This is a genomic window from Serratia sp. A07, assembly GCF_058725505.1.
Genome location: NZ_JBZXDO010000004.1, coordinates 1 through 110,858, shown reverse-complemented (window position 1 = coordinate 110,858; position 110,858 = coordinate 1). Strand labels below are relative to the sequence as shown.

Here is a 110,858-nt window from a genome sequence, read left to right as displayed (position 1 = left end):
CCGGCACCTTGCCGGTGGAGGTCTTGATAAAGTCCGCCCCGGCCTTGATGGCGATTTCGGACGCCTTGCGGATCAGGTCGGCCTGCTTCAGCTCACCGGTTTCGATGATCACTTTCAGCAGCACGTTGGCCGCCTGACAAGCCTGCTTGCACTGTTTCACCAGCTCGAAGCCGACCTGTTCGTTGCCGGCGATCAGCGCGCGGTAAGGGAACACCACGTCCACTTCATCCGCGCCATAGGCGATGGCCGCGCGGGTTTCCGCCAGCGCGATGTCGATATCGTCGTTGCCATGCGGGAAGTTGGTCACGGTGGCGATACGGATATCCGGCGTGCCTTGCTCACGCAGCGCCTTACGCGCTACCGGGATAAAACGCGGGTAGATGCAGATGGCCGCCGTGTGGCCGGCCGGGCTGTTGGCCTGACGACAGAGGGCGATCACTTTCTCGTCGGTGTCATCATCATTCAGCGTGGTTAAATCCATCAGGTTCAGCGCACGTTGCGCTGCTGCGGTTAATTCGGTCATAAAACTCTCCAACTGAGTACCTGGGTGTTGGCGAGCGGACTTGGTTCCATGAAGATAGCGCAGGGGAACGGCGTTCCCGCGGCGGCAACTGAGATCCTTCTCACCGCACATGGCCACCCGCCTTGCGGCCGGCCAGTAATAGCTATTTGAACACGAATGCCAAGGGCGATTCGCGTTCATCGTCACACTATATGAAATAGCACTGTAACAGACCGGAATTATATGTGAAGAGCATCACAAAATAACGCGATATCGTTCACAAATTCGCTAAAGAAGCGGCTGAAGATTGCGGGTGCGGCAAGCACCCGCGTTGCTTAGAGTATAGGCGGAGTCCCGCGATCGGTCGCGCCGTCGCGGGCTCCGGGATGGCTTACAGCGCCAGGAAGAAACCGGCGATGGTGGCGCTCATCAGGTTGGACAGCGTGCCCGCCGCCACGGCCTTCAGACCGAAGCGTGCGATGTCATGGCGACGGTTGGGCGCCATGCTCCCCAAACCGCCCAGCAGGATCGCCACCGAAGAGAGGTTGGCGAAACCGCACAGCGCAAAGGAGATGATCGCCTTGGTGTGCGTCGACAGCACCTGCAGGCCTTCCGCCGCCACCACGTCGTCCGGGCGCAGATAGGCGCCGAAGTTCATGTAGGCGACGAACTCGTTGACGATGATCTTCTGGCCGATAAACGAACCGGCGGTCATCGCTTCGCTCCACGGCACGCCGATCAGGAAGGCGATCGGTGAGAACACCCAACCGAGGATCAGTTCAAGCGACAGCTGCGGATAATCGAACCAGCCGCCGATACCGCCGAGAATGCCGTTAAGCAAGGCGATCAGCGCGATAAACGCCAACAGCATCGCACCGACGTTCAGCGCCAGCTGCATGCCGGAGGCTGCGCCGGAAGCCGCCGCGTCGATCACGTTGGCCGGACGATCTTCTTCGGCGATCAGCTTCATCGCATCGTCTTTATCGTGGGTCTGCTCGGTTTCCGGCACCATCAGCTTGGCGAACAGCAGCCCGCCCGGCGCGGCCATGAAGGACGCGGCAATCAGGTATTCCAGCGGCACGCCCATCTGCGCGTACCCTGCCAGCACCGAACCGGCTACCGAGGCCAGGCCGCCGCACATCACGGCGAACAGCTCTGACTGGCTCATGGTGGCGATATACGGGCGCACCACCAGCGGCGCTTCGGTCTGGCCAACGAAAATGTTGGCGGTCGCCGACAGCGATTCGGTGCGCGAGGTGCCCAGCAGCTTGTGCAGGCCGCCGCCCAGCACGCGGATCACCAACTGCATGATGCCGAGGTAGTACAGCACCGCAATCAGCGAGGAGAAGAACACGATCACCGGCAGAACACGCAGCGCGAACACGAAGCCGCCGCCGCCGAACACCTCGAACATCTTGTCGGACACCAGCCCGCCGAAGATGAACGAAATGCCCTGATTGCCGTAGGCGATAACGTTTGCCACGCCGTTAGACATACTGCCGAGGATGCTGCGGCCCAGCGGCACGTACAGCACCAGCGCGCCGATGCCGATCTGGATGATGAACGCCCACACGACGGTGCGCAGTTTAATGGCCCGGCGGTTGCTGGAGAGCAGCACCGCAATGGCGATCAGCACCGCCATACCGACCAGACTCATGATGAGTTGCATGCAAAGTTTCCCTGTTGCAAAAAATAAAGTACATCCCTGCTCATGAAGAGAGGTCTGCTATTGGAGTGTTTCGGGGGGGATTATACTGAGCGAGGTCACCCTCGCACCGATTTATGTCACAAATGTATACAACGAGACGCAAATGAAAATCTTATAACGTGACGCAAGTCACGTTATAAACCCATCAATCCGGCATGGCGAACAGTGCCTGAGTATTGCGTTGCAGGTGGGCGGCAATCTCGTCGGCCGGTTCCGGCCGCAGCTCGCACAGCGTTTGAAACACCTCGGCGGCGCGTTCGGGGCGATTCGGCTGCCCCTGATAGCCGGCCAGCGGCATGTCCGGCGCATCGGTCTCCAGCAACAGCGCCTCGAGCGGCAACTGCGCCATCACGCCGCGCGTTTTTTGCGCCCGCTCATAGGTGATGGTGCCGCCCACGCCGATGTAATAGCCGAGGCGGATAAAGGCCTGCGCCTGCGACAGGCTGCCGGCGAAGCCGTGCACCACGCCGCGACGCGGCAACTGCATGCGCCGCAGCGCCGCGGCCAGCTGATCGTGGGTGCGGCGCGAATGGAGGATCACCGGCAGGTCATGCTGTTTCGCCAGCCTCAGCTGGGCCAGCAGCACGCTTTGCTGGCGCTCGAACTGCGGGTTGTCCATATACAGATCGAGCCCGATCTCCCCCACTGCCACCAGCTTGCGCGGCCGTTCGGCCAGCAGCGTCGCCAGCTGCTCCAACTGCGGCTCATGATGCTGCGCGATATACAGCGGGTGCAGCCCCAGCGCGGCGAACAGCGGCGCGTGATCTTGCGCCAGCCGCAGCACCCGGGCAAAGCGATCGGCGGTGACCGTCGGGACGATGATGCGCTGCACGCCGGCGCTTGCCGCCCGCGTCAGGCTCTCGGCCTCATGCCCGGTAAAGGGCGGAAAATCGAAATGGCAGTGAGTATCGGTAAAGGCGTAACTCACAGCGCCCCCCCTTCACCCGGCGGCAAATCACCCGGCAGAATGATCTTCGGCGCCGCTACCGCGGCCTCCGGCTGCGCGCCCAGCTCGGACGGCATGACGATATCGGTCACGATCGGCGAAGGCATTCTGACGTTCTCCGGCTGGATCAGGCGGCGCGACAGCGCTTTTTTCACCTTCATGCCGTCCGGCTCCGGCTGCGCCATCCACTGGCCGACGGTGGCCAGGAAGTAACGGCCGCAGCGGCGCCCCAGGTGATAATCCTGATTGAGCGCCCCCAGTCGGCTGCCCAGCGCATTGCTGGCCAGCGGCTTCGGCGGAAAGATTTCGAAGATGCGCAGCTTGCCCGGCGGCTTCTCGATAAAGCGCTGGATGCGGTGATAGCTTTGCTCATGATGCTGCAGGATACGCACCATCTGCTGCAGGCTGCTGTCGCTCAGCCAGTGCTCCATGCGCTTCATCCACTGCGGGGTGTAGTACATCTGCGAGGGCACGGTGCGGATCACCACGATGGTGTCGGCGCCGCGACGATAGGCCTCTTCCACCGGGATCGCATCGCTGATGCCGCCGTCCTGATAGCTGACGCCGTCCAGCTCCACGCCCTGGCGATAAAAACCGGGAATGGCGCTGGAGGCCTTAATGGCCGGCAGCCAGCGTTCGCGCTGCGCCGGCAGGTAGGTCGGCTCAAAGTCATCGCTGCGGCAGGCGCACAGCAGGAACTCGCGCCCGTCGGTAAAGTGCTGTTCCGCCACGTCCATCGCCAACGGCATCTGCGCCGCCGCCGTATCGACCAGCCAATCGAGATCGATGAGATGCCCGCCGCGCACGAAGCGCAGCGGATTGAAGAACTGGGCAGAAGTGGTGTAACGGGTGATCACTCGACGTGCGTAACCCACCTGCCCGCAGATATAGGCGGAGAGATTCTGGGCACCGGCCGACGTGCCGATCAGCAGATCGAAAGGGTTAAAGCCCGCACGCTGAAACTCGTCCAGCACGCCGGCGGTGAAAATGCCGCGCTGGCCGCCGCCTTCGCAGACCAGCGCCATCTTGCCTGGCCGAAAGGGTTTAGACGCCAGCGGTTCTATATTGCCGAGCGTGATGGGTATTCTGTATCCCAACTTGGCATCCTCAGTGAGACGTTTTCTCCGAGGATACCGCGTCTCGCTCTCTTCCGTAATCCTCTTGCAGTACGCCGGCGAGGAAATCGTTGCTGCCGGCCAGCCAGGCATAATCGCTGCCTGACCATTCTGCCCACGCCTGCCATACCTGGCCTTTCAGCTGTTTCCAGCGCCCGACGATGATGTCGCTGTTCATGGCCGGCCCTCCCCGACGTGAGAAAAGGAGTTAAGCTTTGTTACAGTTTACGGGAAAATGCCCGCCGGCTAAGGGCGACGGCGGCCGGTGAACAGGCTGACCAGGAACAGGATGATGCCGACAACGAACACGATTTTAGCCGCCCAGGCAGCGGTGCCCGCTAACGAACCGAACCCCAGCGCCGCAGCGATAAGCGCGATGACTAAAAAGATAATGCCCCAACGAAACATAAGCTTCTCCTTACCATTGTGAAAAAATTCGCTGCCATCTACCACCCCGACAACGGGACGTCGACGGCAAATCAGTTTCTTTTTTTGGTGTTACATGCCGGGCCGCCTTCACGGCCCGACAGATGCGGCTTGTTGTTGCTTGTTACGGGCGCCTGGCGGAATTACTGCTTGACCACCAGGTCGTTTTTCACGCTTTTCACGCCGTCGATGGCCTTGGCGATGCTTTCCGCACGCTCAGACTGCGCCTGCGTTTTCACCTCACCGGACAGCTGCACCACGCCATCGGTGGTTTCCACTTTCACATTGCGCGACGGCACGATGTCATCGGCCAGCAGCTTGGCTTTCAGTTCGCTGGTAGTGGCGGTGTCGCCGGCATACGATTTGATCGACTGGTTGGCTTCATCTTTCACGTGCAGCTTGTCGCTGACGGTCTTGACGCCTTCCACCTTACCGGCGACCGCGACCGCATGCTCCGCCTGCGCCTGGCTGCCGACGAACCCACTCAGGATCACGGTGCCTTTTTCGGTTTTCACCGAAATGTCAGAACTTTTGATGGTCTTATCTTCCACCAACGCACTTTTAACTTTAGCCGTTATCGCGCTGTCATCCATGTAACCGTCAACTTTTTTCATGGAGCTATCGATTTTGGCACCGGCACTATCCGCGGCGTTAGACGCCTTGTTAAGCAGACTGTCTTCGGCCAGCGCACTGCCGCTTACCAAAGCAGAACCCAATACGACAGCCATCAGCGAGTGTGCAAATTTGGTCTTTTTCATCGATCTCTTCCTTTTGTTGGGGGCTCTCGACGCCAAAGCGCCGGAACCCTGCGGCCACCTTCACGCGGCCTTCTCGGTAAATACTTCATCATCGCTATACGATTAAGCGTTCACGACAGGAGTGTTGCAACGGCCGTGCCAACTCAAAAAATACCTTAATTATCAAAGATAAAAATCTTTCAGTCGGATTTTTAATCAAAAAACTGTCGTCTATTGACGACAGGCTAAGTTACACAAAACTGAAATATGGCTATCTCATTGATATTTAAAGACACTGACTGTCTCCTATCGGCAACACATCAGAATAACTCACCAAACAAATAGCGTATTACAGTGATTTACTCTCAAGCAATGTGCGGACATCTCGTTAAAGATAGACCATCAGACGGAAAACGCAGGCCGTACGAACATCGCCTGGCGATAGCGGTTCGCAGGATAAAATATGAGGAAGATTTATTAATTAGCGCAGTGAGGATAGGAGAAGCGTGCAGGGCGCACTGGGCGCCCTGCCGAGCGATCAGTGTTCGCGGGTTTTGCGGAAGGTCACGTCAGGATAGCGTTCCTGCGTCAGGTTGAGGTTCACCATGGTCGGCGCGATGTAGGACAGGTTGTCCCCGCCGTCCAGCGCCAGGTTGATCTCGTTCTTGCGCTTGAACTCTTCGAACTTCTTCACGTCGTCGCACTCGACCCAGCGCGCGGTCGACACGTTGACCGATTCGTACAGCGCTTCCACGTTGTACTCGCTCTTCAAACGCGCCACCACCACGTCGAACTGCAGCACACCGACCGCGCCGACGATCAGATCGTTGTTGGCGATCGGACGGAACACCTGTACCGCGCCCTCTTCGGACAACTGCACCAGCCCCTTCAGCAGCTGTTTCTGCTTCAGCGGATCGCGCAGGCGAATGCGGCGGAACAGCTCCGGCGCGAAGTTCGGAATACCGGTGAACTTCATGTCTTCACCCTGGGTGAAGGTATCGCCGATCTGAATGGTGCCGTGGTTGTGCAGGCCGATGATGTCGCCCGGGTAGGCTTCTTCCACGTGCGAACGGTCGCCGGCCATAAAGGTCAGCGCGTCGGAGATCACTACGTCTTTGCCGGTGCGCACCTGGCGCAGCTTCATGCCCTTCTCGTAGCGGCCGGACACCACGCGCATGAAGGCCACGCGGTCGCGGTGTTTCGGATCCATGTTGGCCTGGATCTTGAAGACGAAGCCGGTGAATTTCTCCTCCGCCGCCGTCACTTCGCGGGTGTCGGTTTTGCGCGGCATCGGCGCCGGCGCCCAGGCCACCAGGCCGTCCAGCATGTGATCCACGCCGAAGTTACCGAGTGCGGTACCGAAGAACACCGGGGTCAGCTCGCCGCTCAGGAAGGCCTCCTGATCGAACTCGTGGGAAGCGCCCTGCACCAGCTCCAGCTCATCGCGCAGCTGCGCCGCCAGATCTTCGCCCACCGCCGCATCCAGCTCCGGGTTGTCCAGGCCTTTGACGATGCGCACTTCCTGGATAGTGTGGCCTTTACCGGTCTGATACAGGTAGGTTTCATCCTTGTACAGGTGGTAAACGCCCTTGAACAGCTTGCCGCAGCCGATCGGCCAGGTGATAGGCGAGCAGGCGATCTTCAGTTCGCGCTCGACTTCATCCATCACTTCCATCGGATCGCGGATGTCGCGGTCCAGTTTGTTCATGAAGGTCAGGATCGGCGTGTCGCGCAGACGGGTGACTTCCATCAGCTTACGGGTACGATCCTCAACGCCCTTGGCGGCGTCGATCACCATCAGACAGCAGTCGACGGCAGTCAGGGTACGGTAAGTATCTTCGGAGAAGTCTTCGTGCCCCGGGGTATCCAGCAGGTTAACCAGGCTGTCGCGGTACGGGAACTGCATCACGGAGGTGGTGATCGAGATCCCACGCTGCTTTTCCATTTCCATCCAGTCGGATTTGGCGTGCTGGCTGGAGCCACGGCCTTTTACCGTACCGGCGGTCTGGATCGCCTGTCCGAACAGCAGCACTTTTTCGGTAATGGTGGTTTTACCGGCATCGGGGTGCGAGATGATGGCGAAAGTTCTTCTTTTGGAGACTTCGCGGGCAAATTCACTAGGAGACATGGTTTTCAGGTTCTACGGTTAGTCCGCCCTGCGACATCATCAGAACGCGCCGATCGCGGCGCCGGGCAAAGCGGTGAATAAAAGATAACAGCCGGGCATTTTCGCCGATTTGCCAACCGGTGACAATCAATGCTTTTACCGGCCGGGCGGATTACGCCAGCGGCAGCGCCATCACGATCGCGTCTTCGCGGCCGTGGGCGCTCGGGTAATAATTGCGGCGCACGGTGACCTCGTTGAAACCGAGATCTTCATACAGTGCGATCGCCGCCTGGTTGGAGGCGCGCACCTCCAGCCACAGCGTCACCACGCCACGGCTCTCCAGCTGTTCGATCACCGCGTTGAGCAGCAGGCGGCCAAAGCCCCGGCGCTGCCACCGCGGATGAATGGCGATGTTGAACAGCGTGGCTTCGTCCAGCACGATCTGCGTGATGGCGAATCCCGCCATTTCCCCATCGGCGTTCAGCTTCAGGTTAAGGTAGCGATCGCCCTGATTGCTGGCGAAGGTGGTTTCCGTCCAGGGGAAAGCGTGGCTGGCTTGCTCAATGGTGAAGGCCGTGGCCAGGTCGGCCGCCGTCAGGGTAGAAATCGTGTTCATGATGACAAATCTGCTGCCAGAGGGCGCGTTTGGCCCCCGCGTCTTGGGAAAGCTCGGCCAGCGCCGGGCTGTATAGCTGCGCACCGGCGACCGCAAGCGGTTCCGCCACGCCCAGCCGCCAACTGTTGCATGCGGTATCTTCAGGCAGCATCGCCGCCTGTTCCGGCGTCAGGCTGTAGGTTTGCGCCGGCGTCAGCCCCAGGCTGAGCAGCACGTCGCAAAACAGCGGATCGTCGGACGCGGGCAGCGTCTGCGCCACCACCAGCAGGCGCGCCTCGGGCGGCAGACTGACCGCCACTTCGCCCTGCAACACGCTCGGGCGGCGCAATGTCCACTGCGTAATACCCAGTTGTTGTAACAGCCAGTCGCGTTTTGATGCCATGCCGATTCCTACCCGTTGTGGTGCGCCATGCCTGCCATGCGCCGCGCTATGCTAACAAACCCGCGCAGCCCGCGCCAACAAACCCGTCGAACATATCGCCACAAAGCTCTATAATCCCCGGTCTCATTTCCAGGAGCCAATATCTGATGTCTGCATTAACCCCCGCCAGTGAAGTCATGCTGCGCCACAGTGATGAATTTATCGAACGCCGCGTGCTGTTTGCCGGCGACCTGCAGGACAGCCTGCCGGCCCAATTCGAGGCCGCGGACGTGCGCGTCCACACTCAGCAATACCATCACTGGCAGTTACTGAACCGGACGATGGGCGATAACGTGCAGTTCGGTTTGACCGTCGATCCCGCTTTCGTCGCCAACTGCGATACGCTGGTTTACTACTGGCCGAAGAGCAAGCAGGAAGCGCAATTCCAGCTGTGCAACATCCTGGCGCTGCTGCCGGTGGGCGTAGACGTGTTCGTGGTCGGTGAAAACCGCAGCGGCGTGCGCAGCGCCGAGCCAACGCTGGAAGGCCACGTTGCGCTGGTGAAAATCGACAGCGCGCGCCGCTGCGGCCTGTATCACGGCCGTCTGGACGCGCAGACCGAATTCGACCTGAACGACTGGTGGGACAGCTATCAGCTGCACGATCTGGAAGTGAAAACGCTGCCGGGCGTGTTCAGCCGCGACGGCCTGGACGTCGGCAGCTCGCTGCTGCTGTCGACGCTGGAAAAACACATGAAAGGCAAGGTGCTGGACATCGGCTGCGGCGCCGGCGTGATGGCCTCGGTGATGGCCAAGCTGTCGCCGAAGGTGAAACTGACCCTCAGCGACGTCAACGCCGCCGCGGTGGAATCCAGCCGCGCGACGCTGGCCGCCAACGGCATCGAAGGCGAAGTGATCGTCAGCAACGTTTACTCCGACATCACCGGCCGTTTCGACATGATCATCTCCAACCCGCCGTTCCACGACGGGCTGCAGACCAGCCTGACCGCCGCTGAAACCCTGATCCGCGGCGCGGTGAAACACCTGCCGATCGGCGGCCAACTGCGCATCGTCGCCAACGCCTTCCTGCCGTACCCGGACATTCTGGACGCCACCTTCGGCAGCCACGAAGTGCTGGCGCAGAACGGCCGCTTCAAGGTGTATCAGGCCACCGTCGGCCGCCCACCGCGCGCGCCGAAGAAGAAATAATTCGCCGTTGGCGGAAAACGACAGAGCGCGGCCTGAGGCCGCGCTTTTTTTTAGCCGTTGATATAGGCCATCGACTCGGCGCCGTAGCGATCGCCGGCCGCTGCACTCAGCGGAAACACCGCTTCGATCGCCGCCAGTTCGGCCGCGCTCAGCGTTATCTCCGCCGCCGCGACGTTCTCTTCCAGATAGCGACGGCGTTTGGTGCCGGGGATCGGCACGATGTGCTCGCCCTGCGCCAACACCCAGGCCAGCGCCAGCTGTGAAGGCTTGACGCCCTTCTGCGCCGCCAGCTCACCCACCTTCTCCACCAGCGCCAGGTTGCGGGCGAAGTTTTCGCCCTGGAAGCGCGGATTGCCGCGGCGGAAATCGTCCTCGGCCAGATCCTCCGGCCGCCGGATAGCGCCGGTAAGGAAACCGCGCCCTAACGGGCTGTAAGGCACAAAGCCGATCCCCAGTCGCTCACAGGCGGCCAGCACGCCCTGTTCAGCATCGCGCGTCCACAGCGAATACTCGGTCTGCAACGCCGTGATCGGATGCACCTTGTGCGCCCGCTCCAGCGTGGCGACCGACGCCTCGCTCAGGCCGATATGGCGGATCTTGCCTTCGCGGATCAGATCCGCCATCGTGCCGACGACGTCTTCGATCGGCACCTGCGGATCGACCCGATGCTGATAATAAAGATCGATCTCCTCTACGCCCAAGCGCCGCAGGCTGCCTTCCACCGAGCGCCGGATATACTCGGGCCGGCTGCTGACGCCGCGCGCCGAAGGATCCGCCGGATCGCGCAGGATGCCGAACTTGGTAGCCAGGAACACCTGTTGCCGTTTGCCCTTGATCGCTTCCCCCACCAACTCTTCGTTGGTGTGCGGACCATACATGTCGGCGGTGTCGAGCAGCGTGACGCCCAGCTCCAGCGCCCGGTGCAGCGTGGCGATGGCCTCCTGCCGATCGGCGCCGGTAGAGTAGAAGTCGCTCATGCCCATGCATCCCAGCCCCAGGGCGGAGACGACGGGACCGTGGGAACCCAGTTTACGTTGTTGCATTGTGCAGCCCTCATGCGATGAACGGATAACGCAGCAAAGTCTGGTTGTTTACGCTACAAAGATAAATAATGCAGATCGCACATCACTGTTCAAAAATCACCAACAATCCGGAGTGGACATGGATCAGGTTCAAGCCATGCGCATTTTTACCCGCATCGTCGAACTGGGCAGCTTCAGTCGGGCGGCCGAGCGCCTGCAGCTGCCGCGCGCCACGGTCAGCAACGCGCTGAAACGGCTGGAGCAGCGGCTGGGCGTGCGCCTGCTGATCCGCACCACCCGCCAGGTACAGGTGACCAGCGAAGGCAGCCTTTACTATCAACGCTGCGTACAGCTGCTGGGGGCGCTTGAGGAAGCGGACACGCTGTTCAGCCACCATAAGCTGCAGCCGTCCGGCAAAGTGCGCATCGATATGCCCCATTCGCTGGCGCGCCAGATCGTCATTCCGGCGCTGGGCGACTTTTACCGGCGCTATCCCGACATCACGCTGGCGCTGGGTGCCAACGACACCCACGTCGATCTGTTGCGCGAAGGCGTAGACTGCGTGCTGCGCGCCTGGGAAACCGAAGACGACAGCCTGGTGGCGCGGCGCATCGCCCAGCTGCCGCAGATCACCTGCGCTTCCCCCGCTTACCTGCAGGCCAGCGGCACGCCGCTCGACATCGATAGCCTGGCGCCGCACCGCGCGGTAGGGTATTTTTCCCTGGCCAGCAACCGCGATTATCCGCTGGAATTCTGCCGTGGCGGCAAGGTGGAACTGCGCGAACTCCCTGCCCGGCTGAGCGTCAGCGGCGCCGACGCTTACATCGCCGGCGCGCGTGCCGGCATGGGGTTGATTCAGGCGGCGTGCTATTCACTTGCTCCCTGGCTGGAACGGGGCGAACTGGTGGAAGTGTTGGCGGACACGCCGCCTCCGCCGATGCCGATTTACATCATGTATCCGCCCGGCCGTTTCCTGGCGCCACGGGTCAGGGTGTTGATTGATTGGCTGATTTGGCTGTTTGACCAGCAGAAAAGCGGCGATATGGCTGTTTTTCCAGCAAACGCCCGCAAAGCGGGGAAATAACTGTTGACGTGCCCGCCAAAATCTCTAGAATTCGCCTCCGTGGTAACGTTACTCCGGTAATGTTTCTGGTACGCGAAGGTGGCGGAATTGGTAGACGCGCTAGCTTCAGGTGTTAGTGTCCTTACGGACGTGAGGGTTCAAGTCCCTCTCTTCGCACCAAATAACCACATGATTTATATTGCACTCAGCATCGATGCGAAGGTGGCGGAATTGGTAGACGCGCTAGCTTCAGGTGTTAGTGTTCTTACGGACGTGAGGGTTCAAGTCCCTCTCTTCGCACCAAGCTGGCGACGTAATATAAATCAAAGCAACAACATCGACTGTGCGAAGGTGGCGGAATTGGTAGACGCGCTAGCTTCAGGTGTTAGTGTCCTTACGGACGTGAGGGTTCAAGTCCCTCTCTTCGCACCAATTGATGATCTCTCCGGTAGTTCCTTCGAAAAAATCCCAACGCATTGATGATAAACACGCCTAAGCGTGGTTTTGCCGTTTCCGGCGTTTACGCGAAGCTGAAGTTGAGGCTGATTGCCGCCAGGCCGCCCGCCAGCGCCATGCAGGAAGGCAGCAGCAGATAGTGACGCAGCCGGCTGTTGAACAGCATCACCAGCGTCGCCAGCATCGCTATCACAATCAGGGTGCGCAGCTGCATCATATTCAGATCGATCAAGGCCAGCAGCGGCATCAGCGCGCACGGCAGCAAAACGCCCCAGGCGCTGGCCAGGCGATCGCCGAGGCACCAGCTGACGCCCCACAGTCCACACGCGGCAATCATGGCGGTGAGCATGATAACCCCCTTTAAGTGATAATGATAACCAATATCATATAACACTTTTTTGGCCGCCGCATCATTTTCACTGCGGTGACCAAACCCAGATGACACCAGCATGAAAAAATGATAATTTGACATAAGAAAATTCCTAGTCCTGTTTGCATGATAATAATCACAATCATCAACCATGCAACTTCCGTGGATATTTCGCGCCGAGGGAATGCTTCTCAACCTTAATTATTCGACAGAACGACTTTGCAAAGAGTGACCTCCGTATGAACGCCCGTTCTTATCAGGAATTACTGAACAGCAAGCAGCGCCTGGCATTATTTCTTTTTCTGGTGATGAATGCCGCCTCTTCCGTATTTACGTTATTGTTCCCTTTTAGGGATACGCCCTCATTTACCCTACCTTTATTATGTATACCGCTATTTTGTCTGGCGGCGGCGCTATTCTCCCTGCAAACGCCGCGGAAATACCTGTGCAAACTCAACCTGTTCGCCAGCGTGCTCGGCCTGCTGTGGGCCGCCCATATTTACGTTAAAAGTCAATATTGCCTACCGAATAACCAAGATTTTTTATTAATTAGTTTGTTCAGCATCTTTTTTATCAGCGCTATTTCTCTGACGGATAACTTTACCGCCTTTTGTTTACACGCCGTGCCTTCCGCAATGGTGATCCTGGCTTTAGACGGTATGCATAATACCCTGCGGATATTATTCACCACGCTATTACCTATTATCGCTTTCTCCATCCACCACCTGATGTTGAAACGCAGTGAAATCTTTACCCACGCGCTGGTGGCCAACCTGTATAACGAACGGGACAAATTCAATAATTTAAGCATGCTCGATCCCCTGACCGGTCTTTATAACCGCCGCGGGCTGGAGAATAAGATCAACATGCTGCTGGAACCGCAAACCGGCCGCCACTACGTGCTGCTGCTGGATATCGACCACTTCAAGGTCTACAACGACAGCTACGGCCACGCGATGGGCGACCGGGCGCTGGTGCAGGTGGCGATCGCCATCCGCGATGCGGTACGTTCACGCGACATCGTGGTGCGCTACGGCGGGGAAGAGTTTTTGGTGCTGCTGACCAACGTGCACGAAGGCTACGCGGCGCAGCTGGCCGAACGGGTGCGCCAACGGGTGGCGGAACTGAACATCCCACACGGCGCCAGCCCGCAGCACAGCGGCACGCTGACGCTCAGCGCCGGCATCTCCGCGCTGGAAAAGCTGGACGTCGAGTCGGCGATCGGCGCGGCCGACGCCGCGCTCTATCTGGCGAAGCACAGCGGCCGCAACAATATCCAGCTGGCACAAAACGTCCAGCCCGCCCTGCTGCAGCCGCAGGAGTAACAGGTTCGCTAATCGACTTCCCAAATCGCCCTGCCCTGCCAGCGCCGTTCGATCGCCGCCAGAAACAGTTTCACCTTGGGGGAGAGATGGCGTCGGCTGGGATAGACGGCGCAGATCGGCGGCCCCGGGCGACAATAGCGCTCCAGCACCGGCACCAGCGTGCCGGCCGCAATCTGCTCGCCGACCAGAAACGCCCCCACCTGGCACAGGCCGGCTCCGGCGACGGCCGTATCCCGCAAGGCTTCGACGTTGTTGAAACGCATCCGGCCACGCACCGGCTGTTCGTGCAGTTGGCCGTTGACCAAATAGCGCCAGGGCGCCGGCAGCCCCTGATGGCTGAAGACCAGCGTCTCGTGATCGCCCAACGCCTCCGGTTTTGCAGGCGTACCGTGCCGCGCCAGATAATCCGGCGCCGCGCAGGTGATCAGGCGATGCGGCGCGAGCACCCGCCGCACCAGCCGGCTATCGTCGCTGCCGCCGACGCGGACAGCCACGTCGATGCCGTCGCGCACCAGATCGCTGTACTCATCGGAGAAGCTGACGTCGGCGTCCACCTCCGGCCACTGCGCCAAAAACTCCCGCAGAATCGGCAGGATATGCAATCGCCCCAACGAGACCGGCAGATCCAGCCGCAGCCGCCCGCGCGGCGTTTGCCGCCGCGTATTCAGCGCCGTTTCCGCCTCTTCAGCCTGCGACAGGATGCGCTGCGCATACTCGTAAAACACCGCGCCGTCTTCGGTCAGGCTGACGCTGCGCGTGGTGCGCTGCAGCAGCCGGGTGGCCAATCGCTCTTCCAACCGGTTCACGCATTTGCCCGCCGCCGATCGGGAAATGCCCAGCCTCTCGGCCGCCAGCGTGAAGCTGCAGGCGTCGGCGACGCGAATGAACACCAGCAGATCGGTCAGGTTATCCAACGGCATAGACGGTAAATTGGCCACGATTTGTCCCCAATGTTGCGCATTCAGGCCAGTTTATCAGCCATTTTGGCGCGGATACACTGAGGATCTTCATTTGTTGGGAGAGTCATTATGAGTGCCTTACACGCCGGCGGCGGCGCAAAACCCTGGCTGGCAACTTTCGCTATCGCCCTGTCCACCTTTACCGTCGTCACGGCAGAAATGCTGCCCGTCGGGCTGCTGACTCCGATCGTCAGCACCTTGAACGCATCGATAGGCCGCGCCGGGCTGCTGATTTCCCTGCCCGCCCTGTTTGCCGCGCTGTTCGCCCCGCTGGTGGTGCTGGGTGCCCGGCGCACGGATCGCCGCAGCCTGCTGATCGCCTTTCTGCTGCTGCTGATCGCCGCCAACCTGCTGGCCGCCGCCGCCACCTCCATGGCGCTGCTGTTTGCTGCGCGCATCCTGCTGGGCTTTTGCATCGGCGGCATCTGGGCCATCGCGGGTGGGTTGGCGGAACGCCTGGTGCCGCCGACTTCCGTCGGATTGGCGCTGTCCGTCATCTTCGGCGGCGTAGCGGCGGCCTCGGTGTTCGGCGTGCCGCTCGGCGTATTCCTCGGCGAAGCGCTGGGCTGGCGCATGGCGTTTCTGGCCGTCGCCGTCCTGGCGGCGCTGACCCTGCTCCTGCTGCTGTGCGTGCTGCCGCCGCTACCGGTCACGCAGGCGATAAGCTGGCGGTCGTTCACCGCGCAGCGCGCGAATCGTCGGCTGATGACCGGGCTGCTGCTGACGTTTCTGCTGGTCGCCGGCCACTTTATGGCTTACACCTTTGTCCGCCCGCTGCTGCAGACGGTCGCCGGCATCGAGGGCCGTTGGGTGGGGCCGCTGCTGTTCGCCTACGGCGCTGCCGGTATCATCGGGAATTTCATCGCCGGGCAGGCCGCCGCCAAACGGCTGCGCCGCACCCTGGCGCTGATCGCCCTCGGGCTGGCGCTCGCCGTCCTGCTGCTGCCGCTGCTGGGCCACGCGCCGCTGAGCGGCAGCGCCTTCCTCCTGCTGTGGGGCATCGCCTACGGCGGCGTTTCCGTTTCGCTAATGGCGTGGATGCTCAAGGCGGCCCCCGACGCGGTCGAGGTCGCCTCTTCGCTGTATATCGCGCTGTTTAATCTGGCGATTTCCTGCGGTTCACTGGCGGGCGGGCTGGTGGTGGATGCCGGAGGCTTGACGCTAAACGGCGTGCTGTCCGGCATCGTGCTGCTGCTGGCGTTGGCGATCCTGATGCGAACCCGCCCACAGGTGCTGACAACGGCGGCGAAGGCCGATTCGCCGCCGGGTTGAATCAGGCTCGGCGCTGCCGCAGGCCGTAAACCAGCACCACCGCGAAGCACAACAGCGGCAGCAGATAAGAGAGTGCGGTGCTGTAACGGTCAGCCAGCGCCCCCATAAAGTACGGCATGATGGCGCCGCCGACGATCGCCATGATCATAAAGGAGCTAGCGCGCTTGGTGTGTTTACCCAGGTTTTTCACCCCCAGGGCGAAAATGGTCGGGAACATGATCGACATAAAGAAGAATACCGCGATCAGCGCCACCACCGACACGCCGTCAACGCTCAGCATCACCACGCCGCACAGCGCGATGTTGATCAGCGCATAGGCCGCCAACAGCGTCGCCGGCTTGACTCGCCCCATCAACCAGGTACTGAAGAAGCGCCCGACCATAAAGCAGATCATGGCGATCGACAGCAGGTAAGAGGCGCTCTGGTTAGACACTTCGCGCCAGTGTTCGGTGGCATAGTTGATGAAGAACGCCCCTACGCCCACCTGCGCCGCCACGTAAAAGAACTGCGTGATAACCCCGCCGACGAAATGCGGATGCTGCCACAATCCCTGCGCTATCACGCCGTGTACCGGTTTTTCCTCTTCGCGGATCGCCGGCAGCCGGGTGCGGCTGAACAACAGCGCGATCAGCAGCACCAGCACGGCGATCGCCACATAGGTCATCTTCACCGCGCTCTGATCGCCGCCGCTGGCGGACTGGCTGGCGGAGAAGAACAACGTGCCGCCGATCAACGGGCCGATAAATTGCCCGAGGCCGTTGAACGACTGGGCCAGGTTGAGCCGCCGTTCGGCGCCCTGCGCGTCGCCCAGCACCGTGGCATACGGGTTGGCGGCCGTTTCCAGGCAGCCCAAACCGCTGGCGATAACGAACAGCGCGAACAGGAACACGCCGAAGCTGTTGGCCGACGCCGCCGGCACGAACAGCAGCGCCCCCAGCGCATACAGACACAGCCCGACCAGAATGCCCGCCTTATAGCCCTTGCGGTCCATAAAGTATCCGGCGGGCAGCGCCACCAGGAAATAGGCGCCGAAATAGGCCGCCTGCAACAGCCCCGACTGCGCCTTGGTAACGTGCAACGTCTCCTGAAAATGTTTGTTTAATACGTCCAGCAGGCCATAGGACAGCCCCCACATGAAGAACAGGCTGGTGACCAGGATAAAGGCCCAGCGCAGATTGGCGGTCACGGCGACGCCCGGCTGCGCGGAGGCCGCACTTTTTTCAGCAAGCATGGTGATACCCTCGTATCGTCTGGCGATGATGATGTTGGCGTTATTGCTGTTGCAGAGAAAATATCCGCGCCATTTCCACCCATTTTTCGCCCTGCGGCGTCCAGGGGGTGGCGGCCTGGTAGTGCCACATCAGCGCTTCCCATCGCTGTACTTCGGGGTTGTTCAGGCTGGCGGCGTCAAAACGCGCGGCGTCGAAATCGGCGCTGACCTCCACGATCATGAACAGCCGGGTGCCCAACCGGTAAATCTCCATGTCCAGAATGCCGTGCTCGCGCAAATGCGCGGCGATGCCCGGCCAGATGCGCTGATGATGCTGCTGGTACTCCGCAATCAGCGCCGGTGAGTCAATCAGATCGAGCGCCTGGCAGAAACGGCGCCGCCCTGCCGCCGCGCCGCTCACGTCAGCGCCCGATCGAGATGCAGGTAGCCACCGTCCACCGACAGCCATTGCCCGGTGGTATGCGATGACCGCGACGACAACAGGAACGCCACGGTGTCGGCGATCTCTTGCGGCGTGGTCATGCGCTGCCCGAGCGGAATGCGCGCGGTGATTTTCGCCATCTGCCGCTGCGGCTCGGCGAAGGTGTTGAGCCAGCGCTGGTACTGTGGGGTGATCACCTCCGCCGGCACCACCGCGTTCACCCGCACGCCGTCATGGCGCAGCGACACCGCCCATTCGCGCGTCAGCGCCAGCACCGCGCCCTTGGCGGCGGTATAGCCGCTGGTGCCACCCTGGCCGCTGAGCGCGGTCTTGGAGGCGATGTTGACGATGGCGCCCCGGCTCTCCTGCAGCGCCGCCTGGCACAGGTGCGCCATCAGGTAGTAATGCACCAGGTTCTTTTCCAGCGAGCCGACGAACGCTTCGCGCCCCGCCTCCAGCCCGACGCCGTCGTTGACCCCGGCGTTATTCACCAGCCCGTCGATGCGGCCGAAGGCCGCCAGCGTCTGGCTGACCGCGCGGCGGCAGGCCGCCTCGTCGCACAGTTCGGTGAGGATCACCTCGGTGCGCGGCTGCAGCCGCTGCAAATCGGCCAGCAGCGCCGCCTCCGGCGCGGCGTTGGTGACCAGCACCGGGATCGCCCCTTCTTCGGCCAGCACATGAGCAATCGCCGCGCCGATGCCGGCACCGCCGCCGGTGACCAGCACCACCTTATCTTGCAGATACAGATCCATAACCAGACTCCGTTAAACCGTAAATTCGCCAGGCGGTGTCGCCCCAAATCGCCGCCTGCTCGGCGGCCCCCAGCGTCGACAGCGCCCGTTCGCACAGTTGCACCACCTGGCGGTAGTCGCCGGCCAGCAGGCACACCGGCCAGTCGGAACCGAACATCAGCCGCTGCGGGCCGAACGCCTCCAGCGCGGCGTCGAAGAACGGCAGCAGTTCTTCCGCCTGCCACCGGCCACCCGGCGCCTCGGTGATCAACCCCGACAGCTTGCAGGCCACGTGCGGCAGCGCCGCCAGCGGCCGGATTTGCTGCGCCCAGTGCCGCGCGCCGCGCGCGATGTCCGGCTTGCCGAGATGATCCAACACCAGCCAGTGTTCATCGTGGCGGGTGGCGAACGCCGCCGCTGCCGCCAGATGCCGGTGCGTCACCAGGATCTCGTACACATACCCGGCGCGCTGCAGCGTTTGCATGCCGCGTTCCACCTCCGGCCGCGCCAGCCAGGCCGCCGGATCCGCTTCGTCCTGCACCTGATGGCGCACCCCGCGCAGCGCGGTACGCGGCCGCAAAACCTCCAGACGCTGCGCCAGCTGCGGCGCGGCGATATCCAGCCAGCCCACCACGCCGCATACGCCCTCGCCCTGCTCAGCCAGCGCCAGCAGGGCCAGCGTCTCGTCCTCGCTGGGGCGCGCCTGCACCGCCAGCGCGCCGTCGAACCCCTGTTCCTGCAACAGTGGCCGCAGCCGGGGCGGATCGAAATCCTGCCGCAGCACGCTCATCCGCTCGTCGATCCACGAGTAGTGCCGAGGGTGATAGCGCCAGTAGTGCTGGTGAGCGTCAATACGCGGCATGCGATCCTCCCGCCTCACCCGCGGAACCGATACTGTTCGATCGACGACGGATGCATCTCGATCGAATAGCCGGGACGGCTCGGCGGCATGTAGGCCGCGCCTTTGATCACGCAGGGATCGACAAAGTGTTCATGCAAATGATCGACATACTCGATCACCCGGCCTTCGTGGGTGCCGGCAATGCACAGGTAGTCGATCATCGACAGGTGCTGCACGTACTCGCACAGCCCGACGCCGCCGGCGTGCGGGCAGACCGGCAGCTGGTATTTGGCCGCCATCAGCATCACCGCCAGCACTTCGTTGACGCCGCCAAGGCGGCAGGCGTCGATCTGCACCACGTCTACCGCGCCGCGCATGATGAACTGCTTGAACATGATGCGGTTCTGACACATCTCACCGGTGGCCACCTTGACCGGCGCCACCCCTTCGCGGATGCGGCGGTGCCCTTCCACGTCGTCCGGGCTGGTCGGCTCTTCGATAAACCAGGGTTTGGCGAACGCCAGATGCTTCACCCACGGAATGGCTTCGTCCACCTCCCACACCTGGTTGGCGTCGATCATCAGCCGGCGATCCGGGCCGATCACCTCGCGGGCGATGCGCACGCGGCGGATGTCGTCTTCCAGATCGCGCCCGACCTTCAGCTTCAGGTAGGAGAAACCGGCGTCGACCGCTTCCTGGCACAGGCGGCGCAGCTTGTCGTCCGGATACCCCAGCCAGCCGGCGGAGGTGGTGTAGCAGGGATAGCCTTCCTGCAGCAGCCGCGCCAGGCGCTGCTCTTTGCCCTCGGCCCGCTGCTTGAGCAACGCCAGCGCCTCCTGCGGCGTGATGCAGTCGGTGATGTAACGGAAGTCGATGCAGCGCACCAGCTCCTCCGGCGTCATCTCCGCCACCAGCCGCCACACCGGCTTGCCGACCGATTTGGCCCACAGATCCCACACTGCGTTGACCACCGCGCCGGTCGCCAGGTGGATAGCGCCTTTGTCCGGCCCGATCCAGCGCAGCTGGCTGTCGCTGGTGAAGCGCCGCCAGAAGGCGCCCATGTCGGCGGCGATATCCTCCAGCCGCTCGCCGACGATCTGATGCTCCAGCGCGCGGATCGCCGCGCAGCAGATCTCGTTGCCGCGGCCGATGGTGAACGTCAGCCCGTGGCCGCTGAGATCCGCGCGATCGGTCTCCAGGATCACGTAGGCGGCGGAATAGTCGGGATCCGGATTCATGGCGTCGGATCCGTCCAGCCCCAGCGACGTGGGGAAACGAATGTCTTCAACCCGCAGTGCGGTAATGGTGGTCATGGCGGCGCTCCCGGTTAGGCCTGTACGGTTTGCTGGCGCTGTTCGCCCAGCCCTTCGATGCCCAGACGCATCGTCTGGCCCGCCCGCAGATAGATAGGCTGCGGTTTCTGCCCCATCCCGACGCCCGGCGGCGTGCCGGTGGAGATCACATCGCCCGGCTGCAGGCTCATGAAGCGGCTGAGGTAGCTGACGATCTGCGGAATGCGGAAGATCATGGTGCTGGTGTTGCCGTCCTGATAGCGCTTGCCGTCCACCTCCAGCCACAGGTTCAGGCTGTGCGGATCGGCGATCTCGTCGGCGGTCACCAGCCAGGGGCCGATCGGCCCGAAGGTGTCGCAGCCTTTGCCCTTGTCCCAGGTGCCGCCGCGCTCAATTTGATATTCGCGTTCTGAGACGTCGTTGATCACGCAGTAGCCGGCGACGTGGCGCATCGCGTCTGCTTCGCTGATGTAGCGTCCGCCCTGGCCGATCACCACGCCCAGCTCCACTTCCCAGTCGGTTTTCTGCGAGCCGCGCGGGATCTCCACCCGATCGTGGGGGCCGATCACCGCGCTGGTCCATTTGTTGAACACCACCGGTTCCTCAGGAATGGCGGCACCGGTCTCTGCCGCGTGATCGGCGTAGTTCAGGCCGATGCAGATAAACTTGCCGATGCCGCCGACGCAGGCGCCGAGGCGCGGCTGCCCTTCGACCAGCGGCAGCGTGGCACTGTCCAGCGCGCGCAGTTTGGCGAGCGACGCCGGCAATAACGCGGCGCCCCCCACGTCGGCGATATGCTGCGACAAATCGCGCAGGCGGCCTTGCGCATCCAACATGCCGGGGCGCTCTTGCCCAGGTTGCCCGTAACGTAAAAGTTTCATGCCTTCCTCTCTCAAAAATGGCGGCTCAGTTGCTCCAGCCGCCGTCGATGATCTGCACCGTGCCGGTGGTGTATGAACTGGCGTCAGAAGCCAGATACAGCGCCAATTGGGCGATTTCCTCGGTGGTGCCGATGCGCCCGATCGGCTGACGGGCGACGAACGCCTGATACACCTCTTGCTCGCTGCGCCCCTGCTCGCGCGCCTGCTCGGCAATACGCTGGCGCAGCGACGGCGACTCCACCGTGCCGGGGCAGATGGCGTTGCAGCGGATGCCCTGCGTGACGTAGTCCGCCGCCACCGAGCGCGTCAGGCCGATCACCGCCGCCTTGCTGGCGCTGTAAGCGAAGCGGTTCGGCACCCCTTTCACGCTCGAGGCCACCGAGGACATGTTGATGATCGAGCCTTTGCCGCGCGCCAACATGCCCGGCAGGAAAGCGCGGATCATGCGAAACATCGCGGTGACGTTGAGATCGAGCGCGAACGCCCACTGATCTTCGCTGCAATCGAGGATCGATCCGCTGTGCACCACGCCGGCGCAGTTGAACAGCACGTCGATCGGGCCGATCGCTTCCGCCGCCGCCGCGATGGCGGCCGGATCGGTGACGTTCAGCGTCAGCGCGCGGATCCCGGCAGAGCCCTGCAGGCGCTCGAGGTTGATGTCGCTGGCGATCACTTCAGCGCCGGCGGCGGCGAACAGCCTGGCGGTGGTAAAACCGATCCCTTGCCCGGCGGCGGTGATCAGTACGCGTTTCCCGGTTAAATCCATCTTGACTCCTCGGCCTAAAGGTCTAATGGTCAGGCCACTAAAGGCGGTTAAAGGTCAGGCCTCTAACATGACAAAAGACGCTTTACGCGTTATCGTTGGGGGAAGAAGTTAATAAAACAGCCTTGAAACCGCATTTCAATTAACCATTTTTTTACACTTGAATAACGATTACTCAAGCGCCTTGTCGCATAATTGTGCGCCAAATCACTGAACGCCGAATCGTCAAAGGTCAAAAATGCCGATTACCCGACTGGAAAACCCAAGAATTTACAGACAGATAGCTGACCAGCTCAAACGTCTTATCGAAAATAACGAATTTCCGCCGGGCAGCCGCCTGCCCTCGGAGCGGGATCTCGCCCAGCAGTTGCAGGTCAGCCGCGCGTCGGTGCGCGAGGCGCTTATCGCGCTGGAAGTGATCGGCCTGGTGGACGTCAAGGTCGGTAACGGGGTGATCGTGCGCTCGCCAACGCCGCTGGCGCCGTCGCAGGAGCCGGTGATGACCCAGGCCGGCCGCAACCAGTGGGCGGAGATCGACGACGAACTGAACATCGAGCTGGATTTCAACGCCGAGCTGCCGCCGTTTTCTCTGCTGCAAACCCGTCTGCTGATCGAACCGGAGACCGCCGCGCTGGCCGCGCGCCACGCCACCGACGAAGAGCTGGCGGGCATCCGCGCCGCCTACGAGCAGAACTGCCGCGATAACCGCGCCGGTTCCGCCACCCACCCCGGCGATCGGCTGTTCCACATCCGCATCGCCCAGGCCAGCGGCAACCCGGCCTATGCGTTCATCATCGGCCACCTGCTCGGCCACCGTTACGGCAGCATGTTCCGCGTGCTGCAACGCCACTATACGCCGGACGACATGCCGCACCGTTCCGAACTGGAACACCGGGCGATCCTGGCAGCGATCGAAGCGCGCGACGTGCGCGGCGCCCGCAAGGCGATGAAGGCGCACCTCGATGAAGTGATCGCCATTTTCGCCCGCGCGCAGTAGCTCGCCGGCGGTGAAAAAATTTTATCGCCACCGCTCTTTTTTCTACATGCAGCCGGGGCCCGGGCGCATTACACTGGGCGACGGATAAGCCCTTTCCCCGCTGCATTGTTAAATGGATAACGACCGTTGAAGAACTCTGTCTCCGCTTTATTGCTGGCGCTGGGCCTGTGCGCCGCGCCGCTGGCCGTGCAGGCCGCGCCTCCGCAGCTGGCTTCGCAAATCGTCGACCAGTATGCCGAACATATTTTCTACAACAGCGGCGCCACCGGCATGGCGCTGGTGGTGATCGACGGCAATCAGGTGGTTAACCGCAGCTTTGGCGATACCAAACCCGGCAACAACCTGCGCCCGCGCCCGGATTCGCTGATCCGCATCGCTTCGATCACCAAGCTGATGACCAGCGAAGTGATGGTGAAAATGGCGGCGGCAGGCCAGGTCAAACTGACCGACCCGCTGCGCAAGTACGCCCCCAAAGGCGCCTATGTGCCGGCTTACAACGCCGGGCAGCCGATCACCCTGCTGAACCTGGCGACGCACACCAGCTCGCTGCCGCGCGAGCAGCCGGGCAAGAAGCCGCCGAAAACGCCGGTGTTCACCTGGCCGACCAAGGCCCAGCGCTGGCAGTGGCTGGCGCATGCCAACGTCACGGTGCCGCCGGGCGTACACGCCGCCTACTCCAACCTGGCATATGACCTGCTGGCCGACGCGCTGTCGCGCGCCGCGGGCAAGCCTTACAACGCGCTGCTGAAAGAGAAAATCACCGCGCCGCTCGGCATGGTCGACACCACGCTGACGCCGAGCCCCGAGCAGTGCTCGCGCCTGATGGTGGCGGCGGCCGGCCCGAGCGCCTGCCGCGACACCACCGCCGCGGCCGGCAGCGGCGGCGTCTACTCCACCCCACGCGACATGCAGCGCTGGATGCAACAATTCCTCTCCTCCAGCGCCAGCGGCCCGCGCAAAGCCACCGCCGCCAGCGAGCAAACCATGTACTTCCAGCGTCACGATCTGGTGTCGCTGAAGGGCATGGACGTGCCGGGGCAAGCGGATGCGCTGGGGTTGGGTTGGGTGTATATGGCGCCGAAGGACGGGCTGCCGGGCATCATTCAGAAGACCGGCGGCGGCGGCGGGTTCATTACCTACATGGCGATGATCCCGGCGAAAAACGTCGGGGTGTTCGTGGTGGTGACCCGCTCGGAGCTGAGCAAATTCACCAACATGAGCGATCCGGTCAACCGCCTGGTGAGCGATCTGGCGGCTAACAAGAGTTGAAACGCGGGGCGCAGCAGGCTGCGCCCCAACGCCTCAGGCCGGCACCGCCATCGGGTGGATCACCGAATGGAAATTGCGCTTGAAGTAGATCAGCCCGTTGCCGGCTTCGCTCAGCGCGATCTGCTTGATCTGCACCAGGTACATCTGGTGGGTGCCGATGCTCTGGATCTGCTCGATCTCCCCTTCCAGGCTGGCCAGGGTATTGCGCAGCACCGGCTGCCCCAGCGCACCGAGCTGCCACTCTTCCAGCCGGAAACGATCTTCCATGCTGACGCCGGTCATGCCGGCGAAGTGGCGTGCCATCAGCTCCTGCTCGTGGTTGAGCACGTTGACGCACAGCCTGCGGTTTTCCTGAAACACCGGATTCATCGCGCTATTACGGTTGATGCACACCAGCAGCGTCGGCGGCGTATCGGTTACCGAGCACACCGCCGTGGCGGTGATGCCGCAGCGCCCCGCCGGGCCGTCGGTGGTGACGATATTCACCGCCGCCGACAGGCTGGCCATGGCGTCGCGAAAGCGCAGGCGCTGTTCATTTTCCTGAGACATACCACCTCCTCCTGAATTACTTCAGCAGATTATCCAACTGATTAATATCGTCATTGTTCCGCAGGTGCGGCACCTTCCAGCCGTGCTGATCGTAATCAGCCAGGCACTTGTCGACCATCTGCATCATGCGATCCATGTTGCCGGATCCCTGCGCGTGGCGCAGGCACTGCAGGCGGATCTCATCCTGGCTGCCGGCGTAGTTGATCTCATACAGCTCGTGACGGCCGCCGAATTCGCTGCCGATCGCATCCCACATCAGCTTGAGGATCTTGATGCGTTCGACGTGATCCATACCGTCCGATCCACGCACGTAGCGCGCCAGGTACTTGTCGATCTCCGGGTTGTTCATGTCGCGCACGCTGGACGGCAGGTAGATCAGGCCGCTGGTGACGTTCTTCTCGATGATGTGTTTCACCTTGGTGTAGGCCATCGGCGCCATCACGCGGTAGGTTTGCAGCGCGGCGGAATCCGGCAGGTAGGCGCCGTTTTCCCATTTTGTGGCTTCGGCACACATCGCGTCGCTCAGCGACCAGAACAGGTTGCGCCAGGCCACCACTTCGCCCAGATCGGCCTGCACGCCGCGGAACTCCAGCACGCCGGTGCAAGAGAGGCTCTTTTGCAGCAGCGCGGTGATAAAGTCCATCTTCACCGCCAGGCGCACGCAGGCCTGCAGCGGGAACAGCCGGGCGAAACCGCCCTGGGTGCTCCAGCGGCGGCAGCGATCGAAATCGCGGTAGATCAGCACGTTTTCCCACGGGATCAGCACATGATCCATGATCAAGATCGCGTCGTTCTCATCGAAGCGGCTGGTGAGCGGATAGTCGAACGGCGATCCGGTAGCGCCGGCCACCAGCTCGTAGGAGGCGCGCGAAATCAGCTTCACCCCTTCGGCGTCCATCGGCGCCACGAACATCAGCGCGAAGTCCGGGTTATCGCCCATCACCTGCGCCGAACCGAAGCCGATGAAGTTGTAGTGGGTCAACGCCGAGTTGGTGGCCACCACTTTGGCGCCGCTGACGATGATGCCGGCGTCGGTCTCCTTCTCCACCTGAATGTAGACGTCTTTCACTTCGTTGACCGGCTTGTGGCGGTCGATCGGCGGGTTGACGATGGCGTGGTTGAAATAGAGCCCGGTTTCCTGAATGCGTTTGTACCAGTGTCGCGCGTTGTCGGCGAACTGGCCGTAGAACTCCGGATAAGCGCCCAGCGCGCAGCCGAAGGCCGCCTTGTAGTCCGGCGTACGCCCCATCCAGCCGTAGCTTTGGCGCGACCAGTCAGCGATGGCATCGCGCTGCTGGCGCATCTCTTCCGGGCTGCGGGCGTAGCGGAAGAATTTGTGGGTATAGCCACCGTTGCCGGTGTCGGTGTTCCAGCACAGGCGATCCTGGCTGGCCGGATCGTGCAGCGCGTCGTACAGCTGGCCGACTGACGCCGCCGCGTTGCGGAACGCCGGATGGGTGGTGACGTCTTTCACGCGCTCGCCGTAAATGTAGATTTCGCGGTTGTCCTGCAAACTTTTCAGGTATTCGGCGCCGGTGAACGGGCGTTTGCTGTCGGCACGAAAGTCTTCTGGTTTCATCGGGTCTTCCTCGTCATCGGCATTTTTCAGGCCGTGGATCCGGCCATTTGTTAAAATAATGTTTTCTTTTGGTTGCTTAATTGAAGCTGCCAAAGCCGGTTTCGAGAAGAGACTTTTGCGGCAATCGCCGGTACTTTTCAGGTCAGTTTGCCGCTTTCGCGGCAAACTGTGATCGCGGTTACGAAAGGGCGTGTTGCGCCGCGCGGTAGGTCGAGGGGGAACAGCCTTCCAGCCGATTGAAAAAACGGGCGAAATAGGCCGGATCCTTGAAGCCGAGGCTGTAGGCGGTTTCATGCACCGTACAGGCGCTGAACAGCAGCATGCGTTTGGCCTCGCGCAGCAGCCGATCGAAGATCAGCCGCTTGGGCGGCCGGTTGGCGAAGCGCCGGCACAGATCGTTGAGCCGCGATTCGGTCACCCCCAGCGCCTGCGCATACTCCGGCACCGGCAGGTGCTCGCGAAAACGCTCGTCCACCATCTTGTTGAACCGCTGAAACAGCTGCAGTTCGCCACGCACGCCGCTGTTGGCGCTGTCTTCCAGCGCGGTGTTGCGCAGCAGCAGCGTGAACACCGCCTGCGCCAGCAGCGCCAGCGTCTGTTCGCGCCCGGCCAGGTTCTGCCCGAACTCGCGGCGGATCAGCGCCCAGTAGTGGCTGAGCGCCGTCAGCTCCTGCGGCGCGTCGGCCAGCGACAGGCAGATGCCCGGCATGTCCAGCGCCAGGTTGCTGCCGGGATACAGATGCTCCAACAGCGGCCAAATCAGCTCCTGGCGCACCGTCAGCACATGGCCGTCGCTGTCCGGTTCGGTGAAGAACGCATGCGGCACCGACGGCGGCGTGAGGATGAACAGCGGCGCCTGCACCGAATAGTGCTGATCGTCAAGCTGCAGCTCTATCTTGCCGGTCTCCAGGAAATGCACCTGGAAGAAGCAGTCGTGCCAATGCACCTGCATGTCGCGGCCGAAGAACGCCGCCAGCCCGGCGAAGGTTTCGTAGTGCACCTCGTCGGCGGCGTAGCGCGCGTCATACTCTTTGCAAATATCGATGTTGGCGATAAAGCCGGTACTTTTCCGCACCTCATGACCTCCTGCAATCATGCCCACTTGCGCATCAAGGCGTCGCTCTCGGGCGCGAATCCTTCATCGGAATGCGCCACACCAGCACGGCGCCGACGATCAACAGCGCCGAGACGAAATATAGCCCGGAGTTAAAGCTGCCGGTCAGATCCTTGAACCAGCCGATCAACAGCGGGCTGAGCGCCGATCCGATGTTGCCGGTGGCGTTGATCACCGCGATCCCCACCGCGCGCGCTTCCAGACTGATCGACTGATCCGGCGTGGTCCAGAAGATCGCCATGGCGGTAAAGGAGCCGACCGAGGCCATCACGATCCCGAGCAACTGGATCAGGCTGTGATCGGTGGCGGACGCCAGCAGCCAGCCGGCGGCGGCGAACAGGTACGGCAGCGCGGTGTGGTGCTTGCGCTCCTGCAGCCTGTCGGATCGTTTGCTCCACCACACCATGCCGGCGATGGTGCAGATCTGCGGGATCGCCGCCAAAATGCCGATCGTCACGTTGCTGCTGCCCTGGTTGAAGCTTTGCAGGATCTGCGGCGTCCAGATGTTGATCGCGCTCAGGGTGTTGGTCAGGCAGAAATAGGCCAGCGTATACATCAGCACGATCGGCGTGCAGATCTCGCGCCACAGGCTGCGCTGTTGCAGCGCGCGGTGGCTGCTCGGCCCGTTGGGCTGCACCAGCTGCAGCTTATCGGCTTCCATCATCGCCTGCAGGCTGGCTTTCTCCTCGTCGGTCAGCCACTTGGCCTTGGCCGGCGTATCGTCGAGGTAGAACCACACCACCACGCCCAGCAGCACCGACGGAATGCCTTCCAGCAGGAACAGCCACTGCCAGCCCTTCAGGTTCATCACCCCGTCCAGCGCCAGGATATAGCCGGAGACCAGCGAGCCGATCGCCATGGTCACCGGCATGGCGATCATGAACAGCGCGTTGGCGCGGGCGCGGTAGAACGCCGGGAACCAGTAGGTGAGGTACACCAGAATGCCCGGCAGGAAACCGGCCTCGGTGATGCCGACGATCATGCGCAGCACGTACAGGCTGGTCGGCCCGGTGGCGAACATGGTGCAGGTGGAGGCGATGCCCCACAGCACCATGATGGTGGCGATCCAGCGCCGCGCGCCGACCCGGCTCAGCATCATGTTGCTCGGAATGCCGAAGATCACGTAGGTGACATAGAACAACGTCGCCGCCAGCCCAAACATGGTCGAGCTGAGGCCGAGATCTTTGCCCATCGTCAGCCCGGCGAAGCCGATGTTGATACGATCGAGGAAAGAGAAAACAAACAACACGAACAGGAAAATGATCAGGCGCCGAAACAACTTTTTAATCACCGATTGCTCGGCGGCGGTTAACGCTTTATGTTGCTGCGCCGGGTTGGCCGGCGGCAGCGAATCGACGTGGTTCATGGTTCAGTAGACTCCCGATGAAGGTGCTTGCGCCCCGCCCCGTTTGAATTCGTCCGCCAGGGCTTCCGCCGCCCGCGCCAGCAGGGTGGTGTCCACCCCCACCGCAACGAACAGCGCGCCGGCCTCCAGATAGCGCTGCGCCAGTGCCTTGTTGGCCATCAAAATACCCGGCGCCTTGCCGGCGGCGCGGATGCGCGCGATGGCGTCGTCGATGGTGCGCTGCACCTCCGGGTGCTGCGGATTACCGGCAAAGCCCATGTCGGCGCTGAGATCCGCCGGGCCGATAAACACGCCGTCCACCCCTTCCACCTGCAAAATGGCGTCGAGGTTTTTCACCGCTTCGCGGGTTTCAATCTGCACCAGCACGCACATCTGCTCATCGGCCTGCTGCAGGTAATCGGGCACCCGGTTCCAGCGCGAAGCGCGCGCCAGGGCGCTGCCGACGCCGCGCACGCCGTGCGGCGGATAGCGCGTGGCGCGCACCGCGTCGCGCGCCTGTTCGGCGTTTTGAATCATCGGGATAAGCAGGGTTTGCGCGCCGACGTCCAGCAGCTGCTTGATGATCACCGCGTCGTTCCACGGTGGCCGCACCACCGGCTGGCTCGGGTAAGGCGCGACCGCCTGCAGCTGCCCCAGCACCGTTTGCACGTTGTTGGGCGCATGTTCGCCGTCGATCAGCAGCCAGTCGAAACCGGCGCCGGCCAGCAGCTCGGCGCTGTAGCTGCTGCACAGCCCGAGCCACAGCCCGATCTGCGGGCGTTCTTCCTGCAGCGCACGCTTGAAGTGGTTGGTTAACATCGCATTCTCCCTGACAAGCGGGCGTAGCGCATGGCCCCCGCCCGGTTTAGTCGGCCCGGTTCGCCGAGCCTGCTTTTTAGACGAAGCGGCAGCTGATGCAGCCCATCGGGCCGTAGTCGACGTGGAAGGTATCACCGCGCCGCGCCGGCACCGGCCGGGTGAAGGAGCCGCCGAGGATCACCTGCCCCGCTTCCAGCTCCACCTCATACGGCGCCAGCTTGTTGGCCAGCCAGGCCACGCCGTTGGCCGGGTGGTTGAGCACCGCCGCCGCCACGCCGGATTCTTCAATCACGCCGTTGCGGTACAGCAGCGCGGAGATCCAGCGCAGATCCAGCGCATCCGGCTTGATCGGCCGCCCGCCCATCACCACCCCGGCGTTGGCGGCGTTGTCGGAGATGGTGTCGAACACCTTGCGCGGCCGCTGAGTCTCGGGATCGACGTTGTGGCTGCGCGCGTCGATGATCTCCAGCGCCGGAATGACGTAGTCGGTGGCGTTGTAGACGTCGAACAGCGTGCAGTTCGGCCCGCGCAGCGGCTTGGCCAGCACGAACGCCAGCTCCACCTCCACCCGCGGCACGATAAAGCGATCGATCGGAATGTCGCTGCCGTCGTTGAAGAACATGTCGTCCAGCAGCGCGCCGTAGTCCGGCTCGGTGATCTGCGAGCTCACCTGCATGGCGCGCGAGGTCAAGCCGATCTTGTGGCCTTTGAGCGTGCGCCCCTCGGCGATCTTCAGCTCCACCCACTGCCGCTGAATGGCATAGGCGTCTTCGATGGTGATCTCGGGATGATCGAGCGACAGCGCGCGGATCTGTTCACGACTCTTTTCCGCCTGATGCAGGCGCTGTACGGCGCGGTTAACCTGCTCTTTATCCAGCATTTACGACCCCTTATTCACGCCTTGTTGAACAGCGCGTGGACATTGTTCTGTTTGTAATTCAGTACCGGATCCAGCTCTTCCATGGTGAAAGAGAGCGCCAGGTAACGCTGCGCCATCAGCGCGGCGAAGTGTTCCTTGATCAGCGCAAACAGCATCTCCCCCACCTGCTGCCGGCTTTCCAGACTGCGGCCGTGGCCGATCTTCAGCGTCATGTGCACGAAGGCGTAGTCCTGCTTGCCGTCGGCCATCTGCCAGGTGTCGAGCCAGATGGCGCGGCTGCGCACGCCGGCCAGCGGGAAGATGCCGGTCGCCGCCAGCGCCTCGTTGACCTTGGCGAACAGGGTGGGCAAATCCGCCTCGCGGCGGATGTTGTCGGTACATTCAGCGTAAAAATGGGGCATAGCGTTCTCCAGACGGCAAATATGCGCGGGCGCGGCCCGCGCAGCGGCATTTACAGCGTATTGCCAAGCTTGAAACCTTTTTCCGTATCGCCCTCACGGGTATAGGAAAAACCGTCTGCGCCGATGGTGACGGCCATTTCGCTGGGCGCACTGCGCTCGATGACCGGCTGTGGCTGCCCATCGAGATCCAGCACCAGCGATCCTTCGGTATACCAGCTCGGCACCACCGGATTGCCCCACCAGTCGCGGCGCTGGTTGTCATGCACGTCCCAGGTCACGGTCGGGTTGTCCGGATCGCCGGTGTAGTAATCCTGCGTGTAGATTTCCACGCGGTGGCCATCGGGATCGCGCAGGTAGAGGTAGAACGCGTTAGAGACGCCGTGACGGCCGGGGCCGCGTTCGATCAAATCGGATTTGCGCAGCGCGCCGAGCTTGTCGCAGATGGCCAAAATATTGTGCTTTTCATGGGTGGCGAAGGCGATGTGGTGCATGCGCGGCCCGGCGCCGCCGGTCATCGCGGTATCGTGCACCGTCGCCTTGCGGCGCATCCAGGCGGCGTAAACCACGCCGTCTTCATCGCGGATGTCTTCCGTTACGCGGAAGCCCAGCCCCTGGATGTATTCCACGGCGCGCGGCACGTCAGGGGTGATTTGGTTAAAGTGGTCGAGGCGCACCAGCGCGCCCGGCGTATACAGATCGTAGCGCCAGGCCAGGCGCTCGACGTGCTGCACGTCGTAGAAAAACTCATACGGGAAACCGAGCGGATCCTCTACCCGCACCGCATCGCCGATGCCTTTGGCGAACCCGTTCACCCGCCGCTCGGTACGGCAGCCAAGCGCCTTGAAATACGCTTCGGCGCGATCGACGTCTTCCGGCGTGCGTACGCGGAAAGCAAACGCCGCCACGGCGGCGACCGGGCCTTCGCGCAGCACCAGGTTATGGTGAATGAACTCTTCCATCGAACGCAGGTAGAGGGTTTTATCCTCTTCGGCGGTCACGACCAGGCCGAGGATATCGACGTAAAATTCGCGTGCGGCTTTAAGGTTCGTGACCTGAATTTCCATGTAGGCACAGCGCACGACGTCGGGAGCAGGGACAGCATCAGTGGTCAGTTTTGTCGTCATTGTTCTCATCTCTTTCGTTATTATTGTGGCCTGAGGCTCAAACGCCCCATTTCGGGATCGGGTGGTCGCCCATGGAAATGCACACGTTCTTCATTTCGGCGAACACTTCGAAGCTGTATTCGCCGCCTTCGCGGCCGGTGCCGGAGGCTTTCACGCCGCCGAACGGTTGGCGCAGATCGCGTACGTTTTGGGTGTTGACGAAAACCATGCCCGCTTCAATGCCGCGGGCCAGGCGCAGAACCTTGCTCACATCCTGCGTCCAGATGTACGACGCCAGGCCGTACTCCACGTCGTTGGCCATGCGCAGGCCGTCTTCTTCTGATTTGAACGGCAACAGGCAGGCCACCGGCCCGAAGATCTCCTCCTGCGCCACGCGCATCCGGTTGTCGACATCCGCCAGCACCGTCGGGCGCAGGAAGTTGCCGTGGCTCAAGCCGGCCGGTTTGTCCGGGCCGCCGGCCAGCAGGGTCGCCCCTTCTTCCACCCCGAGGCGGATATAGCCGGAGACTTTTTCCCAGTGCTGCGGGCTGATCAGCGCCCCCACCTGGGTGTTGGGATCTTGCGGATCGCCCACGCGCAGGCGGTTGGCGCGCTCGGCGAAACGTTTGACGAATTCCGGGTAGATGCTCTCCTGAATGAAGATGCGCGAACCGGCGGTGCAGCGTTCGCCGTTGATCGAGAAAATGGTGAACAGCGCGGCGTCGAGCGCCCGCTCGATGTCGGCGTCTTCAAAGATCAGCACCGGCGACTTGCCGCCCAGTTCCATGGAGAATTTTTTCAGCCCGGCGCTTTCGATGATGCGGCGGCCGGTGGCGGTGCCGCCGGTGAAGGAGACCGCGCGCACGTCTTTATGGCGCACCAGCGCGTCGCCGGCGGTGGCGCCGTAGCCCTGCACCACGTTCAGCACCCCGGCCGGAATACCGGCTTCCAGCGCCAACTCGCCCAGGCGATCGGCGGTCAGCGGCGACAGTTCGGACATCTTCAGCACCGCGGTGTTGCCCAGCGCCAGGCAAGGCGCGGTCTTCCAGGTGGCGGTCATGAACGGCACGTTCCACGGCGACACCAGCGCACACACCCCCACCGGCTGCACCAGCGTGTAGTTGAGCATCTTGTCGTCCACCGGGTAGGTCTTGCCGTTCATCTGCTGGCACACCTCGGCGAAGAACTCGAAGTTGTGCGAAGCGCGCGGGATCAGCACGTTTTTGGTCTGGTGGATCGGCAGGCCGGTGTCGGCGGTTTCCAGTTCGGCGATCTGCGGCACGTTCTGGTCGATCAGCTCGCCCAGGCGGCGCATCAGGCGCGCGCGCTCTTTCATCGGCGTGTTGGCCCACTTGGGGAACGCCTCTTTCGCCGCCGCCACCGCCTGGTCTATCTCCAGCTGGCCGCCGGAGGCCACCTCCGCCAGCACCTCGCCGTTCGCCGGGTTGGTGGTGGTGAAGTACTCTTTGCTGGCGACGTTCTTGCCGTTGATCCAGTGGTTGATGGTTTTCATCGCAGGCTCTCCTCGTAATCTTTTTCACTGATAATGTGGTTAACCAGACGGCCGATGCCCTCGATTTCCACCACCACTTCGTCGCCCGGCTGCACGTCGGCCAGCCCTTTCGGCGTGCCGGTGGCGATCATGTCGCCCGGCTGCAGCGTCATGAATTCGCTCAGGTAGGCGACCAGGAACGGAATGTCGAAAATCATGTCGGCGGTGCTGCCGCGCTGGCGCAGCTCGCCGTTGACGTAAGTGCTGAGCGCCAGCCGGTGCGGATCGGCGACGTCGTCGCGATCGACGATGTAAGGCCCGATCGGCGTCAGGGTGTCGCGGCTCTTCACCCGCAGATTCGGCCGGTAGTAATTCTCCAGGTAATCGCGGATGGCGTAGTCGTTACACAGGGTGTAGCCCGCCACATACTCCATGGCGTGCTCGCGGCTGACGTTGCGCGCGGTCTTGCCGATCACCGCCACCAGCTCGGCTTCGTAATGCATGTACTCCACGCCGGCCGGGCGCACCGACACCTGGCGGTGACCGGTCAGGGTGTTCGGTGCCTTGAGGAACACCAGCGGCTCTTCCGGCGCCTTGAATTCCAGCTCGCTGGCGTGGTCGGCATAGTTCAGCCCCAGGGCGAACACCGTGCCCTGCGCCGGCGGCAGCCATTCCACTTCGCGCTCCTGCAGCACCTCGCCGTTCGGCAGCGTGACGCGCAGCTGCTCGTCCACCTGCACGTTGAAGATCTGGCCATGATGGCGAATACGGGCATGTTTCATGATGCGGCTCCTGCCTGGGTGACGCGGTTGGTCAGCGTGGGCAGGCCGGCGGCGCGCACCGTCACCTCATCCCCCGGTTTGATCTCCACCCGCTGGTGCGGGGTGCCGATCAGCACCGCATCGCCCGGCTGCAGGGTGATAAAGTCGCTGATGGCGGCGATCAGCTCCGGCACCGAGCGCACTAGATCGGCGGTGGACCAACGATCCTGCTCCACGCCGTTGATCTCGGTGACGATCTCCAGCCGATCGGCATTCGCCAGCTGGCCGATCTCCCCCAACGGGCAGAACCCGTCGCGGCATTTAGCCTTGATCGCCGGGCGGTAGAAGCTGCTCTCCGGCAGGCTGACGTCGTTGGCCAACGCGTAGCCGGCCAGATAACGGCCCACCTGCGCCACCGGCACCTTGCGCGCGGTATCGCCGATGATCACCGCCAGCGTGCCGCCGCTGTGCACGGTTTCACCGGCCGGAAACGGGATCGCCCCGCCGTTGGCGAGGTGGGTGTTGCGCGGTTTGATAAACCAGACCGGGGTTTTGGGCGGGGTCTGATACGGCGGCTGGTGAAACGCCTGATCCCAGGCGTCCAGTTGGCTGCGGTGATTCAGCGCAACGGAAAATACGGTGCCTTTCATGCGAACTCCTCCAATGGAAAAACATGACAACCGGCATTCATTAATATATTAATGATTACTTTTATACGCTGTGCAGCTTTTACGCAACGCGCTTGGAGTGATTTGTGATCGTGATAACAAAATATTCACAAATAACGAACATTAGCGTGATTATTCAATGCATTAATCATTTTTCGCGCCATTTTTCGCTGCGCCCTGCATTTTTGCTTTATCCCTACGGGTAACTTTGGCTACTATTAAGTTATTAACAAAATCGGGCTTTGCGGGGCAGGCGCCCCCATAACGAGCGCCGTAACAACGAACACCTTGATAGCTAAGGCCAAACTTATGCATGAATCGTTAACCATCGCCCTGCTGCAGGCGCGTGAAACCGCCATGGGGTTCTTCCGCCCGATCCTGAAAAGCCACAATCTGACCGAACAGCAGTGGCGCATCATCCGCGTGCTGGCCAACAGCCGCTCGATCGAATTCCACGAGCTGGCGGCGGAAACCTGCATTCTGCGCCCCAGCCTGACCGGCATTCTGTCGCGCATGGAGCGTGACAAGCTGATCTTCCGCCTGAAGCCGGTCAACGATCAGCGCAAGCTGTACGTGTCGCTGACCCAGCAGGGCCAGGATCTGTATGAAGTGGCGCGCCACCAGGTGGAACAGGGCTACGCCGAGATTGAAGCCGCTTTCTCGCGACAGAAAATGGACCAGTTGATGACGCTGCTGGACGAGCTGATCACCCTGGGCGACAGCCTGCCCGCCAACGTCACCGCGCATCCTGCCAAGCAGTGATTTAACCAACCGGAATTCTCAAATTAATTGACGTTGCAGCCAACAACGCTGCAGCGTCAGGTAAGCAGAGAATTCGTTTCCGGCAGCAGCGCGCCGCCGTCCACCACCAGCGTCTGGCCGGTGATGTAGGCCGCCGCCGGCGAAGCGAGAAACACCATCGCCGCGGCGATGTCTTCCGGTTCCCCCAACCGCCCGAGCGGCACCGAGGCGGCGATCGCCTGATTCACCTGCGCGTCGCCCAGGTTGGCCATCGCCGGCGTGCGGATCATCCCCGGCTCCACGCCGTTGACGCGAATTTTCTCCGCCGCCAGCTCCAGCGCCGCCGCGTGAATAAACCCGTTCACCCCGGCCTTGGAGGCCGCGTAGTGCGCCAGCCCCGGGTAGGCCACCCGCGGACCGGTCACCGACGAGGTCACCAGAAGGCAGCCGCCGCCCCGGCGGCGCATCCACGGCAGCGCCGCCTGCGCCAGAAAGAACGGCGCCATCAGATTGACGCTCAGCGTGCGTTGCAGCAGGGCCGCGTCGATGGCGGCGAACGGCGTCAGCGGAAAGTAAGCGGCGTTGTGGATCACCACGTCCAGCCGTTGATGCCGCTCACCTACCGCCGTCACCAGCTCGGCGATCTGCCCCGGTTCGGCCAGATCGCAAGCCAGCGCCTGCACGCCCAGCCCTTCGTCCCGCAGCGCCTGCGCCGCCGCCTGCGCCTGCGGCAGCTGCACGTCCGCGATCGTCACCTCGGCGCCCAGGCGGGCAAAGGCGCTGACGATCGCCAGACCAATGCCCTGAGCGCCGCCGGTCACCAGCACCGCCTGCCCCGCGAAGGCGTCGGCCGCATAGGTTGCGCTCATCGCCCTATCCTCGTGGGTGACGCGTGGTGTTCAGCACCTGCGCATGGGCGCCGACCGCAAAGTTGCTCAGCGCGCTGAAATCGCTGCCCTGATAACCGAGGATCTTGCCGTCGGTGCGCATGCCCTGCAGATCGATCATCACCACGCCCAACGTCGGGATGATCTTCTCGCGCCAGACGAACAGATAAAGCTGCTCCGCCACCTTCACGTAGTGGCAGCGATCGACGTCCGCCAGCCCTTTCTCCACCCCGTCCAGACACTGCCAGGCGTAGAAGTTATCGTTCAGGTAGATGTGCTCGTACCGTTCGGTCGGGCTGTAGGTGTACATGTTGCGCATGCCGATCAGCTCATCGGTAAAGCCCGGTGGCGCCACGTCGGCGTCATCCAGCGTGCCGAAGCGGAATTCGGCCTCGACCGCGGTCAGCGGCAGCCCCTGCTCCACCCGGCTGAAGGCGTCGAGCCGCGCCTGCGCTTCGTCCGGCAGCTGGCCGTATACCGCAGTGAAGTTGCCCTGATTGCGGTCGCATACCAGCGTAATGCTGGCGTTGGCGCGGGCAGGATCGAGAAAATCGATGAACAGCACGCCGGGGCGAATGCTGGTGGCGCGATAGGCGACGCCGCGCCGTTCGCCCCACTCCAGCGTCTGCTCGTCGGTAAACCGGCAGCGCTGCGTCGCGCCGTCGCTAAAGCGCAGCGTCAGCGTGGTGCCCGCCAGCCCGTGCTGCCGTTCCAGCGTATTGCTGTGCGGCGCAAAGCCTTCCGCCAGCGCGCCAACCTGAATGAATACCGCTTCTGAACTCATGGAAATGCTCCTTACAGGGAAGTGAAAGCCAGGGTCGGCACATCGACGATGGTGGAGCCGCCGTCGGCCACCAGCGCCGCGCCGGTAATGATTGAAGCCTCGCTGGAACACAGGAAACGGCACACGCGGGCGATCTCCTCGGCGCTGGCCGGGCGGCGCAGCGGCACGTCGCGGCAGACCATCTGGTAAGCCTGCTCCAGCGAAATCTGATGGGCGTCCATCAGCAGTTGCATCTCTTCGTCCGCCATCGGCGTGGTCACCCAGCCCGGGCACACCGCGTTGGCGCGCACGCCCAGCGGGCCATAGTCGCGAGCGATGGAGCGCATCAGCCCGATCAGCGCGTGCTTGGCGGTGACGTAGCCGCAGACCTCCGGCCCGGCGGCCAGCGAGGCGATCGAGGCCACGAACAGCAGGTTGCCGCCGCTTTTAATCAGCTCCGGCAGGCAGGCGCGCGCGCTGGCGAAAGCGCTGTTGAGGTTGCTGTCCATCGCCCCTTGCCACTGCGCGTCAGTCATCTCGGTGATGCGCTTGAAGCCCATGCCGCCGGCGCTGCCGATCAGGCAGTCGATGCGCCCGGCTTCGCGCAGAATGGCCGGCAGCAGCGCGTGGTTCCAGCTCTCGCCGCTGGCGGCATCGCCCACCAGCGCCTGCGCGCCGATCTCTTGCGCCAGCGCCGCCAGCGGTTCCGGGCGGCGGCCGATGATGAACACCCGATCGCCCTGCGCCGCCAGCAGACGGGCGCAGGCGGCGCCGACGCCGGTGCCGCCGCCGGTAATCACAACCACTCTATTCATGATTCAGCTTCTCCATCAGTTGGCCGATCATCAGCAGGCTGCTCAACAGCAGCCGCCGCTGTTCGGCATCCAGCCGCAGATAGCGGCGGCCGGCCGGCAAACGGCTGACCACCTCCGACGCGGCGAAATGCTCAATCTCCACCTGCCAGCGCCCGTCTTTCACCGTCAGCCGCACGCGGCGAAAATCCAGCTGCGCCAGCGTCTCGCCGATCTGCGGGTAGCGCTGCAGGCCGTCCAGCACCCGCTGCGCGGCCGCATGGCGCTGGCGCAGCAGATAACGCACCCCGCGCCGCCGCAGCCAGCCGCCGGTCACCACGTCCAGCGTCAGCGGAAGCTGCATCGCGCACACGCCCTGCAACCGAAAGCGGTGGCTGACGATATGCGCCATAAACAGCCCCTGCACCTGTTCACTGACCTCGATCTGCGGCCCCTGCGGCAGCGTCAGCCGCAGCAGGCCCGGCGCCAGGCGTTCGCACGCATAGGGCTCCAAGTTGCGCGCCAGACGATCCAGCGCAGCGCCCGGCCGATAGCCCGACGGCGCTCGCCGCCAGGCGCGATTAAGTGAGGGAAGTAAGCCGATCAAACTGCGCCTCCTCGTTTTCACCCTTGGCGAACGCGTTCTCCAGCACCTGCTCGACCGGCACCGGCTTGAACGGATTCACTTTCTGCACGCACAGCGTCCAGAACAGCGCATAGGCGGCGGTCAGGCCGATCATCCAGCCGAAGGGAATGTAGATATCGCTCGGGTTCATTCCCGGCGGCGTGATGTAAACGATGGCCAGCACGATGCCGACGCTGGAAACGATCTGCGGCAGCGGGAACCACGGCGATTTATAGGCGCGCGGCAGATCGGGGCGGCGTACGCGCAGGATCACCACCGAGCAGGTCACCAGCAGGTAGGCGACGCCCCAGGCGCACACCGCCGCCAGCACCAGCGGAATGATCCTGTCGAGGTTGCCCTGAATGGCAAAGGCGTGTACGCAGGGGATCAACACCGCCACCAGAATGCCGACCACCGGCGTCTTAAAGCGCGGGTGCAGATAAGCGAACATGCGCGGCAGCGCGCCGTCCAGCGCCATGCCGTACAGAATGCGCGGCACCGCCGCCATCAGCGTGTTGATGGTCGCCGCGCCCGCCAGCAGCAAGCCGACGCCCAGCCAGTATTTGCCGAACTGGCCCATCACCTGGCCGGCGAACGCCGGGATGGCCATCGGCGTTTCCAGCAGGCGCGCGCCGCTGGCGGCGTCGATCACCACGTTTTCCACCTGGTGGCTGAGCGCCGCGCCATACAGCGCCATGCACACCGCCACGCCGCACAGCCCCAGCGCCATCGCGCGCGGGATCACCCGATCGCAGCGCTTGATCTCCGGCGCCATCGGCGTCACCAGCTCACAGCCGACGAACATGAACATCGCCATGCCGATCAGGCTGAACACTGCAAAGGGATCGTTCAGGCTCAGCGTGCTGCCGAACCAGCCCTCGAGCGGCACCGCATGCGGCGACAGCAGCCCGACGATGCCGAAAATCACCAGCGTGCTCCACATGGCGAAGGTCAGTACGATCTCCGCCTTGCCGAAGGCCTCGATGCCGAACGCGTTGAGCAGGCCGAACACGACAACCAGCCCGACGCCGACCATCCAGGAGGCATTGTGGCTTTCCATTAGGGTGTTGAGGTGCTCGAAGTTCACCAGCGCCATGATGCCGGAGAGAATGGTCTCGGCGGTGCCGGCGAAGATGTGCACGATCAGGTAGGCCGACAGCGCGCCGGTGATGGCGAAAAAGCGCCCCATGCCGCAGGAGATGTAGTCGTAAACCGAACCGGAGGTCGGCAGCAGTGCCGCCGCTTCGGAGAAGGTGGTGAGCTGCGCCTGCATCATGATGAAGGCGATCAGCATCGCCAGCGCGAAGGTGTCGCCGCCGATGCCGAAGCCGCTGGTGACCGTCAGGATCACCGGGCTGGCCATGATCACCCCGACCGAACTGGCCAGGGTGGTGGGAAAGCCGACCTTGCCTCGAGCCAGGTGGGCGTGCAACCGCGACGACAGGTTCATGGTTATTTCCTCTTATAGTTTTGGCCTGATGCATGCAGGTGCTTGCAGGTTTTTCACCGCCAGCGGCGGTAATCTCACTATAGAGAGGAAAGGAAAATGCTGACTATCGTCCTTAAGGACGAGGGCTTAGTGATGAGCGAGTGAGAGAGATGGGTGGCGGTGAAGGCAAACAGGAGATTTTTCGACAAGCGCCAATCTGATAAGTGCTAATTACATCTAATCTGCAATGCAGTCAAAAAACGGCTGGCTAAATCGAAACTGCACTCGCATTTTTACAGGAAATTTTACGCTACAGAGAAAAAAACAGGTCATATCAGAATATCTATTATTCCTACAACATGTAATCAACAAAGCGGAATTAAAAATTCCCATAGAAAAAACAAAGAATACTTACCCCATACCCTCTCCATCTACAATTAACGCCCCCTTCCTTTTAAATACAAAAAAGGATTGAATGTTTTAATATGTATCCTGGCCACAACCCCTTGATTAAACAAGTAATTCAACGCCGTCAATGAAATAAACTCTGTTATTAACATACTATATGCAACTCCCAAAACACTGTAGTGAGAAATTAGAAACATGCTTAACGGAAAATTAACAATGAAAACAAAAAATGTTTTGTATGATATAAATTTATACCCAGACTCCTTAATTATATAACGATAAGCTACTGGCCCCATAGCTGAAAAAGCGGTAGCGACAGCCAATATAATCATGATAGGGTAGGCATCCCTATATTGCTCACCATAGAGCACACTTATGAAAAATCGACCAAAAATGATAATTAATGTAACTGTAACAAGACAAAATAACAGCACGATACCATTTAGTCTCGCCGCTTCATTAATGGATTTTTCTCTGTCACTCTCTTTATAAATGATGGCGAACGAGGAGGTAATAAACGCCAGACTAATAAATGCCCAAGAGGAGGCTAACGTATTAGCTGCCGCGAAGAGCCCCAGTTCAGCTGTTGTTCCAAACTTAGCCAGCAATACCTGTGACAGACGAGTATATATCGAAATTGATATTCCTGATATCGCCAATGGTAGCCCAGCATATAGCATGTATATAATATAGCGCCTATCCCTAAATCTATCCCCATTAATTCCTTTATGCCGCGCTTTAAAAAAAACACTCTTATATAATAAGGAATAACGGCCACAGTAATAATAGGGATTGCCAGAAATTTTATATCAAGATTGGCATGCACAACAACCAACCTAAGCAACAGGCTGACACCTAACCCAATAACGTTCGCAAAAGCATTAAACTTAGAATTCAAAGCCGCATCGTTATAAATGGCAATAACATCCTGAGAAAAAAAATAGGCAGCAATACTCGCCGCCAGGCAAAAAACAAACGTCAATGTATCTGTCATGAAATAAAAATAGATTATTACTACCGTTGCCAGCGCAAAGAAGATACTTCGCCTCAATTTTTTTGCCGACAGCATGAGCCGAATACCGGAGCGCTCATTGCTACTCATTCGTTTAAAAATTATGGTCTCAGTCCCAAACAAGGACACAGCTTGAACAATTCCAAAAACTGAGATAGCAAAAGCTATTGTACCAAAAGCGGATGGCCCAATATACTTAGCGACATAAGACGTAACAAAAATCAGTCCAAAAACTGACACGATCTTTTCAATGACCATCCAGGAGAAGTTTTTTAACACACTAATATTCACAATCTAACTCTTCACATTGTTTAATTTCCAGTTTTCATCTAAATGGCCTACAGATTAATTTAAATAGTTATCCCATCAGCCACCACTTCGTAAACATGATTCAGTCTTAAAAATCATAGAAACATAGAGAAATCTCGCAATTAAAATGAATACCCTCTGCCACAGATAAAAACGGCACGCTACCGCTCCCAGTTTAACCACATGATTTTTATAAAAAATCAATACTGCAGCCACATGAGCACTTCGTCATTTCTCAATCCATATATGGCTTCATTTCACTCCAAACAACCAACACGAAACTATAGAGCATTTTTATCATATTATGATAACAAAAATCAGAATATTATTCTTAAATTCAAATAAAATACCAGATTTAACCCTATCCACTTCCTCTTTCAACACCATCATTGGGTCCATAGCCCGCGACACCGCCCCTCAATGTGCCATCATGCCTACTCGTGGCAAACGAGACATCAAATGCAATGGCAATCGTTCCTAAGAACGAGGCGTTCCCTTCCCTAGCATTACCATATCCCAAGGAAAATGATAGAACAGCGACTGGCTGCAAGAAAAAAATCTTTAAGTTCAAAGGAAAAGTATTCGCAGATAGTTAATACATTAACAAATCCACCTTTTCGAAACCGATCAACCATCTAAAAAACATGACTTTTTATTTGTTATTTATGTATTGTATTGCAACCCACCTCACGTTGTTAACATGTTTTTATTGTGTTGCCAAATTGCTACAACTATGCTTGTATCGTTCATATATTGACCGCCAACCTTCTCCAGATTGAATGATAAAGGGAGGAACACGAATCATGCACAGCACCGCATCCGATGCCTTTATCAACAGTTGTTTGGCGACCATTACACACCTGATCCCGGTCTCCGCCGGGGTGTTTTATCTGGTCGATCGCAACCTGCGGCCGGATCACTACATCCTGCACGGCATGCCCGATAAAACGCATCAGCAGTACCTGAACCACTTCCAGCAAATTGACCCGCTGCAGCCGGCCAATTTCCATCGCCAGGACATCACCATGGTCGGCATGAGCCCGGCGGCGATCGCCGGCAACCGCCGCTATTACCACGACTTTATGCTGCCGAACGACATGCGCGACATGACGGAGATCTTCATCCGCCAGCGTAAGCGCATCGTCGCCGGGGTATCGCTGATCCGCGATACGCCGTTCACCGAAGTGGAGCGCGGCCGCCTGCGCGCGGTGCTGCCGCTGATCGAGCTGGCGACGCGCGATCTGTTGCCCGACGGCGAGGCGCAGCTGCTGACCGCCAAAGAGCAAGAGATCGTCAACATGGTGCGCGAAGGCGCCAGCAATAAGCGCATCGCCCTGAAGCTGGGCATTTCGCTGTCCACGGTGAAAACCCATATGCGCAATATTTTCGCCAAAACCGACGTGGTGAACCGCACCGAACTGGTCGCCGGCGGCTTTCTCGCCCACGGTTAACGCCCGATAACGGCCGCCGCTGCCGACGGCCGGAAAATAACGCCAAAACGTATTCGCCATTTATGGCGCGGCCTCCCCCTGCCCGCAATCGGGCCGGGCGGGATATTTCATCGTCACTCAACGCTTGGGGAAAAGGTTTATGTCCAGTGATTCGGTTTCCGCGCCCGCCGTCGGCGCGGCGCTCCCCTGCCCGCCGCGGCTGCTGACCGCCATTATCGTCTTCGCCGCCATCGCGCCGGGCATTCTGATGACCGCCCCCGCCGTGGCCGCCCAGCTCGCCGCACAATGGCAGCTCGGCCCGGCGCAGATCGGCCACCTGTTCTCCACCGAACTCGGCGCCATGAGCCTGGCCACGCTGCCGGCGTGGTGGTGGATCGGGCGCATCAACTGGCGACGGGTCGCTACGCTGTCGGCGCTGGTGTTTATCGTCGGCAACCTGGCTTCGGCGCTGGTGCAGGACTTTACCCTGCTGCTGCCGCTGCGCTTTATCGCCTCGCTGGCGGGCGGCACCCTGATGATCCTGTGCATCACCTGCGCCGCCGGCACCGCCAATCCCAGCCGGGTCTATGCCTTCTGGGTGCTCGGCCAACTGGTGCTGGGCGCGGTCGGGCTGCTGGTGCTGCCGCCGCTGTTCGCGCACTTCGGCCTGATGGCGGTCTACCTGATTCTGGCGGCCATCATGCTGTGCTGCCTGCCGCTCATCCCGGCGTTCCCCAACGGTTTCACCGCCGCCCGCGCCGCCCGCAGCGGCCCCGCCGCCTCGCTGGCGCGCAAGCTGTGTGCCGTGCTGGCGGTGCTGACCTTTTACATCAGCCTGAGCGCGGTCTGGACCTTTATCGGCGGCATCGCCGCCGGCGCCGGGCTGTCGCCGGCCCACAGCGGCCAGGTGCTGGCCGTCGCCACCTTGCTCGGCATCGTCGGCGCGGGGGCAGCAGCGCTGATCGGCGCGCGCTTCGGCGGCGGACGCCTGATCGTACTGGGGTACGCCCTGCTGCTGGCCAGCGTGGCGCTGCTGACGGGCCAGCCCCTGCTGCTGCGCTTCGCCCTGGCGGCCTTGCTGTTCAAGTTCACCTGGACCTTCGTGCTGCCGTTCATTCTGGCGCGGGTCGCCGGGCTGGATAACGACGGCAAGCTGATGAACGGCATCAACCTGGTGATCGGCGGCGGTATGGCCATCGGCCCCACGCTGGCCGGCTCTCTGATCGAATCTTTCGGCGGTTTCAACGCTTTGCTGTTCGGCGCGCTGGGCTGCGCGCTGCTGTCGCTGCTGTTGATTTCGCTGGCTTCACCGCGCGCACCGCGCCGTATAACAGGAGGAGAAAGGTGAAAAGAACAACCGGTTTCTTGTTTGATGAACGCTGTTTCTGGCACAGCACCGGCCTGCACGCCACCACCCTGCCGGTCGGCGGCTGGGTGCAACCGCCTTCGGGCGCCGGCCACGCCGAGTCGCCGGAAACCAAACGGCGCATGAAGAACCTGATGGACGTGTCCGGCCTGTCACGCCAGCTCACCCTGCTGAGCGCCGAACCGGCGACGGAAGAAGACCTGCTGCGCATTCACCCCGCCCACTACCTGCAGCGTTTCAAACAGGTGAGCGACAGCGGCGGCGGCCTGCTGGGAGAGGAAGCGCCGCTGGGGCCGGGCAGCTATGAAATCGCCAAGCTCTCCGCCGGGCTGGCCTGCGCGGCGGTGGAGGCGGTGCTGCAGGGCGAGCTGGATAACGCCTATGCGCTGTCGCGCCCGCCGGGCCACCACTGCCTGCCGGATCAATCGATGGGCTTCTGCTTCCTGGCCAATATTCCCATCGCCATCGAGCGCGCCAAGGCCCGCCATGGCCTCGGCAAGGTGGCGGTACTCGACTGGGACGTGCACCACGGCAACGGCACCCAGCACATCTATTGGCAGCGCGGCGACGTGCTGACGCTGTCGCTGCATCAGGACGGCTGCTTCCCGGCGGGCTATTCCGGCGAACGGGATCGCGGCGAAGGCGCCGGGGCGGGCTGCAACGTTAACGTGCCGATGCTGGCCGGCGCCGGCGACGACGGCTACCTGCACGCCATGCGGCGCATCATTATCCCGGCGCTGGAAAAATTCGAGCCGGAGCTGATCATCGTCGCCTGCGGTTACGATGCCAACGCCCTCGATCCGCTGGCGCGCATGCAGCTGCACAGCGACAGCTTCCGCGCCATGACCGCGCTGGTGCAGGACGCCGCCGACCGGCTGTGCGGCGGCAAGCTGGTGATGGTGCACGAAGGCGGCTATGCCGAATCCTACGTGCCGTTCTGCGGGCTGGCGGTGATGGAACAGCTGAGCGGCGTGCGCACTGAAGTGCAGGATCCGCTGCTGGCGTTTATCCAGCAACAGCAGCCGCGCGACGCCTTCAACCGCTTCCAGCGCGAAGCGCTCGACGAGCTGGCGCGCCAGTTCGGCCTGTAACCCCCTCTCTGCGGGCGCCGCACCCGGCGCCCCTGACAACCTCGCCGCCAGCCGCTACGCTGAAGGGCAACCCTACCACCATGAGAACAATAAGATGCCCGAACAAACCGTCAGCTTTATCAAAGGCCGTCACGGCGACATCGCCGTGCACGACTGGGGAAACGACCAGCCGCGCTATCTGGCGCTGCTGATACACGGCTACGGCGAGCACCTCGGCCGTTACCAATACGTGGCGCGCACGCTGCAGGCACAGGGCGCGCGGGTGTTTGGCCCCGATCACCTCGGCCACGGCCTGTCACAGGGCGAACGCGTGCTGATCGAAGATTATGACGCCGTGGTCGACGACGTGCAGCGCGTGGTCAGCCATTTCCGGCAGCAATACCCCACCTTGCCGCTGGTGGTGATCGGCCACTCTATGGGCGGCATGATCGCCACCCGCTACGTGCAGCGCTACGGCGAGGAGGTGCGTGCGCTGGTGCTGTCCGGCCCGCTGCTTGGCGACAGAACGGCGATCTCCGATCTGGCCGAACTGCCGACGATCCCCGACGCGCCGCTGGATACCGCCACCCTGGCGCGCGATCCGGCGGTCGGCGCGGCCTATCAGGAAGATCCGCTGGTGTGGCACGGGCCGTTCAAGCGCCCCACCCTGCGCGCCATGCAGCGGATCCTCGCCGCCATCAACGCCGGGCCGGGCTTCGGCGCGCTGCCCACGCTGTGGATCCACGGCGACGACGATCGGCTGGTGCTGATGAGCGAAACGCAAACCGCGCTCGATCGTCTGCGCGGCGACGATTTCGAACGGATGATCAATGCGGGCGGGCGGCACGAGAGCTTTAACGAAACCAATAAGGATCAGATCCTCAAGCGGGTGACCGATTTTATTGCGCGGGTGTTAGGCTAAGGCGCTCCCCCTCAGCGGGCCGAGGGGGGCATGACGGCGTCAGCCTTCGACGATGGCGAGATAGTGTTTGACGAAGCGATCCGAGGTGATGTCCCAGCGCACCGGGGTGCCCTTCTCGACGAACCAGGAATCGCCGGCCTGATACTGCACCGATTCGCCGGTGCGTTCGTTGGTCAGGGTCGCGCTGCCTTCCCACACCGTGGCGTGCTCGGCGAACGGATACTCCATCACGAAGCTGCCGCGGGTGCAGCTGAACACGCCGCAGTTCAGGTTGTCGGTCGGTTCGCCGAAAATGCTGGCCACGCCGACGTTTGGCGTGCCGGCGATCACCGTGGCGCCCAGGTTGCTGACGCTGCCGATCTCCAGCAGTTCCGGCAGCGGTTGTTTAAGCAGTAACGGTTTCATGAGATTCTCCTCTGAGGGTTAACGGCGGCCTTTCCAGTAGCCGGATGTCTGGTGCCAAACCTTACCGGCGGTGGTCATCACCCGCCGCAGCTTGTCCTTGCCGAAGATGTTGACGTGCGGGATCGAGCTCATCAGATCGTAACGATCGGATCCTTCGCTCATGCCCTCCGCCAGCACCTTGCACACGATGTGGCTCGGCGTCACGCCGAAGCCGGAGTAGCCCTGTACGTAAAACACATTGTCGCGATCCGGCAGCGTGCCGATCTGCGGGAACAGGTTGGCGCTGCAGCACAGCGGGCCGCCCCAGGCCAGATCGATCTTCACGTCTTTCAGGTACGGGAACACCTTCAGCATCAGGTTGCGGTTCCAGGCCTTGAGATCCGACGGGAAATATTCGATCAGGCGGGTGGCGCTGCCGAACAGCAGCCGGTTTTCGTTGGTCACCCGGTAATAGTCGATCACCGGGCGGATGTCGCTGTAGGCGCCGCGGATCGGGCTGATCTGGCGGATCAGATCGTCAGACAGCGGCTCGGTGGCCAGCTGGAAGGCGTAGGTATTGATGGTCTTGCGGTAGATCTGCGGCTCCATGCCGTTGAGGAAGCCGTTGCAGGCCCACAGCATCTTGTTGGCGCGCACCGAGCCCATGGCGGTGCGCACCGTGATGCGCGGCCCGTACTCCACGTTGAGCACGCTGCTGTTCTCGAAGATTTTCACCCCGTAGTCGCTCAGCGCCTTGGCCTCGCCCAGCAGCAGGTTGAGCGAATGCACGTGGCCGCCGCCCATGTGTTTCAGCGCGCAGGTGTAAGCGTCGGAGCCCACCACCTGCTTCACCTCCGCCCCGGTGTAGAGCTCAATCTCCTCCTGCGGCGCTACCGCCTTGAACTCCTTCAGCCAGCCGCGCAGGGTCTTCTCCTGGCGCGCGTTGCTGCCGAGATAGCCGTAGCCGAAGCAGAAGTCGGCGTCGATGTCATATTTCTTGATGCGCTCGCGGATAATGCCGGCGCCGAGGTTGCTGATTTTGAAGATGGTTTCCAGCCCGGCCGGGCCAACGTGGCGCTTGATCTTCTCCAGATCGTGGCCGATGCCGGCCATCACCTGGCCGCCGTTGCGCCCGGTGCCGCCGTAGCCCAGATAGCGGCCTTCGAGAATGGCGATGTTGGTGATGCCCTTCTCCGCCAGCTCCAGCGCGGTGTTGATGCCGGAGAAGCCGCCGCCGATGATCACCACGTCGACGTCCAGATCCTCTTCCAGCGTCGGGAAGCGCAGATCGTATTTTTTGGTCGCCGCGTAGTAGGTTAAGGACTCGATTTCGTTGTTCACTGCCGCACTCCCGATTGCCTATGCCATGACATCGGATTATCGGGAGCAGTGGATTAGTCCGCTATGTCCCCTTAGGGACATTCGCTACAAAAAATTAACATTCACGCGCTGCGGCGCTGCGGGGCGGTCAGCAACAGGCTGAACAGTTCGGCCTGCGAGCCGATGTTCAGCTTGCCGTAGATGTTCTTGCGGTGATTTTTTACCGTGCCGAGGCTGATGAACAGCCGGTCGGCAATCTGCTGCGAACCGCAGCCGGCGAGGATCAGATCGACAATCTCGCGCTCGCGCGGCGTCAGCAGATAACGCGCCTGCGCGCCATCGTCGTTCCCCATGTCGGCCTCGGCCGGTGCCGCCACCACTTCGCCATGCAGCCGCGCCACGCTTTTCACCAGCGTCAGCGCGCTGCGCAGATCCGCCCGCTGCGGGTAGCGCACCGCCACCGTGCGGCACGCCGAGCCGAAGAACACCCCCAGCCCGCGCTCCGGCGTCAGCTGCAGCAGCACGCCGGCCTCATCGTGCCAGCCGGTCTTGCGATAAAAATTACGGTAATAGTCGCTGTGATAAAACCCGCAGGGCGCCAGCTGGCGCAGCGTGAGCACCTCGCCTTCGCCGCCGTCGTTCAGCGCGCGGTAAAACGGATCCTGCAGATAGGCGCCCTGTTGGTAGATCTGGTTAACCGCATCGCTGTTTTCCCGCTCGGTTTTGATCAGGCAGCGCGGCGGCCGGCCGCGTTCGAAGGCATAGACGATGGCGTTGTCGAAGGCGAAAAACCCTTCCAGCCAATTCAACAGGCTGGGATAAAAGCGCGGGCTGGCCACCGCATCGATCACCGCAGACAAGCGTTCAACCTGAATATCCATACCCGCCTCGCCATTATTAATACATTAACAATCTACCGATTTCGGATGGGGTTAGCCGCATGGCGGCCAGTACTGTTAAAAAAAGCATCCGGCGCGCCGAAATGCAAGAACGCGATCGTTTACATGTTAAACAACTCACAAGTTGCCGCAGCGGGGAAAGCGGTGGCCGCTCCGCGCCCGCTGGCTTATGCTGTGGCATCGCGCCCTGCAACGCCGTCAAGGAGACCTCATGTCCGTCAGCCACATCATCGCCAACCGCCAGACCTGGTTCGGCCACGGCAGCATCCAGCAACTGCCGCCGCTGCTGCTTGCCAATCCGCAGCCGACGCTGCTGTTCAGCTGCCGATCTTTTCTCAACGGCCCGGTGTACGCCGGCCTGCGCGAATCGCTGGCGCCGCTGCTCATCGGCACCGAGATCGTCAGCCACGAGGCGTCGCCGCAGGAAATAGACGCCTGGGTGGCGCGCTGGCGCGGCCAGGCACGGCGCGTGGTGGCCATCGGCGGCGGCAGCGTGCTGGATGCCGCCAAGGCGTTCTCCGCGCTGGTGGAGCATCCGCTGCCGACGCTGCGCTATATGGAAAAAGTGGGCGACAGCAAAATCAGCGGCGCCACCCTGCAGCTGATCGCCATTCCTACCACCGCCGGCACCGGCAGCGAGGTGACGCAGAACGCGGTGATCACCGACACCCAGGTCAGCAAAGTGAAGGCCTCGCTGCGCCACAATAACTTCGTGCCGCACACCGCCATTCTCGATCCGCAGCTGCTGGCCGGCGCGCCGGACAAGGTGCTGGCCTACTGCGCCATCGACGCCTTCACCCACCTGTTCGAGGCCTATCTGTCGAAAACCGCCGGCGCCATGACGCGCGACATGTCGCTGAGCGGCATCCGCCACTTCCTTGCGGCCTGGCCGGCGCTCAACCGCAGCGACGCGGCGCGCGAAGCGATTATGCAAGCTTCGTACCTTGGGGGGCTGACGCTGAGCGCCGCCGGGCTGGGGGTGATCCACGGCATCGCCGGCGAGATCGGCGCGCTGCGCGACTACCACCACGGCCAGGTCTGCGGCCGCCTGCTGCTGCCGTTCCTTGCCCTGTTGGAAAGCAGCGAACAGCCGCAGCAACGCGCGCTGATGGCCGAGCTGGCCGCGCGCCTGTACCCGCACTGGCAGGGCAGCCCGGAGAGCTACCTGACCGATTTCATCACCCGCCACGCCATCGCGCCGTTCTGGCAGGACGATTTGCCGATTTCCGGCCAGGAATTGGCGGTGGCACTGGAGAAATCCAACAGCAAGAATTCCTGGATCGACTATGCGCCGGCACAGCGGCAACGGATGATCGAAGAGGCGTTTCGCGTCGAATGATTATATAATCAGATCAACGCACTAGCAGGAGTTAAGGAAATGGGCATCATCGGCTGGATCTTCGCCGGCATCGCGGTCGGCATCCTGGTCGGCGCGCTGATCAGAATCTTCGGCAAGAAGAAAGAGCAGTAAGCGTCACGCTGTTCCGTGGGCCGCCAGCAGGCACTCATGGAACAGCTTCACCACCCGCTGCGGCACCGGCGAGCGGCGCAGCACGCTGGAGTATTCGCAGTGATAGCGGAACAGCGCCGGTTTGATCGCCCGCATCATATTCTGCGCCACGAAAAACGCCGCGTAGTGATCCGGCAAAAAGCCGACGTATTTGCCGGACAGGATCAGCGTGGCGATCGACTCCTGCGCGAACCCCGTCGCCTTGCGATGCAAATGTTGCTGCAGGCTCAGTTCCATATTCGGCGAATGGTAGCCTAATCCGGCGAAGGCATAATTGTGCAGCAGATCCCAATTTAATGTTTCATGGGGGGCGGAAAATAATTCATGCTGCGCGCCGCAATATAAGAACATCCTCTCACTGAATAACGAATGATAAGATAAACTTTCCGCGCTGCGGTGCATGGGAATAACGCCAACCTGAAATTGTCCGTCAATGACGCCGCGTTCAATGGTATTAATCGGCTCCACGTACATTTGCAAAGAAACCTCCGGCGCACGCTCGCTGAATAATGCGATGGCCCGGCCGATCTGCGCCTGCGGATTGCTGACCGTATGATCGAATATCGCCACGTGCAGCTGCCCGCCCATGCGCTGGTGCACCTCGTCTACCCCGCGCCGGAACGCCTCGGTGGCCGCCAGCAGGTTGACCGTTTCCTGGTAGATAAGCAGCCCCTCGTCGGTGACCGCAAAGCCCTCGCGCCCGCGCTGGCACAGCGTCAGGCCCAGCCGCTGCTCCAGATCCTTGATGTGCTTGCTGATGGTCGACAGGCTGATGTTCAGCTCCAGTTCGGCGGCGCTCATGCCGCCGCAGTCGACCACGGCCTTGAATACCCGCAGCAAACGCAGATCCATATCCGACAATTGCCCTAACAGCGCGCGCTTTTTTACTTGCATAAAACCTTAAGTAAGTTTCGACATATGATTATTCACAGTAGAGAACAAGCGGTACATAGTCAATTTCGCACAACAATTCGTTAACAACTCGGTTTATTTCATTAATCGCTCTTATTTTCCTGTTCGGAGGAAAACATGGCCGCTGAAAATCACCCGCTAAATAGTCTCGATGCCGAAGGGTTAGAGGCCCATTGGATGCCTTTTACCGGTAACCGTAATTTTAAAGCGCAGCCGCGCATCATTACTCAAGCCGCGGGGGCGTATTACACCAGCCATGACGGCAGAAAGATTTTCGACGGCCTGTCCGGATTATGGTGTTGCGGATTGGGGCACGGCCGGCAGGAAATCACCGACGCCGCCCAGCGCCAGCTGGCGACGCTGGATTACTCGCCGGCGTTTCAGTTCGGCCACCCGCTGTCGTTCGAACTGGCCAACAAGATCAAGGCACTGACGCCAGCGGGGCTGGATTACGTGTTCTTCACCGGCTCCGGATCGGAAGCGGCGGACACCTCGCTGAAAATGGCGCGCGCTTACTGGCGCGCCAAAGGCCAGGCGGGCAAAACCTGCTTTATCGGCCGGGAAAAGGGCTATCACGGCGTTAACTTCGGCGGTATCTCGGTCGGCGGCATCGCCGGCAACCGCAAGACGTTCGGCGCCGGCGCCGAGGCGGACCACCTGCCGCACACTCTGCTGGCCGGCAACGCCTTTTCGCGCGGCATGCCGCAACAGGGGGCAGAGCTGGCGGAAGAGCTCAACCGCATCATCGCGCTGCGCGACGCCTCAACGATCGCCGCGGTGATCGTCGAACCCTTCTCCGGCTCCGCCGGGGTGATCGTGCCGCCGATCGGCTACCTGCAGCGCCTGCGCGAAATCTGTACTCAGCATGACATCCTGCTGATCTTCGACGAAGTGATCACCGCCTTCGGCCGCTGCGGCGCGATGACCGGCGCCGAGGCGTTCGGCGTCACGCCGGACATCATGAACATCGCCAAACAGGTGACCAACGGCGCGCAGCCGATGGGCGCGGTGGTGGTGCGGCCGGAGATCTACCACACCTTCATGAACGGCGGCGAGCCGGACTACCAGCTCGAATTCCCGCACGGCTACACCTACTCCGCCCACCCGGTCAGCTGCGCGGTCGCGCTGGCGACGCTGGACATCCTGCAGCGCGAACAGATGGTGGAGCGCGTACAGGCGCTGGCGCCCTACTTCGAGCGCGCGGTGCACAGCCTGCAGGGAGCCAAACACGTCGCCGACATTCGCAACATTGGCCTGGCGGCCGGCATTACGCTGGCGGCGCGGCCGTGCGAACCGGCGCGGCGCCCCTTCGAGGCGGCGATGCGCTGCTGGGAAAGCGGATTTTACGTGCGCTACGGCGGCGACACCCTGCAGCTGGCGCCGCCGTTCATCAGCAGCGAAGCGCAGATCGATGCGCTGATCAACGCCGTGGGCGACGCCCTCAACGCCACCGAATAAGGAGAGAACCATGACCATTACCCATTGGATCAACGGCGAACCCGCCGCCGGCGGCGAACGCAGCCAGCCGGTTTACGACCCGGCCACCGGCCAATCGGCGCAGGAGGTGCAGCTGGCCGACCGCGCCACGGTGGAGCGCGCCATCGCCGCCGCCGAACAGGCCTATCCCGCCTGGCGCGACACCCCGCCGCTGAAGCGCGCGCGCATCATGATGAAGCTCAAGGATCTGCTGGAGCAGCACGCCGACGCCATCTGCCAACTGATCACCGCCGAGCACGGCAAGGTGCTCAGCGACGCCCTGGGCGAACTGCAGCGCGGCATCGAGAATATCGAATACGCCGGCTATGTGCCGGAACTGCTGAAGGGCGAACACAGCAAAGAGGCCGGCCCGGGCATCGACAGCTGGAGCGAGTTTCAACCGTTGGGGGTGGTGGCGGGCATCACGCCGTTCAACTTCCCGGCGATGGTGCCGCTGTGGATGTGGCCGATGGCGGTGGCGTGCGGAAACACTTTCGTGCTGAAGCCTTCCGAGCGCGTGCCTTCCGCCGCGCTGTATATCGCGCGGCTGGCGGCGGAAGCCGGGCTGCCGCCGGGGGTGCTCAACGTGGTCAACGGCGATCGCGAAGCGGTGGAGACGCTGCTGCATGACGGGCGTGTCAAAGCGATCAGCTTCGTCGGTTCAACGCCGGTGGCGGAGCACATCTATCACACCGGCTGTGGGCAGAACAAACGGGTGCAGGCGTTGGGCGGCGCCAAGAACCACGCGGTGGTGCTGCCGGACGCCGATATCCCCGGCGCGGTCGGCGCGCTGATGGGCGCCGCCTTCGGCTCCTGCGGCCAGCGTTGCATGGCCATCCCGCTGGTGGTGGCGGTGGGCAACGGCACCGCCGAAGCGCTGATCGCCGGGTTGCGGCAACAGATGGCCGCCATGCGCGTCGGCCCCGGCAGCGACAACCGCAACGACATGGGGCCGCTGGTGACCCAACAGCATTATCAGAAGGTAAAAGGCTATATCGATCAGGGCGTAGCCGAAGGCGCCGAGCTGCTGGTGGACGGCCGCGAGCTGAGCGTGATCGGCGCCGACGGCCGCCCCAGCCAAGGATATTTCCTCGGCCCGACGCTGTTCGATCGCGTGACGCCCGGCATGCGCATCTATCAGGAGGAGATCTTCGGCCCGGTGCTCGGCGTGGTGCGCGCGGCGTCGCTACCGGAGGCGATGGCCTTGATCGACGCCCACGAATACGGCAACGGCACCTGTCTGTTTACCCGCGACGGCGAAGCGGCGCGCTACTTCTCCAGCCGCATTCAGGTCGGCATGGTGGGGATCAACGTGGCGCTGCCGGTGCCGGTGGCCTACCACTCGTTCGGCGGCTGGAAGCGCTCGCTGTTCGGCGATCTGCACGCCTACGGCCCGGACGCCGTCAGGTTCTACACCAAACGCAAGACCGTGACCCAGCGCTGGCCGGCCTCCGGCGATGCCCGGCGCGCCAGCTTCAGCTTCCCATCGGGACAGGGGTAACACATAAGAACAATAAACTTCCGGGGAGCAACGCTCCCCGGCATTTCCGCGCGCTCCATTTGATTCCTGCGTACAGCCTGTGCAGCAAAACAATAATTCACTCACACGTTAATGGAGTCGTTATCCCATGAAAGAGTCCGCCCCTGAACACACCTTCAAAGGCAATCTCAGCGTCCTCGACGTGGTGATGATCACCGCGTCCGGCGTGACGCCGGCCAGTTCGATTTTCGTCATCGCCCCGCTGGCGATCGCCAGCGCCGGCAGCGGCGCCTTTCTGTCGTTTCTGATCGCCGCCTGCGTCGCCGCCGCCATCGCGCTGTGCTATGCCGAGCTCGGCGCCGCACACCCCAGCGCCGGCGGTGAGTACAGCATCATCAAGCGCCTGTTCGGCACCCTGTGCGGGTTGCAGACCTATCTGTTTATCCTCAGCGCCTCGCTGTTCGTGCCGGCGGTGCTGGCCACCGGCGCGGTGCCCTACCTGAACACCGCGCTGGGCACCCAGTTCGACGCCTCGACCGCCGGCATGCTCACCGTGCTGGTCGGCGGCATCTGCGCCATTTTCAACATCAAGGCCAACGCCCTGCTGACCGGCGCCTTTCTGGTGGTGGAAGTGGCGGTGCTGGCGCTGATCGCCTGGCTCGGCTTCAGCCACCCGCATCAGAGCACGGAGATCCTCACCGCGCCGGTGATGCTGGACGCGCAGGGCAGCCTGGCGCCGGTGTCGCTGCCGCTGATCGTCGCCATGGTCGGGGTCGCGCTGTTCTCCTACAACGGCTACGGTGCGGCGGTGTACATGGCGGAAGACATGCGCGAACAGGGCAGGCCGATGGCGATCGCGATCATGCTGACGCTGGTCATCGTGGTGCTGGTGGAGCTGGTGCCGTTCACCGCCCTGCTGATCGGTTCGCCGTCGCTGACCGAGATGGCCAAACAGGCCGATCCGGTCGGCTATGTGGTCACCCAGCTCGGCGGCCCGACGCTGGCGCGGGTGGTAAGCGGCGCGATTTATCTGTCGGTGTTCAACGCCATCATCGCCATCGTGGCGCAGTTCAGCCGCATGATGTTCGCCAGCGGGCGCGACGGCTTCTGGCTGCCGACGTTTAACCGGGCGCTGAAAATCATCCACCCGCGCTTCGGCACTCCCTGGATCGCCACCCTGCTGTTCGGCGTTCCGTCGGCGCTACTGGCGTTTTGCTCCGATCTCGAATCGCTGACCTCGTTCACCGTGATCCTGCTGCTGCTGGTGTACATCATCATGGCGGTGGCGGCGCTGATCAGCCGCCGTCGCCGCCACTTCCACCACCCGTATCTGATGCCGCTGTGGCCGCTGCCGGTGGTGGTGGCGCTGCTGTGCTGCCTGTACGTGCTGTGGACGATTTTGATCGCCAGCAGCCTGAAAGACTTTATTATCATTGCCGGCATTATCGGCTTCGGGCTGGCGCTGAACCATCTGCGCGGCCGCCAGACGGCGCCCCTCGCCGCCCCCTCAATAGAAGGAGAATAACCATGACGCAGCGCGCTCAGGATCTGGGCATTATTATCGGACAGGCACGCCCGGCCCGCTGAACGCCATCACCGACGTGCCCGGCGTGCGCGTTGGCCATGCCAGCATTCATGCCGATTTGGCGGACGGGCGCAGCGTGCGCACCGGCGTGACGGTGATCGAACCGCGCCCCGGCTCCGCCCGCCACGCCCCCTGCTTTGCCGGCGTGCACGTGCTGAACGGCAACGGCGACGCCACCGGCCTGGAATGGGTGCGCGAAGCGGGCCTGCTGACCAGCCCGATCGCCTTCACCAACACCCACAGCGTGGGCGTGGTGCGCGATGCGTTGATCGCGCTGGAGCGTGAAACGCTGCCCGCGGGCGACAACGCGGTGTATTGGAATATGCCGGTGGTGATGGAAACCTTCGACGGCCTGCTCAACGACATCAACGGCTTTCACGTCAAGGCCGAGCACGTGCGCCAGGCGCAGCAGGCGGCCCGGGGCGGCTTGCCGCAGGAAGGCGCGGTCGGCGGCGGCAGCGGCATGATCTGCCATGAATTCAAAGGCGGCAGCGGCACCGCGTCGCGCCGCTTGCCCGCCGATCAGGGCGGCTGGACGGTGGGCGCCATCGTGCAGGCCAACCACGGCAAGCGCGAATCATTGCTGGTCGGCGGTTACCCGGTAGGCCGGCATCTGGGGCATCTCCCCTCGCCGTTCACGCCGCAGTTGCCGCATCCCGGCATGGGCTCCATCGTGGTGGCGCTGGCGACCGACGCGCCGCTGCTGCCGCACCAGTGTGCGCGGCTGGCGCAGCGCGCCAGCATCGGCATCGCCCGCACCGGCGGCGGCACCGAGGACTCGAGCGGCGACATTTTCATCGCCTTCGCCACCGGCAACGACGGCCTGCCGCCCGCCGACTACGCCAACAAAGGCGCCTTCACCACGCCGCTGCGCATGGTGAACAACGACTACATTTCGGCGCTGTTCGCCGCAGCGGCGGAAGCGGTGGAGGAAGCGATCGTGAATGCGTTGCTGGCGGCCAATACCGTCAGCGGCAACGGCCACCGGGCGGAAGGGTTGAGCGCCGAGCAGCTGGTGACGGCGCTGGAGCAGGCCGGCTGGCGTCGGTAAAAACACAGGGCGCGGGGGTTAACCGCGCCCTGCCTATCAGGATTCGCCGCCCGGCTTGGGCGTCGGGTAGTCGTAATCCAGCCGCAGCGGTTCGGCGTAGACGCTGTTCCACAGCTGTTGGTACAGCTTGTCCAACCGCCCGCTCATCGCCGCACTGTGCATCACCAGCTCCAGATTGCGCGAGTTGTCCAGATAGCCGCCGGTCCAGTTGCTGGTGCCCACCCAGGCAATCTCATCGTCGATGGTCATCAGCTTGCTGTGGATCACGCGGGCAAACGGAATGAAGCCGCTACTGGCCGGTGGTATGGTCACCACTTTGATCTGCACGTTCGGCACCAGCGCCAGGCTCTTCAGCCAGGCGATATCCGGCTTTTTGGTGTTCCAGTTGGCCACCATCAGTTCGATCTGCACCCCGCGCGCCGCCGCGCTGCGCAGCGCGTTGTCGATCACCGCATAAAAGGGGCGGCTGCGTTCCGGGCCGAACGACAGCGGCGCGTAGTCCATCACCTGCACCCGCACCCGCCGCTTGGCGCCGGCCAGCAAGCGCGGCAGCTCGGCCTGCGAGTCAATCACCCCCGCCGGGTTGTAGGCGCGCGGGCTGGCCACCAGATAGTTGCCCTGCGTCGGCGCCGTCATCGGCGAATCGGGCAGCGGCGGCACCGGTTTATCCTGCGCCAGCAGCGCCTGCGCCTGCCAATCTTGCTCGAAGATCGCCTGGATCTGCCCCACCACTTTGGCGTCGCTGATGCGCAGCCCGGTTTCGTGAATATGCTCCAGCGCGCGCCAGTCGAAGTTCTGGCTGCCGACGAATGCCTGTTCGCCGTCCACCAGCAGATACTTGGCGTGCAGGATGCCGCCGCTCAGCTTCTGGTAAGGAATAATGCGCAGCTCCAGATTGGGGATCGCCTTCAGCTGTTCCAGCGTCTCGGCGGTAGAAATGCGAATGCCCTTATCTTCCACCAAAAAGCGGATTTTCACCCCGCGTTCGCCGGCCGCCTTCAGGTGCTGCAGCACGCCATCCAGCAGCGAACCGTCCTGATTCGCCACGTAGAACTGCCCCAAATCGATGCGGGTTTTCGCCGCGTCGAACATCTCGCGCCACACCTCGGCGGTGTTGCGCAGGTCGTCGGCCTGCAGCGCGGTTTCCACCGGTGCGGTGTACACCAGCTCATAGCCGGGAATCGCAAAACGCGCCGCAGCGCTCTGGCTCAACATCAACAAACAACCGCCCCACAATGCCGTATAAAGGCGGCCGAGCGGCCGCCGTACTGGATGGCCATTAGGCATAGCGCGGCGCTCCGCTGTCAACCCATTGTTCGCCGCTGCCGCTCTCCGGGCGGCTGGCCGGTTGGCCGGCGCGGATCAGCAGCACCTTCAGCAGTTCGTTGATGCGCTCCATGCGGCTCTGCAGGAAGTTGTTGGCCACCAGGCACAGCAGCGCGATGGCGATGCCGAGGCCGGTGGCGTACAGCGCGGTGCCCATCCCGGCCGACACCAGGCTCGGCTCGGACACCCCCGAGGCGGCCAGCGCCTTGAAGGTTTCGATGATCCCCATCACCGTGCCCAGCAGCCCCAGCAGCGGCGCGGCGGTGACCACGGTTTCCAGCAGCCACAGGCCGCGCGCCATCGGTGGCTTGCTCAGCAGGTACTGGGCGTCGATCAGATCGCCGATCGCCTCGCGGTCGCCGGCGCGGTGCTTCTGCGCCAATACCGGCGCGATCACCGCCATCGGCAGGCTGTTACGCTGGGTCAGCTCGTCCGGCAGATCGGCGGCGCGACGCACGTCCGGCGTCAGCGCCTGCTCCAGCCGGCGCGCCTGGCGCTGGGTATAGGCGAAGTACAGCGTGCGTTCGATGATGATCACCAGCGCGATCGCCAGCGCGGCGTACATCACGTAGAAACTAATGTCGTGCAACAGATTGGCGTCCATACAGGGCTCCTCTTTCCCGCCGCCCGGCAGGCGGCAGGGTATTCAGTTAAAAGGTGGCTTCCAGCGAAACGCTGAAGGTGCGTTCTTCGCCGACGTTGTAATACGGCGTGCTGGCCTTCACGCCGCCGTAAGGCGCCGCGTTGAAGGTGGTGGTGCGCACCGAGGTCAGGTATTCCTTGTCAAACAGGTTGCTGATGCCAAAGCGCAGCGCAGCGCTTTTGACGATTTTCTTGTCCACCGGCAGATGCACCCCCGCCGCCAGATCGAACACCGTGCGGCCGCCGATCTTCTCGTCGTTGGTCAGATCGCCGTAGAACGAACTGACGTACTTGCCGCTGACGCTGCCGTAATACAGCCCGTCGTCATAACCCAACGTCATGTTCAGCAGGTTTTTCGGCACGTTCGGCACCTCTTTGCCGGAGGTCGGCAGCGGCAGCCCGCCGTTGCTGACGATGTCGCTCTTCTGCTTCGATTGGGTATAGGTATAAGAGGTGTAGTAGTTGAAGTTATGCGGCAGTTGGCCGCTCCACTCCAGCTCCAGCCCTTTGTTCTCCACGTTGCCGATGTTCATCATCTCGTAGTCGCCGGCCGAGTTGGTGGTGGAGATTTGGCGATCGCTGTAACGCATGTAGAACAGCGTGGCGCTCAGCAGCATGTCTTCCTGCTGGAAACGCCAGCCCAGTTCGTGGTTCCAGCTCAGTTCCGGCTTGGTGCTGAGCGAGTCGCCGACGTTGTACAGCACGTAGTTTGGCGGTGTGCGCATGTTGCGCGTCAGGTTGTAGAACACCTGGTTTTCCTGGTTCACCTTGTAACTGGCGCTGAAGTTCGGCAGGAATTCATGATAGGTGGCTTTGCGCTTCTCCGGCACGTTGTACAGGCTGCCGCGGTTGTCCCCTTTGCGCTCCACGTACTGATAGGCCAGGCCGCCGACGAAGGTCCAGTCCGGCGTGGCAAACCAGGTGTCCTGCAGCCACACCTTCTGCGCCGGAGTGATGGTGTACTGGTTGCGCCCCTGAACGGTGTTGCCGTTGGCGTCCTTCACCTGATCGGATCCGCCCGGCTGTCCCCAAATCTGCGACGGGTTGCCGTCGCCCTTGATGCTGATGAACGGCTGAGTCTGCAGCTGACGTGCGCGCTCATACCAGTAGCCGACGTCCAGGCTGTGCTGCTCGTTGATGTCCCACTTCAGCTTGGTGGTGATGCCCGGCCGCCAGGTTTGGGTCCACGATGGGCGGTAGTAGGTGTTGGATTTCAGGTTGCTGAGATCGTACTGCCCGGCCTTGCTGGAGGTGTTGGACAACACCGAGGCCGTCTGGCCGTTGAAGCTGCCGCCGTTGCCCCAGTAGTAATACGGCTGTAGGGTCAGCGACAGGTTATCGCGCAGCTGCAGCTTCTGGGTGAACGACAGCGTGAAGTTTTCGAACGGGTTGCGTTCAATCTTGTAATACTTGTTCAACTGCCCTTTGTTGTTGTACTCCGGCGTAGTGACGTAGTCGGTGTCACGGCCGTCGTTTTGGAACTGCGCCTTGCTCAGAGTGTTGTAGTTGGTGTTGTTCTGGCGGTTGTACTTCATCACCAGATTGCTGCTGTTGCCGTTGCCGTCTTCATACAGCGAGTTCATCTCGAACTTGTCGGAGTACAGTCGCCCTTCGCCGCGCCACTTCTTCGCTTCGGTGTGCGAATAGGAGAGCCAGTTACTGAAGCCGTTGTACTCGCCGGTGTCCAGGCGGGCGAAGGTTTTGCTCAGGCTGTTGCTGCCCAGCGTCTGCTTGACGAAACCGCCGAAGTCTTTCGCCGGGCGGCGCGTCACCAGGCCGATGTTGCCGCCGCTGGAGCCGATGTGCGGGCCGTCCGCTTCGGAAGACCCCTGGGTGACGAACACCTCCTCCAGGTTTTCCGCATCGCCCAGCAGGTTCGGGTACACCGCGTAGTTGCCGGAGTCGTTGATCGGAATGCCGTCCATCGACAGGCCGATCTGATCCGAGTTCATGCCGCGCATGGTGTAGTCCACGCCGCTCAGGCCGCTGGCGTCGTTGCTGTTGACGTTCAGGCCCGGCGTGTATTTCAGCTTGTCGATGGCGTTGGCCGCCGACGGCATTTTGTCCATCGCCTCTTTGGTGACGGTGGAGCGCGCCTTGGCGCTGTCATCCTGCACCATCATGCCGCCGCCGAGCGACTGCCCCTTGACGCTGATGGTGCCGACATCGGTGGCGTCGGCCGCCAGCGCGGCGCCCGGCAGCATCGCCGACATCACCGCCAGATAGATCCCAGAACGATTAAACGATTTCATTGTGTGCATCCCATAAAAATCAAACGATTAACCCTTGCGCTAAGGCGCCTGATAATTGAACGTTGCGGTAAATCTTTTGGTTGTTTGCCCGGCGAACGCCTCGCTCGGGAACGGCTTCACTGAACTGATGCTTTGCAGGCTGCTCATCGCCGCGCGGTTCAGCAGCATGCTGGCGGCTTTGTTGGCGATGCCGGAAGAGAGCACCCGCCCGCTGCGATCGACCTCCAGCCACACTTCGACGTTGCCCTGCGGGCGCTCGAGCGAGGCCTGGCGCCCGCTCGGGTAGCGCTTGCGCTGTTCCAGCTCGCGGCGCAAGGCCTGCAGATAGCCGTTTTCAATCGCCTGCGCGTTCACCTTCGGCGCCGTCGGGGCGGCCGGCGCGGGCTGCGCCGCCGGTTTGCTCACCAGCGCGCGCGGGGCGGCAGGCGCCGGCGTCGCTTTAGGCTTCTCTACCGGTTTGGCTTTCTCCTTCACCGGTTTGGGTTTGGGCTTCGGCTGCGGTTTCGGCACCGGCTTGGCTTCCACGATCGGTTCCGGCGCCGGCACCACCGGTTCGGGGATCGGCTCCGGCTCGGGCGGCGGCGGTTCGGGCTGGGGTTCCGGCGGCGTTTCCGGTTGGGGTTCCGGCGCCGGTTCAGGCTCCACCAGCGCCAGTTCGATGGCGGTTTCGTCGTAGCGCGGCTGGATCTTCAGCGCCGCCTGCTGGCTGGCGAACAGCAGGCAACCGGCGACAATCAGCGCCGGCAGCCAGCTGAAAAGATGACGTGAGCGATAGAGCAGATACATGTCACAGCTTCCGTGTCGCGATGGAGACGGAGAGGAAACCGCCCTGGCGCAGGTTGTCCATGACCGCCACCAGCCGCTCGACCGCCACGCCCTTGTCGCTGTTGACGATGATGGTGGTGGTCTGGTTGGCCTGCTGCTGTTGCTTCAGCGTGTTGACCAACGCGTCGAGCGCAATTGGCTGGCCATCCAGCTGCAGCTGCTCGTCGGCCCCCAGCGTGACGATCGCTTTTTTCTGCGGTTTCAGCTGCTGCGCGCTGCCGGCAGACGGCAGCTGCGTTTTCAGCCCGAGCGCCGGAATGACGTTCAGGCTGATCAAGACGAAAAACACCAATAAAAACATCATCACGTCGATCATCGGGATCAGCTCGATGTGCGCTTTATTCTTTTTCGGTTCGTTCCAGTTACGCATGACACTCCCTCCCAAAAGCGAAGCAGCCAATATAGGAGGGGTTTGTTTACCTTTTGTTACGCTTGTGTGATCTTATTTTCACAGTGTGGATTTTTTGCGAGAATTTTTTCAATGACGGGAGGCGAGCGCGGAGATATAACCCATTAATTAGCTATAGTTTTTAATGGAATAATCACAGGGCGGACGCACTCGCCTAACGGGTAGCAGAGCCTGAAATGTGAAAATAGTGACAGCCACGGCGGGCCCACGGCAACGACAAGAAGAAATCGCCTCAGCCCGTCCGCAATAAGGGCATGATGGGGTTTCCAGTGATATCGCCTTTTTTAACCAAGAATATTCTCAACCCCTGTCATAAAAATATCGACAGAAAATAAATAGTCGCATATATAACCAAACAATATTCCTCATTGGATATATTATTGCCAACAGATTATCAGCTGTTATATTTTTAAAGTGGAATAGCGCCACAGCGTTATTCTCGGTATTAATTAACCCCACTAAGTCACCCTTTTATTTATAAGGATTGTATATGAAAGTACTTAGTCAATATGAAGAGCAGTACGTTAGCGGTGGCGATCTGAACGCGGCCTGGGATGGGTTGCTGGACGGCGCCATGACCGGCGCGCTGATTGCAGGCAAATCCGCAGGGGCCGGCGGCTTTATTGCCGGCGCCGTCGGCCAACTGGTCGGTACCATCATCGGCGGCGTCGCAGGCGGTGTGGGGCTGGGGCTGTATGGCCTGACCCATACGCAGCAGGAAGTGGCGGACTACGCAAAACATTTCCGCGAAACTATCGGCTCCACCTCGACCTCGGTCGGCGGCAGCCTGTAAGCACGAATAGATAGTCACCCTCGCGGTGGCTATTTATTTTATTGCCGCCCTCACCCTACGCCGCCCGCTGAACGCTTGATCATTATCGCATCCCGGTATTCTTTCAAACCTGCCGCTATCGCGTCGGTATTTAATTGCGAAACCATCCACGGGCTAAAACCGAAAGGCGTTAATTTTACCGCCGCCATTAAATGGTTGAGCTCGACCCAGGCATAATCCGCGACCTCATCCGGATTGCGATGGAGCGCGCCTTTAATTTGCGCGGCAAATACCGGGCAAACTTCATTTTCCATTACGCCGGACGCATCGGTAGCCTGATAGCTGAAAGCTTCGCTCAGCAACATTATCTGCTCCACCTCCGTGCCCAGTTCAACCTGGGCGCGGCGCATCACCGCCTGTGCCAGCGCCTCTTGCGGCAGAGGATGGCCGCAAAAGGAATTGGTCCAAACCCCCGGCCAGGCGGTTTTACTCAACGCACGTCTTGTGGCCAGCACGTTGCCCTCTGGGGTAAAGAGATAGCATGAAAAGGCCAAATGCAGCGGCGTATGATGCGTGTGCACCTGATTTTTCGGCATCGTTCCGCAAGGCTGCCAGGCGGCATCGAGCAAAACGACGTCTTCGTTATTCATCATCGCGATTTCCATCTAAAGACGGGCTCTTGCCCGTCTTTGGGTTCATTTCGTCAAAAGAGGAGGAATGGCCGGCACTTCCGGCGCATTATCGATATCCTGCTGAGTCATGCGAAACTCAGGCGGATAATGCTCCCGTTCCGTTCTGCGGGCGGGTTCGGTATTCCGCCAGGTATAAAGACAGTGCTGGCACTGGTATACCGTCCATACGCCCTTGACCGGTGAATGCGCCATGACGTCTATCTGTTTATCGGCACAACGAGGACAAATCATAGGAGCTCCTTAAGGACGGTTAGCCAACATGGCGGTTAATTTATCCACCCACAGGGCGGTCTCAGGTAAATCCTTGACCGGCTGACTGTAGTGGCCACGCGCATCCGGAGCCACCGGCGTTGTCGCGTCGATGATCAACTTGTCGGTAATCCCCGCGGGGCTGGAGCCGGGATCCAGTTCCAGCACGGACATGTTCGGCAATTGCACCAGATCGCCGGCCGGATTGACCTTGGCGGACAGCGCCCACATGACCTGCGGCAGATTGAAGGGGTCGACATCCTCATCGACCATGATCACCATTTTCACATAGCCCAATCCGTGCGGCGTGGTCATTGCCCGCATCCCCACCGCGCGCGCGAAGCCGCCGTAACGCTTTTTGGTGGAAATGATGACGAGCAGCCCGTGGGTATACATCGCATTGACCGCCTGCACTTCCGGAAACTCGGCTTTCAGCTGCTGATACAACGGCACGCAGGTGGCCGGCCCCATCAGATAGTCGATTTCTGTCCAGGGCATGCCCAGATACAGGGATTCAAAAATCGGCCGCGTTCGGTAAGAAACCTTATCGATACGCACCACCGTCATGTTGCGGCCGCCGGAATAATGGCCCGTAAATTCGCCGAACGGGCCTTCAATCTCGCGCTTGCGGCCTTCAATCACCCCTTCGATGATCACTTCAGACCCCCACGGCACATCGAAGCCGGTCAAAGGGGCCGTCGCTATCGGATAGGGGCTTTCGCGCAGGGCGCCGGCCATCTCATACTCCGACTGATCGTATTTCAACGGCGTCGCCCCCATCAGCGTAATGATGGGATCGTTGCCCAGCGTAATGGCAATCGGCAGATCCTCTCCGCGCTCTTCGGCTTTATGCAGATGCAGCGCAATGTCGTGCATCGGCACCGGTTGCAAACCCAGCTTGCGTTTGCCCTTCACCTCCATACGGTAAATGCCGACGTTTTGCTTGCCGAAATGAGCGGGATCTTCAGGATCACGGGAAACGACGCAGGCCTTATCCAGGTAAAAACCGCCGTCGCCGTCGTTTAGGCGAAACAACGGCAGGATTTCAAACAGATTAATCTCCTCGCCGTTGACCTCATTCTGCGCCCAGGGCGGATTATCGCGGCGCTCTGCAGAGACAGGGAAATGATCCCAGCGGCGAATATACTCATCGATTTGCTGTTTCACCGGCGTGGTCGGCGGCAGGCCCAGCGCGATGGCGTGATTCTGCCATGAGCCGAGGGTGTTCATCACCACATGCGCATGTTCAAAGCCTTTAATGTTCCTGAATGCAATGGCGGGGGCGCCCTCACCGATTCTTCCGGTGACGTTGGCCGCCGCGGCGATATCCGGTTCCGCCTGCACCTCCTCGGCAATGTCGAGTAATTGCCCGGCCTTATCCAATGCCGCCAAATAACTTCGAAGATCGTCATAAGCCATATTTAACCCTCCTGACTGTAAACCTCTTTTTTTAATCCAGCCCAGCGTTTTGCCCGGCTGTAATCAAGGCCAAACTGGTCCAGAACCCGTGCGACAATATGATCGGTGACGTCATCAATATGAGTGGGATGGTTATAATAAGCGGGCATCGGGGGGACCAATGAAACGCCCAGCTTCGAGAGCGCCAGCATATTTTCCAGATGGATGGCGCTCAGCGGCGTTTCCCTTGGAACCAACACCAGCTTCCGCCCTTCTTTAATCATGACATCCGCCGCTCGGCCAATAAGCCCCTCGGCATAACCCGCGCGAATTCCCGCCAACGTTTTCATGCTGCAGGGAATAATGATCATGCCATCCATGCGAAATGAACCCGAGGAGATCGTGGCGGCCTGGTCGGCCGCACTGTGTGTGACATCAGCCATCGCCATCACGTCACGTACGCTGTGCTTTGTTTCAAGTTCAATGGTCTTTTTGGCCCACCGGCTCAAGATCAAATGCGTCTCTATACCTTCGATATCTTTCAGGGCCTGGAGAAGCGCCGTACCGAGCGGTGCCCCGGTAGCGCCCGTCATCGCGATCGTTAATCTCATGCCTACCTCGACAAAGTTCGTATACGAACAATATGCCAAATCTAGTCCTGGGATCGAGATAAAACAAGCGGGCAAGATGTAACCGTTCGTAAACGAACGACCTGCCAGGGCAAGTATCTCTCAGCGGTCAGTTTTGTTATATTGATATTATTGCTCGCTTTTTTCCTCTTAAGGAATAAACGTATGAACAGAACGCTGGCCAATACTTTTTTCCATCTCATCCGCGAGTTGCTTCAGGATCATAGTTCTCAATGGCAGAAATCGCTCCCTGAACTCAGTAAACAGCAATATTCCATTCTGGCCACCGTTTCAGAAACTCCGGGTATTGAGCAAGTCGAGTTAATGGAGGCGGCAATCAGCAGTAAAGCCGCGCTGGCTGAATTACTCAGCCGAATGGAAGGGAAAGGTCTGTTAAAGCGTGAAGCAGGCGAGCAGGACAAGCGCCGCCGATTTATTTACCTGACGCCTGCGGGACAGGCGCTGTTCGAAGCCAGCCGCCCAATCGCCGACGCGATTGATAACAGGTACCTTGAACGGGTCAATAAAGAGCAATATGAGTCGGCGCTTTTCGCTTTACAGACGATGGTGGGAAAAAAATAAATTAACCCTCTCGGCAGAGATAAAGATTCAACAGTCATAAAAAAAGACGCCCGCAGGCGTCTTTTTATCGCGTTCACTGAAGCCCGAGGCAATCAGTTCACTTTCACCGGCATACCGGAACGGGCCTTGATCGCCGCGTCCACTTCGCTCTGGTTGACGCCGGCGTCCATCAGCACTTTGCCGACCGGCGCGGAAATGGTCAGCGGCACCGGATCTTTGGATTGCAGCTGCTCTTCGTTGGCCGACAGCGGGTTGTGCACTTCCACGTAGCGCGAGCCGTCCGGTTCGACGGTGGCTTTCATCGGTTCGTTGATGAACTGCACGCGGGTGCCGACCGGCACTTTCTCGAACAGGTACTTGATGTCGTCGGCGCGCAGACGCACGCAGCCGTGGCTCACGCGCAGACCGATGCCGAAGTTAGCGTTGGTGCCGTGAATGGCATACAGGCGGCCAACATACAGCGCATACAGCCCCATCGGGTTATCCGGGCCGGCCGGGAACACCGCAGGCAGGATTTCACCGTCGGCCGCATATTCGGCGCGCATCTTGGCAGTCGGCGTCCAGGTCGGGCCGTCTTTCTTGCGCTGTACTGTTGTGGTCCAGTTCAGCGGGGTGTCTTTACCCAGCTGGCCGATACCGATCGGCAGCACCACCACGGTGTTGGACCCTTTCGGGTAGTAGTACAGACGCATCTCGGCGCTGTTGATGATGATGCCTTCACGCGGCGCGTCCGGCAGGATCAGCTGCTGCGGGATGGTCAGGGTGCTGCCGGCCTTCGGCAGGAACGGATCCACGCCCGGGTTGGCCTCCAGCATGTTGCTCAGCCCCATCTGATACTGGGCGGCGAAGCTTTCCAGCGGCAGTTTGCTGTCTTCCGGTACGGTGATTTGGATATTCTCGCCCACCAAACGGCTGTCTTTTGGCGGCAGCGGGTAGACGACGGCGAAGGCAGCCTGGCTGAATGCAACCAGTGCCGTAAACAGGGTTAATAACGCGCGAATGCTCATTTTCATCTTCGTGTTGGTCAAGGCCACTGGCGATTATGGGTATCGGTTTCTACGGCCACTTTACCCCGTTGCATTTCAGCCGGCAGCCAACGGCGCTGCGGCCTGAAAAACCAGGGGGGATTTGACCGGATGCGCATTATATGTGCACATCAATCAAAGTGTGAACCATTACCGATGTAATATCGCAATTTTTTGTAACCTGACGCGCCACGAAGGCGATTTTTTGCGAGAACCGCCGCCTAACCGGCGGCGGCCAACGCTTCCACCCGCCGAATAGGGATCAGATATTCGCAGCGGATCGCCGCGCCGCCGAGCGGGCAGCTGCCCTCCTGCGCCGGGTAGAAACGCTCAATATCCTGCCCCGGCCGGCGGACGGCGTTCATCTGCGGCATCGCGGTGTCGTACAGCCGCACGATAAAGTTTTGTAACCCTTCCGCCTGCCCTTGATAGGTGAAACGGGCATACTCCCCCTGTTCGATAGTCACCCGCTCCCCCATCGCCCCTTCGTCCGGCAGAGCGGCGGTATAGGCCATGCGCGGATTACCCCGGCGTTGCCTGTCGACCTCCAGACTGGTGAGGCCGTATACCACCTCCGGCAGCGCCTGCGGCTGCAGCAGCTGCCGCCAGGCGTGGCGGCGCAGCTCGCACTTGGAGGCCGCCAGCTGCCCCAGCGTAAAGCTACGGCGCTGGGTGTTGCCCACCAGCTGCATGGCGGGCAGCGTCACGATGTCGGCCTGCGGCAACGGCGTTTCGGTCAGCCGTAGCGGCGGCTGCAGGCCGTAGCTCGACCAATCCTGGCTGCGGCGATAGCTGGCCGGCGGCAGACCGAACTGTTTGCGGAAGCAACGGGTGAAGGTCTGCTGCGAATCGAACTGGTAAGTATCGGCGATGCAGGCCACGCTGGTGCCGGTCAGGCGCAGTTCGCGCGCGGCGGCGGTCAGCCTTCTGCGGCGGGCGTAAGTGCCGAGAATATGGCCGGTATGTTGCTTGAACATCCGCTGCAAATGCCACTTGGAGTAGCCGGACTTGGCAGCAATGTCGTCCAGCGTCAGCGGCTGATCCAGGCTCTGCTCGATCCAGGCCAGCAGCTGTTCAATCACCTGTTGCTGGTGCATGGTATTCCCCTTATTTTAACAATAACGTCTGCGCCAATACCCGCCCTGCGGCTTCATCGGCGGCCACCAGCACCGGATAGCCCCAGAACTTGGCGCCGTATTCGGCGAATTCTTCCGCCGCCGTGCGTTTGGCGTCGTCCGGCTCCAGCATGATCATGCCTTTCACCCACAGCTTCAGCGCCTCGCGGTTATCGCGCTTCCACAGCGCGACCTGGGTGCGGGCATCGCGGTCATGTTCTTGTTCTTCATCGCCGACGCTGCGGTCGGTCATCAGGACAAAGGGTTCGGCGCGCGCCAGCAGCGCGCTGAATTCGGCCAGTTCGGCCTGGGTATCGCGCCCGTTTTGGCGCATCCATACCAGCGGAAAATCGGCGGTATCCAATGACATAATCAGTTTCCTCAGGAAATGGTTTAGGACTGGCGCTTACTTTATCGGCACCGGCGCTAGACCACATTGCGCAATCAGGACATAATACTTTTCAATTCCGCCAAATTGAGAATTATTCTCATGAAAGTACAGATCCCCCGCCACTGTCTGGATATCGATCGGGTGCCGCGCCCGCTGTTTGCCCTGCAAGGTTCGACCCTCGAGCAGGACTGGGAAGTCGAGCCGCACCGCCATCAGAAGGCGCAGCTGATCTACACGGTACGCGGCATGATCCGCTGCGAAGTGGAAAACGGGCTGTGGCTGGTGCCGCCGCAGTGCGCGCTGTGGATGCCGGGCAACGTGTTGCACAACGCTCAGGGCGCCGGCTCCACCGAGGCCTACTGCCTGTTCGTCGATCAACATGCCGCCGCCGGTCTGCCGCAAAACTGCTGCACGCTGTCGGTCTCGCCGCTGCTGCGCGAGCTGCTGCTGCAGGCCAGCACCTTCGAGCCGCTCTACGACGAACAGGGCGCCGAAGGGCGCCTGACGGCGGTATTGCTGGACCAGCTGGCGGCCGCGCCGATCGAGAACCTGCATCTGCCGGTGTCCGACGACGCACGCATTCGGCAGTTGACCGAAGGCATGCTGAGCAGCCCGGCGGACAAATCCACCCTCGGGCAGTGGGCGCAGCGCATCGGCATGAGCGAGCGCTCCCTCAGCCGCACCTTGCAACAGCAGATGGGCATGAGCTTCGGCCACTGGCGGCGCCAGCTGCACGTGATGCTGGCGCTGCAGCGCCTGACGCAGGGCGAGAGCGTACAGACGGTGGCGCTGGATCTGGGCTACGAGAGCGCCAGCGGCTTCGTCACCATGTTCAGAAAGGCGGTAGGCAAACCGCCGGCGCGCTACCTGGCGGAGCGAAACGCCTCTGGAGAGACCCTGGGCGGCGCAATTACCATGTGAAAAAGCCGGCGCAGGCGCCGGCTTGAAGCAGGTGAGAATCAGAAGTCGTAGAACACCGTAATCCAGGTGGAGTCCGGCTCGTTGTCGCTGCTGTTGGCCAGCGTGCGCTCCACATACACCGACAGTCCGTAACCGATGGTGGTGCCCGCGCCGAGGTAAACGTGGTTGGCGTGATACGCCTCGTCACCTTTCAGCCGCAGCGAGTCCGCCGCCACGTAAGGCTGGATCGATTTGAGGAATGGCTTGTCGATATTGAAGGTGTAACCGACGAAGCCTTCCAGCCCGTAGCCGTCACCGGCGAAGAAGTGCGACAGCGTGCGCTGGCGGGTGCTTGGCACATAGTCTTTGTAGTAGCTGGCGGTGCCGACGATGTACCAGTTGTTCGGCTGCCAGGTCAACGCGGTGCCGGACAGCTGCTGGTGATAATCCTTTTCGCTGTACAGATTGTCTTTGATCTTCGCGTCGGTATAACTGTAGGCCGCGCTGAAGGTGAAATCCTTCGTCACCTTGTAATCGAAGCCCAACCCGCCCCCGCCCTTACGGCGATAAATCAGGTTATCCGCGGTGTGCAGATCGTCTTCCGGCAATAAATAGTTGGCGTACAGCGTTACCGGCCCGAAATCATTGGTGTACTTGATGCTGTTTTTCGGTTTATTGCCGCCGTCGTAGTCGCCGGAAATACCGATGCCGGTGCCGCCCGCATGGCCATCGTTATCCCAGACGTCGCTTTTGATGCCGACCACCGAATAATAGATGCCGTATTGATGGCCGTAGGTCAGGGTGCCGTAACGATCGTCTTTAAAACCGGCGTACAGCTGGCGCTGATAGTCGCGCTTGCCGTCTTCGTTATAGTGCCCGTCCCAGCTGAGCGCGTGCGCCAGATCGACACCCCACTCGTAATAGCCGATGATCGAGGTATCCTGCGTCAGCGCATAGTCGCCGCTGAAGCGAAAACGCGTGCCGCCGTCGTGGCCGTTTTTGTCATAGCCCGGCTCCGGGCCGTTATTGAAGATCCACTCGGGGCGAATGCTGCCGCCCACCTTTACACTGAGCGGCGCCAGCAACACATTGCTCTGCGGGTTTTTATCCAGAATGGTGATCTCGGCCTGTGCGCCGGCGGATAACGCCGACAGCAAGACGCCGCCAATGAATATTGGCGTTGTATTTTTTCTCATTATTACCCCTGCCCGAAAAAATTATTGTTATAAACACGGTGGTCTTAAGCCACGCAGAAATAATTAACCGATGTGAACAGCGCACGCAAGATATAAAAATTCACGCCATAACCTGTCATTATTTCAGGTTGGGTTTAATTTCAGCAAAAACGTGTTCATCTGTAACGCGAAGAAAAATAGTGTAATAACCGCAGCACGAAATAAACCAATCCGCACGTTTCACCCAAAATAAACCGGCGTGATTATCCGGGAATAAAAATAGCAAATAACAAATAAATATTATTGCCGCAGGTAAACCGTCACGCAGAGGAATTAACTCATGGCGGGAAATAACGACGGAGCGCGTTGCGCGCTCCGAGAGAGAATTCACTACTGTGCCAGCCAACCGCCGTCCATGTTCCAGGCGGCGCCGCGCACCTGCGCCGCCGCATCGCTGCACAGGAACAGCGCCAGCTCGCCGAGCTGCTCAGGCGTAACGAACGCTTGCGAAGGCTGCTTCTCCGCCAACAGCTCATCGCGCGCCCGCTGCGGGTCGATCCCGGCGGCAATGCGTTTGTCGATCTGCTGCTGCACCAACGGCGTCAGCACCCAGCCGGGGCAAATGGCGTTGCAGGTGACGGGCGTGCGCGCGGTCTCCAGCGCCAGCGTCTTGGTCAGCCCCACCACGCCGTGCTTGGCTGCCACATAGGCCGACTTGTCTTTCGACGCCACCAGCCCGTGCACCGACGCCACGTTGATGATGCGCCCCCAGTGGCGCTCGCGCATCCCCGGCAGCGCCAATCGGCAGGTGTGGAACACCGCCGACAGGTTGATGGCGAGGATGGCGTTCCATTTCTCCACCGGGAACTGATCCAGCGGCGCCACATACTGAATGCCGGCGTTGTTCACCAGAATGTCCACGCCGCCGAACTCACGTTCGGCATACTGCATCATGTCCGCTATCTGGGCCGCATCGCCGAGATCGGCGCCGTGATACCCCGGCGCCGCGCCCAGCCGCGCGACCTGCGCTTGCGCCTGCTCCACGTCGCCGAAGCCGTTGAGGATCACGCGCGCGCCGGCGGCGGCCAACACGGACGCTATCCCGAGGCCGATGCCGCTGGTCGAGCCGGTCACCAGCGCGGTTTTGCCTTGTACACTCATGGTATCGCTCCTTTAAACAATGCCGGTCAGGTAGAACACGCCGATCACGAACAGCACCGCGGCGCTCTTGATCAGGGTGATGGCGAAGATGCCGCCGTAGGCCTGCCGGTGGCTGAGGCCGGTGATCGCCAGCAGGGTGATCACCGCGCCGTTGTGCGGCAAGGTGTCCATGCCGCCGCTGGCCATCGAGGCCACCCGGTGCAGCACCTCCAGCGGAATCTGTGCCGCATGGGCGGCGGCGATAAAGCTGTCGGACATCGCCGCCAGCGCGATGCTCATGCCGCCGGAAGCCGATCCGGTGATGCCGGCCAACAGGGTGACGCTGATCGCTTCGTTCAGCAGCGGGTTGGGGATCGCCGACAGCGCCTGCGACAGTACCAAAAAGCCCGGCAGCGCGGCGATCACCGCGCCGAAGCCGTATTCGGAGGCGGTGTTCATCGCCGCCAGGATCGCGCCGCCGACCGCCGTCTTGCTGCCTTCCGCCAGCCGGCCGCGAATATTGCGAAAGCCGAACACCACCACCAGCAGAATACCCGACACCAGCGCCGCTTCCACCGCCCAGATGGCGGTGATCTTCGCCACGTCGGTGGTGATCGGCTTGGCCAGCCCCGGCAACGTCAGCTCGTGGCTGGCGCCGTACCACTGCGGGATCCAATGGGTGAAGCCAAGGTTGAATACCCCGACCAAAATCAGCGGCAGGATGGCGATCAGCGGGTTCGGCAGGTTGATGTCGTCCGGAGTTTCCGGCTCGTTCAGCAAATCGGTACCGTACCCTTCTCCCTTCAGCTGCGCCTTGCGCCGCTGGCGTTCAAGATACAGCAGACCGACCGCGATGATGAACAGCGAGCCGATCAGCCCCAGCCACGGCGCGGCCCAGGCATTGGTGCCGAAGAAGCTGGTCGGGATGATGTTTTGGATCTGCGGCGTGCCCGGCAAGGCGTCCATGGTGAAGGAGAAGGCGCCAAGCGCCACGGTGGCCGGGATCAGCCGCTTGGGGATACCGCTCTGGCGGAACAGCTCGGCGGCGAACGGATAGACCGCGAACGCCACCACGAACAGCGACACCCCGCCGTAGGTCAGCAGCGCGCACACCAGCACGATCACCGGAATGGCGTGACGCCGGCCGAGAATGCGGATCGCCGCCGCGACGATCGAACGGGAAAAGCCGGACAGCTCGATCAGCTTGCCGAACACCGCCCCCAGCAGGAACACCGGGAAGTAGAGCTTCACGAAGCCGACCATCTTCTCCATAAACAGCCCGGTGAAAGTCGGCGCCACCGCGCCGGGATCGGTCAACAGCACCGCGCCCAGCGCGGCGATCGGGGCGAACAAAATCACGCTGTAGCCGCGGTAGGCGGCCAGCATCAGTAATCCCAGTGCTGCCAGGGCAATCAAAACGCTCATCGGTCACCTCAGTATCGTTGTTATTGTCAGGTACGGAGTGCGAAATTACGGTTTCAGCGCAAAGCGCAGCTGATGCGCCCGTCGCCGTTGAATGCGTTCCCTGCGTGCGTCATCCCAAAGATAAAATCCCCGGCCGCTGCGCTGGCCGGTATCGCCGCGCTGCAGCCGCTGTTCCACCAGCGCCATCATCTCGTCGCCGGTCGCCAGTTCCGGGAACAGGTGGCGGGCGATGTCCGCCACCGTCGGCAGCCCGGTCATGTCGGCGGCCTCCAGCGGGCCGACCATGGCGTAGCGCCGCCCCAGCGAGGCGCGCATCACCTGATCCACCACCTCGGCGCTGGCGATGCCGCTGTGGACGATGTGCAGCGCCTCGCGCAGCACCGCAAACTGCAGCCGGTTGCCGACAAACCCCGGCGCGGCGCGCTCCAGCAGCACCGCCTCCAGCGCCATCCCGCCGAGCAGCGCCTGCACCGCCGCCAGATGGCGCGGATCGGTGGCGCGGCCGGGCACGATCTCCACCAGCGGGATCAGGTGCGGCGGGTGCCAGAAGTGGGCGATCAGCAGGCGCTGCGGGTGGGTCATGCGCGCCGCCAGCTCGTCCGGCGGCAGGCCGCTGGTGTTGCTGGCAATCACCGCGTCGTCGGCGATCAGCCCTTCCAACTGCTCATACAGCGCGTGCTTCAGCTCGAGCCGTTCCGGGATCGCCTCGATAAGCAGCCGGGCGCGCGCCACGTCGTTCAGCTCGCCGGTCACGCGCAGGCGCGCCAGCGCCGCGTCGCGCTCAGCGTTATCAAACTGCCCGACGTCGCTCAGCTCGGCCAGAATGCCGCTCGCCACCGCCGGCGCCTCCACCCGCCGCTGCGGATCCGGGTCATACAGCAGCACCTCATGGCCGTGGCGAATAAAGTGGGTGGCGATGCCCACCCCCATCAATCCGGCGCCCAGTACCGCATAATCAGATGACTGCATCGTGCCCTCCTCGGTTGTTCACGGGCGCTCTACCGCCAGCGCCACGCCCTGCCCGCCGCCGATGCACAGCATCGCCAGCCCCTTGTTCACCCCGCGGCGCTGCATTTCGTACAGCAGCGACACCAAAATGCGGCAGCCGGACGCGCCGATCGGATGCCCCAGCGCGATCGCCCCGCCGTTGACGTTGACCCGCTCCGCCTCCCAGCCCAGTTCTTTGCCCACCGCCAGCGCCTGCGCGGCGAAGGCTTCATTGGCTTCGATCAGATCGACCTCCTCCAGCCGCCAGCCGGCTTTCTCCAGGCAGCGCCGCGCGGCCGGCGCCGGGCCGATGCCCATGATCGCCGGATCGACGCCCGACGAAGCGTAACCGGCGATGCGCGCCAGCACCGGCAAGCGCAGCGCGGCGGCTTTTTCCGCGCTCATCAGCAGCACCACGGCGGCGCCGTCGTTGAGCGACGAAGCGTTGCCGGCAGTCACCGTGCCTTCCTTGCGAAACGCCGGGCGCAGCCGCGCCAGCGCCTCCAGGCTGGTGTCGCGCGGCTGTTCGTCGTGCCCCACACACAGCGCCTCACCCTTCGGCTTCGGCACCGTCACCGGCGTGATCTCCTGCGCGAAACGCCCGGCCTGCTGCGCCGCCTGCGCCTTCTGCTGCGAGCGCAGCGCAAAGCTGTCCTGCTCGGCGCGGCTGATGGCGTATTTCTCCGCCAGGTTCTCGGCGGTAATGCCCATGTGGTAGTCGTTGAACGCGTCCCACAGGCCATCGTGGATCACGCTGTCCACCATCTGCGCGTGACCGAGGCGCAGACCGGCGCGCGCGCCGGCCATCAGGTAAGGCGACTGGCTCATGCTCTCCTGGCCGCCGGCAATCACCGCCTCGGCGTCGCCGCTGCGGATCGCCTGCACCGCCAGATGCACCGCCTTCAAACCGGAGCCGCACACCTTGTTGATGGTCAGCGCCGGCGTCGTAACGGGCAGCCCGGCATTCAGCGCGGTCTGGCGCGCCGGATTCTGCCCGCAGCCGGCGGTCAGCACCTGGCCGAGGATCACTTCATCAATCTGCTGCGGCGCCACGCCGCTTTGCGCCAGCAGCCCCTGCACCGCCGCCGTGCCCAGTTCCACCGCCGTCAGCGGCGCCAGCGCGCCGTGAAAACTGCCGACCGGCGTGCGCGTCGCCGCCACGATCACCACTTCACGTTGTTGCACATTCACCTCCCGTTTCAGAAACGCATTTCCGGCACTTGCTCCGGCACGATCAGCCGGCCGGCGGTCTTGGCGACAATCTCCGCCACGCTGACGCCCGGCGCGCGCTCGCGCAGCACAAAGGCGCCGTCTTCAATTTCCAGATAGGCCAGATCGGTCAATACCTTGCGGATGCAGTTGGCGCCGGTCAGCGGCAGCGTGCAGCGCGGCAGCAGCTTGGAGTCGCCGCCCTTCGAAGCGTGGGTCATCACCACGATGATGTTCTCCGCCCCCGCCACCAGATCCATCGCGCCGCCCATGCCCTTGACCATCTTGCCGGGGATCATCCACGAGGCGATGTTGCCCTCGACGTCCACTTCAAACGCCCCCAGCACGGTCAGATCGACGTGGCCGCCGCGGATCATGGCGAACGACTGCGCCGAATCGAAGATCGACGCGCCGAGGCGTGCGGTGACCGTCTGCTTGCCGGCGTTGATCATGTCAGCGTCCAGCTGCTGCTCGGTCGGGAACTCGCCCATCCCCAGCAGGCCGTTTTCCGACTGCAGCATCACGTCCATGCCCGCCGGCACGTAGTTGGCCACCAGCGTCGGGATGCCGATGCCCAGGTTGACGTAGTAACCGTCCCGCAGCTCTTGCGCCACGCGCTGCGCCATTTGTTCACGGGTAAGCATGCAAATTCTCCTTATGCCCGTAGGGTGCGTTGTTCGATACGCTTCTCGAAGGTGCCCTGGATCAGCCGATCGACGTAGATGCCGGGGGTGTGGATCGCCGCCGGATCCAGCTCGCCCGGCGCGACGATCTCTTCCACTTCCACCACCGTGATGCGCCCGGCGGTCGCCATCAGCGGATTGAAGTTCTGTGCGGTGTGGCGGTAGATGACGTTGCCGAAGTGATCGGCCTTCCAACCTTTAACGATGGCGAAATCGCCGGTGATGGCGGTTTCCATGATGTAAGGGCGGCCGTTGAACTCGCGCACCTCTTTGCCTTCGGCGATCGGCGTGCCGTAACCGGTGGCGGTGAAGAACGCCGGGATACCGGCGCCGCCGGCGCGGATTTTCTCCGCCAGCGTGCCCTGCGGCGTGAGATCCACCTCCAATTCGCCGCTGAGCGCCTGCTGCTCGAACAGCGCGTTTTCGCCGACGTAAGATCCCACCACCTTGCGGATCTGCTGGGTTTCCAGCAGCCGCCCGAGGCCGAACCCGTCGACGCCGCAGTTGTTGGAGACCACCGTCAACCCGCGCACGCCGCGCCGGCGGATCTCTTCGATCAGGTTTTCCGGGATGCCGCACAGGCCAAAGCCGCCCGCCAGCACCGTCATGTTGTCCGTCAGGCCTGCCAGCGCTTCCTGGTAGCTGCCGACGCGTTTGTCGAGCCCTGCCATATCGTTGCCCCTGCATGTTGCGGCGCAGGGCGAAATGCCCTGGCTTGCGTGAGGGCATCTTCAGGTCACAAAAATGATTTGTTAATTTTGTTTTTATGCCGCATTCATTTAGAATTTTTATTAATCAGTCGTTAACCGACAATTAACAAAGAGTTAACGCCAGCCAAAATGAAAATGAGCATCAAACAGTTACGCGCGTTTTTAGCGGTAGCTCACACTCTGAACTTCGCCCAGGCCAGCGAGCGGCTGAATATTTCTCAGCCGGCGCTCAGCCTGGCGATCCGTGGGCTGGAAGACGCGCTGGGCGGGCCGCTGCTGCTGCGCACCACCCGCCGGGTGACGCTGACGCCGGAGGGCGAAACCTTCTTCCCGATGGCGCGCCAGCTGCTGGCGGATTGGGATAACGCGGAAGAGGCAATGCGCCAGCGCTTCACCCTGCAGATGGGCAAGGTGGCGATCGCCGCCATGCCGTCGTTCGCCGGCAACCCGCTGCCGCCGATCCTCAAGGCGTTTCGCGATCGCTACGCCGGCATCAACGTGGCGGTGCACGACGTCATCAACGAGCAGGTGTTTGAAATGATCCGCGAAGGGCGGGTGGAGATGGGCATCGCCTTCGAGCCGGAGCCGAGCGACACCCTGCACTTCACCCCGCTGTGCCGCGATCGCTTTCTGGCGGTGGTGCCGAAGGATTCGGCGCTGGCGCGCAAGGCGCAGGTGAGCTGGAAGGAGCTGCTGACGCTGGATTTCATCACCCTGCAGCGGCCATCGGCGGTGCGGCTGCTGCTGGAGCAGGAGCTGGCCCGCAGCGGGCGAACGCTGGAGGTGGCGTTTGAAAGCCACCAGCTGGTGACGGTCGGGCGCATGGTGGCCAACGGCCTCGGGGCCAGCGCGGTGCCGGCGCTGTGCGAGAAACAGATGGATGAGCTGGGGGCGGTCTGCGTGCCGCTGATCGGCCCGATCATCGAACGGCGCGTGGGCCTGATCCGCCTGGCGCAGCACCAACTCTCTTCCGCCGCGCAGGCGCTGGCGACGGTGATCGAACGGGAAATGGCGGGGAGTGGTGGGCAGCCTGCGCTTAAACCGTAAACCCGACGTGCTTGCCGCCCGGCAGCTCAACGTCCAGGCGCAGCGTGCCGCCCATCGCTTCCACGTAGCGTTTCAGGGTCGAAATCTTCAGCTCATTGCCGCGCCCTTCAATGGCCGCGACAGAAGGCTGGGAAATGCCCAGCGTTTTCGCCAGTTCCTGTTGGGAAATATTCAGCGCTTCCCGCAGCTGGTGCAGGTGCGCTTCAAACAGCATCTCTTCGGCCATTTCCTCGATGCGCCGGCGGCTCTCCGGGGTGCGGGAGGCCAGCAGTTGCTTTAAGGTGCTCATGGGTTACTCCTTGAAATAACACATCAAATATTGGGTGAACTGCGCATCCGCGATGGGCAGCATCACTTTATAAAACCGCTTCTCATTACCCGTTTTGTCGCCCGCACACAGCACAATCGCCTGCCGCGCCGGATCAAAGGCGAAAAAAGCGCGAATCGGCCGCCCTTTGTGCTGAATACGCAGCTCTTTCATGTTGGAATGCAGCGAGCCTTTCAGCACGTCGACAAAAGGCCGCCGAAGAGAAGGCCCTGCACGCTCAAGCATCACCAGCGCGGCCAGCACCTTTTCCTGCGTCGATTCATCCTGTTCACAGAGCCACCGATCAAACTCTTCCGTTGTCATTACCGTCCACATGGCATCGCCTGATTATAGAGTACAATCTATGACAAGACGATAGACCGGAATATATAATTTTCTCCAGACCGCCGTTGGCGTTTTGCCTGGCAGCTCGAAAAAGTAACCGATAGGACCATCGCCTATCAGTTCAATCAAATAGAGGGAAGGAGAGGCAAATTTAGCGAAATGCCGATGTTTTCAGATGATTCTCCGATCGAGAGCGTGAGCCAGAACCTGTTACCACCCTATAGAAAATGTTAAGTTTCCTAAAAATAAGGAGGCTTTTCGACATGGAACAGAAGTCCAGCAACATCGCACCGGGCTATTGCATCGCCCAACAAACAGGCCCGCTCGCCTTCCACGCCAACTACCTGTTCGGTGGCAAGCCATCCGAAGCGGCACGCTTTTTTATGCAGCTCAATGCCGATACGCCGCTGGTTCAACCGGGGCAAATGCTGATCGTCGCCGATCCGCGCAATCATCATCAATCTACGCAGATCGCCGCCCTAATGCAGGCCAAGAGCCGCACCAGCAAAGCGGTGAAAGCCGGTGACAGCGATTTCTCCACCTTCTTGCACCGCAATTACGCCGCTATCGCCGCCTTCACCAGCTATGGGGAAACGGCCGTCGGGCTGGCTTCGGATGCCGGAGAACGCTACTTCAGTCAGATCAAACATATCCTGGTCGAAATTGAAGCAACCTACCAAAATCAGTTCCGCACGAGTGGCGCTTTGATTGGCACTCAGTTTCAGGTGGAACGAGCGCGGCTGTTCGGTACATTAAAACCGTTACTGAATCGCCTTACTCGTGCTCAACTCAATATGAAAGAGTATGCGCAAATCAAACACGCGCTGGGGCTCTCCAGTAAATCGCTGGTGCATGAATGGAGTACCGCTGGCGTCGGCGCCATCAAGGGCTATTCGAACTACGTCGACAGCGCCAGCCGTGCGGCCAAGTTTATGAAAGCCGGCGGCTGGATCGGCATCGGATTGAGCGGGCTTAATACCACCAACGACGTCTACAATGCTTGCACCACCGGCCGCGAACAGGAGTGCGCCAAGATCGCGGTGAAGGGATACAGTCATTTTGCGGCAAGTACTGCGGCGGGGATTTGGGTAGGGAATGCAGGTGCAGGTCTTGCGATTGCAGCCTGTTCAATTGTGTTAGGTGCAGCAACAGCAGGAACAGGTGTGATCGTTTGTGGTATCGCTGGAGCCGCCATAGGAGGCGCAGCAGGATCCACACTCGGTGGCATGGGTTCCGATTATTTGACGACGTTAGTGGTAGGTGAATGATGAAATTTATCGTCATATCGTGTTTGATATTGCTGGTTTTAAGCGCCTTCATCCAGTTCATTGGTTACCGTCGCCATAAAAAAGAGTTTGACGCTTTCTATCAACGTTACGCCGGCAGCGGACATTTTATTCCGCCCTACGTCGCCTTTGCCGATAGCCTCGGCATGCTTGGAACCTCATTGAAAGCACAGTGGTTTCTTTGGATTCTGAAAAGGAAAAAAATAAAAATAAGGGATCAAGTTTGGCTCGATGCGAAAACCTACGATTTCGTGCAAAAAACCGCCTCTCCTGAGCTACAGAAGTGGCTGGCGATGGACTTTATACTTTTGCTCGTAGAAGCCATTATTACCACCGTGGGCTGTATTTTTATTTATCTCATCAAAATCAACGTATAAAAATGATCAATTATATTGAGTCTTACATAAAAGAGATAAAACTCTTAGTGGTATTACTATTCTTTCTTTGCCTTCTTATCGCTATTATCCAATTTATTTACTATCGACTTCATAAAAAAGAGTTTGATCTCTTTTATCAACACTATGTGGTGAGTAAACACCCTGTTCCACTTTTTGTCGTGATAGCGGACAACCTTAACTTCATCGGTGTTTCACTAAAAGCCCAGTGGTTTCGTTGGATTTTGAACAACCGGAAATTAAAACTGACTCGCAACGTTTGGCTAAGCCCCAAAACCTACGATTTCGTTCGAGCAGCTTCATCACCAAGGTTAAAAAATTGGATCCGTAATGATTTCAGATTATTAATGTTACAAGGAGCACTCTTAATCATCATGTGTCTCCTGAACTATCTCCTGAAGTCGGTCTAATCCCCCTCCACCGCCTGCACCGCCGCCTTCTGCGTGGCGCGCTGATATAAGCACAGCTCCCTGCCCGGCTTGTTTTTCATAAACGGCTGCGGGTAGCGCCCGCCGATAAACAGCGCCGAATAGCCGACGTCATCGCCGTAGTGAACGATCGCCCCTTCCACCCTGGCGTTTTTTAGCCCGCTGGCTTTCAGGCAGGCGCCGCGCATCGCCCGTTCGCTCTCGGCCCACGCCTGTGGGGAAGACGCGGTGGCGTTGAACGCGGCCAGCGCGGCGATAAGCAGCCCTATTTTCTTCATCGTTATCTCTCCTTCAACGGCCCGTTTCGCCAGTATAGACCGTGCCGGCGCGGCCAACCCGCCAACGCCGCCGTACTCTTTACGGCATTTTTATTCCGCGCCCCGTTAACGTTACGGCGTTTTTACAGACAGTTTTTGCCGCCGCAGATACCCTTTTCACATCGCCGCTATGGCCTTACAAGAGAGTTGTCCCATGCGTTTATCCCTGCCTCTGGCCGTGACCGGCCGTCGTTCTGGAGCGCGCCATGCATGCTAATATCATCGGCTTCAATCCGCTGCTGGCGGAGCTGCCCGCTTCGCCAACGCGCGCCTTCCACAAAGAGCTGGAACACTACCTGCAGCGCTATCCGCAGACCGAACAGCTGGATATTTATCTGCACGATCTGAACGGCCAGCTGCGCGGCAAGCGGCTGCCGATCGCCGAAGCCTTTGGGCTGGAGAAAGGCTGCTACTTTCCGCTGTCGATCTACGCCCTGGATCTGCACGGCCGGGTGATTGAAGAAAGCGGGCTGGGGCAACGGGCGGGCGAGCCGGACCGTCTGTGCCTGCCGGTGCCCGGCACGCTGCGCCCCTGCGCGCGCGATCCCGAACGCCACGCCCAGCTGCTGCTGACGATGCAAAACGCCGACGGCGGCGCCTGCGAGCTGGAGCCGCGCGTGGTGCTGCAACGGGTGCTGAAGCGCCTGCACGAGCGCAACTGCTTCCCGGTGGTGGCGGCCGAACTGGAGTTCTACCTGCAGGATCCGCAGCACCCCGCCGAGGCGGAAACCTGCCCAACGCAGAGCTTCGCTGTGGATGCGCCCGAGCGCCACCATGCGCTGCTGAGCGACATCGAACGGCACGCCCGCCTGCAAAACCTGCCGTTGACCGGCGTGGTGGCCGAAGCCGCCTCCGGCCAATACGAGCTGAATCTGCATCACAGCCGGCGCGTGCTGGAAGCCTGCGACCAGATCATGGCACTGAAACGCCTGACGCGGCAGATTGCCGAGCAACATCACCAGCACGCCTGCTTTATGGCCAAGCCCTGCGCCCACGCCGCCGGCAGCGGGCTGCATTTCCACATCAGTTTGCAGGACGAGCACGGCGAGAACCTGTTGACCGGCGCGCCGGGCGAACTGAGCGACAACATGCAGCAGGCGATGGCAGGCATGCTGGCGCTGATGCCGGCGTCGATGGCGATCCTGGCACCCAACATCAACGCGTTTCGCCGCTTCCGCCCCGGCATGCACGTGCCGCTGCGCGCCTCCTGGGGCCACAACAACCGCACGGTGGCGCTGCGCCTGCCCTGCGCCGACAGCGCCAACCAGCGCATCGAATACCGCCTGGCCGGCGCCGACGCCAACCCTTATCTGGCGCTGGCGGTGATGCTCGGCGGCCTGCTGCACGGGCTGGAACACCCGCTGCCGCTGCCGCCCGCCGCCAACGGCTGCGAGAGCGACAACGCCGCGCCCTTGCCGCTCGGCCAACAGGAGGCGCTGGCGCTGTTCCGCCACAGCGATCCCCTTCGTGAGCTGCTCGGCCCGGCATTCTGCACCTTGTGGCACACCTGTAAAAGCGCCGAACTGCGCCGCTTCGAGGAACAGGTCACCGCCGCCGAACTCGGCTGGATGCTGTAACCACCCGGTTCATTAACCTAAGGATAATCATGAATATGCAACCGCAACGCGCGCCCGTGCAGCCGCTGCTCTGCTGGCGCAAAGGCGTTTTTCATATCAGCACCGATCGGCAGTTATTGGATATCGAGGCGATCCAGCGTTTCCTCAGCCTGCCGGATCGGGCGGCGGCCGAGCGCCTGGTGCACCACGGCCTGTGCTTCGGGCTGTATCGCAAGCGCCACCTGCTCGGCTTCGCCCGCATGGTGACCGATTACGCCACCTTCGCGTCGGTGAGCGAACTGTTCGTCAGCGCCGAATACCGCGGCGTCGGGCTGGGAAGCTGGCTGACGCGCTGCTGCCTGGCGCATCCGGCCTTGCGCGGCCTGCGCGTCACGCTGCCCGCGCTGCAGGCGCCCTGGCGCGCCGATGGTGCGGCGCACGCCCTGCGCGCCCTTCACTGATAAGGAGGCCCCCATGTCTCGTTTGGTGCTGATTTCCAACAAGCAGTGCGACGGTAAGGATCTGGCCTGCGCCGGCCAGACGCTGGCGGCCGACGCCGAGCCGGGGCTGTGGCTCGGCTGGAACGGCGACGTGCAGAATTTCGCGCAGCGCCCGATCAGCTGCCGGCAGCGCGCCGGTTACGATCAGGTGACCTTTCCGCTGTCGATCGAGGAGTTCCGCCGCCACTATCAGGGCTATTACCACGACGGCCTGTGGCCGGTGTTCCACAACCAGCCGGAGAAGGCGCACTTCACGCCGGAAAACTACCGCGCCTACCGGCAGCTGAACCGTCGTTTTGCCGATATCGCCTGCGAGCACCTGTGCCCCGGCGACATCGTCTGCATCGACGACTACCAGCTGCTGCCCTGCGCCCAGGCGCTGAAGGAGCAAGGGCTGCTGAACGCCTGCGCGTTCTTCTTCCACCTGCCGTTCCCGTCGGCGGCGCTGCTGCGGCGCATCCCGGAACATCGCCAACTGATCGCTTCGCTGCTGTTCTACGATCTGATCGGCTTTACCACCACCGACGATCGCAACGCCTTTCTCAGCTGCCTGGCGGCCGAGTTCCCGCTGGAGATGCTGCCCGACGATCAGATCCAGGCCAACGGGCATCTGTTCGCCACCGGCATTTTCCCCGCCGGCATCAACGGCAGGCAGGTTTATTGATTTACGGCGGCGCGCCCTTCAGGCGCGCCGTTTTATTTCGCCGCGATTTATTTTTACCGCCTTTATTGCCATCACCATGCGTTATTTCATTTTCCGGATATAGCGATTAAAAAATGAATATTCATCCTGTTACATATCAACCGTAAAAACCCTATTTCGCCAATTGCTTTTTATTAGTAAAACACATTACCCTCTCCCTGCCATATTTAAACCGAGGAGGGCCCCATGGGCGATGAAAGTTTTAGTTTTACGCTAATGCTATTGGGCGTCTTTCAGTAATGCCATCCAGGTTGCATTCTGAAAGACACGGAATGCGGCAACCGCTCCCCTTCTGACGGCCTTTCCCGCTCTGCCGGCCCGCCCATCGCCCCGCTGCGAAAACAACGTCTGTCTCAACCGCTACGGCGGTATTTATCTGGTGTCGCCGGGCATATTCCCCGAGCGGCGACGGATTTCGTATGGGAAAAATAAGGTATTGCGTTATGCAAAATAACCGGGGTACATCTGTTTTCAGAAAGTCTTATTTAAACGACTTTATCGTTATCGCCATCGGTGTTTTTTTCATTGCCTTTTTTATTCGTGCCTGGGGTGACATGCACGGTGACTTCAATGAACAAAACGTCTCTGCCATCAGTCTTGATGCCTGGAACCTGCTTTATTATTCGCTCAGAACCAGCATGCGCTTTCTCCTCGGCATGGCCTGGTCGCTGCTGTTTTCTGTGGTATTCGCCGTGCTGGCCGCGCGCTATACGCCGCTGCGCCGGGTGATCCTGCCCTTCGTCAACTTTATGGAGTCGGTGCCGCTGGTGGGGTTCCTGACCTTCACGACCGTGTATTTTCTCAACCTCTACCCGCACAGCGTGATGGGGCTGGAGTGCACCGCCATCTTCGCGGTGTTTACCGGCCAAGCCTGGAACATGATGCTGACGCTGTATCAGACGCTGCGCATCGTGCCCAAGGAGCTGGATGAAGCCGCCCGCAGCTTCAATTACAACCCGTGGCAACGCTTCTGGCGGCTGGAGTTCATCTATTCGGTGCCGGGCCTGCTGTGGAACGCCATGGTGTCGCAATCCGCCGCCTGGTTCGCCCTGGTGGCCTCCGAAGCCATTCCGGTCGGCGATCGCTCGGTCGAACTGCCCGGCGTTGGCTCCTACATCGCCGAAGCGCTGGCGCAGCAGAACGTGCCGGCGATCCTGTATGCGATCGTCGCGCTGGCCGCCAACATCGTGCTGCTCGATCAGCTGGTTTTCCGCCCGCTGGTGCGCTATACCGCGCGCTTCAAATACGAAGACGTCACCGCCAGCCGGCCGCTCGGCAATCCGTGGTTCTACAACAGCCTGGCCTTCTCGCACGTCGGCACGGCGCTCGGCCGCACGCTGCGCGCGCTGGCTGACCTGTGGCTGTTCAAGCTGCCGCGGCTGTGGTACGCCCTCGGCCTGCACCGCCTGTTCAGACTCGCCGCCAAGGGAAACTGGCTGTGGCGCAGCCTGTGGTATCTCGGCGTGGTGCTGGCCTGCGTCTGGTTCGGTTACCGGCTGTGGGAATACTTCCCCAAACAGTACTTCGCCATGCTGCCGGAATGGATGCTGCTCACCACCGCGCGCGTGGCCGCGGCCATGCTGCTCAGCGTGGCGATCTTCACGCCGCTGGGGGTATGGATCGGCATGAATCCGCGGCTGGTGAAGATCTTCCAGCCGATCATCCAGATCCTGGCGGCCATTCCGCCCAACATTTTCTACCCGCTGATCGCCGCCTTCATCGCCATTTATCATCAGGATCTCGGCTGGTGGGCCATCCCGATGATCATGCTGGGTACCCAGTGGTACGTGTTGTTTAACGTGATCGCCGGCGTTTCCGCCATTCCGACGCAGATCACCGAAGTCAGCGAAACCTTCGGCCTGCGCCGCTTCCGCTGGTGGCGCTACTACATGCTGCCGGCGATCTTCCCCTACATCGTGACGGGCATCATCTCCGCCGCCGGCGGCGCCTGGAACAGCGCCATCGCCGCCGAGGTGATCCAGTGGGGCAGCACCACCCTCAGCGCCACCGGGCTGGGCGCGTTCATTTCCGTCGTCACCGACGCCGGCAAGAACCCGGAGTCCGCGCTGGGCTGCGCCGCGATGTGCGCGCTGGTGGCGCTGTGCATCATCTTCGTCTGGCAACCGCTGTACCGCATCGCGGAAACCAAATTCAAATATGACTGATCAAGGGGGAATAACATGGTGACTCAAGACGTGATTATCAGCGCCCGCCGGCTGAACAAGACGTTTATCGGCGAAAACAAGCGCCCCAAACCCGTGCTGCGCGACGTGACGCTGACCGTGCACGCCGGCGAGTTCGTCACCATTCTGGGGCAATCCGGCTCGGGCAAGTCCACGCTGCTGCGCATGCTGGCCGGGCTGATCCCAGCGGACAGCGGCACGCTCACGCTGGCGGGCAAACCGGTCGACGGCCCGAGCACCAACGTCGGCATGGTGTTTCAGTCCTACGCGCTCTATCCCTGGCTAACGGTGTACGACAACATCGCCTTCGGGCTGCTGGCGCAACGGCTGCCGCCGCAGACGATCGCCGAGCGGCTGGGAGCGCTGCTGCGCCTGGTGGGCCTGACCGGCTATGAGCACGCCTGGCCGCGCGAGCTCTCGGGCGGCATGCGTCAACGGGTGGGCTTCGCCCGGGCGCTGGCGGTAGAGCCCGACCTCTTGCTGCTGGACGAACCCTTCTCCGCCCTCGATATCTTTACCGCGCAAAAACTGCGGGGCGACCTGCTGGCGCTGTGGGGAGACAACCGGCTGCGCACGCGCGCCATGGTGATGGTGACGCACGACGTCGAAGAAGCGGTGCTGATGTCCGATCGGGTGCTGATCCTGGACGCAACCAGCAAACGGATCGACGACGAATTCAGCGTCAACCTCCCGCGTGCGGCGCGCAACCGGGAAAGCCTGCGGCACCTCACCGAGCGGATCCGCAGCTGTCTGTACAAAAAAATCGCGCAAGCGCAATCGGCCGGTTAACGGCCCTGTTTTCATCCACTTGGGGAACTGAAATGAACCATAAAAGCGTGCTGATGACGCTGCTCATCCTGCTGCCGGCCGCCGCCAGCGGCGCGGAAATCGTCAATAAAGACGGCAATAAACTGGATCTGTACGGCCAGCTGAACGGCGTGCATTACTTCAGCAGCGACGCCGACAATAACGGCGACCGCTCCTATACCCGCTTCGGTTTCAAAGGCGAAACGCAGATCGGCGACGCGCTGACGGGGTATGGGCAGTGGGAATATCAGGCAGGGCTCGATCAGCCGGAAAGCGCCGGACCGGGCGACAGCTATACCCGCCTGGGCTTTGCCGGATTGACGTTCGGCCCCTGGGGCAGCCTGGATTACGGCCGCAACTACGGCCTGCTGTATGACGTGGCCGGCTGGACGGACGTGCTGCCTGAATTCGGCAACGACAGCTACGAAGCGGCCGACAACTTTATGACCGGCCGCGCCAACGGCCTGCTGACCTACCACAACCGCAGCCTGGGTGGTCTGGTCGACGGCCTGGATCTCGGCCTGCAATATCAGGGGAAGAATCGGGGGGACGACGCTCAACGGGCGAAGGATATCCAGACGCAAAACGGCGATGGCTACGCCTTTTCCGCCACCTACGACACCGGCGTGGGGCTCAACGTTGGCGGCGCCTACGCCAACTCTGCGCGCACGCTGGCGCAACAGCGCTTCGGCCTGGCTGACGGCGATCGCGCCCGGGCCTGGACGCTGGGGCTGAAATACGACCAGGACAACCTCTACCTGGCGGCAAGCTACGCGCGCACCGAGAACATGACCTACGTCGACGGCGATCGCTACGCCGGCTTCGCCCCCCGCGCGGACGCTATTGAGGCGGTCGCGCAGTATCACTTCGATTCCGGCGTCACGCCCTCGCTGGCCTACCTGCAAACGCGCGGCCGCAACCTGCCCGGCATCGGCGATGCCGATCTGGTTAAATACCTGGATCTGGCGCTGAATTACAGCTTCAACGCCAACATGTCGACCTACGTAGAGTACAAACTCAACCTGCTGCAACGGCAGAACGCCGTCGGCGCCGGCGCCGACGACATCGTCGAAACCGGCATCATGTATCAGTTCTGATCCCCATCCCGGCCGGAGGGCGCTCTCCGGCCGGTTCATGATTTAACTTTCGTCCGCCCCCTTATTCTCTCGTTTAACTCAGGTTTATATTTCCATAAAATGATGCCTATATTCATTCTGGCACTTTCTGTTTACGCCCCGTTTAATGAATAAAGAAAATCTTTCCCGCATTCATATTAAATTACATTTTGCCGCCATAATTCGGCGTAACCACATTGAATAACAGGCTATGGCACGCGTATTATGGCCACACGAAAAATAACGGGAGAATGATATGGACGGCGACAGTTGGTTGTTTATTTTATTGTTGGAATCGCTGAGGTCACAGGAGCAATAGTCATCCCATTGCATCCTGAAAGTGTCAGGATATGAGTCAGTTATAGCATCCCTTCGCTTTACCCTTCAGCCTCTGGCCTGCGCGCATGCCGCACCGGCACGCCCGATGGGCTAACCCCTCCAGCATAAGCGTATTAACAGTCCGATAACGGTCAGGCTTATTTGCACCCGCATTTATTTTACGCCTGCCCGGCGATAAATATCGGCCCTTTATCCATGCTCATATTTTTAATTGGGTGGAGACGAATCATGATGGTAAAAAAAACCACGCTGCTGACGGTCAATAACGTCAGCAAAAGCGTTCAGCCTACCGGTAAAGAAAAACGTCTGGTGCTGAATGAAATCAATTTGCGCCTTTACGACAATGAGGTCGTCAGCATTTTGGGGCAGTCCGGCTCGGGTAAATCCACCCTGCTGCGCATGCTTTCCGGCCTGATCGCGCCGGATCTGGGCAGCGTGATGCTAGGGGATAAAAAAGTCTCGGGGCCGAATCCGCAGATCAACATGGTGTTCCAGACCTTCGCCATTTTCCCGTGGCTGAACGTTTACCAAAATATCGCCTTCGGGCTGCAGGCGCAGGATCTGCCGCCTCAGGTGGTCGAAGCCCAGACGCTGAAAATGCTCGATCTGGTCGGGCTCACGCCCTACCGCGACGCTTACCCGCGCGAGCTTTCCGGCGGCATGCGCCAGCGGGTCGGCTTCGCGCGCGCGCTGGCGGTAGAACCGATGCTGCTGTTGCTGGACGAACCCTTTTCCGCGCTGGACGTCTATACCGGCGAACACCTGCGCAGCGATCTGCTGCGTATCTGGAGCACGCGCCAGATCAAAACCCGCTCCATCGTGCTGGTCACCCACAGCGTAGAGGAGGCGGTGATGATGTCTGACCGCATCCTCCTGCTGGGCGCCGGCACCCTCGACGGCTGCTATCACATCACGCAGCGCCGCGAGGCGCGCACCCGCGAGGGGATGCAGCCGCTGACGGACAAAATCAGCGAGACGCTCAGCCGGCAGATCGCCGCCGCGCATTGAGCGTCGCCCTAGACTGGCGGGACGGACCCCCGCCAACTTAACTACCTGTTTATCAAGAGTTACCCCACCACGGGTGGCTCATGATAAGCGGATAATACATCGAGTTATTATCATGCATTTCATTCATACACTGCTGACGCTGCTGACCGCGTCCATCCTGGGCGCGGCCATCGGCTACGAAAGACAGTTCCGCCAGCGCACCGCCTGGCTGCGCACCAACACGCTGGTGGCCACCAGCGCGGCGATCTTCGTCCATCTGGCCATGACCATCGACGGTAGCGGCGGCGCGGTGCGCGTCATCTCCTACGTGGTCTCCGGCGTCGGCTTTCTCGGTGCCGGAGCCATCATGAAGGAAGGGATGAACATCCGCGGCCTGAACACCGCCGCCACGCTCTGGGGCTCCGCGGCGGTCGGCGCCTGCGCCGGCTGCGGCCTGTACGGCGATGCGCTGGCCGACACGCTGTTCGTGCTCGCCGCCAACACCCTGTTGCGCCCGCTGGTCAATATGGTCAACAAACAGCCCTTCAATGACCTTAACGGCGAGTCTACCTACCAGATTTGCGTCATTGCCTTCGAGCATGAGCAGCGTGAGGCGCTGGCCAAATTCAAACAGGTGCTGCAAGGGGAAAACTGCTTTATCTCGCATCTGGATATCGAACCCTTTGGCGACGACGACGTGGAGATCACCGCCACGCTGATGCCGGCCTCCGTCACCACGCCGGTGCTCGACCAGACCATCAATAAATTGCTGAACGACAGCATGATGAAACAGGCCTATTACAGCCGCATCGCCGGCTCCGGCTGATGCCTTTCACTTCCAGGGAGATCAACCATGAAAACTATGCCGAAACTGGCTCATCTAACGATGTTCAAAGACATTGTCCACTGTGGGAGTTTGCACGAGGCCGCGAAAAAGCTGGCCATCTCGCAGCCGACGCTCAGCCGGGTGCTTAAAGAGCTGGAAATGACCATCGGCGCGCGGCTGCTGGAGCGCAGCAACCGCGGCGTACGCCTGACGGCGGTCGGCGAGCTGTTTTACCGGCGGATAGACGCCGCCACCAATCAGTTGCTCAACGCGTTTGACGAGCTGCGCGGCCTGAGTGCCGACGGCGAGAAGCGCCTGCGGGTAGGGATGAGCGTCGATCCGCTGCTGTGCTACCTGCCGCAGGTGCTCGAAGGCTTCAACCGCCGCTACCCACATACCCGGGTGACGGTGGTGGAGGACGGCCCGGAAGGCCTGCTGGCCCGGCTGAGAAACTGCGAGCTGGATTTGGCGGTCAGCAGCCTGAACGGCGCAGCGGGCGGCGCCGATCTGGCGATGCAGGCGCTGAAGAGCGAGCGCTTCTCGCTCTATCAGGGAGGCGACCTTAGCGCGGCCGGGCAGCCGCCGGCCGAGGCCAAATGGGTGGTGCCGCGCTCCTGCTCGGTGGGGCATGCCGCCATCCGCGAGATCGCCGAACGCTACACGCCGCACGGCCAGATCGTCGAGACCGACTCCTTTCTGGCGACCTGGTGCCTGGTCAGGCAGCAAGGCTATATCGCACTGCTGAGCGATCGGGTGGTCGCACACTACGCCCCGCAGCTGCACCTGCAGAAAATCCCGACGCAGGAGATCGACATCAGCGCGCGCTTTTACGTCTTTACCCGCCATGAGCCGGCCACGCCGCCGCTCAGCGCCGCGTTTATCCACCTGCTGCAGGCCATGCAGACGGCCTGAGAAGACAGGCTGCCGGAAACGTTCGGCACCCGGTAAGCGAACTGAAAAACAGGGGGTTAAAGCCGGCCGGTTATTCCGGGGTCTGCATTGGCAACAGCGGCAGCCTGGCGGTGATTGCCAATGCAACAGCACAGAAAGGGATTATTACGCCCTCCAATGCCCCCTCATCGGCAACCCACACGACCATTACGCCATGACGGTTTTATAAAGCAATTCGTCGAGCGAGAAATCACTGCGCGCGCAGCTATCAGGTAATTCAGCCGGTTGTTCATGAGCCTTAAGCGCTTGCAGAATAAACGCGTGTATCAGCTCCCTACGGGGACCGTATTCTGCTTCTCCGGCTCTTTTTTTGACCGTCAACAAGGCATGAATTTCCGCTAACAACAATGGATCGCTCACCGTTCCAGCCAGCAGGTGATCGAAACGCATTGGCGGCACCCCTTTGCCCGCTTCTATCCAAAGGACGGCCAGCAGTGGCCGCAGAACGTAGAAATATTTTTTTAGGCGAACTTCCTCGCCTTGTAAGTAGCCGCGGAAATTTTTACGCGCCATGGAAAGATAATGCCAGCGTGCTCGCGTTGCGGAAAACCACTCAGGTACGACGCCTTTCAGCGCCTCTACACTTTCAGCATCCTGCCGATAAACCACCGGTGAATCCAGCCATTCGATCAACGTCGGGTTAGCTCGCTTTAACAGGCCGAGCGACTTGCGCCATTCCCACCCGCAGACGTCGAGCTCATCATCTATCGGCAGCTCGATCACGTCACGCTGCGTCTCAACGCGCAAATACCATTCAGGCCGATGCACATACAAGAAACGCACGTCGTAATCACTGTCCGGCGAGGCGAATCCCCATCCACGGCTGCCGGACTCGCAGGCATATAACACTCTTACGTCATATCGCGCTTCTATTTCGCGCAACACCTTTTTTATTTTGACGCGCATTTCACTGCTGACGCCTTCTGTTTGTTCTTCCATGTCTTTATCCTTTTCCATACGTTGCCTAACGCAGGGTATATACGATTCTCACCCGACACAACTGCGCCACTATATTCAAAACATGATGAAACCAGCCGCCAACCGCTCACCCCGCCAATCCAACCGTTCACCCGGCGAATCTGACCGCTGACCGAAATACGCCTGTCTTCCCCCCTTACCCCCGGCGATGATGAGCTGTTCCTAAACCCGCCTTACCTCGGGAAAGACGCTACGGCTCACCGCGCCACTCTGACATCTCTTACAAGCGGATGAGTTCATTCATATTTTGCAGACTGGAATTAAGGATACCTCATGAAACGAGAGGGGATTTTAAAGCACATTCCGTGGATGCTGCTGGGGATACTCGGCGCAGCCTGCCTCGGCGTGGTGGCGCTGCGCCGCGGCGAACACATCAGCGCGCTGTGGATCGTCGTCGCTTCGGTGGCGGTGTATCTGGTGGCCTACCGCTACTACAGCCTGTACATCGCCACCAAGGTGATGAAGCTGGACGCCGGTCGCGCCACCCCGGCGGTGGTCAACAACGACGGCCTGAACTACGTGCCGACCAACAAGAACGTGCTGTTCGGCCACCACTTCGCCGCCATCGCCGGCGCCGGGCCGCTGGTGGGGCCGGTGCTGGCCGCGCAGGTCGGCTACCTGCCCGGCACGCTGTGGCTGCTGGGCGGCGTGGTGCTGGCGGGGGCGGTGCAGGACTTTATGGTGCTGTTCATCTCCTCGCGCCGCAACGGCGCCTCGCTCGGTGAGATCATCAAAAAAGAGATGGGGCCGATACCGGGCACCATCGCGCTGTTCGGCTGCTTCCTGATCATGATCATCATCCTGGCGGTACTGGCGCTGATCGTGGTGAAAGCGCTGGCGGAAAGCCCGTGGGGCGTGTTCACCGTCTGCTCCACCGTGCCGATCGCACTGTTTATGGGCATCTACATGCGCTATCTGCGCCCCGGCCGCGTGGGTGAAGTGTCAGTCATCGGCATCGTGCTGCTGGTGGCCGCCATCTGGTTCGGCGGCGTGGTGGCGCACGACCCGTACTGGGGCCCGGCGCTGACCTTTAAAGACACCACCATCACCTTCACGCTGATCGGCTACGCGTTCGTCTCCGCCCTGCTGCCGGTGTGGCTGATCCTGGCGCCGCGCGACTACCTGGCCACCTTCCTGAAAATCGGCGTGATCGTCGGGCTGGCGATCGGCATCGTGATCCTCAACCCTGAGCTGAAAATGCCGGCGGTGACCCAGTTCGTCGACGGCACCGGCCCGGTGTGGAAAGGCACCCTGTTCCCGTTCCTGTTCATTACCATCGCCTGCGGCGCGGTCTCCGGCTTCCATGCGCTGATCGCCTCCGGCACCACGCCGAAGCTGTTGGCCAATGAGACCGACGCGCGCTTTATCGGCTACGGCGCGATGCTGATGGAGTCCTTCGTCGCCATCATGGCGCTGGTGGCGGCTTCCATCATCGAGCCGGGCCTGTACTTCGCCATGAACACCCCGCCGGCGGCGCTGGGCATCACCATGCCGGACCTGCACCGCCTGGGCACCGAAGACGCGCCGATGATCATGGCTTCGCTGAAGGACGTGACCGTGCACGCGGCGGCGGCGGTCAGCTCCTGGGGCTTCGTCATCAGCCCGGAACAGATCCTGCAGACCGCCACCGACATCGGCGAACCTTCGGTGCTGAACCGCGCCGGCGGCGCGCCAACGCTGGCGGTGGGCATCGCCCACGTGTTCCACCAGATCATTCCGGGCGCCAACATGGGCTTCTGGTACCACTTCGGCATTCTGTTCGAGGCGCTGTTCATCCTGACCGCGCTGGACGCCGGCACCCGTTCCGGGCGCTTTATGCTGCAGGATCTGCTGGGCAACTTCGTGCCGTTCCTGAAGAAAACCGACTCGCTGGTGGCCGGCATCGTCGGTACCGCCGGCTGCGTCGGGCTGTGGGGCTACCTGCTGTATCAGGGCGTGGTGGATCCGCTCGGCGGCGTGAAGAGCCTGTGGCCGCTGTTCGGCATCTCCAACCAGATGCTGGCCGCCGTGGCGCTGGTGCTGGGCACCGTGGTACTGATTAAGATGAAGCGCACCCAATACATCTGGGTGACCGTGCTGCCGGCGGTGTGGCTGCTGATCTGCACCACCTACGCGCTGGGGCTGAAGCTGTTCAGCGACAACCCGCAGCTGGAAGGCTTCTTCTTCCTGGCTGGCGAGTACAAGCGCAAGATCGCCGAAGGCGGCGCCGAGCTGAGCGCCCAGCAGATCGCCAACATGAACCACATCGTGGTGAACAACTACACCAACGCCGGGCTGAGCATTCTGTTCCTGCTGGTGGTGTACAGCATCATCTTCTACGGGGTGAAAACCGCGCTGGCGGCGCACAAGAACCCGAAACGCACCGACCAGGAAACGCCTTACGTGCCGGTGCCGCAGGCCGCGCCCGCCGACGGCGTAACTGAGGGGGAGGTCAAAGTTTCGACCCAGCATTGATGTGATTTAACGGATACCCTGCATAATAAAATCAGTTATGCAGTACCGACATGAAAGTTAACCGGTACCCAAAGGATTTCGGACCGCAGCAAGGCGGCAAGTGCGCGAATCCCCAGGAGCTTACTCAAGTAAGTGACTGGGGTTCGGGAGTGCAGCCAACACCGCTGCGGTTCGAAAGACGAAGGGTAAGCAGGGTATTTGGGAGTAAGAAACTATGTTCGGAAATCTCGGCCAGGCGGGGAAGTACCTCGGGCAGGCGGCGCGCATGTTGGTGGGCGTGCCTGACTACGATACCTACGTCCAGCATATGAAAGACAACCACCCGGACAAGCCGGTGATGACCTATAAAGAATTTTTCCGCGAGCGCCAGCAAGCGCGCTACGGCGGCGACGGCAAAGGCGGCATGCGCTGCTGTTAACCCGCAGTCACAAGGATCCGTATGAAACCCATTGCAGTCACCATCCTGACCGGCTTTTTGGGCGCCGGCAAAACCACCCTGCTGCGCCATATCCTGAACGCCGAACACGGCTATAAAATCGCGGTCATCGAGAACGAGTTCGGCGAGGTACCGATCGACGACGCGCTGATCGGCGATCGCGCCAGCCGCATCACCACCCTGAGCAACGGCTGTATCTGCTGCAGCAAGTCCAACGAACTGGCGGACGCGCTGCTGGATCTGCTGGACGGCGTCGACAGCGGCCAGCTGGCGTTCGATCGGCTGATCATCGAATGCACCGGCATGGCCGATCCCGGCCCGATTACCCAGACCTTTTTCTCGCACGAAATCCTGTGCGAACGCTTCCTGCTGGACGGCATCATCACCCTGGTGGACGCGGCCCACGCCGAGCAGCAGCTGAGCCAGTTCAGCATCGTCCAGGCGCAGGTGGGCTACGCCGACCGCATCCTGCTGACCAAAACCGACGTGGCGCCGGACTGCGAAGCGCTGATCCAGCGGCTGCAGCGGATGAACGCCCGCGCGCCGGTCTACAAGGTGACGCACGGCGACATCGATCTGAGCGTGCTGTTCGACATCGAAGGCTTTACGCTGAACGACAAACTCAACCTGACGCCGCCCGCCCCGCTGTTCCGCCGCATCCCGCAGCCACAGAGCGACATCCGCTCGATCGTGGTGACGCTGGAGCGCCCGCTGCCGCTGATGCAAATCTCCGACGTGATGGAAGGCCTGCTGCTGGAATACGCCGACAACCTGCTGCGCTACAAAGGCATTCTGTCTATCGAAGACGAGCCGCGCCGCCTGCTGTTCCAGGGCGTACAGCGGCTGTATAACGCCGACTGGGATCGGGAGTGGCTGCCTGATGAGGAACGCCGGAGCACCTTGGTATTTATTGGTGTGAACCTGCCGGAGGAGGAGATTCGGGGCAGGATTGGGGGGCTGGGGTAAGCGGGGTTTGGATATGGGAGCCTGTGGGTGGGCTCCTTTATGGGCTTATGGCGCTAACGGGGTGGGGGGAGAGGCATTAGCCGTAGTTTGCTTCCTGCCTGTTGTAAGGCAAATTCAGCGACGAACTCACGTGCAGAAGGGAACTCACCTGCCTGTTGTTTCTTCTGGGAGACCAGCTTCGCGGAGAAATGGTACTGCTGCCCCGGCGTAAATACGTAGCCTTCATCAGGAACGCACTGATGGGGGGCGATATCACGTAGCGGCTCGAAGAATTTGAATGTGCGGTTCTGCGCCTCATCCAATCGGTAGATCGAGATACCCGCGAGCTTTTCGTCTCCCTGCGGCTGAACGGTGATGCATACTTTGCCCTCACGCAGGTTGGCGGTGGCGGGATAGTCTACAGGGGTACGATCGCCTATCGACGGACAGCCTGCTAGCAGGAAGGGGAATGCGAGGGGGAAGATCCGTTTCATGACTACCTCTGACGCTGGGACTTCATTTGGTATGCGTCAATGACTTCACGAGGGCACTACGCACCTGCTGCAAAAACGCGGGAACCGTTGTGCCCCATAACTCGGGGCTGAAGGTAAACTCGAAACGTTGGTTGAAGAATGACTCCACAGTATCCTGCGCCAGTAGCTCATCGAGCTCATTGATCAAAGCCTCGCGCTGCTGATGAGTCGCCAGACGAATGTACTCTGCGATCAGCGCAGTAATATCGCCCTCTGCATTTATCAGGTCATAATCTTGGCCAAAATAAACGACGATCAGATTATCAAGTTCGCTGGTTTTCATCGGCTTATCTCGCAGGGAAGGCGCTAAGGATAAAATCAGGTTTGCCACTAATGCGTGTGCGTTGCATTACAACGCCAGGCCGAGATCCAAGCTCGAATAACTCGCCATCCTCTACGTTAATTAAAACTGCCCAGCTTTTGTTCCGCTTTTCGTTGCAACATGGCAAAGAACACCACCGCGGTAGTGCCCCAGCTCTCTGGCACAAACTCATCTGAAAAATGCTCCGCCATGCCTTCGTCTAAACGCCCTGCATAAGTAGCCTGAAACTCTTTAGTCTCCTCGAGGATATCGCGGATGACTTGAGTGCCGTTTTGCTCCAGAAAGCCGTCAATCACACCCTCGGCCGTTTCGGCATCAGTAAACAGATCATAATCCTGACCGAAGTAAATACTGAATAACTTACTGAGTTCGCTGAAGTCTCCGTGCAATCTCATCATTACCTCAAAAGTCGGGAAACGCTGTCAGTATGAAGTAGGGTTTACCTTGAAACTGCTGATAGTGCAACACGACCTTTAATCGCGATGTTCTCACTAATTGCGTTGAATTTTTACTCAGGCCATAACCAATATCGCTGGACATAATATGGGTCAATTCAAGATTTGGCCTTCCGGCAGGATTCGTGGCCCACAGTCTTATCCACTCTTTATTGGCTTTTAACGCCGAGCTGACGGCGACCTCCGCGGCCCCTAATGATTTAAACGAAGAGGCTTTGTTCACTCGTGGATTTTTTAAACGCTCTAACAGTTGCTCTTTCGTCATCCCAACATGACGTTTAATGGTATGCCCACCCGATTTCATCCCCGCAGGGGACTCATGCTCAATCAGCTTAACCCGCCCCATGCGCACGGATGCGACTCTGGCTGCGCCAACCGCTCCGGCAAAGACAAAAGGCACGGCAATATCGACCGTTAAACCGACGTTATAGGCCGCTTCCCGATCGGCACCCAGTGTTTGCGCCAATAAAACGGCAGACTGATAAGTATCAGTCATCGTTGGCTGCCCGGTAATCATCTGATTGGAAGCGGCCTTGATGCTGTCCAGGCTATGCGTTCCCACCACCACGCACCCGACCTTGGTGATAAACGTCGGATCCGGCGCATAGCACAACACCCCAGCCCCCATCAGCTCAACGACACCACCGGCAAGCCCCAAACCGCCAAGCAGACGGTTACTGAGCGTTTCACCTTCAGTGACACTCTCATCAGACAGCACCGCCGCAAGCTGCACCGGCGACAGGGCAATACGCAACTTATCTTCATTCGCCATGTTCGTTCATCCGTGAATTAGCAAAGCCGTATGATTAACATAAGCTCTAGAAAGGATAAATACTGGAACGGTTAACGCCGAATTAACCGGCACCTTATCTGCAAGGTTCGGTCAATACTGAAGCACTGTATTTCAATAGAGCGCCTCGTTATTGGATGTTTTCGATAGCAAAGTGATTATTGAATCTTTTCACTTTGAAGTGAGCAATAAAGGCCCTGCCGGAAACATCCTGCAGATTTCTGCGCTTCTCTATCGGTACGAAATTTAGCCTCATGCTGTAGATATGATTTTCCTGAAACGGGTAATCTTCTTGGGTAACGCAAATGCCCTTTTTCAGATTCTGATTCCCCACCTCAATCAATTTATCATCCGTATCACCGCTGAGATAGAGCGTATCTTGCCTCTCGTTTTCCTTTGGTGACGGATAGATGCAGATGTTGCCATTCGCTTTAGTATGGACGGTGATAGGGATGTCCGGCGAATAGCGCTGATCGAGACGATCGCCAGTACAGGTACTTAACAATATCGATCCTGCAATGGCCAGCAAGAAATTAGCTTTCATCATATTCCATTATTTATAAATCTTAATGAGGAAATATTATCCATGAATAGATGACTGATAGTTCGACGCAAAGATGATATGCCGAATTGCGAGGTACATTCCAATCCTAAAAGCAAACAAACTGTAATTCCATACAGCTTATTTTTTCCTTTTACTGATAACGCTATAGTTTTTCCGCTGCGGCCAAATCCGCAGCCGGAGTTAGCGTTCCGAACACTTACACAAGGCAGCATTATGTATATAATGTTGGGGCTTTAAACATCCAGAATTATGGTGGCCCAAGTGGGGGCTTCGCAAGAAGCGCCGGTTTCCTTCGTGTCCGGTAACGCTAACTCCGCTTGGGCTACCACCATGGGTTTAGCGTCTCATGTGGTAGTACACATACTACACACTAAGGATAAAGACACATGGATAATGTCACCATTACCGAAAACACCACAAGCACCCTTACCCTCTACCGCCAACTGTTTAACCACCTCGATCTCAGCGCTTACAATCCCTCAGAACTCTTAGACCTGGCCGCACTCTCTGCCGAGCAGGCTGAAGGGCTGTGCCACGGCCTGATGTTGTTCGGCCACTTGCTGCAAAAGCACCCACAGCTGGACGCTGAAGGCTGGGAACAGCTGAATCACTATCTCAACGCCACGGCGCATCTGGTTCCTGCGTTGTGTAATCTTTATGGGCGGGCACTGCGGGAGATGGAAGCCTGCGGCTAACATAAATAGCAATCAGGGCGATGCCTGCACTCGTCGCCCTTCCCACCCACGATTTCCAATAGATCTGACTGACATATCAAAACAAAAACATTCATCAAGGTAGGCATTTCCTCCCCTACCTGGCATAGTTAACGCATTCGGTAAATCGATGAGTTAACTGCTGGGTATTGATGTATGGCTGCTGCAAAACTTTGGACTAGAGAAGAATTACTGATCGCTTTCACTCTGTACAGCCAAATACCGTTTGGCAAACTTCATTCGAGAAATCCCGAAATAATCCACTATGCAAAATTGATTGACCGTACGCCGTCGGCGTTAGCCATGAAGCTGGTTAACCTCGCTAGCTTGGATCCATACATTATCGAATCTGGTCGAAGCGGTTTGAAAGGGGCCTCTAACGCCGATCGTGCGTTATGGCTTGAAATGAGCCACGACACCGAAGCGTTCAATCAGCAATGTCAGCTGGCGATGGAGCACCTAGAAGAAGAAACGGTTACGCCGGGGCTTAATGAGAGCCCAAAGGATTTCAGCGGCAGCGAACGCATCTCTACCGTCAAAACACGCGTTGATCAAAACCTGTTTCGCAAGAATGTGCTTGAAGTGTATGAATACCGTTGTTGCGTGACCGGCTTGGAAGAGCCCGCATTGCTGGTCGCTAGCCATATCCTGCCTTGGAGCCACTCAATCGAACAACGTCTTAACCCGAGTAACGGATTGTGCCTGTCCAGCCTACATGATAAGGCTTTTGACCGTGGGCTCATTACGTTTGATGATAAGTTGGAGTTGGTGTTATCACCGCAACTTAAGAAGTTAAAAAGTAGTATTTATGTAGATAATTTTGAAAAGTATGAAGGAAAAAAACTTCGGTTGCCATTAAGTTGTCATCCTGACAGGAAGCACTTGGCTTATCATAGAGATAATATATTTATAAGTGATTAAATTTTATTTATCATTACTGCATATATAATCAGGCCAGCTTAATGTACAAATGTCGCTTTTAATATAACTAGATAACCATTCAAGTGATTTATCATTATTTTTAAGACCACACTGCCATAACTCGAAAACTCTCCAGCCAGTTTCGAGCAAGACTATTTTATTATGGATATCACGCCGTCTATTTTTTATAAATTTATTCCGCCAGAACTCGACGTTAGTTTTTGGAATTGTGGCAAAGCGACATCCATCATGATGATGCCAGAAGCAACCATGTATAAATATACATAATCTATACTTTTTAAGCACGACATCCGGTTTACCCGGTAAAGAACTGTCATGAAGCCTGAAGCGAAACCCTTGTGCGTGTAAGAACTTACGCACGATAATTTCCAATTGCGTATTTTTACTCTTCACGCTAGCCATAATTCTGGATCTAGTACTATTATCTATTCTATCCATCAATAGGTTCTCCGCAACTTTTAAATAATCACACCTTCCATAAACAATTAATTAACCATCAAATATTAATTTTTTTATTTTATAATTGGTGAAAAACATCATGAACATTACAACTTTTTCATTATAACAACAATAGCAAAAAACACTTTCTAATCCGGATACCTTCAGAATAAAAAACTCACTCTCCATTAATATATCTTATTGTCATTCCTGGAAGTAGATAGTCAGTTGTAGCAGAAAAGCCATTAGCTTCTAAAATAGCATTTCTCATCGGTAAGGGGCATTGCCTCCAGATCAAATATGCTTGTTCCAGCTGTGTACCTGGGAAAGATGAAAAAGGGTCATAACCTTGCAGTAACTTGAACTTACATAAAACCAAGTCACTTAAAAAATAATATTCATCACAAAGCAACCCTCTCTCATATGCGTCATTGATTAATTCCTCATACAGTTCCAACATGATTTCTATTTTTTCTCCCCCTTGCGCATCCATTGGTTGATTATAATCTGCTTTTCCATTAAATCCTTTATGAGCAACCTTATGACAATCAATGCAAAGAGTTATACCGTTCCCTGTATAAAACTTAGCTTCCTCTAAAAAACTTTTACGACAAATATGGTGCGCAGAAACTCTACTCATCGAATGGCAAACAACACACCGGTAGCCGTCTCTGAATCGAATGAATTCACTCCAACGCCTTAAACAAGTCTTATTGGCCCTTTGATTATCTATCGAAGAGTGAAGTCGCATTAATTTAACATTGAGTTTGTTTTTAAATTCATTATCCATATCTAGCCTGTTAATTAAAAATTATATAAATTAAAAGAGAGTAAGCAACCTTAAAAACCATACTCCTATGTTACTCAAACGCTCAGAATAATCATATAAAAAACATAATTAATAATTTATAGCTCTCTATAGAGGGCTGTCTACTCGATGGTTCTCCAGCACATTCTGCAATATAGCTGCCTATACTCATATCCGCAATCATCTCTACCCAAAACTGCCCCAGTTAAATTCACGTAAATGCTGAATATTTAACTTTTCTACCTCATCTTATAAAAAATTCAAATACTGGGTAATACTTCAGCTGCACGCACCTTCCAGATACGTTCACGAGTTCAATGGGCCTTACAGCAAGAAAATTTTGCGCATCTATCTTTCTTAGATAGTTAATCCTTACCACTCTTGTTGAGAATTTTTCTCATCTCAATACAGTTCAAAATCTGCCATGAAGATGAGGTCATAACTTGAACTAAAACGCTTGAATGAAGAACGTACCGAATCGCCAGGTACCAGCCCTAACTGGCATGATGCCGCTCGTTCTACACATGAATGAACCGGCGCGAAAAGAAGTAGACGCCGAACAAGCCTTTTTGCTATGCATCGATACCACGTTCGATATAATCAAAGTATTTTGATTAATACATATCGAACAACAACAATGAAGAAAAAACTGACCGCTATCGATCTGTTTGCCGGCGCAGGCGGCTTGTCCCTAGCAGCGCTTCAAAGCGGTATGAACGTCTTGGCGGCCGTCGAGTTTGACGGAGCAGCGGCAAATACCTATAAAAAAAACATCAAACAAACCTTTGGGAGCAGTAACACCAAGGTCTACAACACTGATATCAATCATATCAAAGATCTTGATAAATTTATGAAAGATGTCAGCGTTGCCCCGGGTGAACTCGATCTTTTGCTGGGCGGTCCTCCGTGCCAAGGATTTTCAACCCACAGGATCAATAATGCTGGTGTAGATGACCCGCGCAATCAACTACTGTTCAAGTATTACGAGTTCGTCCACGCACTCCGTCCCAAGATGTTTCTCATCGAAAACGTAGCGGGTTTGTTATGGAAGAGGCATGAGTCTTATCTCGCAACACTTAAGCAAAACGCCGAAGAAAATGGTTACATCATCAAATTTTGCGATCTGGTTAACGCTAGAGATTTTGGCGTGCCGCAAAATCGCAAACGGGTATTTATCCTTGGCGTTAGGCACGACATCGCTTCCGATACTATCGTATTCCCCCCAAAACCGACGCATTTCTCTCCAAGTGGCAAGCAAATCCCCAAGTGGAAAACGGCATCTTGCGTTTTTGAGCAGCCACCTGAGAATGTTTTAAATCGCTACTGGCATGACTATTTTTCGACAAAGACCAAACTTTCAAAATCGCAAGTCGATAGCCTCTTGGCAAATCTTGATTTTGGCTGCAAAGTAGACGAGAAAGACTCACTCAATTTTCACATGACGCACTCGGCAGAAATGGTCAAGGTTTTCAGTTCAACGCCGTTAAACGGCAGTCGAATGGACTCAAATCGCGTACTGCCTTGCCACGAAACCCATACCGGCCATAAGGATGTGTACGGAAGAATCATGATTCATCAACCTTCGAATACTGTTACCACAGGCTGCATCAACCCATCCAAGGGAAGATTTGTTCACCCTTGGAAAGACCACGGCATTACCATGCGGCATGCCGCAAGACTGCAAACCTTCCCGGACAATTTCATTTTTTACGGCAACGCAACTCAGCAGTCTAGACAAATAGGAAATGCTGTCCCTGTAGAGTTAGGGAAAGAGTTGATAAAAAACTTGATTAGGTTCCTAACAGGAGCATAGAGCGGCAGTGGGCATCAACATAAAGAGGTAATCTTTTGGTGTTACGAGAAAGTAAACCAGCGATAGCGGTTAAACATATTGGCGTAACCACCATACCACTCAATGTGGTGGAAACGGATAATGCTTCTTTTCTCTGTTTTAATACCAAGCCCATTCATTGCACAAATTTTGGTACGGGCGTGTAAAGCTATCATTTTTAATAGTTAGGCATCTATATAAAAAGGGAGTATACAACATGGCACAAATGAGAGTGAGCGCAAGAACTGTCGACATGTTAGGCAGGCAACAAATTGCCGGTATCCCTACGGCAATTCATGAGCTGTTCAAAAATGCGCATGACGCTTATGCTAATAATGTCGAAATAGATTTCTTTGAATCCCAAAACTTGCTCACTTTACGAGACGATGGGATAGGGATGACCAAAGATGATTTCATTGATAAATGGCTCACAATCGGGACATCCAGTAAACTGGGAGTAAATAGAAAATCTATTTATATACCCGCTGGAATGGAAGAGCGTCCCTTAATGGGCGAAAAAGGGATTGGCAGGTTAGCAATAGCATCAATTGGGCGACTAGTCCTTGTTTTAAGTCGGGCGGAACGCAATGATGGCATGCACGATATGGTGGTTGCGCTTGTCCACTGGACTCAATTCGAAATTCCAGATATAAGTATTTCTGATATTGCGATTCCTATTAGGACATTCCCTTTAGGGATAATCCCAAGTCAAATTGATATTAAATCAATGTCTGGCGAGATCATAGAAAACCTGGATAATATAAAAAATAAAATTCCTCAGAGTATTTATGACAAAATTGAACACGATTTAAATTCATTTCAATTCTCACCTGAATTATTATTTTCAAACTTGCAAAAATCAACATTTAAAAGTTGGGATGAATCTATTTCAGAACGCAAAAATAATACAACATCTGAGAATAATAACAGTCCTCTTTTAGATGGTTTTCATCGTGGAACACATTTTATAATAATGCCATGTGACCCAGCTCTTGCTTTAGATATAAAACAAGATGAAAACGACACAACTGAGTTGCAAAAAATTCTGGTGGGTTTTGCAAACTCACTAAATGAAAACTATAAACAAATAATGGCTACTAAATTTCGCACTCATAAAGGAAGTGCTGAGGTAGAAGAACTCATAGAGAATGTCTTTTTTACTACTGGCGACGCACGAAATGCGGACCATTATATAGAAGGTGAATTTGATGAGTATGGGCAATTTAAAGGATCAGTGACCGTTTATAAAGGAGAACCCATCAATCACATTATAAATTGGGATGAAAATTACGGCTCTAAAACTAAGTGCGGTAAATTTAAAATAAAGTTTTCTTATCTGCAAGGGGATGCAAGTGAGAGTACTGTTCCAACACAAATATATACAGAAATCAAAGCCAAACTAAATATGTTTGGTGGTCTCTATGTTTACAAAGATGGCATCCGTGTATTACCTTACGGAAAGCCAGAGTTTGATTTTCTCCGAATAGAGGAAAGAAGAAGTAAAAAGGCCTCCACCGCATTTTTCTCATATAGACTAATGTTTGGTGCCATTGAAATAGAGCACGATGTTAACTCTATGTTGATAGAAAAAGCTGGTAGAGAAGGCTTGATAGAAAATATAGCATATCGTGAATTCAAAAGCATATTAATTAATTTTTTTGAACAGTTGGCTTCTGATTTTTTTAGAAATAACTCTGTTAACGATCGTTTTTGGGAAATAAAGGAGCGTTTTAATAACGAGTCAATAAAACAAAAAAGAATATTAGATAAAAGAAGGAAGATGATTGGGTTTAAAAAGGAAACCTTCCAAGAGGAACTGGATTGTTTTTTTGTTAACTATAATAAAAATATATTTACAGATATTCTTAGTGAAATAACTCAAGAAGTTACATCTGAATTACTTACTAGTCATGATAACTGGACAGTCTCACAAAAATATAGCTTCGTAAATGAAGTTAGGCGAAAATACCAGGCCAGGATTTTTGATTTCAACAAAAAAATAAAAATATCAAAGCCGAATGTTGGATTAAATAAATCGATACTGAAACAGTGGGAAAGCTATCTCATTTTAAAAGAAAAGTTACAACATGAGATAATAGCGCCAAGAAAAAATAATTTAGATGATATTATCAATAAATACATGGATGATAATTCGCTATCATTTAGCAGAAGAGAAAAAGTAACTGACATTGTTAATGAAGAGAAGAGAGTATTTAATAAAACAATAAATTCATTTAAGAGGGCAATGAAGGATAATGTTACACTATTAGATGACTCAATTAAGGAGACCGTTCGTTCAAAAACATCAACTCTCTCTAATTCAATTAACATGGTTATAAGCGAGATTAATTCCTCTTCGTTAGATATGATATCTGAAGATGAAGCTAGTAGACTCGTAAATACATGGGAGAAACGCCTGGAAGAAGTGTCGAATGAAACAGAAGAGTATTTAGGAAAAATACGTGAATCAGTGGAAAACATTATAGATGATTTGCAAAGCGATAGCATTTCATCTATTGACACTCTAATTGCCTTAGAAACAGAAAACGAGCATGTTAGAGACTCTCTTAATAAATACTTTGATTTCGCACAGTTGGGTATGTCTATTGGAATTATTCAACATGAGTTCAGCAGCACAGTTAGAACTGTCAGGCAGAGCATTAAGTCACTTAAACCATGGGCAGACAAAAACCCAAATCTAAATAATATTTTTTTCAATATTAATCACAGCTTTTCTCATTTAGATGGCTATTTGAAAATGTTCACCCCACTGAATAGAAGACTTTATAGGTCTAAAGTTGATCTAAGTGGAAAAGAAATATACCGCTACTTAATCGATATATTTGAAGAGAGAATGAGGCGACACAATATTTCATTCGAGTCAACACATGAATTTTTAAATAAAATTAACAACGTATATCCTTCTACATTTTTACCGGTATTTATAAATGTTATTGACAATGCCATTTACTGGTTAAATAAACAGCGCACCACTGAAAATCCTAACAAGCAAATACTACTTGATACTCATGGCGACTCGTTAACTATTTATAATAATGGTCCAGCAATTAAAATCGAAGATAGAGATCGTATTTTTGAGTTTACCTTCTCTCGAAAAGATTTAGGTAGAGGAATGGGGCTCTATATTTCCAAGGAAACGCTCAATAGAGAAGGATTTGACATTAAATTAGCTGGTGGAGGCAATAACGACGACTCTCCATGCTTCGTAATTGAAAATTTGAAAACGGAGATTTCAAAATGACTTCATTTTCTGAACATTGCAAAAGTGTTGTAAAAGAATATATTCACACGGTTATGATTATTGATGACGGAGCTGGCTTAGATAATCAAGGCATTGTTGCTAGGGATCTTGTCATTCCTTCGTCTAACGATCCATTTTCAGCCAGTGAGTCTGAAGAGATACCGATTGAAACAGTCCCCCCTGGACATATCACGCATTCTCTGGATACATTCTCATTAACTAATGCATTTTTTGAGGAGGGAATAGTTGCTGGCATCTACCAACCTCAAATAGAAGATAGTCAGACCCCTGAAGCATTTGCATCAAGAACAAGTTCTGTTTGTGACAAAGCGGACATAATCATACTAGACTGGATTCTTAAAGATCGTAACCCAGAGTATAGTAAAGCAGTAGTGAAGGAAATACTTCGAGGCGACCACAAAAATGGCGGACGGGTTAGAGCTATAATAGTTTATACTGGTGAAAGCAACTTACATTACTTGAGGGATGAGTTATTCACTTATCTAAATATCGATGAGCTAGATAGAAGCTCTGATTATGAAATCCGCTCGGAAAACATCATAATTTCTTTTTATAATAAAAATCATGGTGGCTATAGTTTCACTCCTGATCGAGCCATGTCTGAATCCGAGATTCCACAGCAAGCATTGAATTCGTTTACAGTTTTAGTAGACGGTTTGGTTCCTGTTTTTGCAATGAAATCAGCTGCATCTATCAGGAAAAATACAGGAAGGATCATATCTCGTTTTAGAAAAAACCTTGACACTGCATATTTAGCGCATCGAGCTCTATTGCCTGAACCTGAAGACTCGGAAGTATTTATGCTTGATAACTTTGTTTCTTACATGAGAAACATACTTGCTATCTCACGAATAGACAATGCTACACTAGGAGCTGACTCAATTGAACAGTGGATTAGAGAACATAATGAAATACTTGATAAAAAAATAAAACATGGCAATAACGAGTATCAATGTGAATTAAATGAGATGATTGAATTATCTCAACATGGTTTTTTAAGCAGGTTGTACCAAATTTTGAAATCAAAGAAAAATGCAATGTGCAATGCATATAAAGACACCAGTAAAATAACATTTTTGCAGGCAATTTCAATATTTAATAGAAGTGATATAAACGTAGTGGAATCCTCAGTTGAGCTTTCAATACTATCACTCTTTAGGCGTACATTCAAAGATATTATTGGCACTTCAGAAACACCATACTTAACCCAAGGTTCGCTTATTTACTCTAAAAACAAAGATCAATTTCTTCTATGTGTTACGCCAAAATGTGACACAGTAAGAATAGAAGAAATCACTAATTTTTCTTTTGTCATACTTAATGAAGTTATGGTTACAGACCAAGAGATAGATAAGGAGTTTGACATTGTCATCCCGAAAAACAAATTCGTTATAGAAAACAAAATAAAAAACCACATTCCTAATAAAAAAGATGAAATAAAAAAACTTATCGTTGACCATTGTTTGACAAATGAAGGGAAAGCATCCAATAACACACTCCATGACCAGCTGAAAGAATTAGACTCCATTAAAAATGGTAATTATATGTACCTTCGTACTCAACCAAAATTTAATAAATTGAAGCATATTTTATTTGATAGTGAAAAAAACAAAAAAGTATCGTTTAACAATACAATGACTGATCTAATAGACTTTTTTGATGCTGACTGTAACGAGTATATATGGATTGGGGATTTACACGATCTCAATACTATCACACGTGTTGGGAATCTTGTTTCCAATCTGAACAGAACGGGAACCGATGAAGTCGAATGGCTACGCCGGAAACATAAATAACATCAGCAGGTTTATTGTCGCAATAGGGTGGAAAACAGCACTTAACAGGTAACAGGGGTAAATCAGCTCCTGGCTCAAGGCCTGTTTACATATACTCCCTGCCCTATTAGAATTTAGCGAGTTGGCGGATAATCACCTGTTGCAGATGCATGAAAGCAATGTTTATCCGCCGTATTTCTCTCATCATTCACTTTTGATGCAATGCCGAAAACTTGTAAAAGACACTCAACTCGGGTGTCTTAACTTTCATACTATCTCATAGCAAATAACCAAACTTCCTCCAGAACCATCAGCAATCTTCCCTTTTCATACCTTGTTCTCGAATTCAGGTATCCATCGTGCAGAGGCACAACCACGCTCGTAACAACGTAGTAGCCCTCCTGTGAAGTCGATCAAACAGGAAAAGTGTCTGACTCTACTGACGCCGAACGCCCCCCCAAACAATGCCTAACGAGGCAAAATACTAAAAACCCTAGGCTTCACAAGCCTCAATACAGCACGTATTATATAAAATATTTTTATTTATATGATGACGCGCAGGGACTAAAAAGGAAGTTTTTGTGCAAGGAACGCTCAAAATGATAAGTAAAGATTCACGAATCGTTCTAGAAGCATGGCAAGAGTATATAAAGCTAAACGGTGTCTAAAAAAGCAAAATATCAGCTAGTGAACTGCACGAATCACAACAGTTAATGCTGTCCGAACAAGATTGCGATGAGAATGAGCGCGGCGTTTTTATCACCCTGCCACCGGCAACCCTTGCCTACCTGCGCAAGCGCTTCGTCAAGAAAGATGGGAAAGGGAATATAGAGCATATTGAACCTTTGCAAATTATGTTCCCCATCCTGCGCATTAAAGAAAAGACAAGAAATCAAAAACACGCCCGCTTTTTGCCGCTGTTTATGGCCCAACTCCCCGAATCGCTCTTCCGTGATGAAACAACCGATAAAATTCTGCTCCCGGTAAAGGACGGTTTGCGTGTTCAAGCCATGCCTTACGCTTTCCGGGAAATTCTGAACACCGACATTGCCGAGCTGGGTGAAAACCGGCACATGATGAGCCTGGTCGGCGCCCTGACAAGCACCAAGTTCGAGAGCTTCTTTTCAGCCTTCAGCACGCTGGAAGAGTGGTTGAAAAGTAAACTTTCCAATCACCATTATGCCGTTTATCTGACGACAATTAATCTGGCCGGTTCGCGACAATTATTTTGGCCGGTTTGTAATCTGAGATCACAACCTACT

The 110,858-nt window shown here is 58.9% G+C and carries 112 protein-coding genes, 3 tRNA genes and 2 pseudogenes (1 of these 117 running past the window's edge); 44 read left to right on the top strand and 73 right to left on the bottom strand.

Translation table 11 applies throughout. The features are described from left to right. The 10 genes from deoC to AC4PR2_RS05930 all read right to left on the bottom strand — a co-directional run. Positions 1–523, bottom strand: the 5' portion of a protein-coding gene (gene deoC / locus AC4PR2_RS05975) for a deoxyribose-phosphate aldolase (protein ID WP_004933072.1). It extends 257 nt beyond the left edge of the window; the window shows 523 of its 780 coding nt (coding positions 1–523); its start codon is at positions 521–523; its stop codon lies beyond the left edge, outside the window. Between the two features lie 370 nt (positions 524–893). Then, positions 894–2,171 (bottom strand): NupC/NupG family nucleoside CNT transporter, encoded by a 1,278-nt coding sequence (locus tag AC4PR2_RS05970; protein WP_055312699.1) that lies wholly within the window; start codon positions 2,169–2,171, stop codon positions 894–896. Between the two features lie 184 nt (positions 2,172–2,355). Then, positions 2,356–3,138, bottom strand: coding sequence for a TatD family hydrolase (locus tag AC4PR2_RS05965; protein ID WP_060422321.1), 783 nt, complete (start codon positions 3,136–3,138; stop codon positions 2,356–2,358). After that, positions 3,135–4,253 (bottom strand): patatin-like phospholipase family protein, encoded by a 1,119-nt coding sequence (locus AC4PR2_RS05960; protein ID WP_197802336.1) that lies wholly within the window; start codon positions 4,251–4,253, stop codon positions 3,135–3,137. The genes AC4PR2_RS05965 and AC4PR2_RS05960 overlap by 4 nt, the downstream gene beginning before the upstream one ends. A gap of 10 nt (positions 4,254–4,263) precedes the next feature. Next, positions 4,264–4,449: a CsbD family protein gene (locus AC4PR2_RS05955; protein ID WP_060422311.1), complete on the bottom strand. Its 186-nt coding sequence runs from the start codon at positions 4,447–4,449 to the stop codon at positions 4,264–4,266. A gap of 68 nt (positions 4,450–4,517) precedes the next feature. Beyond that, positions 4,518–4,679, bottom strand: coding sequence for a DUF1328 domain-containing protein (locus AC4PR2_RS05950; RefSeq protein ID WP_004857650.1), 162 nt, complete (start codon positions 4,677–4,679; stop codon positions 4,518–4,520). Positions 4,680–4,840: 161 nt separating this feature from the next. Next, the gene (gene osmY / locus AC4PR2_RS05945) at positions 4,841–5,455 is read right to left on the bottom strand and encodes a molecular chaperone OsmY (RefSeq protein ID WP_087762942.1); all 615 of its coding nucleotides are present in this window, start codon (positions 5,453–5,455) and stop codon (positions 4,841–4,843) included. Between the two features lie 517 nt (positions 5,456–5,972). Then, complete coding sequence (prfC, locus tag AC4PR2_RS05940) at positions 5,973–7,562, bottom strand: peptide chain release factor 3 (protein ID WP_038878480.1); 1,590 nt, start codon at positions 7,560–7,562, stop codon at positions 5,973–5,975. 151 nt (positions 7,563–7,713) lie between these two features. After that, positions 7,714–8,157, bottom strand: a complete 444-nt coding sequence (gene rimI, locus AC4PR2_RS05935) for a ribosomal protein S18-alanine N-acetyltransferase (protein WP_060422302.1) — start codon at positions 8,155–8,157, stop codon at positions 7,714–7,716. Next, a complete protein-coding gene (locus tag AC4PR2_RS05930) occupies positions 8,102–8,539 on the bottom strand; it encodes a DNA polymerase III subunit psi (RefSeq protein WP_102985475.1) in 438 nt (145 codons plus the stop codon). The genes rimI and AC4PR2_RS05930 overlap by 56 nt, the downstream gene beginning before the upstream one ends. A gap of 146 nt (positions 8,540–8,685) precedes the next feature. On the opposite strand from AC4PR2_RS05930, the gene rsmC reads away from it, so the two are divergent. Beyond that, positions 8,686–9,726: a 16S rRNA (guanine(1207)-N(2))-methyltransferase RsmC gene (gene rsmC, locus AC4PR2_RS05925; RefSeq protein WP_197756707.1), complete on the top strand. Its 1,041-nt coding sequence runs from the start codon at positions 8,686–8,688 to the stop codon at positions 9,724–9,726. A gap of 50 nt (positions 9,727–9,776) precedes the next feature. On the opposite strand, the gene AC4PR2_RS05920 is transcribed toward rsmC, so the two are convergent. Next, positions 9,777–10,769 (bottom strand): aldo/keto reductase, encoded by a 993-nt coding sequence (locus AC4PR2_RS05920; RefSeq protein WP_049272812.1) that lies wholly within the window; start codon positions 10,767–10,769, stop codon positions 9,777–9,779. A gap of 118 nt (positions 10,770–10,887) precedes the next feature. Here AC4PR2_RS05920 and AC4PR2_RS05915 point away from each other — a divergent pair, with 118 nt between their 5' ends. From AC4PR2_RS05915 to AC4PR2_RS05900, 4 genes are all read left to right on the top strand, one after another. Then, a complete protein-coding gene (locus AC4PR2_RS05915) occupies positions 10,888–11,832 on the top strand; it encodes a LysR family transcriptional regulator (protein ID WP_337046793.1) in 945 nt (314 codons plus the stop codon). A gap of 72 nt (positions 11,833–11,904) precedes the next feature. Then, positions 11,905–11,991: transfer RNA gene (locus AC4PR2_RS05910), tRNA-Leu, on the top strand. A gap of 36 nt (positions 11,992–12,027) precedes the next feature. Further along, positions 12,028–12,114, top strand: a tRNA-Leu gene (locus AC4PR2_RS05905). Between the two features lie 42 nt (positions 12,115–12,156). After that, positions 12,157–12,243 (top strand) — tRNA-Leu (locus AC4PR2_RS05900). Positions 12,244–12,331: 88 nt separating this feature from the next. On the opposite strand, the gene AC4PR2_RS05895 is transcribed toward AC4PR2_RS05900, so the two are convergent. Further along, the gene (locus tag AC4PR2_RS05895) at positions 12,332–12,616 is read right to left on the bottom strand and encodes a DUF1435 domain-containing protein (protein WP_048233751.1); all 285 of its coding nucleotides are present in this window, start codon (positions 12,614–12,616) and stop codon (positions 12,332–12,334) included. A gap of 260 nt (positions 12,617–12,876) precedes the next feature. Between AC4PR2_RS05895 and AC4PR2_RS05890 the strand changes: the two genes are divergently transcribed. Further along, positions 12,877–13,962, top strand: coding sequence for a GGDEF domain-containing protein (locus tag AC4PR2_RS05890; RefSeq protein WP_060440803.1), 1,086 nt, complete (start codon positions 12,877–12,879; stop codon positions 13,960–13,962). Positions 13,963–13,970: 8 nt separating this feature from the next. Here the strand turns inward: AC4PR2_RS05890 and AC4PR2_RS05885 are convergent, their stop codons facing one another. Continuing rightward, entirely contained in the window at positions 13,971–14,882 is a 912-nt protein-coding gene (locus AC4PR2_RS05885; protein WP_159319007.1) for a LysR family transcriptional regulator, read from the bottom strand. Between the two features lie 108 nt (positions 14,883–14,990). Here AC4PR2_RS05885 and AC4PR2_RS05880 point away from each other — a divergent pair, with 108 nt between their 5' ends. Next, a complete protein-coding gene (locus AC4PR2_RS05880; RefSeq protein ID WP_443014448.1) occupies positions 14,991–16,193 on the top strand; it encodes an MFS transporter in 1,203 nt (400 codons plus the stop codon). 1 nt (position 16,194) lies between these two features. On the opposite strand, the gene fucP is transcribed toward AC4PR2_RS05880, so the two are convergent. From fucP to AC4PR2_RS05845, 7 genes are read right to left on the bottom strand one after another with little or no spacing between them, the layout of a single operon-like run. After that, positions 16,195–17,424 carry an L-fucose:H+ symporter permease gene (fucP, locus tag AC4PR2_RS05875; RefSeq protein ID WP_197756705.1) on the bottom strand — a complete coding sequence of 410 codons (1,230 nt, stop codon included), beginning with the start codon at positions 17,422–17,424 and terminating at the stop codon, positions 16,195–16,197. Between the two features lie 40 nt (positions 17,425–17,464). After that, a complete protein-coding gene (locus AC4PR2_RS05870; RefSeq protein ID WP_015376547.1) occupies positions 17,465–17,824 on the bottom strand; it encodes an L-rhamnose mutarotase in 360 nt (119 codons plus the stop codon). Continuing rightward, positions 17,821–18,597 (bottom strand): L-fucose dehydrogenase, encoded by a 777-nt coding sequence (locus AC4PR2_RS05865; RefSeq protein WP_033636997.1) that lies wholly within the window; start codon positions 18,595–18,597, stop codon positions 17,821–17,823. The genes AC4PR2_RS05870 and AC4PR2_RS05865 overlap by 4 nt, the downstream gene beginning before the upstream one ends. Next, positions 18,575–19,438, bottom strand: coding sequence for an amidohydrolase family protein (locus tag AC4PR2_RS05860; RefSeq protein ID WP_197786079.1), 864 nt, complete (start codon positions 19,436–19,438; stop codon positions 18,575–18,577). Before AC4PR2_RS05860 ends, AC4PR2_RS05865 begins: the two co-directional genes overlap by 23 nt. A 14-nt stretch (positions 19,439–19,452) precedes the next feature. Next, a complete protein-coding gene (locus tag AC4PR2_RS05855) occupies positions 19,453–20,730 on the bottom strand; it encodes an L-fuconate dehydratase (protein WP_197757226.1) in 1,278 nt (425 codons plus the stop codon). Positions 20,731–20,744: 14 nt separating this feature from the next. Next, on the bottom strand, positions 20,745–21,590 hold the full coding sequence (locus tag AC4PR2_RS05850; protein ID WP_049202360.1) for a fumarylacetoacetate hydrolase family protein: 846 nt from the start codon (positions 21,588–21,590) through the stop codon (positions 20,745–20,747). A gap of 25 nt (positions 21,591–21,615) precedes the next feature. Beyond that, positions 21,616–22,356, bottom strand: coding sequence for an SDR family oxidoreductase (locus AC4PR2_RS05845; protein WP_043136107.1), 741 nt, complete (start codon positions 22,354–22,356; stop codon positions 21,616–21,618). 235 nt (positions 22,357–22,591) lie between these two features. Between AC4PR2_RS05845 and AC4PR2_RS05840 the strand changes: the two genes are divergently transcribed. After that, positions 22,592–23,350: a FadR/GntR family transcriptional regulator gene (locus AC4PR2_RS05840; RefSeq protein ID WP_060422250.1), complete on the top strand. Its 759-nt coding sequence runs from the start codon at positions 22,592–22,594 to the stop codon at positions 23,348–23,350. Between the two features lie 126 nt (positions 23,351–23,476). Further along, positions 23,477–24,619, top strand: a complete 1,143-nt coding sequence (gene ampH / locus AC4PR2_RS05835) for a D-alanyl-D-alanine-carboxypeptidase/endopeptidase AmpH (RefSeq protein ID WP_060659979.1) — start codon at positions 23,477–23,479, stop codon at positions 24,617–24,619. Between the two features lie 33 nt (positions 24,620–24,652). Here the strand turns inward: ampH and hpaC are convergent, their stop codons facing one another. The 11 genes from hpaC to AC4PR2_RS05780 all read right to left on the bottom strand — a co-directional run bounded on the left by hpaC (position 24,653) and on the right by AC4PR2_RS05780 (position 35,312). Further along, positions 24,653–25,168 carry a 4-hydroxyphenylacetate 3-monooxygenase, reductase component gene (hpaC, locus tag AC4PR2_RS05830; protein ID WP_033636989.1) on the bottom strand — a complete coding sequence of 172 codons (516 nt, stop codon included), beginning with the start codon at positions 25,166–25,168 and terminating at the stop codon, positions 24,653–24,655. A gap of 16 nt (positions 25,169–25,184) precedes the next feature. Then, on the bottom strand, positions 25,185–26,747 hold the full coding sequence (gene hpaB / locus AC4PR2_RS05825; RefSeq protein WP_060422244.1) for a 4-hydroxyphenylacetate 3-monooxygenase, oxygenase component: 1,563 nt from the start codon (positions 26,745–26,747) through the stop codon (positions 25,185–25,187). Positions 26,748–26,925: 178 nt separating this feature from the next. Next, positions 26,926–27,822, bottom strand: a complete 897-nt coding sequence (gene hpaA / locus AC4PR2_RS05820) for a 4-hydroxyphenylacetate catabolism regulatory protein HpaA (RefSeq protein WP_060422240.1) — start codon at positions 27,820–27,822, stop codon at positions 26,926–26,928. Between the two features lie 34 nt (positions 27,823–27,856). Beyond that, positions 27,857–29,227 (bottom strand): 4-hydroxyphenylacetate permease, encoded by a 1,371-nt coding sequence (gene hpaX / locus AC4PR2_RS05815; RefSeq protein ID WP_087762954.1) that lies wholly within the window; start codon positions 29,225–29,227, stop codon positions 27,857–27,859. 3 nt (positions 29,228–29,230) lie between these two features. After that, positions 29,231–30,025: a 4-hydroxy-2-oxoheptanedioate aldolase gene (gene hpaI, locus AC4PR2_RS05810; RefSeq protein ID WP_337046798.1), complete on the bottom strand. Its 795-nt coding sequence runs from the start codon at positions 30,023–30,025 to the stop codon at positions 29,231–29,233. Positions 30,026–30,101: 76 nt separating this feature from the next. Next, the gene (gene hpaH / locus AC4PR2_RS05805) at positions 30,102–30,905 is read right to left on the bottom strand and encodes a 2-oxo-hept-4-ene-1,7-dioate hydratase (RefSeq protein WP_004933170.1); all 804 of its coding nucleotides are present in this window, start codon (positions 30,903–30,905) and stop codon (positions 30,102–30,104) included. A gap of 14 nt (positions 30,906–30,919) precedes the next feature. After that, entirely contained in the window at positions 30,920–31,306 is a 387-nt protein-coding gene (locus tag AC4PR2_RS05800; RefSeq protein ID WP_004933172.1) for a 5-carboxymethyl-2-hydroxymuconate Delta-isomerase, read from the bottom strand. A 50-nt stretch (positions 31,307–31,356) separates the two neighbouring features. Next, positions 31,357–32,430, bottom strand: coding sequence for a 3,4-dihydroxyphenylacetate 2,3-dioxygenase (hpaD, locus tag AC4PR2_RS05795; protein ID WP_089180517.1), 1,074 nt, complete (start codon positions 32,428–32,430; stop codon positions 31,357–31,359). A 37-nt stretch (positions 32,431–32,467) separates the two neighbouring features. Then, entirely contained in the window at positions 32,468–33,922 is a 1,455-nt protein-coding gene (hpaE, locus tag AC4PR2_RS05790) for a 5-carboxymethyl-2-hydroxymuconate semialdehyde dehydrogenase (protein ID WP_033636981.1), read from the bottom strand. After that, positions 33,919–34,683 carry a fumarylacetoacetate hydrolase family protein gene (locus AC4PR2_RS05785; RefSeq protein ID WP_049202355.1) on the bottom strand — a complete coding sequence of 255 codons (765 nt, stop codon included), beginning with the start codon at positions 34,681–34,683 and terminating at the stop codon, positions 33,919–33,921. The genes hpaE and AC4PR2_RS05785 overlap by 4 nt, the downstream gene beginning before the upstream one ends. Next, a complete protein-coding gene (locus tag AC4PR2_RS05780) occupies positions 34,680–35,312 on the bottom strand; it encodes a fumarylacetoacetate hydrolase family protein (protein WP_087762957.1) in 633 nt (210 codons plus the stop codon). The genes AC4PR2_RS05785 and AC4PR2_RS05780 overlap by 4 nt, the downstream gene beginning before the upstream one ends. A 327-nt stretch (positions 35,313–35,639) precedes the next feature. On the opposite strand from AC4PR2_RS05780, the gene hpaR reads away from it, so the two are divergent. Beyond that, complete coding sequence (hpaR, locus tag AC4PR2_RS05775) at positions 35,640–36,092, top strand: homoprotocatechuate degradation operon regulator HpaR (RefSeq protein ID WP_004933183.1); 453 nt, start codon at positions 35,640–35,642, stop codon at positions 36,090–36,092. A 56-nt stretch (positions 36,093–36,148) separates the two neighbouring features. Here the strand turns inward: hpaR and AC4PR2_RS05770 are convergent, their stop codons facing one another. From AC4PR2_RS05770 to AC4PR2_RS05740, 7 genes are all read right to left on the bottom strand, one after another. Continuing rightward, a complete protein-coding gene (locus AC4PR2_RS05770; protein ID WP_492174948.1) occupies positions 36,149–36,940 on the bottom strand; it encodes an SDR family oxidoreductase in 792 nt (263 codons plus the stop codon). Positions 36,941–36,944: 4 nt separating this feature from the next. Further along, positions 36,945–37,742, bottom strand: a complete 798-nt coding sequence (locus AC4PR2_RS05765; protein WP_004933186.1) for a molybdenum cofactor biosynthesis F family protein — start codon at positions 37,740–37,742, stop codon at positions 36,945–36,947. Between the two features lie 11 nt (positions 37,743–37,753). Then, positions 37,754–38,536 (bottom strand): SDR family NAD(P)-dependent oxidoreductase, encoded by a 783-nt coding sequence (locus AC4PR2_RS05760; protein WP_033648535.1) that lies wholly within the window; start codon positions 38,534–38,536, stop codon positions 37,754–37,756. Then, positions 38,529–39,119: a DUF3156 family protein gene (locus AC4PR2_RS05755; protein WP_337046799.1), complete on the bottom strand. Its 591-nt coding sequence runs from the start codon at positions 39,117–39,119 to the stop codon at positions 38,529–38,531. Before AC4PR2_RS05755 ends, AC4PR2_RS05760 begins: the two co-directional genes overlap by 8 nt. Continuing rightward, the gene (locus AC4PR2_RS05750; protein ID WP_100396024.1) at positions 39,094–40,587 is read right to left on the bottom strand and encodes an APC family permease; all 1,494 of its coding nucleotides are present in this window, start codon (positions 40,585–40,587) and stop codon (positions 39,094–39,096) included. Before AC4PR2_RS05750 ends, AC4PR2_RS05755 begins: the two co-directional genes overlap by 26 nt. Before the next feature lie 416 nt (positions 40,588–41,003). Then, positions 41,004–41,633, bottom strand: coding sequence for an oligosaccharide flippase family protein (locus AC4PR2_RS05745; RefSeq protein ID WP_492174947.1), 630 nt, complete (start codon positions 41,631–41,633; stop codon positions 41,004–41,006). Continuing rightward, positions 41,522–42,277, bottom strand: coding sequence for an MATE family efflux transporter (locus AC4PR2_RS05740; protein WP_492174960.1), 756 nt, complete (start codon positions 42,275–42,277; stop codon positions 41,522–41,524). Before AC4PR2_RS05740 ends, AC4PR2_RS05745 begins: the two co-directional genes overlap by 112 nt. An 821-nt stretch (positions 42,278–43,098) precedes the next feature. On the opposite strand from AC4PR2_RS05740, the gene AC4PR2_RS05735 reads away from it, so the two are divergent. The 4 genes from AC4PR2_RS05735 to AC4PR2_RS05720 all read left to right on the top strand — a co-directional run bounded on the left by AC4PR2_RS05735 (position 43,099) and on the right by AC4PR2_RS05720 (position 47,083). After that, positions 43,099–43,746: a LuxR C-terminal-related transcriptional regulator gene (locus tag AC4PR2_RS05735; RefSeq protein ID WP_197802293.1), complete on the top strand. Its 648-nt coding sequence runs from the start codon at positions 43,099–43,101 to the stop codon at positions 43,744–43,746. A gap of 139 nt (positions 43,747–43,885) precedes the next feature. After that, complete coding sequence (locus AC4PR2_RS05730; RefSeq protein ID WP_049235384.1) at positions 43,886–45,073, top strand: MFS transporter; 1,188 nt, start codon at positions 43,886–43,888, stop codon at positions 45,071–45,073. Next, entirely contained in the window at positions 45,070–46,182 is a 1,113-nt protein-coding gene (locus AC4PR2_RS05725; RefSeq protein WP_197658009.1) for a class II histone deacetylase, read from the top strand. The genes AC4PR2_RS05730 and AC4PR2_RS05725 overlap by 4 nt, the downstream gene beginning before the upstream one ends. A gap of 94 nt (positions 46,183–46,276) precedes the next feature. Beyond that, the gene (locus AC4PR2_RS05720; RefSeq protein ID WP_201965304.1) at positions 46,277–47,083 is read left to right on the top strand and encodes an alpha/beta hydrolase; all 807 of its coding nucleotides are present in this window, start codon (positions 46,277–46,279) and stop codon (positions 47,081–47,083) included. A 39-nt stretch (positions 47,084–47,122) separates the two neighbouring features. On the opposite strand, the gene AC4PR2_RS05715 is transcribed toward AC4PR2_RS05720, so the two are convergent. The 3 genes from AC4PR2_RS05715 to AC4PR2_RS05705 form a co-directional block, all read right to left on the bottom strand. Then, positions 47,123–47,488 carry a cupin domain-containing protein gene (locus AC4PR2_RS05715; protein WP_015376517.1) on the bottom strand — a complete coding sequence of 122 codons (366 nt, stop codon included), beginning with the start codon at positions 47,486–47,488 and terminating at the stop codon, positions 47,123–47,125. An 18-nt stretch (positions 47,489–47,506) separates the two neighbouring features. Then, positions 47,507–48,808 carry an NAD(P)/FAD-dependent oxidoreductase gene (locus AC4PR2_RS05710; RefSeq protein WP_443014447.1) on the bottom strand — a complete coding sequence of 434 codons (1,302 nt, stop codon included), beginning with the start codon at positions 48,806–48,808 and terminating at the stop codon, positions 47,507–47,509. A gap of 101 nt (positions 48,809–48,909) precedes the next feature. After that, positions 48,910–49,668: a helix-turn-helix transcriptional regulator gene (locus AC4PR2_RS05705; RefSeq protein WP_063991506.1), complete on the bottom strand. Its 759-nt coding sequence runs from the start codon at positions 49,666–49,668 to the stop codon at positions 48,910–48,912. A gap of 229 nt (positions 49,669–49,897) precedes the next feature. On the opposite strand from AC4PR2_RS05705, the gene AC4PR2_RS05700 reads away from it, so the two are divergent. Beyond that, positions 49,898–51,025 carry an iron-containing alcohol dehydrogenase gene (locus tag AC4PR2_RS05700; RefSeq protein WP_443014446.1) on the top strand — a complete coding sequence of 376 codons (1,128 nt, stop codon included), beginning with the start codon at positions 49,898–49,900 and terminating at the stop codon, positions 51,023–51,025. Positions 51,026–51,160: 135 nt separating this feature from the next. On the opposite strand, the gene AC4PR2_RS05695 is transcribed toward AC4PR2_RS05700, so the two are convergent. Further along, the gene (locus AC4PR2_RS05695; protein WP_038878382.1) at positions 51,161–52,090 is read right to left on the bottom strand and encodes a LysR family transcriptional regulator; all 930 of its coding nucleotides are present in this window, start codon (positions 52,088–52,090) and stop codon (positions 51,161–51,163) included. Positions 52,091–52,225: 135 nt separating this feature from the next. On the opposite strand from AC4PR2_RS05695, the gene aptA reads away from it, so the two are divergent. From aptA to AC4PR2_RS05675, 4 genes and pseudogenes are all read left to right on the top strand, one after another. Then, positions 52,226–53,566: an omega-aminotransferase AptA gene (gene aptA / locus AC4PR2_RS05690; RefSeq protein WP_346420355.1), complete on the top strand. Its 1,341-nt coding sequence runs from the start codon at positions 52,226–52,228 to the stop codon at positions 53,564–53,566. Positions 53,567–53,576: 10 nt separating this feature from the next. Continuing rightward, positions 53,577–55,085 (top strand): CoA-acylating methylmalonate-semialdehyde dehydrogenase, encoded by a 1,509-nt coding sequence (locus tag AC4PR2_RS05685; protein WP_070915054.1) that lies wholly within the window; start codon positions 53,577–53,579, stop codon positions 55,083–55,085. A gap of 127 nt (positions 55,086–55,212) precedes the next feature. Continuing rightward, positions 55,213–56,589, top strand: coding sequence for an APC family permease (locus tag AC4PR2_RS05680; RefSeq protein WP_060440827.1), 1,377 nt, complete (start codon positions 55,213–55,215; stop codon positions 56,587–56,589). A 2-nt stretch (positions 56,590–56,591) separates the two neighbouring features. Beyond that, positions 56,592–57,700, top strand: a pseudogene (locus tag AC4PR2_RS05675) (DmpA family aminopeptidase). 36 nt (positions 57,701–57,736) lie between these two features. On the opposite strand, the gene AC4PR2_RS05670 reads toward AC4PR2_RS05675, so the two are convergent. The 5 genes from AC4PR2_RS05670 to AC4PR2_RS05650 are packed head-to-tail and all read right to left on the bottom strand — an operon-like array spanning position 57,737 to position 63,115. Next, a complete protein-coding gene (locus tag AC4PR2_RS05670; RefSeq protein ID WP_060440828.1) occupies positions 57,737–58,987 on the bottom strand; it encodes a phospholipase D-like domain-containing protein in 1,251 nt (416 codons plus the stop codon). Next, entirely contained in the window at positions 58,980–59,630 is a 651-nt protein-coding gene (locus AC4PR2_RS05665; RefSeq protein ID WP_492174946.1) for a MotA/TolQ/ExbB proton channel family protein, read from the bottom strand. The genes AC4PR2_RS05670 and AC4PR2_RS05665 overlap by 8 nt, the downstream gene beginning before the upstream one ends. Before the next feature lie 46 nt (positions 59,631–59,676). Next, positions 59,677–61,920: a TonB-dependent receptor family protein gene (locus AC4PR2_RS05660; protein ID WP_060440829.1), complete on the bottom strand. Its 2,244-nt coding sequence runs from the start codon at positions 61,918–61,920 to the stop codon at positions 59,677–59,679. Positions 61,921–61,959: 39 nt separating this feature from the next. Further along, on the bottom strand, positions 61,960–62,706 hold the full coding sequence (locus AC4PR2_RS05655; RefSeq protein ID WP_346420356.1) for an energy transducer TonB family protein: 747 nt from the start codon (positions 62,704–62,706) through the stop codon (positions 61,960–61,962). 1 nt (position 62,707) lies between these two features. After that, complete coding sequence (locus tag AC4PR2_RS05650; RefSeq protein ID WP_038878355.1) at positions 62,708–63,115, bottom strand: ExbD/TolR family protein; 408 nt, start codon at positions 63,113–63,115, stop codon at positions 62,708–62,710. A 529-nt stretch (positions 63,116–63,644) separates the two neighbouring features. Here AC4PR2_RS05650 and AC4PR2_RS05645 point away from each other — a divergent pair. Then, positions 63,645–63,947, top strand: coding sequence for a DUF5862 family protein (locus tag AC4PR2_RS05645; RefSeq protein ID WP_004933246.1), 303 nt, complete (start codon positions 63,645–63,647; stop codon positions 63,945–63,947). 50 nt (positions 63,948–63,997) lie between these two features. Here the strand turns inward: AC4PR2_RS05645 and idi are convergent, their stop codons facing one another. Genes idi through AC4PR2_RS05625 form a run of 4 tightly spaced genes read right to left on the bottom strand, consistent with a single transcriptional unit; the run spans position 63,998 to position 66,876 of the window. After that, positions 63,998–64,579, bottom strand: a complete 582-nt coding sequence (gene idi, locus AC4PR2_RS05640; RefSeq protein ID WP_203090293.1) for an isopentenyl-diphosphate Delta-isomerase — start codon at positions 64,577–64,579, stop codon at positions 63,998–64,000. A gap of 42 nt (positions 64,580–64,621) precedes the next feature. Then, entirely contained in the window at positions 64,622–64,849 is a 228-nt protein-coding gene (locus AC4PR2_RS05635; RefSeq protein WP_072265380.1) for a non-oxidative hydroxyarylic acid decarboxylases subunit D, read from the bottom strand. 9 nt (positions 64,850–64,858) lie between these two features. Next, positions 64,859–66,286 (bottom strand): non-oxidative hydroxyarylic acid decarboxylases subunit C, encoded by a 1,428-nt coding sequence (locus AC4PR2_RS05630; RefSeq protein ID WP_492174945.1) that lies wholly within the window; start codon positions 66,284–66,286, stop codon positions 64,859–64,861. A gap of 2 nt (positions 66,287–66,288) precedes the next feature. Further along, on the bottom strand, positions 66,289–66,876 hold the full coding sequence (locus tag AC4PR2_RS05625) for a non-oxidative hydroxyarylic acid decarboxylases subunit B (protein WP_060422161.1): 588 nt from the start codon (positions 66,874–66,876) through the stop codon (positions 66,289–66,291). A 183-nt stretch (positions 66,877–67,059) separates the two neighbouring features. On the opposite strand from AC4PR2_RS05625, the gene AC4PR2_RS05620 reads away from it, so the two are divergent. Beyond that, entirely contained in the window at positions 67,060–67,476 is a 417-nt protein-coding gene (locus tag AC4PR2_RS05620) for a MarR family winged helix-turn-helix transcriptional regulator (protein ID WP_060422158.1), read from the top strand. Between the two features lie 92 nt (positions 67,477–67,568). Here AC4PR2_RS05620 and AC4PR2_RS05615 read toward each other — a convergent pair whose 3' ends face one another. The 3 genes from AC4PR2_RS05615 to AC4PR2_RS05605 all read right to left on the bottom strand — a co-directional run bounded on the left by AC4PR2_RS05615 (position 67,569) and on the right by AC4PR2_RS05605 (position 69,986). Next, entirely contained in the window at positions 67,569–68,489 is a 921-nt protein-coding gene (locus AC4PR2_RS05615; RefSeq protein ID WP_038878352.1) for a L,D-transpeptidase family protein, read from the bottom strand. Between the two features lie 233 nt (positions 68,490–68,722). After that, on the bottom strand, positions 68,723–69,598 hold the full coding sequence (locus AC4PR2_RS05610) for a helix-turn-helix domain-containing protein (RefSeq protein WP_033652832.1): 876 nt from the start codon (positions 69,596–69,598) through the stop codon (positions 68,723–68,725). Between the two features lie 10 nt (positions 69,599–69,608). After that, the gene (locus AC4PR2_RS05605) at positions 69,609–69,986 is read right to left on the bottom strand and encodes a hypothetical protein (RefSeq protein ID WP_060422149.1); all 378 of its coding nucleotides are present in this window, start codon (positions 69,984–69,986) and stop codon (positions 69,609–69,611) included. Between the two features lie 120 nt (positions 69,987–70,106). Here AC4PR2_RS05605 and AC4PR2_RS05600 point away from each other — a divergent pair, with 120 nt between their 5' ends. Then, positions 70,107–70,928, top strand: coding sequence for an AraC family transcriptional regulator (locus AC4PR2_RS05600; RefSeq protein ID WP_346420357.1), 822 nt, complete (start codon positions 70,107–70,109; stop codon positions 70,926–70,928). A 38-nt stretch (positions 70,929–70,966) separates the two neighbouring features. Here the strand turns inward: AC4PR2_RS05600 and AC4PR2_RS05595 are convergent, their stop codons facing one another. From AC4PR2_RS05595 to AC4PR2_RS05560, 8 genes are all read right to left on the bottom strand, one after another. Next, positions 70,967–72,103, bottom strand: a complete 1,137-nt coding sequence (locus AC4PR2_RS05595; RefSeq protein WP_060440835.1) for a porin — start codon at positions 72,101–72,103, stop codon at positions 70,967–70,969. 118 nt (positions 72,104–72,221) lie between these two features. Then, the gene (locus tag AC4PR2_RS05590; protein ID WP_197658017.1) at positions 72,222–72,488 is read right to left on the bottom strand and encodes a hypothetical protein; all 267 of its coding nucleotides are present in this window, start codon (positions 72,486–72,488) and stop codon (positions 72,222–72,224) included. Further along, the gene (locus tag AC4PR2_RS05585) at positions 72,473–73,243 is read right to left on the bottom strand and encodes a 3-hydroxybutyrate dehydrogenase (RefSeq protein WP_169318019.1); all 771 of its coding nucleotides are present in this window, start codon (positions 73,241–73,243) and stop codon (positions 72,473–72,475) included. Before AC4PR2_RS05585 ends, AC4PR2_RS05590 begins: the two co-directional genes overlap by 16 nt. A 12-nt stretch (positions 73,244–73,255) precedes the next feature. Further along, a complete protein-coding gene (locus AC4PR2_RS05580; RefSeq protein ID WP_033641736.1) occupies positions 73,256–74,647 on the bottom strand; it encodes a GntP family permease in 1,392 nt (463 codons plus the stop codon). A 45-nt stretch (positions 74,648–74,692) separates the two neighbouring features. Then, a complete protein-coding gene (locus AC4PR2_RS05575; protein WP_060422138.1) occupies positions 74,693–75,616 on the bottom strand; it encodes a 3-hydroxyacyl-CoA dehydrogenase family protein in 924 nt (307 codons plus the stop codon). 18 nt (positions 75,617–75,634) lie between these two features. After that, positions 75,635–76,819 (bottom strand): acetyl-CoA C-acetyltransferase, encoded by a 1,185-nt coding sequence (locus AC4PR2_RS05570; protein ID WP_346420358.1) that lies wholly within the window; start codon positions 76,817–76,819, stop codon positions 75,635–75,637. A 14-nt stretch (positions 76,820–76,833) separates the two neighbouring features. Next, on the bottom strand, positions 76,834–77,487 hold the full coding sequence (locus AC4PR2_RS05565; RefSeq protein WP_142109213.1) for a CoA transferase subunit B: 654 nt from the start codon (positions 77,485–77,487) through the stop codon (positions 76,834–76,836). Positions 77,488–77,498: 11 nt separating this feature from the next. Beyond that, positions 77,499–78,197, bottom strand: a complete 699-nt coding sequence (locus AC4PR2_RS05560) for a CoA transferase subunit A (protein WP_049212496.1) — start codon at positions 78,195–78,197, stop codon at positions 77,499–77,501. A 168-nt stretch (positions 78,198–78,365) separates the two neighbouring features. On the opposite strand from AC4PR2_RS05560, the gene AC4PR2_RS05555 reads away from it, so the two are divergent. Further along, on the top strand, positions 78,366–79,283 hold the full coding sequence (locus AC4PR2_RS05555; protein ID WP_049272489.1) for a LysR family transcriptional regulator: 918 nt from the start codon (positions 78,366–78,368) through the stop codon (positions 79,281–79,283). On the opposite strand, the gene AC4PR2_RS05550 is transcribed toward AC4PR2_RS05555, so the two are convergent. Together AC4PR2_RS05550 and AC4PR2_RS05545 are read right to left on the bottom strand one after the other, a co-directional pair. Next, on the bottom strand, positions 79,273–79,572 hold the full coding sequence (locus AC4PR2_RS05550) for a helix-turn-helix domain-containing protein (RefSeq protein WP_019453270.1): 300 nt from the start codon (positions 79,570–79,572) through the stop codon (positions 79,273–79,275). The two genes, AC4PR2_RS05555 and AC4PR2_RS05550, sit on opposite strands and share 11 nt — an antisense overlap. A 3-nt stretch (positions 79,573–79,575) precedes the next feature. Next, positions 79,576–79,926: a type II toxin-antitoxin system RelE/ParE family toxin gene (locus AC4PR2_RS05545; RefSeq protein ID WP_060440839.1), complete on the bottom strand. Its 351-nt coding sequence runs from the start codon at positions 79,924–79,926 to the stop codon at positions 79,576–79,578. A gap of 272 nt (positions 79,927–80,198) precedes the next feature. Between AC4PR2_RS05545 and AC4PR2_RS05540 the strand changes: the two genes are divergently transcribed. Together AC4PR2_RS05540 and AC4PR2_RS05535 are read left to right on the top strand one after the other, a co-directional pair. Further along, positions 80,199–81,203 (top strand): hypothetical protein, encoded by a 1,005-nt coding sequence (locus tag AC4PR2_RS05540; protein ID WP_492174944.1) that lies wholly within the window; start codon positions 80,199–80,201, stop codon positions 81,201–81,203. Continuing rightward, complete coding sequence (locus AC4PR2_RS05535) at positions 81,203–81,598, top strand: hypothetical protein (RefSeq protein WP_141973035.1); 396 nt, start codon at positions 81,203–81,205, stop codon at positions 81,596–81,598. The genes AC4PR2_RS05540 and AC4PR2_RS05535 overlap by 1 nt, the downstream gene beginning before the upstream one ends. A gap of 424 nt (positions 81,599–82,022) precedes the next feature. Here the strand turns inward: AC4PR2_RS05535 and AC4PR2_RS05530 are convergent, their stop codons facing one another. Next, positions 82,023–82,322: a hypothetical protein gene (locus AC4PR2_RS05530; protein WP_197802258.1), complete on the bottom strand. Its 300-nt coding sequence runs from the start codon at positions 82,320–82,322 to the stop codon at positions 82,023–82,025. A 245-nt stretch (positions 82,323–82,567) separates the two neighbouring features. Between AC4PR2_RS05530 and AC4PR2_RS05525 the strand changes: the two genes are divergently transcribed. From AC4PR2_RS05525 to AC4PR2_RS05485, 9 genes are all read left to right on the top strand, one after another. After that, a complete protein-coding gene (locus AC4PR2_RS05525) occupies positions 82,568–83,938 on the top strand; it encodes a glutamine synthetase family protein (protein WP_088381197.1) in 1,371 nt (456 codons plus the stop codon). Positions 83,939–83,967: 29 nt separating this feature from the next. Beyond that, a complete protein-coding gene (locus tag AC4PR2_RS05520) occupies positions 83,968–84,378 on the top strand; it encodes a GNAT family N-acetyltransferase (RefSeq protein ID WP_102985512.1) in 411 nt (136 codons plus the stop codon). Positions 84,379–84,391: 13 nt separating this feature from the next. Then, positions 84,392–85,081: a trehalose-6-phosphate synthase gene (locus AC4PR2_RS05515; protein WP_060422105.1), complete on the top strand. Its 690-nt coding sequence runs from the start codon at positions 84,392–84,394 to the stop codon at positions 85,079–85,081. Between the two features lie 593 nt (positions 85,082–85,674). Further along, a complete protein-coding gene (locus AC4PR2_RS05510) occupies positions 85,675–87,285 on the top strand; it encodes an ABC transporter permease (protein ID WP_226908225.1) in 1,611 nt (536 codons plus the stop codon). A gap of 15 nt (positions 87,286–87,300) precedes the next feature. Beyond that, on the top strand, positions 87,301–88,092 hold the full coding sequence (locus tag AC4PR2_RS05505) for an ABC transporter ATP-binding protein (protein WP_443014653.1): 792 nt from the start codon (positions 87,301–87,303) through the stop codon (positions 88,090–88,092). 32 nt (positions 88,093–88,124) lie between these two features. Then, positions 88,125–89,207, top strand: a complete 1,083-nt coding sequence (locus tag AC4PR2_RS05500; protein ID WP_419426300.1) for a porin — start codon at positions 88,125–88,127, stop codon at positions 89,205–89,207. A gap of 585 nt (positions 89,208–89,792) precedes the next feature. Then, positions 89,793–90,572 carry an ABC transporter ATP-binding protein gene (locus tag AC4PR2_RS05495; protein WP_084826908.1) on the top strand — a complete coding sequence of 260 codons (780 nt, stop codon included), beginning with the start codon at positions 89,793–89,795 and terminating at the stop codon, positions 90,570–90,572. 112 nt (positions 90,573–90,684) lie between these two features. Continuing rightward, on the top strand, positions 90,685–91,377 hold the full coding sequence (locus AC4PR2_RS05490; RefSeq protein ID WP_492174943.1) for an MgtC/SapB family protein: 693 nt from the start codon (positions 90,685–90,687) through the stop codon (positions 91,375–91,377). A 27-nt stretch (positions 91,378–91,404) separates the two neighbouring features. Next, positions 91,405–92,289 (top strand): LysR family transcriptional regulator, encoded by an 885-nt coding sequence (locus AC4PR2_RS05485; protein ID WP_198635769.1) that lies wholly within the window; start codon positions 91,405–91,407, stop codon positions 92,287–92,289. Positions 92,290–92,475: 186 nt separating this feature from the next. Here AC4PR2_RS05485 and AC4PR2_RS05480 read toward each other — a convergent pair whose 3' ends face one another. Further along, on the bottom strand, positions 92,476–93,267 hold the full coding sequence (locus AC4PR2_RS05480; protein ID WP_060422081.1) for a nucleotidyltransferase domain-containing protein: 792 nt from the start codon (positions 93,265–93,267) through the stop codon (positions 92,476–92,478). A 312-nt stretch (positions 93,268–93,579) separates the two neighbouring features. On the opposite strand from AC4PR2_RS05480, the gene AC4PR2_RS05475 reads away from it, so the two are divergent. From AC4PR2_RS05475 to yjiA, 3 genes are all read left to right on the top strand, one after another. Then, positions 93,580–95,760: a carbon starvation CstA family protein gene (locus AC4PR2_RS05475; protein WP_060443706.1), complete on the top strand. Its 2,181-nt coding sequence runs from the start codon at positions 93,580–93,582 to the stop codon at positions 95,758–95,760. A 214-nt stretch (positions 95,761–95,974) separates the two neighbouring features. Then, complete coding sequence (locus tag AC4PR2_RS05470; RefSeq protein WP_004953088.1) at positions 95,975–96,178, top strand: YbdD/YjiX family protein; 204 nt, start codon at positions 95,975–95,977, stop codon at positions 96,176–96,178. A gap of 21 nt (positions 96,179–96,199) precedes the next feature. Further along, on the top strand, positions 96,200–97,162 hold the full coding sequence (gene yjiA, locus AC4PR2_RS05465; protein WP_492174942.1) for a GTPase: 963 nt from the start codon (positions 96,200–96,202) through the stop codon (positions 97,160–97,162). A gap of 53 nt (positions 97,163–97,215) precedes the next feature. Here the strand turns inward: yjiA and AC4PR2_RS05460 are convergent, their stop codons facing one another. The 5 genes from AC4PR2_RS05460 to AC4PR2_RS05440 all read right to left on the bottom strand — a co-directional run bounded on the left by AC4PR2_RS05460 (position 97,216) and on the right by AC4PR2_RS05440 (position 99,785). Continuing rightward, positions 97,216–97,635 (bottom strand): putative T6SS immunity periplasmic lipoprotein, encoded by a 420-nt coding sequence (locus tag AC4PR2_RS05460; RefSeq protein WP_492174941.1) that lies wholly within the window; start codon positions 97,633–97,635, stop codon positions 97,216–97,218. A 22-nt stretch (positions 97,636–97,657) separates the two neighbouring features. Further along, entirely contained in the window at positions 97,658–97,957 is a 300-nt protein-coding gene (locus AC4PR2_RS05455; protein ID WP_492174940.1) for a contact-dependent growth inhibition system immunity protein, read from the bottom strand. A 116-nt stretch (positions 97,958–98,073) separates the two neighbouring features. Beyond that, positions 98,074–98,394, bottom strand: a complete 321-nt coding sequence (locus tag AC4PR2_RS05450) for a contact-dependent growth inhibition system immunity protein (protein ID WP_197757259.1) — start codon at positions 98,392–98,394, stop codon at positions 98,074–98,076. A gap of 4 nt (positions 98,395–98,398) precedes the next feature. Further along, positions 98,399–99,223 carry an RNase A-like domain-containing protein gene (locus AC4PR2_RS05445; protein WP_492174939.1) on the bottom strand — a complete coding sequence of 275 codons (825 nt, stop codon included), beginning with the start codon at positions 99,221–99,223 and terminating at the stop codon, positions 98,399–98,401. 148 nt (positions 99,224–99,371) lie between these two features. Further along, on the bottom strand, positions 99,372–99,785 hold the full coding sequence (locus AC4PR2_RS05440; RefSeq protein ID WP_492174938.1) for a putative T6SS immunity periplasmic lipoprotein: 414 nt from the start codon (positions 99,783–99,785) through the stop codon (positions 99,372–99,374). 270 nt (positions 99,786–100,055) lie between these two features. On the opposite strand from AC4PR2_RS05440, the gene AC4PR2_RS05435 reads away from it, so the two are divergent. From AC4PR2_RS05435 to AC4PR2_RS05425, 3 genes are all read left to right on the top strand, one after another. After that, positions 100,056–100,298: an ash family protein gene (locus AC4PR2_RS05435; protein WP_197757265.1), complete on the top strand. Its 243-nt coding sequence runs from the start codon at positions 100,056–100,058 to the stop codon at positions 100,296–100,298. After that, positions 100,193–100,501, top strand: coding sequence for a hypothetical protein (locus tag AC4PR2_RS05430; protein WP_492174937.1), 309 nt, complete (start codon positions 100,193–100,195; stop codon positions 100,499–100,501). Before AC4PR2_RS05435 ends, AC4PR2_RS05430 begins: the two co-directional genes overlap by 106 nt. A 174-nt stretch (positions 100,502–100,675) precedes the next feature. Then, positions 100,676–101,440 (top strand): HNH endonuclease, encoded by a 765-nt coding sequence (locus AC4PR2_RS05425; protein ID WP_492174936.1) that lies wholly within the window; start codon positions 100,676–100,678, stop codon positions 101,438–101,440. A 3-nt stretch (positions 101,441–101,443) separates the two neighbouring features. Here AC4PR2_RS05425 and AC4PR2_RS05420 read toward each other — a convergent pair whose 3' ends face one another. Then, on the bottom strand, positions 101,444–101,899 hold the full coding sequence (locus tag AC4PR2_RS05420; RefSeq protein ID WP_492174935.1) for a very short patch repair endonuclease: 456 nt from the start codon (positions 101,897–101,899) through the stop codon (positions 101,444–101,446). 178 nt (positions 101,900–102,077) lie between these two features. Continuing rightward, positions 102,078–102,689, bottom strand: coding sequence for an HNH endonuclease (locus AC4PR2_RS05415; protein ID WP_308379311.1), 612 nt, complete (start codon positions 102,687–102,689; stop codon positions 102,078–102,080). A gap of 655 nt (positions 102,690–103,344) precedes the next feature. Between AC4PR2_RS05415 and AC4PR2_RS05410 the strand changes: the two genes are divergently transcribed. The 4 genes and pseudogenes from AC4PR2_RS05410 to AC4PR2_RS05395 all read left to right on the top strand — a co-directional run. After that, a complete protein-coding gene (locus tag AC4PR2_RS05410) occupies positions 103,345–104,520 on the top strand; it encodes a DNA cytosine methyltransferase (RefSeq protein WP_492174934.1) in 1,176 nt (391 codons plus the stop codon). A 235-nt stretch (positions 104,521–104,755) separates the two neighbouring features. After that, on the top strand, positions 104,756–107,800 hold the full coding sequence (locus AC4PR2_RS05405) for an ATP-binding protein (RefSeq protein WP_492174933.1): 3,045 nt from the start codon (positions 104,756–104,758) through the stop codon (positions 107,798–107,800). Further along, on the top strand, positions 107,797–109,617 hold the full coding sequence (locus AC4PR2_RS05400; protein ID WP_492174932.1) for a response regulator receiver domain: 1,821 nt from the start codon (positions 107,797–107,799) through the stop codon (positions 109,615–109,617). Before AC4PR2_RS05405 ends, AC4PR2_RS05400 begins: the two co-directional genes overlap by 4 nt. Before the next feature lie 692 nt (positions 109,618–110,309). Further along, positions 110,310–110,858, top strand: a pseudogene (locus tag AC4PR2_RS05395) (hypothetical protein); the annotation flags it as partial.

Bases quoted from the DNA above. Each gene is read 5' to 3' on its own strand.
- AC4PR2_RS05845 (WP_043136107.1), bottom strand. From the start codon at position 22,356: ATGGATTTAACCGGGAAACGCGTACTGATCACCGCCGCCGGGCAAGGG.
- AC4PR2_RS05505 (WP_443014653.1), top strand. From the start codon at position 87,301: ATGGTGACTCAAGACGTGATTATCAGCGCCCGCCGGCTGAACAAGACG.
- AC4PR2_RS05720 (WP_201965304.1), top strand. From the start codon at position 46,277: ATGCCCGAACAAACCGTCAGCTTTATCAAAGGCCGTCACGGCGACATC.
- AC4PR2_RS05420 (WP_492174935.1), bottom strand. From the start codon at position 101,899: ATGGATAGAATAGATAATAGTACTAGATCCAGAATTATGGCTAGCGTG.
- AC4PR2_RS05730 (WP_049235384.1), top strand. From the start codon at position 43,886: ATGTCCAGTGATTCGGTTTCCGCGCCCGCCGTCGGCGCGGCGCTCCCC.
- AC4PR2_RS05405 (WP_492174933.1), top strand. From the start codon at position 104,756: ATGGCACAAATGAGAGTGAGCGCAAGAACTGTCGACATGTTAGGCAGG.
- AC4PR2_RS05895 (WP_048233751.1), bottom strand. From the start codon at position 12,616: ATGCTCACCGCCATGATTGCCGCGTGTGGACTGTGGGGCGTCAGCTGG.
- AC4PR2_RS05735 (WP_197802293.1), top strand. From the start codon at position 43,099: ATGCACAGCACCGCATCCGATGCCTTTATCAACAGTTGTTTGGCGACC.
- AC4PR2_RS05715 (WP_015376517.1), bottom strand. From the start codon at position 47,488: ATGAAACCGTTACTGCTTAAACAACCGCTGCCGGAACTGCTGGAGATC.
- AC4PR2_RS05785 (WP_049202355.1), bottom strand. From the start codon at position 34,683: ATGAAACATGCCCGTATTCGCCATCATGGCCAGATCTTCAACGTGCAG.
- AC4PR2_RS05510 (WP_226908225.1), top strand. From the start codon at position 85,675: ATGCACGGTGACTTCAATGAACAAAACGTCTCTGCCATCAGTCTTGAT.
- hpaD (WP_089180517.1), bottom strand. From the start codon at position 32,430: ATGACGACAAAACTGACCACTGATGCTGTCCCTGCTCCCGACGTCGTG.
- AC4PR2_RS05625 (WP_060422161.1), bottom strand. From the start codon at position 66,876: ATGAGATTAACGATCGCGATGACGGGCGCTACCGGGGCACCGCTCGGT.
- AC4PR2_RS05930 (WP_102985475.1), bottom strand. From the start codon at position 8,539: ATGGCATCAAAACGCGACTGGCTGTTACAACAACTGGGTATTACGCAG.
- AC4PR2_RS05490 (WP_492174943.1), top strand. From the start codon at position 90,685: ATGCATTTCATTCATACACTGCTGACGCTGCTGACCGCGTCCATCCTG.
- AC4PR2_RS05600 (WP_346420357.1), top strand. From the start codon at position 70,107: ATGAAAGTACAGATCCCCCGCCACTGTCTGGATATCGATCGGGTGCCG.
- AC4PR2_RS05585 (WP_169318019.1), bottom strand. From the start codon at position 73,243: ATGAGTGTACAAGGCAAAACCGCGCTGGTGACCGGCTCGACCAGCGGC.
- AC4PR2_RS05635 (WP_072265380.1), bottom strand. From the start codon at position 64,849: ATGATTTGTCCTCGTTGTGCCGATAAACAGATAGACGTCATGGCGCAT.
- rimI (WP_060422302.1), bottom strand. From the start codon at position 8,157: ATGAACACGATTTCTACCCTGACGGCGGCCGACCTGGCCACGGCCTTC.
- AC4PR2_RS05630 (WP_492174945.1), bottom strand. From the start codon at position 66,286: ATGGCTTATGACGATCTTCGAAGTTATTTGGCGGCATTGGATAAGGCC.
- AC4PR2_RS05560 (WP_049212496.1), bottom strand. From the start codon at position 78,197: ATGGCAGGGCTCGACAAACGCGTCGGCAGCTACCAGGAAGCGCTGGCA.
- AC4PR2_RS05470 (WP_004953088.1), top strand. From the start codon at position 95,975: ATGTTCGGAAATCTCGGCCAGGCGGGGAAGTACCTCGGGCAGGCGGCG.
- AC4PR2_RS05515 (WP_060422105.1), top strand. From the start codon at position 84,392: ATGTCTCGTTTGGTGCTGATTTCCAACAAGCAGTGCGACGGTAAGGAT.
- hpaC (WP_033636989.1), bottom strand. From the start codon at position 25,168: ATGTCTCAGGAAAATGAACAGCGCCTGCGCTTTCGCGACGCCATGGCC.
- AC4PR2_RS05430 (WP_492174937.1), top strand. From the start codon at position 100,193: ATGGATAATGTCACCATTACCGAAAACACCACAAGCACCCTTACCCTC.
- AC4PR2_RS05615 (WP_038878352.1), bottom strand. From the start codon at position 68,489: ATGAAAATGAGCATTCGCGCGTTATTAACCCTGTTTACGGCACTGGTT.
- AC4PR2_RS05415 (WP_308379311.1), bottom strand. From the start codon at position 102,689: ATGGATAATGAATTTAAAAACAAACTCAATGTTAAATTAATGCGACTT.
- AC4PR2_RS05950 (WP_004857650.1), bottom strand. From the start codon at position 4,679: ATGTTTCGTTGGGGCATTATCTTTTTAGTCATCGCGCTTATCGCTGCG.
- rsmC (WP_197756707.1), top strand. From the start codon at position 8,686: ATGTCTGCATTAACCCCCGCCAGTGAAGTCATGCTGCGCCACAGTGAT.
- hpaR (WP_004933183.1), top strand. From the start codon at position 35,640: ATGCATGAATCGTTAACCATCGCCCTGCTGCAGGCGCGTGAAACCGCC.
- AC4PR2_RS05535 (WP_141973035.1), top strand. From the start codon at position 81,203: ATGAAATTTATCGTCATATCGTGTTTGATATTGCTGGTTTTAAGCGCC.
- AC4PR2_RS05440 (WP_492174938.1), bottom strand. From the start codon at position 99,785: ATGAAAGCTAATTTCTTGCTGGCCATTGCAGGATCGATATTGTTAAGT.
- AC4PR2_RS05480 (WP_060422081.1), bottom strand. From the start codon at position 93,267: ATGGAAGAACAAACAGAAGGCGTCAGCAGTGAAATGCGCGTCAAAATA.
- AC4PR2_RS05680 (WP_060440827.1), top strand. From the start codon at position 55,213: ATGAAAGAGTCCGCCCCTGAACACACCTTCAAAGGCAATCTCAGCGTC.
- AC4PR2_RS05915 (WP_337046793.1), top strand. From the start codon at position 10,888: ATGGATCAGGTTCAAGCCATGCGCATTTTTACCCGCATCGTCGAACTG.
- hpaX (WP_087762954.1), bottom strand. From the start codon at position 29,227: ATGAACCACGTCGATTCGCTGCCGCCGGCCAACCCGGCGCAGCAACAT.
- fucP (WP_197756705.1), bottom strand. From the start codon at position 17,424: ATGCTTGCTGAAAAAAGTGCGGCCTCCGCGCAGCCGGGCGTCGCCGTG.
- AC4PR2_RS05890 (WP_060440803.1), top strand. From the start codon at position 12,877: ATGAACGCCCGTTCTTATCAGGAATTACTGAACAGCAAGCAGCGCCTG.
- AC4PR2_RS05565 (WP_142109213.1), bottom strand. From the start codon at position 77,487: ATGCTTACCCGTGAACAAATGGCGCAGCGCGTGGCGCAAGAGCTGCGG.
- AC4PR2_RS05455 (WP_492174940.1), bottom strand. From the start codon at position 97,957: ATGAAAACCAGCGAACTTGATAATCTGATCGTCGTTTATTTTGGCCAA.
- AC4PR2_RS05475 (WP_060443706.1), top strand. From the start codon at position 93,580: ATGAAACGAGAGGGGATTTTAAAGCACATTCCGTGGATGCTGCTGGGG.
- yjiA (WP_492174942.1), top strand. From the start codon at position 96,200: ATGAAACCCATTGCAGTCACCATCCTGACCGGCTTTTTGGGCGCCGGC.
- AC4PR2_RS05765 (WP_004933186.1), bottom strand. From the start codon at position 37,742: ATGAGTTCAGAAGCGGTATTCATTCAGGTTGGCGCGCTGGCGGAAGGC.
- AC4PR2_RS05500 (WP_419426300.1), top strand. From the start codon at position 88,125: ATGAACCATAAAAGCGTGCTGATGACGCTGCTCATCCTGCTGCCGGCC.
- AC4PR2_RS05770 (WP_492174948.1), bottom strand. From the start codon at position 36,940: ATGAGCGCAACCTATGCGGCCGACGCCTTCGCGGGGCAGGCGGTGCTG.
- AC4PR2_RS05620 (WP_060422158.1), top strand. From the start codon at position 67,060: ATGAACAGAACGCTGGCCAATACTTTTTTCCATCTCATCCGCGAGTTG.
- AC4PR2_RS05580 (WP_033641736.1), bottom strand. From the start codon at position 74,647: ATGAGCGTTTTGATTGCCCTGGCAGCACTGGGATTACTGATGCTGGCC.
- AC4PR2_RS05780 (WP_087762957.1), bottom strand. From the start codon at position 35,312: ATGAAAGGCACCGTATTTTCCGTTGCGCTGAATCACCGCAGCCAACTG.
- AC4PR2_RS05840 (WP_060422250.1), top strand. From the start codon at position 22,592: ATGCCGATTACCCGACTGGAAAACCCAAGAATTTACAGACAGATAGCT.
- AC4PR2_RS05920 (WP_049272812.1), bottom strand. From the start codon at position 10,769: ATGCAACAACGTAAACTGGGTTCCCACGGTCCCGTCGTCTCCGCCCTG.
- hpaH (WP_004933170.1), bottom strand. From the start codon at position 30,905: ATGCTGGATAAAGAGCAGGTTAACCGCGCCGTACAGCGCCTGCATCAG.
- hpaE (WP_033636981.1), bottom strand. From the start codon at position 33,922: ATGAAAACCATCAACCACTGGATCAACGGCAAGAACGTCGCCAGCAAA.
- AC4PR2_RS05530 (WP_197802258.1), bottom strand. From the start codon at position 82,322: ATGAAGAAAATAGGGCTGCTTATCGCCGCGCTGGCCGCGTTCAACGCC.
- AC4PR2_RS05545 (WP_060440839.1), bottom strand. From the start codon at position 79,926: ATGTGGACGGTAATGACAACGGAAGAGTTTGATCGGTGGCTCTGTGAA.
- AC4PR2_RS05645 (WP_004933246.1), top strand. From the start codon at position 63,645: ATGAAAGTACTTAGTCAATATGAAGAGCAGTACGTTAGCGGTGGCGAT.
- AC4PR2_RS05860 (WP_197786079.1), bottom strand. From the start codon at position 19,438: ATGCCGCGTATTGACGCTCACCAGCACTACTGGCGCTATCACCCTCGG.
- AC4PR2_RS05760 (WP_033648535.1), bottom strand. From the start codon at position 38,536: ATGAATAGAGTGGTTGTGATTACCGGCGGCGGCACCGGCGTCGGCGCC.
- AC4PR2_RS05955 (WP_060422311.1), bottom strand. From the start codon at position 4,449: ATGAACAGCGACATCATCGTCGGGCGCTGGAAACAGCTGAAAGGCCAG.
- AC4PR2_RS05575 (WP_060422138.1), bottom strand. From the start codon at position 75,616: ATGCAGTCATCTGATTATGCGGTACTGGGCGCCGGATTGATGGGGGTG.
- AC4PR2_RS05970 (WP_055312699.1), bottom strand. From the start codon at position 2,171: ATGCAACTCATCATGAGTCTGGTCGGTATGGCGGTGCTGATCGCCATT.
- AC4PR2_RS05610 (WP_033652832.1), bottom strand. From the start codon at position 69,598: ATGCACCAGCAACAGGTGATTGAACAGCTGCTGGCCTGGATCGAGCAG.
- AC4PR2_RS05520 (WP_102985512.1), top strand. From the start codon at position 83,968: ATGAATATGCAACCGCAACGCGCGCCCGTGCAGCCGCTGCTCTGCTGG.
- AC4PR2_RS05445 (WP_492174939.1), bottom strand. From the start codon at position 99,223: ATGGCGAATGAAGATAAGTTGCGTATTGCCCTGTCGCCGGTGCAGCTT.
- AC4PR2_RS05595 (WP_060440835.1), bottom strand. From the start codon at position 72,103: ATGAGAAAAAATACAACGCCAATATTCATTGGCGGCGTCTTGCTGTCG.
- idi (WP_203090293.1), bottom strand. From the start codon at position 64,579: ATGATGAATAACGAAGACGTCGTTTTGCTCGATGCCGCCTGGCAGCCT.
- AC4PR2_RS05605 (WP_060422149.1), bottom strand. From the start codon at position 69,986: ATGTCATTGGATACCGCCGATTTTCCGCTGGTATGGATGCGCCAAAAC.
- AC4PR2_RS05880 (WP_443014448.1), top strand. From the start codon at position 14,991: ATGAGTGCCTTACACGCCGGCGGCGGCGCAAAACCCTGGCTGGCAACT.
- AC4PR2_RS05695 (WP_038878382.1), bottom strand. From the start codon at position 52,090: ATGCAAGTAAAAAAGCGCGCGCTGTTAGGGCAATTGTCGGATATGGAT.
- osmY (WP_087762942.1), bottom strand. From the start codon at position 5,455: ATGAAAAAGACCAAATTTGCACACTCGCTGATGGCTGTCGTATTGGGT.
- AC4PR2_RS05750 (WP_100396024.1), bottom strand. From the start codon at position 40,587: ATGAACCTGTCGTCGCGGTTGCACGCCCACCTGGCTCGAGGCAAGGTC.
- AC4PR2_RS05650 (WP_038878355.1), bottom strand. From the start codon at position 63,115: ATGCGTAACTGGAACGAACCGAAAAAGAATAAAGCGCACATCGAGCTG.
- hpaB (WP_060422244.1), bottom strand. From the start codon at position 26,747: ATGAAACCAGAAGACTTTCGTGCCGACAGCAAACGCCCGTTCACCGGC.
- hpaI (WP_337046798.1), bottom strand. From the start codon at position 30,025: ATGTTAACCAACCACTTCAAGCGTGCGCTGCAGGAAGAACGCCCGCAG.
- AC4PR2_RS05660 (WP_060440829.1), bottom strand. From the start codon at position 61,920: ATGAAATCGTTTAATCGTTCTGGGATCTATCTGGCGGTGATGTCGGCG.
- AC4PR2_RS05400 (WP_492174932.1), top strand. From the start codon at position 107,797: ATGACTTCATTTTCTGAACATTGCAAAAGTGTTGTAAAAGAATATATT.
- AC4PR2_RS05865 (WP_033636997.1), bottom strand. From the start codon at position 18,597: ATGGATCTGTATCTGCAAGATAAGGTGGTGCTGGTCACCGGCGGCGGT.
- AC4PR2_RS05655 (WP_346420356.1), bottom strand. From the start codon at position 62,706: ATGTATCTGCTCTATCGCTCACGTCATCTTTTCAGCTGGCTGCCGGCG.
- AC4PR2_RS05555 (WP_049272489.1), top strand. From the start codon at position 78,366: ATGAAAATGAGCATCAAACAGTTACGCGCGTTTTTAGCGGTAGCTCAC.
- AC4PR2_RS05410 (WP_492174934.1), top strand. From the start codon at position 103,345: ATGAAGAAAAAACTGACCGCTATCGATCTGTTTGCCGGCGCAGGCGGC.
- AC4PR2_RS05685 (WP_070915054.1), top strand. From the start codon at position 53,577: ATGACCATTACCCATTGGATCAACGGCGAACCCGCCGCCGGCGGCGAA.
- AC4PR2_RS05540 (WP_492174944.1), top strand. From the start codon at position 80,199: ATGGAACAGAAGTCCAGCAACATCGCACCGGGCTATTGCATCGCCCAA.
- AC4PR2_RS05850 (WP_049202360.1), bottom strand. From the start codon at position 21,590: ATGAAACTTTTACGTTACGGGCAACCTGGGCAAGAGCGCCCCGGCATG.
- AC4PR2_RS05700 (WP_443014446.1), top strand. From the start codon at position 49,898: ATGTCCGTCAGCCACATCATCGCCAACCGCCAGACCTGGTTCGGCCAC.
- AC4PR2_RS05425 (WP_492174936.1), top strand. From the start codon at position 100,676: ATGGCTGCTGCAAAACTTTGGACTAGAGAAGAATTACTGATCGCTTTC.
- AC4PR2_RS05525 (WP_088381197.1), top strand. From the start codon at position 82,568: ATGCATGCTAATATCATCGGCTTCAATCCGCTGCTGGCGGAGCTGCCC.
- AC4PR2_RS05705 (WP_063991506.1), bottom strand. From the start codon at position 49,668: ATGGATATTCAGGTTGAACGCTTGTCTGCGGTGATCGATGCGGTGGCC.
- AC4PR2_RS05485 (WP_198635769.1), top strand. From the start codon at position 91,405: ATGAAAACTATGCCGAAACTGGCTCATCTAACGATGTTCAAAGACATT.
- AC4PR2_RS05435 (WP_197757265.1), top strand. From the start codon at position 100,056: ATGGTGGCCCAAGTGGGGGCTTCGCAAGAAGCGCCGGTTTCCTTCGTG.
- AC4PR2_RS05885 (WP_159319007.1), bottom strand. From the start codon at position 14,882: ATGCCGTTGGATAACCTGACCGATCTGCTGGTGTTCATTCGCGTCGCC.
- AC4PR2_RS05800 (WP_004933172.1), bottom strand. From the start codon at position 31,306: ATGCCCCATTTTTACGCTGAATGTACCGACAACATCCGCCGCGAGGCG.
- AC4PR2_RS05450 (WP_197757259.1), bottom strand. From the start codon at position 98,394: ATGATGAGATTGCACGGAGACTTCAGCGAACTCAGTAAGTTATTCAGT.
- AC4PR2_RS05670 (WP_060440828.1), bottom strand. From the start codon at position 58,987: ATGCCTAATGGCCATCCAGTACGGCGGCCGCTCGGCCGCCTTTATACG.
- prfC (WP_038878480.1), bottom strand. From the start codon at position 7,562: ATGTCTCCTAGTGAATTTGCCCGCGAAGTCTCCAAAAGAAGAACTTTC.
- AC4PR2_RS05460 (WP_492174941.1), bottom strand. From the start codon at position 97,635: ATGAAACGGATCTTCCCCCTCGCATTCCCCTTCCTGCTAGCAGGCTGT.
- AC4PR2_RS05550 (WP_019453270.1), bottom strand. From the start codon at position 79,572: ATGAGCACCTTAAAGCAACTGCTGGCCTCCCGCACCCCGGAGAGCCGC.
- AC4PR2_RS05665 (WP_492174946.1), bottom strand. From the start codon at position 59,630: ATGGACGCCAATCTGTTGCACGACATTAGTTTCTACGTGATGTACGCC.
- AC4PR2_RS05855 (WP_197757226.1), bottom strand. From the start codon at position 20,730: ATGACCACCATTACCGCACTGCGGGTTGAAGACATTCGTTTCCCCACG.
- AC4PR2_RS05495 (WP_084826908.1), top strand. From the start codon at position 89,793: ATGATGGTAAAAAAAACCACGCTGCTGACGGTCAATAACGTCAGCAAA.
- aptA (WP_346420355.1), top strand. From the start codon at position 52,226: ATGGCCGCTGAAAATCACCCGCTAAATAGTCTCGATGCCGAAGGGTTA.